The sequence below is a fragment of the Halalkalibacter oceani genome (genome assembly GCF_023715605.1).
GTDB classification, from domain to species: domain Bacteria; phylum Bacillota; class Bacilli; order Bacillales; family Bacillaceae_D; genus Halalkalibacter; species Halalkalibacter oceani.
This window is the reverse complement of record NZ_JAMBOL010000003.1, coordinates 1-114,425: the sequence shown is the minus strand read 5'-3', so window position 1 is coordinate 114,425 and position 114,425 is coordinate 1. Positions and strand designations below refer to the sequence as shown.

Sequence of the window (114,425 nt, the reverse complement as noted above, 5' to 3'; positions counted from 1 at the left end):
ATGCCATCGACTCCTTGATAATATCCGTACTCTTCCAGCACTTGCTGGGCCTTTTTGACGGAGGCCCCTTTTGCCCCTTCTTTCAGCAGCTGAATCGAGCTCCCTTTTAAGGTCGGCGACTGAGCAGCGGCGATTAACGCCTGCTCCGGATTGTTTTCTCCTTGCTGGATCGTCGCTGCTCTGTTTTCTTGATTCGCAAAACGAATTTCGCTCGACAGCCGCAAATGACGGCTCGTTTCCGGACCGGCAACACCATCGATTTTTAAGGCGTGATTGCGCTGATAGATAGAGACCGCCTGTCTCGTCATCAGGCCGAAAAATCCGTCGATTGCCCCGTCATAATAATGGAATGCTTTCAAGTAGCTTTGCAGCTGCATGACCTGGGCGTCAGTCCGGCCAAACTGGAGTAACCATGAATGGTCGAGCGGTGCGCCTTTTTTCGGTGCGGCAAGCGCTTTTTCCTGGTTCAATGGCATATACATCACGGTACCAAGCATAGCGGCAGACAGCAGCAGCGTTCCCTTCGTTTTCGTCTTCATCTGTCCCCTCCTGTTGTCGCAATGATTCACCACATAGTTTATGACGCCCGGCTGGTACTAGAACCGGATTTCCTTTTTGCAATGAAAAATCCATGCTATACTAATACACAATGACATGAGAGAGAAGGAGTGAGCATATGCGATTGCAGCATAAAAAAATTATCGCCCTCGTCGATGAGGAATTTGAAGATTTGGAACTTTGGTATCCGGTAATGCGTTTGCGGGAGGAAGGCGCCACGGTTCATCTGGTCGGACAGGAAAAAGGAAAAAAATATACCGGAAAATACGGCGTGCCGGCTATTTCTGATTTCGCCTTCGATGATATCGCTGCCAGTGATTATGACGGGATTCTCGTGCCTGGCGGCTGGGCGCCGGATAAGCTTAGACGCTATCCGCAAGTGCTTGATTTCATTAAGGAAATGGATCAGCAGCAGAAGCCGATCGGGCAGATTTGTCATGCTGGCTGGGTATTGATTTCAGCCAACATTCTTCGCGGGCGAAACGTGACGAGCACACCGGGGATTCGCGACGATATGGAAAACGCGGGAGCGACGTGGCTTGATGAAGCGGTTGTCGTGGATGGCCATGTGATTTCAAGCCGCAGGCCGCCGGACTTGCCGCCATATGCAAAAGCGTTTGCTGATGCACTTGCCTAGGTGACTGCTATGGAATTTCATTTTTTAGGAACGGGAGCGGGCCTGCCCTCCAAACAGCGGAACGTCAGTGGACTGGCTCTTCGTTTTTTACAGCGGAAAAGCTCGCAATGGCTGTTTGATTGTGGAGAGGCGACACAGCACCAGCTTCTTGAAAGCCCGATTACGCTGACAAAAATTGATAAAATCTTTATTAGTCATTTGCATGGGGATCATATTTTTGGCCTGCCCGGCCTGCTTTGCTCGCGTTCGGCCCAGGGAGCGACGACGCCGCTGACGATTTACGGCCCGTATGGCATCCAGGCTTTTGTCGAAACGGCTTTATCTGTCTCCTCCTCCTATCTGTCTTTCGAGGTGGAGTATGCCATCGTCCAGGAAGGGATTATATTTGCGGATGAAATGATGTCAGTCGAAGCGCTGGAGATTGACCATGTGATTCCAAGCTACGCCTTTCGTCTGACGGAGGCCGACCGGCCGGGGACACTCCAGGTTGAACGGCTGCGGGAAATCGGCATCGAGCCGGGACCGATCTATCAACGGATTCAGCGCGGAGACGTCGTGGAGCTCGCGGATGGAACGGTTGTGAACGGCGACGATTATCTTGGTCCGGCGAAAAAAGGACGAGTTGTGATCATCGCCGGCGATACGAGATTGAGCGAGAAAGTGAAAGCCTTTGCCGGCGCCGCTAATTTGCTCATTCATGAAGGAACGTTCCGCGGGGATAAGCAGGAGCATGCCCAGCGGTTTGGCCATTCAACGATAACAGAAGCTGCCTCTTTGGCAAGAGAAGCCGACGTTGAGCATCTAATCATTACCCATATCAGCTCCCGCTATGCGGAAGAAGAGAAGGAGCTTGAGCTTGAGGCGAAACGTGTCTTTCCTGCTGCGAAAATCGCTTATGACGGGATGATTTTTAAGCTGTAGCGCATATTCGTGCTAAAAGCTGTACAAAGTAAGATCATTGCTTCATCTTAAAGGAGGAATGAGTATGGCAGAGCACAGCTCGCTTGAGCAGTCACTTCAGAAAGCGGAAAAGACACTTGCAGAGGCTGAGCAGGTATTTGAGCACGCCCAGCGCCTTGAGGGAACAGATCCGGATCAATACAGACAGGCGCAGCTGCAATTGGAAGAAATCAGCGAAGAGCTTGATGCCTTAAGCCGTGCCGCAACGCCTGAACAACGTGATCAAGTCAGCCGCACCCAACAGCAGGTAAGGCAGCTGCAAAATCATTTTATTTTACGACGATAATAGAGGAAATAACGAAACAGAGACGGCAGTACGGCTCATGGCTGACGTTAAATCATGCCGCGGGTCCGTTTTGGCTTTAAACCATTGCCCAGACTCTACACGCTTTTTTGAGAGGTGTGCCCAAAGGGGAAATTCATCCTTTAGGCACACCTCTTCCCATTGGTTGGGGGTTTCTGGTACAATGGGGAGGAAGTAAGGGAGGCGATGAAGTGAAGGAGATTTCTGGTGAGCAGCTGAAGCAAAGCATCGCCGGGCGAGAAGAACTGACAATTGTCTTTGTTCATACTCCTCTCTGTGGCACGTGCAAGCTGGCGCGAACGATGCTTGAGCTGGTGGAGGAGTCCTTTCACGGGCTGCAGATTGTTTCGATCAATATTAATGAGGCGCCGTGGTTTGCCCAAGAATGGAAGATTGAAAGTGTCCCGTGCCTGCTCGTTTTTCAAAAGGGCTTGGGCGTGGAGCGGATCTACGCTTTCCGGTCACTGCCTTATCTTCACAATCTCTTGAAAAAATATGTATCCTATACAAACTCATTTCAGTAGGAAAGGGGATCGAATCAATGTCAACAGCTTATGAAGAATATATGCGTCAAGTCGTGCTGCCGATGCGTGCGGAATTAACGGAGGCAGGGTTTCAGGAACTAACAACAGCAGAAGATGTCGAAAACTATATGGAGCAAGCGGAAGGGACGACTCTTGTCATGATTAACTCCGTCTGTGGCTGTGCCGCAGGTTTGGCCCGTCCATCAGTTGTTACGTCGCTTCAGCATGACCATACGCCTGATCATCTTGTGACGGTATTTGCCGGTCAGGACAAAGAAGCAACAGCGAAAATGCGCTCTTATTTTGAACAGTATCCGCCGTCTTCGCCCTCAATGGCTTTACTGAAAGGGAAAGAGGTTGTCCACTTTATTCCGCGCGAGCAGATTGAAGGGGCGACCCCGGAAAGCATTATCCGTAATTTGGCGTTGGCATACAACGAGCATTGCCAAAGCTGAGTATCGCTCATAAAGAAGCCGTCCGCTCCAGGGATGAGTAACCTGGCGGACGGCTTCTTTTGTGAGATTATTATAGCGAAAGGTGAAACGGCTTTCAGTCTGCTTCCGCATAAGAAAGGGGGCAAGTTAAGGCTTCACCCCATAGAAAATGACTCTGCCCATCGTTTCAATGTTCGGATACCCGCTCTGTTTATAAAGCTCTACCACATGTTCGCGATTATACGGTACGCGATTAAGGTGAAGGCGGTGTCTGCCCTCCTCGATTTCGACGAGTAAATAGGAAGCGAGCGGATGCCCGTCAAACGGCATGCCGACACTGCCTGTATTGGCAATGTTTTTCCCGTGCATTGAGCGGATAAACGGCTGGTGAATGTGGCCATACACATAGAGATCAGCTTCATCCCGGCTCATGATGGTCTCTTCAATACGCTCTGTTTCATCCGGCAGTACCGGCTCAAACAGACTTGTCGGTGTCGCATGAAACGCATGAACGATTAAATCGAGGTCATCTACGACAAGATCGGTCGGTAAATCACGTAAATAAGCTAAATCATCCTCATTTAAACGATTTAACGTCCAATCCCGCTCTTTTCCCATAATTTCCAGCGCTTCATCCGGTACCTCGCCCTGCTGAATGCCGCGCACCAACCATTCATCTGCATTTCCTTTAATGACATCGGCATCGAGGCTGCGAATCATATCCAGAACCCGCTTCGGCTCCGGTCCGCGAAAGCAAAGGTCGCCAAGAACGCATATTCGGTCAACCTGATGCTGGTTTATATCTCTGAATACCGCTTCGAGAGCTGTTGCATTTCCATGAATATCGGATAAAAAAGCTATTCTCATTTAAAAACCTCCCTTTTTTCTCCATTATACCAGACAACCTCTTTTTAGCGTTATTTCAATTTGATTAAAAAGTAGGAGAGAAGACGTGGAACGATGTAAAAACATCAAGCGAAAGGCTGAAAAGGCAAGGGAAATGCCTACTCATTGGCACGGAAGAAAATCATATGATAAGATCAAGGAAAGAGGAAGAAAGTGATAGGAGGTCTGTTTTTATGTATATTACATCGATTGAACCAACACCAAGTCCGAATACGATGAAGCTGACGTTAAGTGAAAGCCTTGAAGGCAGCACGCGAAACAGCTACTCTGAAAAAAATAAGGATCAAGCACCTCCTTACATACAAGCGCTGTTTGAAATAGAGGGTGTGAAGAGCGTCTACCATGTAGCTGATTTCATCGCGATTGACCGTCACCCGAAAGTCGATTGGAAGGTGATTTTACCAGAGGTGCGAGCTGTCTTTGGAGAGGACAGCGCAGAGCAGGCGGAAAAAGAGACTGCAATCGATGAGCATTTTGGCGAAGTCAATGTTTTCGTGCAAACGTTTAAAGGAATCCCGATGCAGATTAAGGTGAGCGACGGGGAGCAGGAGAAGCGGGAAGGACTGCCGGAGCGCTTTCGTGAGGCTGTCGCAGAAGCGCAAAATCCTGACGATAACGTCGTGATGGAACGGAAATGGGTCGAAAAAGGGGTTCGCTACGGTGATTTAGAGGACGTCGCCAAAGAAGTGGCCGAGGAAATCGCCGCTGCCTATCCCGCTGAACGGCTGCGTGCGCTGATTGCACTGGCCAATGGCAATGAGTCAGAGGTTCAGGCTGCCCAGGCGCAGCGCTTTATTGAGGTGACCGAGGAGATGCTGGATCATGAGGACTGGCGCGAACGCTATGCTGTGCTGGAGCGCCTCGATCCGAAGGAAAAAGATATCCCGGTGTTAGAAAAGGCGTTACACGACGAAAAGGCTTCCATCCGCCGGCTGGCGACGGTTTATTTCGGAATGATTGAAACAGAAAAAGTACTCCCGTATCTTTATCAAGCCTTGAAGGATTCGTCTGTCACGGTGAGACGGACAGCGGGGGACTGTTTGTCCGATCTGGGCAACCCGGCGGCGATTCCCGCTATGATTGAAGCATTGCAGGATAAAAACAAATTAGTGCGCTGGCGCGCGGCGATGTTTTTATATGAAGTAGGCGATGAGCGGGCGATTGACGCGTTACGACAGGCGGAGAATGATCCGGAATTTGAGGTCGCTCTGCAGGCCAGAATGGCATTGGCCCGGATCGAAGGCGGAGAAGAAGCGAAGGGCTCTGTATGGAAGCAGATGACAGAGTCACGTAAAGCGGAGCAGTAGAAGGGGGAGACGGATGTGACTAAGGAAGAAGTGATTGAAACGTTAAAGAGCAGACAGATGGAGGAAATGCTGGAATTGGTCGAAGATGCTGAAAGCGGTGATTTACAGGAGCTGGAGCTCGTTGAATCAATCGGACTCGTTTATGACCGCCAGTTAAATGAGGCGCTCATTCGCGTATTGGAAGAGCTTGGCGTGACGATGATCTATGTGAAAGATGAAGAGGAAAACGGCTGATATGGGAAGAGGGAAGCCGCTTGCGTCCTGAACCATCGAAGTCCTTATCAAGAAAAGCTCTTCCAGCCTGGCGCCTGCAAGCTTTTGTTGAAAGCTTATTTGTAGCGCTTGTACCAATTGCCTATGGCGTACTGCTCTATTTTTTTCAGTTCCCGCTTTGGATTCTATGGGCGCTGATCGGCTGTTATTTGCTCTATCTTTTTATTTTCGTCTATTTGATTCCTCCATTGCGCTGGAAAAGGTGGCGCTATGATGTGCTCGCAGAAGAGATTGATTTGATGCACGGCGTATTTATCGTTAAGCGAACCTTAATTCCGATGAGTCGTGTCCAGCATGTTGATACGGAGCAAGGGCCGCTCTTACGCCGCTACCAGCTTGCTGCTGTTTCGATCTCTACGGCGGCGACAGTTCATCGGATTCCGTCTTTAACGATTGAGGTTGCCGATGAGCTACGTGACCGGATCGCCCAGCTGGCGGCGGTGGCCGAAGATGAATAGTTTAAGGCGTTTGCACGTAGCGGCGATTTTTGTCTCCTTTTTCCAAGCGTTAAGAAGTTTTCTGATTCCTTTACTTGTTTCACTCTTTATCGGCGGCTCCCAATCTTCCGGCGGCTTTTTCCGGATGGAATATATATGGATCGCGATCATCGTCTTGAGTTTTATTGCTGGAATCGTTCATTGGATTTTCTTTCGCTATCGTTTTGAGGATGGCGAGCTTTATATTCAAAAAGGGATGTTTGTCCGCAAAAAGCGCTACATCCAGCAGCAGCGCGTTCAAAGCATTGATATTACCGCAGGGCTGCTGCAACGGATCTTTGGTCTCGTAAAGCTGAAAATCGAAACAGCCGGGGGCGGACTGGAGCCTGAAATTCAGCTTATTGCGATTAGCAGGGAAGAGGCTGAAGAGATTAGAAGTAAATTATTAAACAAAGTGAGTACCGCCGAGCCGGAAAGCAGCGAACAGGAAGCTAAGCCTGATGTAACGTGGAAGCTGAAGCCGAACCGTCTCGTCATCGCCGCCCTGACGTCAAGCGGCATAGGCTTGACCCTCTCCGCTGTGATCGCTTTATTCAGTCAGGTCGAGCAATTTATTCCAGATGCCTATTATCAACAACTCATGGGTCTCGTCAGCCGGACTCAACTTTCGGCATTTGCGGCATGGATTGTGATCATCTTATTGCTCTCTTGGCTATTATCCTTTTTAGGTACCGTGCTGAAGTATGGACATTTTACGATTGAAACGTATGAAAATGAGATCGTCATTTCCCGCGGGCTGCTTGAAAAACGGCAATTGACGATTCATCCTGATCGCGTGACTGCGGTGCGCATCGTCCGCAATATTTTTCGCCAGCCGTTCGGCTTTGCCTCCGTCTATGTTGAAAGTGCGGGCGGAGGGACAAAGGATGAGCAGCTTTCGACCGTGCTTATCCCGCTTGCGGCGAATAAAGAAATCGAAGCGCTGCTGGGCGACGTGCTGCCGCGCTATGCTCGTTCTGTCGAAATCAAAGGGGCACCGCGGCGGGCGATCCTGCGGTTTTGTTTCCCGCTTGTGGTCATTCCTTTGCTGATCGCGCTTGGAATCGGCTATTTTTGGAGTCCGTATGGCTATTACGGATTGCTGGTTGTCCTGTTCGGAATCGGACTTGGCTGTTTGCAATACAAAGACGCGGGGGCAGGAGTGGACGGCGAGTTTGTAGCGGTGCGCTATCGCCAGCTGAGTCAGGTGCAAGTCATTTCGTTCAAGCCGAAAATCCAGGCGGCAGAAACAAGAGTATCGCCGTTTCAGCGAAGAAAGCAGCTACGCAGCTTTCGTTTCTCTGTGTTATCAAGTGTGGTCGGAAAATCGTTTACCGTGTCGCATTTGGATGAGCAGCACGCTGAGCGGCTATTGCAATGGTTTTCAGTTGAACAGAGAGCCTGAGACAAACCGAGCTTTGGGGTTGGGCAAATAGAGAGGCTGGGAAAAAGGTCAAAAAACAACCTTTTTCCCAGCCTCTATTTTCAGCGTGAAAATTCGTTCGTGTACGTTACAATCGAGCGTTTGCCCTGCTCGGTCGTAAATTCAAAGCGGTCATAAATTTCATCGTTTTTCTGATTGTGCAGCTTGCGGTCAAAATGGTGCTGGACCATAATGATTCCCTGGCTTCCACGATAAGTCAGGAAGTTAACACCCTGGAAGGATGTACGGCCTTCTGACAGCAGAAATTGCGTGAGAAGCGCGTTGTGACAGTCGACTAAATGATCGTGAGAAACCCCAAAAGATTGCAGGCTTTTTTCAAGCGACTGGAGAGCGCCAGGCTCAAGCTCCTTCTGAAAAATCACATATGGATCAAATTGCTTTTTGTCGATCGTGAAGACGGTCCCTTCCTTTGGTGAAAAGCGGACGCCGTCGTTGGACATAAATGTTCCGTTCTCTTCATAATGACCAGTACAGGTTTCGTTGTTTTCGTTTACCCATTGCAACTCAAATGGACATTCCTCAAGCGCAAGTGCCTCTTTTCGTTCGTCGAGCAGGAGGTACATGCCATTTTCATAGTGGAAGGTATAGGCGATTGCTTCGTCCTCTTCGTCTTCCGTTTCATCCATTTGCGCTTCCTCAGGTAAGGAAAGGCCGTGAGCATCAACAAATTGCTCTAAAGCTTTCTGCTTATGGGCGAGGCTTTCCTTTTGCTCCATAAGCTCTTGCAGGCGCCGGATAGCGGCGTTCTCCATGCTTTGCTGAAAGGAGGTGGAGATCTCTTCCGGAGCAAGGCTCAGCTTCGAGCCGATGCATTCCACGACATCACGATCCTTATATTTTAACGGAAGCAGGGTGATCTCGTCCTTCTCAGGCAAGAAGGAAGGGAGTTCGACAACGGCTTGAATCTGAACCGTTCCACGCCATGTTTTCCGGGGCGGGGCAATGACATCCTCCAGCATGCCGAGGTAGCTTCCGCCTTGACCTTCATCAATGATTACTGCTTTCCCTATATGGTTCTGTGCTTGTTTACGATCCATGAAAACCCTCACTTCTACATCTCAGTTTCACAGCTGTATCGCTGTCTTCTTTTACACCGTGCAGCCGTTTGCTATACATATTATAGACAAGAGTAGTGACATTTCGCAAGTAAAGAGGGAATTTGTCTGCTTTCGTCACATTTCCTTCTTATCCTTGCGATGGTCTTTCGTAGCGGAGAGACTGGAGCTTGAGCAAATAATCCATCCGCTCGACCCGCAGGCGCTCCAGGCGATCGGCGTAATCAATCAATGTTAATTCCATCTTCGAGAGCGCGACAAAAACCTTCTCCTTCTGTTCAAGCTGGTGCTTCACCGATAAAGAAAGGAAGGTATGCAGCAGCGAAGGGATATCTTCGCGAAACATACGACGTACCGTATGGCGCTCCTCGAAATCAAGCAATTCGAAGTCATCCTGAATTTTATGAGCTTGATGGATGAGCCGTTCGAGACGATTCTCAATCGTCGGATCAACGGTGAATTGCTTGACGGTGTCAATATAGCGCTTTGCTTCCTCGACAAGCAGGGCAACATCTGTACCGGTCGCGGTTTTCAAAAGCTGCTGCTGATTGGCAAGGATCGCCTGGGAGGTCGTCCCGGTTGTCACCTGCTCGTTGGCAAAGGCTAAATCAAGGTGATGAATCCGGTAAAATAACGTGTGCAGCACCGGCGATTCACGCACCGAGCGGGTCTGAACCCGTCCGTCCTTCATGTAGCGGATCGACGCTTCCTTGCACACGCCGACCCCATCCTTTGCTTTCATATATTTACGAAAACAGGTAATGACGATTCTTTTTTTGATGGGGGCCGGAGAATGCTTTTGGTCGAACATCATCACTGTAATAAATGTGTGATTGACTTTGACTTTAATCGTCCATTCTTTTGTCTTGCGGCGAATCGTTCTCTTTTTATTGGAAGGCGGGGCATTTTGCGTCATCCGCATCAGCAATTCTTCCGTATCTTCAATTAGTTTTCTCGTTGTCCGATCACGCAGAATGTGTTCATCGACAGGTTTCTTATGTGATGGAGTAAAAAAATCCTGGATTTTCGTCATCCATGAAGCCTGCATGTCAAGCCTCCCTCCATGGTTGTTATTGTAGCAGTTTTGTTTGCATTTCCTTGTTGAGTGTATCAAGCTCTTGGATAAAGGCTTTGCCTGATTCAACAATTCGCTCATTCGACTGCTCGGTCATCTCGATTGCTTCAAACACATTTTGATAGGCTTTGCGGAAGGACTCGATCGCAATCGCCGGCTCTTCCAATGTTTTCAATGTGTCGGCTGTATTTTGCTTTAACAGCTCGGCATTGGACAGCAGCATCGATTCTGTTGCTTCATTAACATTTTTTACCGCCTTGATTACTTTTTGCTGGTTGGAGAGGGCAAGCTGAATCGAAGCCGAAACGGTAATGACATTTTTCGTCATCGTAATCGCATTAAAAATCGCTTCCTCCAGCTTGTCGTTATTTTCGACAATCAAATCAACAGAGGCAAGGGACTGCTGCAGTACCATGACCGCCTGAGACATATTTTTCATTCTCGTCACGATTTTCAGCTGGCCTTTTTTGATTTCATTTGGATTGTCCGCCCAGCGCTCAGATGTCATTTCTGCTTCGAGCATGTCGTGAAGCTGCTGGCCGTACTCAATTTGCTTGTTTAAGTTGGCAATGCGTTCTTTCGCCACGTCCTTTAACTGGTGAAGCATCAGCGTATCTTCCTGCAGCTTGTCCTTGCCGCTCAGCAGGCCGTCGATAATATTTTCCACTTGGGCTTCAACCGTTTTATATTTGCGGGCGTATTGTTCGATTGGATTGCGGCGCAGTACTTTATTGAGCCATTTTTTCGCCTGGCTCTCCTGCAGATGAGTAGGCTCAAGCTGACTGACCGTTTCCTTCAGCTGCAGCAGCTGACTAGGCAGCTGGTTCGACTGGTCCTGCATCATCGTTTTAACCGGCCGCTTTAACGCTTCGAGCGACTCACCGGCCTGGCGCTGTTCCTCCTCGCCCAATTTATCTAATCCTTCTAAAATTTTGGAGAGGTCTTTTTCCTCCGGCAATGATTGTTCGTTTTTATCATGTAATTGATTCTTATTTTCCTCCATGAAAATCCTCCTCTGACGTCGCAAAATAAAAGATGTCGTTATTTATATTTACGGAAAAAAGCTGAATCCGTTTCAATTTTTGTAGAAAGCTGTCATTTCTATTATGATGGATTTTAAAAAGGAACACAATCATCCTGGAGGCGGATGTATGGAAAAAATTCAACTTAGGCAGGTCAGGCGAGAAAATCCTGCTAATTTAATAGGTAAGGAAACGATATAAAAAGCGAAAAGGAGAGATGAGAAGATGTGTCTGCTGCTACTTGCGATTAACCAACATCCGGATTATCCGCTGATTTTCTGCGGCAATAGAGATGAATTTTACGACCGTCCTGCCGCCGATGCTCATTATTGGGGGGAGGACGGACAATTGTTTGGCGGGAGAGATTTAGAAAAAGGCGGGACGTGGCTCGGTCTGACTCGTTCTGGGCGGTTCGCCGCCGTGACGAATGTGCGGGAAGCGGCTGCGGGGACAGCCTCCGCCACCGAATCAAGGGGGAAGATCGTCACTGGTTTTTTGTGTTCGACGGTCAGCGGAGCAGATTATTCGCGCCAGCTGCTGAAAAAAAACGCACTCTATCAGGGCTACAATGCGGTCTTCGGTGTGGAAAACGAGCTTTATTACGCCTCTAATCGAGCGAATGAAAGTGGAAAATTACCGGATGGCATCCATGTGCTGAGCAATGCGTCGTTGAATACACCTTGGCCGAAAACAGAACAATTAAAGACGTCGATCACTGCTTTGCTTAAAGATAACAGACAGCCGGTTGACCGCTGGCTTGAAGCGATATTCGACAGCCTTCGGGATGACCGCCCTTATCCGGACGAAATACTGCCTGAAACCGGCGTCGATCTGGAGTGGGAGCGGAGGCTGTCTCCGATCTTCATTAAAGGAGAAAAGTACGGGACAAGGGCTTCAACAATTGTCCTCATGAACAGGTCGCGAAAGTTTCGTTTTCTGGAGCAGACGTATGGACCATTTGGACAAAAAAAGACTCGGACGGATAAGCAGATTTTCCGCCGGAATCCAGAGAGATAATGGCACTAATAGTAACAAATATTCGTTAATAAACAAATGTCCATACCGAATACACTTTTATAAAAAAGTGATTGGTGAGAAAAAAGTATGAATTTTTATACATGTCAATGATGGTTATATACAGATACGCAAATATGACAATTTTAAGGCGATATTTTTTTAAATATCGCTACATCACAGCGAAGTAACCGCTTTCAAATTATAATCGTAAAAAGTTTAATTTGCCGAAATGTCAGAAAAATGATATGATCCTGTATATTAGCTCAGTAGTTTTTGGGGAGAGTTGATGAATTTTTACTTTTTTGAAGGAAGGTTGATGCCAATGCGGAACGCACAATACCCGAAGAAACAAGGCCTTTATGACCCGCAATTTGAGCATGACAATTGCGGTATTGGCTTTTTAGCACATATGAAGGGGCAAAAATCGCATCAAGTTGTTCAGGATGCGCTTCAGATTCTTCGGAATTTAGAACATCGTGGCGGACAAGGTGATGAAGTGAATACTGGTGATGGAGCAGGGATGCTTTTGCAGCTGCCACACCGTTTCTTTGAAAAAGTTTGTTTGGTAGAAGGGATTACTCTTCCTAATATAGGTGAGTATGGAGTTGGGATGCTGTTTTTGCCACAGGATGAAGAAGCACGGGAGAAGTGTGAACAGGGCCTGGAAGCTCTTATAAAAGAAGAGAAGATGGAACTTCTTGGCTGGCGCACAGTACCTGTTGATGATTCTATGCTTGGTAATGCGGCAAAAGCAGCTATGCCATTTATCCGGCAGCTTTTTGTCAAACACAATGAAGCTGGCATGAGTGAGCTTGATTTTGAGCGCAAGCTTTATGTGCTGCGCAAACGGGCGGAGCATGAGCTTTCCTCGCTTGTTCCTGAGCAGGAATCCTTTTATTTTGCCAGCCTTTCAAGCCGGACGATTGTTTATAAGGGAATGCTGACAACGGAGCAGGTTGCTCAGTTCTATCTCGATATGACAGATCCGGATTTTGAAACAGCGATCGCGCTTGTTCATTCGCGTTTCAGTACGAATACGTTTCCAAGCTGGGAACGGGCTCATCCGAACCGCTACATGATTCATAACGGGGAAATCAATACAGTAAAAGGAAATGTCAACTGGATGCACGCCAGAGAGGCCGTTTTTAAATCCGACGTATTTGGAGACAATATTGCGAAAATTCATCCGATCGTCGATCAGGATGGATCTGATTCGGCGATGTTTGATAATACGCTTGAATTTTTGTCGCTTGCCGGCCGATCGATGGCTCACTCTGCGATGATGATGATTCCGGAGCCGTGGCAAAATGACGCGCATATGAGCGCGGAGAAGAAGGCGTTCTATCAATTCCACAGCTGTTTAATGGAGCCGTGGGACGGACCGACGGCGATCGTCTTTACTGACGGCAAGCAAATCGGCGCCTGTCTTGATCGGAACGGACTGAGACCATCGCGCTATTATGTAACAAAAGACGACTACATCGTGATGTCGTCCGAGGTCGGTGTGCTTGATATTGATCCGGCAAACGTCCTTTATAAGGAAAGACTTCATCCTGGTCATATGCTGCTTGTCGATACAGAAGAGGGAAGAATTATCCCAGATGAAGAAATCAAGCACCAAATCGCGACGGAGCAGCCATACGGTGAATGGGTCGCTGAGCATCTGATTCAGCTTGAGGATGTGCTGGAGACGGCTCATGTTGAAAATACAGACTTTAAAGCGCTCAGCTCACGTCAGCTGGCGTTTGGCTACACATATGAAGAGATTTCCAAGGTGATCAAGCCGATGGTTGTGGAAGGTGTTGATCCGATTGGCTCAATGGGATATGACTCGCCATTAGCGGTTCTGTCGAAGAAGCCTCAGCTGTTGTATAACTATTTCAAACAGTTATTCGCGCAAGTCACGAACCCGCCGATTGACGCGATTCGTGAAGAGGTTGTCACAGCGATGGGAACAACGATCGGGGCGGAGCGCAACCTGCTTGCGCCTGAGCCGATCAGCTGCCGTCATATTCACCTGCCATATCCGATTCTTGATAATGAAGAGCTGGCTAAGCTGCGCCATAACAAAATGGATGGCTTTACATCGATGACGCTGCCGATTTTGTTTGACGTTAAAGAAGGGGAGAACCAGCTGGAAAAGGCACTCGATTCCTTGTTTGCTCAAGCGGATCAAGCGATTGAAGACGGTCATACCCTGCTTATTTTAAGCGATCGCGGCCTTAACGAGAAGCAGGCGGCCATGCCTGCGTTGCTCGCTGTTTCCGGCCTGCATCATCATTTGATCCGGCAAGGAACGCGGACAAAGGTTAGTATTCTAGTAGAATCAGGTGAACCGAGAGAGGTGCATCATTTCGCGGTTCTGCTTGGATACGGAGCGGAAGCGATTAATCCGTACCTTGTGTTTGATTCGGTCGATCACTTGATTCATGAAGGGCTGCTTGATGATATTTCCTATGTCGAAGCGGTGAATAAGTATATTAAAGCTGCCGCAAAAGGGATCATGAAGGTTCTTTCGAAGATGGGGATTTCAACGATTCAAAGTTACCGCGGCGCGCAAATTTTTGAAGCTGTCGGCATTCATGAATCGGTTGTTGATCGTTATTTCACATGGACGACAACCCGCATCGGCGGCGTCGACCTGGCGATGATCGAAAAAGAAGTGTTAGCCCGTCATAAGCGCGCTTACTCTGAACAAGAAGGTGTAGATCGCGCCTTAGATCCAGGCGATGATTTGCAATGGCGTCGCAATGGGGATCCACATCAGTACAATCCTCATACGATCCATATGCTGCAGCATGCCTGCCGTCAAAACAATTATGATTTATTTAAAAAATATTCACAGGCGATCAATGAACAGACGAAGGAGCAAACAACGCTTCGCGGTTTGCTGAAGTTCAAGGAAGGTCGCACGCCGATTCCGGTTGATGAGGTTGAGTCGGTCGAAGAGATCGTGAAACGCTTCCGCACAGGGGCGATGTCGTTCGGATCAATTTCTCAGGAAGCGCATGAAACGCTGGCGATCGCCATGAACCGGCTTGGTGCAAAGAGTAACACAGGTGAAGGCGGGGAAGATCCTAAGCGGTTTATCCCGGATGAAAATGGCGATCTGCGCCGCAGTGCAATTAAACAGGTGGCATCCGGTCGTTTCGGTGTAACGAGTCATTATTTAGTCAATGCCGATGAAATTCAAATCAAGGTCGCCCAAGGTGCGAAGCCGGGTGAAGGTGGACAGCTGCCTGGAAACAAAGTGTATCCGTGGGTTGCAGAAGTTCGCGGTTCAACTCCGGGCGTCGGCCTCATTTCACCACCTCCTCATCATGATATTTATTCGATTGAGGATTTGGCGGAGTTGATTCATGACTTGAAAAATGCCAACCCAACGGCGAAAGTCAGCGTGAAGCTCGTTGCCGGTACCGGTGTCGGGACGATTGCTGCCGGCGTCGCCAAAGGCCGAGCCGACGGCGTCATTATTAGCGGGTACGACGGAGGAACAGGAGCGGCGGCGAGAACGAGTATTAAGCATACCGGTCTTCCGTGGGAAATCGGCTTGGCTGAAACGCATCAGACGCTTGTGCTTAATAACTTGCGCGACCGGATTACGGTGGAAACCGACGGTAAGCTGATGACAGGACGAGATGTCGTAGTTGCCGCGCTGCTCGGCGCTGAAGAATTTGCATTCTCAACTGCGCCGCTTGTCGTCTTAGGCTGTATCATCATGCGCGTTTGTCATTTAGATACATGCCCAGTCGGCATTGCGACGCAAAATCCGGAGCTTCGCAAAAAGTACATGGGCGAGGCTGACCATGTCGTCAACTTCATGCGTTTTATCGCGCAAGAAATTCGCGAGCTGATGGCAGAGTTAGGATTCCGCAAAATTGATGAGCTGATCGGACGGACTGACCTTCTTGAAATGAACCGCGACATTGAGAATGAAAAGGCAAAACAGATTGATTTGTCGAGCCTTCTTTATCAGCCGAAGCCGGAAGAACAGGAACGCAACTATTGCACGAAATCTCAGGATCACCAGCTTGAGCTCTCGCTTGATAGCCGTGAGCTGATGGCCGCCAGCCTTCCTGCGCTTGAACGCGGCGAAAAAGTGAATGGCTCATTTAAGATTTTCAATGTTGATCGGGTTGTCGGTACGATGGTCGGCAGTGAGATTAGTAAACGATACGGGGCAGCGGGTCTGCCGGATGATACGATTACGTTTGATTTCAAAGGCTCTGCCGGACAAAGCTTCGGTGCCTTTATTCCGAAGGGAATGACATTGCGTCTTGAAGGAGATGCAAATGACTATACAGGTAAGGGACTTTCCGGCGGAAAAATTGTCGTGTTCCCGCCACAGGAGTCAACCTTCAAGGCTGAAGAGAATATTTTAATTGGAAATACGTCCTTCTATGGAGCTACAAGCGGTGAAGCGTATATTCGCGGGATTGCCGGGGAACGGTTTGCTGTACGGAATTCCGGCGCGAAGGTTGTCGTGGAAGGGGTCGGTGACCATGGTCTTGAATACATGACCGGTGGTGTCGTAGTTAACCTTGGAACAGTCGGCAAAAACTTCGCCGCAGGAATGTCAGGCGGGTTAGCATTCGTCCTTGATGAGGACAATCGTTTCGCCTCTAAGTGCAACAAAGAAATGGTGCTGCTTGAAGATGTAGTCGAGCAGAAGGATATTGAACAGCTTAGACAATTGCTTGAAAACCATGTCGCCTATACGAACAGTGAGCGCGCAGCGGCGATTCTTAAAGACTGGAATTCGTATTTACCGAAGTTCACGAAGGTGATTCCGAAAGATTACAAGCGGATGCTGGCGGCGATTGAGCGCGTCAAGCAGGAAGGCTTGAGCGGCGTCGATGCCGTCATGGTCGCCTTTGATGAAAACAAAAGCGATAAATCACGTGTAGGCGGAAAATAAAAAGGTAGTTGCAGGATGAGTAAAGCCTTAAGTAGAAAGCACGGAAAGCAGACTACAGGCTGGCTCATCTTTGCATGCCCGCTTCCCCTTTTAGGATGGAAGGCTGGAAGTAGACAGACAAGGATTGGAGTGAATGCGATGGGGAAGCCAACTGGATTTATGGAGTATAAGAGAGAAACAACAAAAAAGCGTGATCCGTTCGAGCGGACGAAAAGCTGGCAGGAGTTTCATATTTTAATGCCTGAACCAGTTTTACGTCAGCAAGGTGCTCGTTGTATGGATTGCGGGGTGCCTTTTTGTCAGACAGGCACGACGATGGACGGTTCAGGTGAGATCGGCTGTCCGGTATATAATTTAATTCCGGAATGGAATGATTTGGTTTATCACGGAAAGTGGAAGGAAGCATTGGAGCGTCTGCACAAGACGAATAATTTCCCTGAATTTACAGGACGGGTCTGTCCGGCGCCTTGTGAGGGTTCCTGTACCGTCGCGATTTCCGATGAGGCCGTTTCGATTAAAAGCATTGAGTTTCATATCGTTGAACGCGGATTTCAGGAAGGCTGGATCGTGCCTCAGCCACCGGCGAAGCGCACTGGAAAAACGGTTGCTGTCGTTGGTTCAGGGCCGGCCGGCTTAGCTGCTGCGGCTCAATTAAATAAAGCGGGCCATACGGTGACGGTCTTTGAACGTGAGGACCGGATTGGCGGCTTGCTAACATACGGCATTCCGGATGTGAAGCTTGCCTACCATGTCGTCGAGCGCCGCGTCAAAATTCTTGAAGAGGAAGGCGTTATGTTCAAGGCGAACGTCGAAATTGGCAAGGATATACCGGCTGCCCAGCTGAAAAACGATTTTGATGCTGTTTTGCTCTGCACGGGGGCGACGAAGCCGCGTGATGTGGAAGTAGAAGGCCGCGAGCTAAAAGGGATTCATTTTGCGATGGATTTTCTCACGGCAAATACGAAGAGCCTGCTTAACTCCAACCATCAGGATAACAACTACATTTCCGCGGAAGGGAAAAATGTTATCGTGATTGGCGGCGGAGATACCGGGGTCGATTGTATTACGACATCTGTCCGTCATGGGGCAAAATCCATTACGCAATTTGATATTAATAAGCAGAAGCCTGGTGTCCGTGATGAGGAGAAAAACCCTTGGCCGCTGTTTCCAATTGTGCATCAAGTTGAGGATGGCCAAAAGGAAGCACAGGCGGTTTACGGCAGTGATCCGCGCAGCTATCAGGTTAGTACGACAAAGTTTGTCGGTGACGAACACGGCAACGTAAAAGAATTGCACACGATTGACGTTGAAACGAAATTTGATGAAAACGGACGGAAGACGCGGACGCCGATTCCAGGGACGGAAAAAGTATGGCCGGCTGACCTGGTATTGCTTGCTGTCGGTTTTACCGGTCCGGAAGAGCGTATCATCGAAGAGCTGTCACTTGCTACAACGGCGCGTCAAACGATTGAGGCGGCATACGGCAAGTATGCGACGAGTGTAGACGGTGTTTTTGCTGCCGGCGATAATCGCCGCGGCCAAAGCCTGGTCGTCTGGGCGATTCATGAAGGAAGAGAAGCAGCAAGAGAATGTGATCGTTATTTGATGGGAAGCTCTAATTTACCATAAGATGTTATAAGCTTGTAACGATTTTGTAATAGCCTTTTTCATTGTTTCATGAGAAAATGAAAATAGAGAGAAAATTGTAACAATGAAAGGGCGACTCATGATGTTTCCATGGATGAAGCGTGGTATCGTCATATCATCGGCCTTGTTGACACTTGGAATGTTTGTTCCTTTCGACTTTGTTCGGGAGGTCCATGCAGACGAGCCGCAGAGGGCACTGGATGAAAATAACGACAACCCACTAATTTATAAAGTTGATCAGGATAATTATGATCTATTTCATGAAGTGCTTCCGGCGAAGACGGAGCACTATATTCACCGCGATATTACATCGGCTGAGGTGCTGCAGCAATATTTCGTGAAGCAGGCTTATGAGCAAAGCTTGAATAAGTTCGGAACGGCAATTTCTCAACGGATCAATAAGCCCTTTGCGGAGGAAATATTGCCGCGTCTGACAACTGGGCTGATCGATACCGCCCGGACGTTTACAGAAGAGGACTGGAAGCACGTCAAGCTTTCGGTTCAGCCTGCCTCGGGGTTGGGAGAGAAGATTGTTCACTTGTACAATGATGAAAGCGGAACGGACTATTTTCGCTTTCATGTTCGGCGTGACCAGCCGCCGAAGCAAGGCTACTTCTTTAATTTTCATTATCACACATACCTCGATCAATATGAACGTCACCATGAATTGGGGACGATTTACTGGGGAAAGGACATGCCTCCCCAATGGAACGGAGAAGACCGCGTCTAAATGGATGCGGTTTTTTCTATGGAGGCGGGCTGCTCAGCCCGAGGAAACGCTGACTCTCCTTTCCATCGTGATCATGAACAAGGAAAATGGAGAACGATGACAAAAGCTGGCCGGCCATGATAGAATAAAGGTACTATTTAGCAGGAGCAGAGTAACGTAAACAAAAAGAAGTATGTATGATATGGAGTGGAGCATATGGCTAAACAAAGATGGCTGTTATTGCCGGCAGCGTTGCTTTTTGTGACGATTTGGACACTTGTGATTGTTCAGTTTCTGCAGACAGGCTCAACAGATGATGTCTCGCTGGAGGAAACAGCTGAAGCAGCTGATCCATTCACTGAGCAACAACGAACGGATGATGGTGAGGAAGAAGGAAGTACAGTTGCCGACGCAGGAGAAGGGAAAGGGGAGGACTCGTCAGAAGCGGACACAATCAATTTAACCGAGTTTGACTTTAATGACATCTCTACTCCGGCCGGGGTGCCGATTGATGGAATATTATCAAAGCTTCACCTTGATTGACTTGTTCATCATTTTTTCGCAAATCAAGCTCTAACTTGAGGATGATATTTGGTAGGATAAGAGGGGAGTATCATGTCTGAACTATGAGGGGGATTTGCGTGGATGCACAAGTAGATAGAAAAGCAAGACCGCCGTGGCTGAAGTGGATCTTGCGGATCGTTCTGAGCTACATCGCTTTACTTGCCATTATTTTATCCATAACGATCATTGTCATTTTAGTTACCTTTGGCTTCATTGTCATTGATGCCTTCACTCACTCTACATCATTGGAAGAGTTTTCGACAAAGTATTTAGTACCTGTGTCAGAATTTATGTGGCGGGCCTTTACATGGCTCATTCCGGGCCTATGATGGAACAGGACTTAGTTATCATTTTAGCCGTATTTGGTTTCTTTCTGTTGACTGGCATTTTTGGTATGATCGGGATTTATAGCATCTTTCAACAGAAAAAGAAGCGGGCGATGTGGAGCTTTGGAATTGGATTTGTGATGATTGCGGCCTATTTACTGCTGATGTTCGGCAGTGGATTTGTCACAAGATAAGGGGGAGATCAGCAGTGGAACGCCAGTATGTCCGGGCTGTTTACAAAACAGGGGTTTATATCGCCGAACTGCTTGAAGAGCAGCCTGCCAATCAGCGCGCTCTCGTAAAAGTGGCGGCGGTTTTAAAGCACCCGATGCAGGGTGATCTGCATCATCCGAAGGAAGCGGATGTCCCGCTTTTTCATCAGCGGAAAGCACTGGCTGAATTCGAAAAAACGTGGGTCCCGCTCTCGTCGATGAAGCCGTATGAAGGTGAAATTCCTTCGTATCAAGAATCACTGAAAGAAGCGTTTCAAAAGGAGCTTGCCAATTGTCAGCAGCTTGATAGTGAGTGGGCGAGAAAATGCGAAGAAAAGCTGAAAGAATGTGAAAAAGAGTATGGGTGGTGAAAGCTCCCATACTCTTTTTGCGTATCGTCGGATTATTCACCGTCATAAAGCCATAAGCGGGTGCTTAAGTCGAGCAAAAATAAATCGTCGGCATCATCGAGCGAACAGCCTGTTAAGCTTTCGATTTTCCGGAGGCGATAGAGGAGCGATTGCCGATGAAGATTAAGCTCGCGCGCTGTCTGACTGACGTTTTGCCGGTTGCGGTGATACGTGGTAAACGTGTGAAGCAGATCAATTTGCCTTTCCTCGCTATAACGCAGCAAGGCCGTCAAGATCGAGCCGGTAATCTCCAGCAGCTCGTTGTTTTGATAAATGCTTTCCAGGATGCGGTCGACCTTTGTATCCGAGAACGTCGAAATGGACGGGATACCTTTCCGCTTGCGGCCGATCTCCAGCGCCCGCTTCGCCTCCAAATAGCTCGTATGGAAGCAGGAATAGCCATACTGCTTGGCGATCCCCCACGACAGCGTGAGAGAAGGGTAAAGCAGTTGCAGCCGCTCTGTAAATTTTTTAATATAGATCATCGCCTGGGAGCTGGCCGGTTCATGGGTGATTTCAAGAAAAATAATTAATTCCTGCTGCTGATAGGTGACCATCGATTTGAGCGCCATCGATTTGGCAATGCTTTCAGCCTCCTCTTCCATATAGCGGATGCATTCATGAAGCCAGTGATCGAAGGAAATCGTCACATGACTCGCTGCCTGGAATGCCTGTTCGACCTGCTCTGCTTTGGCAACAAGAGCGAGATAGGGCAGGTTGATTTGATAGCTGAGTGATTTCGCCCGTGAGAGCATCGCTTCCTTTGTCGCAATCGCCCCGCGCGACAGCTCCCACACAAAATCATCACGTAGGCGCCACTCGGTTTCTTTTGCTGCTTGTTGATGAAAGAAGTGAATCGCCACGGCGGTGGCAACATGCTCAAGCAGGCTGACCCACTCCTGATGCTCCTCTTCACTGAATGGCTCCTCTCCAAAGCCGCCAACGACGATGTAGCCCTGAATCGCTGCACCGGAATGAATCGTCAGCTGCAGCGCATAGCCATCCTTATAGGCGAGCCAATCAAAGCCACTGTTCACATGCTGATAAATTCCGTCATCCACTAATTGTTTGTGAAGAAAGACGAGCCATTTCTCCTGAAGGTCCGGATGGACGGCTTTCGATTTACCGAGAATCACGCCTCTTTTATCCGCAATCAGGATGTCACAAGTCAGCGTACTGGCGACATGGTCGGCTACGGTATGGAGCGATTGACCGGAGAGAATATAATGCAGCAACGATTTGCGCAACGCCTCGATCTTCTCCAAATTTTCCCGCTTTCGTTGATGAATTCGGGCAAAGACAGCTTCGAGAATGTCGGAAAAACGAACCTCCCAGTCCACTGTCAGCAGAATGAACTGCTTTGCCTGGGCCAGCTCGATAACAGAAGCGGGAATTTGCTTGACATAAGGTCCTAAAGCGACAGCGAGTCCGGCTGCTTTTGCCGCGATCACTTCGTCTACAAATTGATGGAAGCTGTCTTCATCGCGGCACGAGACGCCGGAAGTAAGCACGAATTCATCCTGCCGGACAAATGACTCGACAGGCGTTTCGATCACGGATACGCCTTTTACAACGGTTGTTTCCATTTTCTCTGTACCGGAGCAGAGAATGGAATGTTCGAATAATGGCAGACTGTACACCTCTTGCATCGTTATCCCCATTCACTTCACTCCTTCCATCACCTGAACAGCTTTTGTTTTTTCCTATTGTATAAGAAGAAAGGAACGCCGGACAATCTTTCTTTTCTCCTCATCTATAGCCTATTGCTAAAAATAGATGAAAATCATCGATAATCTTCATACAATTTGGTCAATGTTTTTTCTGATTATTCTGAGTAAGATGGAACTACATACTGGTAAAGGGGTGGTTTCATGGGAGCATATGAAGGAATGAACAAGGCAACGCAGGTCGTCTGGTCGGGGGAGAAGAACTATTTGGCCCATGGAGCAACGCAGGTTCCGGTTGTTCATAGTGTAGCATACGGATACGACGACATTGATGAATGGTATGAAGTGGCGATTGGAAAACGGGACGGGCATATTTACGGCCGCAATACGAATCCAACCGTCCAGGCCTTTGAGGAAAAAGTGAAAGAGCTGGAAGGAGCAGAAGCGGCAACGAGCTGTTCAACCGGAATGGCGGCGATCTCTAATGCGCTCATGACCGTATTGAGACCGGGCGACCGCCTCGTCTCAATCAAGGACACGTACGGCGGGACGAATAAAATCTTTTCCGAATTTCTGCCTCAGCTGCAAATCGAGGTCGAGCTTGTCGAAACGGGCAATCATGAGCAGATGGAAGCAGAAATCGAAAAAGGCTGCAGGCTCGTCTATTTGGAAACACCAACGAATCCAACGGTGAAAATAACGGACATCCGCCGGATTGTGCAAGCGGCAAAACAGTCGGGAGCACTCGTTTTCGTCGATAATACGTTCGCGACACCGATTAATCAAAATCCACTGGCGCTCGGAGCGGATCTTGTCATTCACAGTGCGACTAAATTTCTCGGCGGGCATGCCGATGCGCTTGGCGGTGTCGTTTGCGGTGATCGTCAGCTCGTTGAAGCGATTTACCATTACCGCGAAATAAATGGCGCCTCACTTGATCCGATGGCAGCCTATCTGTTGCTGCGAGGAATGAAAACATTAAAGCTGCGCGTTGAAAAGCAGCAGGAGAACGCCCTCGCGGTAGCACGTTATTTAAGCGAGCATGAAAAAGTCGCAAGCGTTTATTATCCCGGGCTTCCGACTCATCCGAACCATCAGATTGCCCGGGAGCAGATGAGCGGCTTCGGCGGAATGCTGAGCTTTGCCTTAAAAGGAGGGCTGGAAGCGGTCAGACAATTTTTGCCACAGCTTGAGATCGCACATCGTGCCGCAAATCTCGGCGCGGTGGAAACAACGGTTGGGCCGGCGCGGACGACAAGTCATGTCGAGAACACGCCGGAGGAGCGGGCGGCGCTTGGCATTCCGGAAGGCCTTGTCCGTTATTCAGCCGGAATTGAAGATCAAGGTGATTTGCTGGCGGATTTGAAGCAGGCTCTTGAAGCCGTGAACGAAGGATGACAGCAGCCGAACAGTTAATCATCTGGCGCCGTCATCTCCATCGCTATCCTGAGCTTAGCTTTGCCGAGCATAAAACGACTGCCTATATCGTTGAGCAATTAGCCGGTCTGCCTGGCGTAACGCTTCATACCGGCAAGGAAACAATCGGGCTTGATACCGGCGTCCTGGCCACGGTCGGAAACGGGGAAGCGCCAGTCATTGGCTTGCGAGCCGATATTGACGCCCTGCCGATTGAAGAGAAAACCGGAGCCGATTATCAGTCTGTCCACCGCGGCATCATGCATGCCTGTGGGCATGACGGTCATACAGCGATGCTGCTTGGCGCGGTCCATCGCTTAAGCGAATTGCATGAAAGCGGCAAGCTGAAAGGCACGGTCAAATGTCTGTTTCAGCCGGCGGAAGAAACGAGTGATGAACAAGGCTTGACGGGCGCCCAGCATATACTGGCTTCTGGAATTCTTGATGATGTCATGGCGATGATCGCCCTTCATCTTGACCCGGAGCTTCCATATAAGCAGATTAAGCTTTGTTCGGGAATTGTGATGGCGAATGTCGATACGTTTTCGATCGTCATTAGCGGGACGGGTGGGCATGGAGCCTATCCGGAGCAGGCTGTTGATCCGATCTGGCTGACTTCGCTGATTCTCCCCGGATTGTATGGGATCCCGGCGCGGAAAATCGCGGCGCTGGAGCCGGCGGTGTTAAGTATCGGCAGGCTTGAGGCTGGCAGCTCGGCAAATGTCATTCCGTCACAGGTCAGGCTCAATGGGACGATTCGAACCTATTCAATCGCGGCGAGAGGGCAAATGGAAATAGCGCTGCGTCATGTTCTTGAGAGTGTAAAAGCATATGGAGGGAGCTATGAGCTGACGATGGAACACGGAGAACCAGCTCTAAAAAATGCGCCGGAAATAGTGAAGCTGCTCGAAGAAACAGTACGTTCGGTTGAGCCGGAAATAGCGATTCACGAGCAGCCGTACGGAATGGGCAGCGAGGATTTTAGTCATCTGGCAGCTCAGTGGCCGGGAGCCATGCTTTTTCTCGGGGCGGGCCTTCCGCAGCAGACGGCGCTTCACCAGCCAACATTTGATTTTAATGAGGCGGCACTTGAGCTTGGTACGAACATTCTCGTCGAAGCAGGCCTCCGCCTGTTATCCGGTAAAGCGCTATCCACCATCCAATGAGAATGACAGCGATTGGATCCGATAGGATGGCATAATGGAGAATCAACAAGAAAAAAGGAGGGTGGAGCATTTGTTCCCGTTATCAGAATATAAGCAAAGGCTGGAAAAGGTAAAAAGCAGAATGGTTGATGTCGGCATTGATGTGCTCCTCATTTCCAATCCTTCGAATATGTACTATGTCAGTCATTATGCGGCCTGGAGCTTTTACGTTCATCAGATGATGATCGTGACGCTGGACGATGACCAGCCGCTATGGATCGGCAGACAGATGGATGCAGGGGGCGTCGCCAAAACAACGTGGCTTGATGAACAGCATATTATTGCCTATCCGGATTATTATGTCCAGTCTACAGAAAGACACCCGATTGATTTTATCGCCAATATTTTAACGGAAATCGGTCAAGGAAGCCGCGTCATCGGGGTCGAGATGGACGCCCATTACTTTACCGCTTTAAGCTATGAGCGGCTGAAGCACGGCTTGCCAAACGCGAAGCTAAAGGACACGTCAAGTCTTGTAAACGGCGTTCGTTTGATCAAATCAGAGCAGGAAATTGTCTACATGAAGAAAGCGGCGAAGATTGTGGAGAAAGCGATGAAGGCTGCTTACGAGGCCGTCGCCCCAGGAGTGAGGGAGTGTGATGTCGCCGCTGCGATCTCGCATGCGCAAGTTCAGGGGACGGCTGAGTTCGGTGGTGATTATCCATCCATCGTGCCGATGCTGCCGACGAATGAGAAGACGGCCTGCCCGCATTTGACCTGGACAGAACGGCGCTATGTAGAAGGGGATTTTTTGACAATTGAAATTGCCGGCGTCTATCAGCGCTACCATACGCCGATGGCGAGAACGATGGCGGTCGGCCGCGCCCCGCAGCATGTCAAGGAAATGGCTGCTGTCGTCCAGGAAGGAATCGCGACAACGCTGGCAGCGATTAAGCCGGGGATGCTCGCCGAGGAAGTGGAGCAGGTGTGGCGGCAAACGATCGGAAAGTACGGCTTTCATAAAAGCTCGCGTCTCGGCTATTCAGTCGGGTTAAGCTTCCCGCCAGACTGGGGCGAGCATACAGTCAGTTTTCGGCCGGGAGATCAAACCGTCCTGCAACCGAATATGACGTTTCACTTAATGCCAGGCTTATGGTACGACGACTATGGTGTGGAGATTACGGAAACAATTCGCATTACCAACCGTGGCGTAGAAACGATGACAGCTTTCCCACGGGATTTGTACGAAAAACCGGTCATCTCCATCATTCCGGACGAACACACATCGTAGAACGCACAGGCTTTCGGGTCGACGAAGCTGCTGAAAAAGGACGATTTACACTTTTTCAGCAGCTTTTTTCTTCGAGGTACGAAATAGGACGTTTTTCAATGACCTCCTGATTTCCGGCCTTTTCAAGAAAGCGCTTTCTACAAATTTTGGAAAAAAAGTCGTAGCGAAGGCGATTTGACAGTGGTAAGATGGGAGGTAGACAAAAGGGAGAGAGAAAAACTGGAGTGGAGAAAATGAAAGAGAAATCATTAATTTTTACGTACTGTGTCATTTTTGTCGTGATGATCATCTGGGGGCTGAACATCGTTTTGTTGAAGCTGCTCGTGGATGCCTTCCCGCCGGCAACGATGACGAGCTTCCGTATCATGCTTGCGGGTGTAGTGGCGATTGCCATTGTCCTTTTCAGTAAGCAAATGAGAAAAATGACGAAAAAGGAATGGCAGCTGACGCTTTTAGCAACAGCTTTCGGCGTCGTCGGCCATCATTTCTTTTTATCGCAAGGGTTAACGTTAACGAATGCTTCAAATACGGTGCTGATCCTCGCATTGTTGCCGTTGACGACCTTTTTGTTCGCTGTGATCTTTTTAGGAGACCGTTTAACAAAATGGCGCTTCTTTGGCATTGTGATGGCCTTTATCGGCGTCATGTTCATTCAGGGACTCGGCGGCGGTAACTGGGCGGTACAAACGGGCGAGCTGTATGTGTTTATCGCGATGGTGATGCAGGCGATCAGCTTTATTTATATTAAAAAAGCGACCGCTACGCTTGATTCAAAACAGATGACGTCGTTTATGCTGTTATTTGGCTCAATCGGATTGCTTGGTTTAAGCTTAATGTTGGAACCAACAGGGCCGTCAGCCTTAGTCGGTGCGCCGTTTTATCTATATGTTCTGTTTTTCCTGTCAGCTGTCGTTGCCACGGCTTTAGGGCACTTTTTATTTAACGCGGCGATTCAGCAAATCGGGGCAGGCCAAACCGCGCTTTTCAATAATTTCGTTCCATTCTTTGGTCTGGTCAGCTCGGCGATTTTTTTAGGGGAAAAAATCTACTGGTATCAAACATTTGGCTTTGTCTTTATTGTGCTCGGTGTTCTGTTTGGCACTGGTTATATTGAACGGGCTTGGGCAAAGCATCATCCTGTAGCTAAAAAGGCTGTGTAAAACGTTATACGAAAAAGGGTCTTCCCAAAAGCGTTAGCTTTTTGGGAAGACCCTTTTTACGTAAGCTGTTAACTTACAAAGAAATTCATCGTCGGTGTGATCACGCTTTTCAGCTGCTGTTGCTGCTCTGCGGAGAGCGGCACAAGCGGTAAGCGGACAGGGCCGGCTTTAATCCCCTGCATTTCGAGGGCAGCCTTTACCGGAGTCGGGTTCGGCGCCATAAACAGCGATTTCATTATAGGCAGAAGCTGGCGATGCTGCAGGGCAGCTGCTTGAACCTGTCCTGCCTGAAAATTGCGGACCATTTGCTGCATTTCGTTACCGATAATGTGCGAGGCGACTGAAACGACGCCAATGCCGCCGATGGAAAGAATCGGCAATGTCAGGCTGTCATCTCCACTATATAGAGAGAAGCCGTCTGGCGCACCTTCAATAATCGCCGCCATTGCTTCTAAATCAGCGCTTGCTTCTTTCGTCGCCACGATGTTCGGAATCTGGGCAAGACGCAACGTTGTTTCAACCGACATCGTCACTGCACTGCGGCCAGGGATGTTATATAACATCACCGGAAGCTTTGTAGACCGGGCGATCGTGCTGAAATGGGCAAAGATCCCTTCCTGTGAAGGCTTATTATAATAAGGAACGACAAGCATAATGCCATCTACACCGAGCTTTTCAGCTTTTTGCGTCAGCTCGATGGAAGCCTGTGTATTATTCGAACCTGTACCGGCAATAACCGGAACCTTACCGTCTGCTGCTTTTACAACCGTTTCAAACAATAAGCATTTTTCTTCTGTTGATAAAGTTGGCGATTCACCAGTTGTTCCACCAACGACCAATGCGTCTGAGCCATTTGAGATTAAATGGGCGACAAGCTCCTTTGTTGCTTCAACATCAACTTGTCCATGCTGATTAAACGGTGTCACCATCGCTGTTAGAATACGTCCGAAATTCATCCTTATTCACCCTCAATTCTAAAAAGTTTACATACGTTGTTTGGGCTACTTTGGGAGGCACAAAAAAACAACAACGAGCTCTCGACTCATTGTTGCAGGCTAGCTGTACGTCAGTACATAAACGACGCTAGACCAAATCAATGTGTGAGATAGCCCTCCATATAGCAAACGCTATATGACAGTCCTGTATTTATTCAATACAGTCCCAGCCAACGGACTATGAGCTTCCGTTAACTTCGGCAAATTCCCCTTTCGACTTGCTTCTTCAGAGCTCATACTCCTCGACAAGCTTACTTATGGCATTTGCGCCTCTACCCTCACTTCAGCGTATGAAGTAAGTTCTTACATGAATTTGTGTCTACCTTAACAGATGCTGCTAATAATTGCAATACTTTAGGGCGAATTTCAATTATTTCGTAAAAAGATTGATCAAAGCCGTTGCGCCGCTTCTGGTCAAGATGAAGGTGATTCACAGGAAAACACAGGTTGCTCGAATCACCCATCTGTCCGATTATTTCATTAAGAAAGGCACCATTTTCGCCTGCAATTGGTTGAGCAGCTTGTCAAGCTCCTGGCTGCACTGTACGGTGACGTCGGCGGTCAATCCGTATGTTTTGGCAAGTGTCAACATTTGTTCCCTTTTCTGTTCGATTTTTAAATAATACATTGCTTCACTCCATCTTATATTTTGCAAAATGCACATTGTTTTTATCTATCACAATGCTACATTATACCCGGTTTTTGTAAATAAAAAAGCAATTCCACGAAAGTAGTCAGAAAAAATGAAAATCCCCGAAAGTTCGACACTTTTCTCTGTGGAGTGTTGCACCATTCCTGTTGAATATTGCAAGAGTGAAATAAAAAGAATGTCGTAAACTAAACAAAAAGAAGGGAGGTACCAATGAAAAAAATCATTTCGATCATCCTTATAATGGGCATTCTTTTTTGTGGAGGATGTCAAGTAGAACAAAAGTCTGTAATGGGAGCGAATTCTAATCGTGAGGAAGGATTCAGCGGCTATGGAGTAGCGCGTGTCCGTGGCTTGGAAGGCCCCTTAATGGACTTGGTCGTGCCTGATCGCGCGCCGAAAGGGTTGACGGATCCTGTACATTCCCTTCGGCATGAAGGCCAATATACGACGAATAAACGAATTTTAAGTACGAAACGCGGGGAAAGGGTGCTGAATAACCGACCGAATGTTCTGCGGGATAAATACGCTCATCGTGATAAGCCGTACTTGCAGAGGAAATCTTATCAGGCTCAAACCGAACAAACAGCGCAAGGAGAAAGACTCCGCCGCATTGAACAACGGATAGAAGCCCTTGAACATATTGAAGATGCTCATGTGCTGGCCGAAGACGATCAAATCATTATCGGCATTGAATCATATGAACAGGATCGAAAGAAACTAATCAAATCAGTCGAAAATGAAATCCGTGATGAGATTGGCGGATCAACTGTTTATATTACAACGAACCGACGTTTGATTAACCAAATGAATGCGATTGAGCATCATGTCTCCTGGCCACATCCTTTTGAAGGAGTGGGCGGCACCGTCGGCGAGCTCGCCGATCTGATTGATGATACGATTCAAGGACGCAGGTAACGGCATGCGCCGTCCGCTTATTTTCCTGAAAAAAAGTTGTGCCATCTTATGATTGGAACAACTTTTTTTCAGTTTGGTGCACTTGTTAGTAAAGGCCGTGCTCCTCGGAGACATTTAAATATTCCCGTTCCATCAGCTTATGAGCCATGACGACATTTTCATAATAAATTCTTCCGTTCGCCAGCTGTGACATATCACCGGTTTCGGCCACTGCTGTAATCAGGTCAGCGAGAGCCCGTGCTTCAATCAGCGTACTCATCTGAACCTGGAAAAAGCCATTAAATTCAGGCGGGGGCGACAACGTTTGCAGCTGCTCACTCTGCGCTTCAAAGGCCGTTAAGGCGGCATAAATGTGATCGAGCTCTCCCTCGCCCAAGTTCGGAGTATCAAAATAGGGAGAAATTTGCTGCAACAGCTCGCCGGATTGTGAAAGATAGTAGCCAACTTCACTGGCAAAAGACTGGAGGTCGTTCGTCTGCAAGCCGCGAACTTTATTTTGATCTGTATTGTTGGAATGAAGAGCTAAGCTGTCTGCTCGTTTATGCTGCTCTGCATCGAGATTTTTCATCAGGTCGTCCTGCGGATTCATTGCACAGCCAAAAAGCAGCAAAAATAAAGGAAGCATAAAGGTGAGGAAGGCTCGACTAAACACGTATCTTCAACTCTCTTTCATAACCAATTTTTCTTTAGTATGGAAGCTGACGCTTTTTTTATGCATGACTGCCTCCGGTAAACCGTATACATGGTAGAAAGGCATGAAGGGGGAGCGGAGCGTGATGGTGACCGTGTTTAGTATTTGCTTTTTTGCTTTGTTTTTTGGGGTGATGATGTTCGGAAATCATCTGTCTCATATTATCGAAACGATCGTCAACAAACGAGCCGATGAACAATTACTGCAAATTGAGCAACAGCTGAAAAAGAATTAAAACCGTTGTGGTGAAGGGGAGAGAACCTTGCCACACTTTTTTTTGAAACAAAATACATTATGTAATAATACAATTTCCCGAAAAAGGTTGACTATTATAGAACAGAAGAATATACTAGCGGTAAGAGAAAGAGAAGAGCACAATTGATGAATAACAAAAAACGGGAGGGAGATCATCGTGAGAAAACAGAGCAAGGAAACTGACCGCAAGCCGGTTGAAGTGAAAGAAGAGCCGACGATCCTTGAATCGATTAATGATTACTACAGCCGTACTTGATCTTGAGTAAAGGAAGAAGCTGGACAAAAGGTTGTGTTTTACCTTTTGTCCAGCCTGTAAGCTAGTTGAGTCTCAAGCTTTTCTGCTTTCTGTTATGAAACAGCAGGAGGCGGCAGGAATGGTGAAAAGTAAATTATTGCGCTTGCATTTTTGTCAATAATAAGTTATAGTAAAGTCAATGGTTGTCGACTTCATTCCCAAGATAGCTCTTTTCATTCCACTGGCGCGGTCAAGGAACCGTAAAGATGAATGAGAGGTAGGGCTTTCATCGATTGAAGATTGATACTAGATCCTTGATAACCAATTTATATTTAGTTTTGCTCATCAAATAAGAAACACAGATTCATAAGAGTTTGGTATTCACATGTTATAAGGGATATTCACTCGATTTGTGATTGATGTTCCTTATAATATGTGAATTTTTTATTTACCTTGGTTTGTAAATATGATTAGCATATTAAGTAAATAATATTAAGATTGGGGTTTTTAGCATGGCACAAACTGGAACAGTTAAATGGTTCAATGCAGAAAAAGGATTCGGTTTCATTGAAGTAGAAGGCGGAAACGACGTATTCGTACACTTCAGTGCTATCACTGGCGAAGGTTTCAAAACACTTGACGAAGGTCAATCTGTTGAATTTGAAATCGTTGAAGGCGACCGTGGACCACAAGCAGCTAACGTTGTAAAACTTTAATTTGCTTATATAAAAAGGGTGCCCCCAATGGGGGCACCCTTTTTAGTATGCTTTTTTAAAGTACATCTGCTTTAACCTTGTTCAATCTATGAAGGATAGTGAATTGGTGATGCCGGTCCCAGATCAATTCCGAGCAGCATCCAGATGATTAACATAGCTGTCCAAACGATTGAGAAAACAATCGAGTATGGGACCATGACGGAAATAAGTGTCCCAATCCCCATCTTCTTATCATACTTTTGCGCAAAGGCGATGATAATCGCGAAGTAGGTCATTAATGGTGAAATAATGTTGGTCGTCGAATCAGCGATCCGGTACGCCATTTGTGTCAGTTCCGGAGAATAGCCGAGCTGCATCATAATCGGAATGAATACCGGAGCCATAATCGCCCATTTCGCCGAGGCGCTGCCGATAAATAAATTAATCAATCCAGTCACAGCGATGAAGGCAAGAACTAACGGAATTCCCGTGAAATTCACACTCTGCAAAAACTCAGCCCCATATACACCAAGAACAATCCCCATATTCGTTTCATTGAAATAGGCAACAAATTGACCGGCCGTAAAGGCGAGAACAACAAACATCCCCATCGAAGCCATCGTATCGGACATTTGGTTCGCGACATCTTTGTCATTACGAATCGTCTTCATTAAGACGCCGTACACAATCCCCGGGACGAGGAACAGCACTAAAATAACAGGGCCCAACGAGCGCATAAACGGAGAATTGGCGATCGGGTTCGGCCCTTCCCCGCGCAGAGGTCCCCATTCAGGTAACACAAGCAGAGACATAATGACAGCGACAATAACCATTGAAATACCTGCCCATGTGAGGGCGCGCTTTTCGTCTTTTTGTAAGTAGTCAATTCCCGTAGGGCTTGCCTCCAGCTTGTTTTTGTACGTGCCAAGTCTCGGTTCGACGATTTTTTCAGTGACGAACGTTCCGGCAATGGTCAAGACGAATACAGAGACCGCGATAAAGTAGTAGTTCATCGCAATATTGATTGTCTCAGCATAGGCCGGATCAAACGTCGCCGCCGCCTGTCTTGTCAGTTCGCCAAGCATCGGATCTGTGGCAGAGAGAAATAAATTCGCGCTGAAACCGGCGGAGACGCCCGCAAAAGCAGCAGCAAGCCCGGCGAGAGGATGGCGGCCTAACGCAACAAAGAGCAGCGCTCCTAATGGAGGAAGAACAACATAGCCGGCGTCGGAAGCGACGCTTGACATAATCCCGGCGAAAACCAGGGCAGCGGTAATTAAGCGGCTCGGGACAGAAGTGACAAGGCCGCGCAGCGCAGCGCTAATAAGCTGACTTCTTTCGGCGACGCCAATCCCGATCATCGTCGCGAGGACGACACCGAGCGGAGCAAAGTTGATAAAATTGCTGACCATGCTTGTGACAATATAAGCGATTCCCTCTCCGCTTAACAGATTGGTGATGGCCAACGTTTCACCGGGCTCGGTCGGATTCTCGACGCTGATGTCAAAGGAAGATAGTAGAGCGGACAGAAACACAACAACGACGGCTAATATAGCAAAAAGCGTAATCGGATGAGGCAATTTATTACCAACGCGCTCAATGAAGCTTAGAAATTTTCCGAAAATACCTTGCTTCTTTATTGAATCATCCATCAAGATAAACTCCTTTCATCATAAAATATAGAGAGTGTGCGATCTGTTTAAAAGGAAACACGATTTTGATTCTACCGTATTATTAACGGAGCGTGTACGAAAAAACAAAAAATAGTAAAAATGACCTAAAAGATATTTCAGAAAAATAAATGTATTGCTTCTATTTGCGAATTTAGTAGGGAATCATCGGAAGGATAGTCCAATAAAATTATGGTAAGCAAATTAGAAATGGAAAGAGGGGAAGTTGCTTCGATTTTTTTAAAGATAAGAAAGTAGAAAAGTTTTCGGGTTGATTCGAGGAAGGGCGTCGGCTTCTAAGAAAGGACGCTACGTGTTTTCTTATTTCCTGTAATTTTATTATGTAAACAATAAAACTGACATAATGACGAAAATCAATGAATAGGATAAAATAAAGAGGTGAAAACGCTTTCTGGTAGGCGATCACTTGTGAAAGTTGGTGAACTGTATGAAAAAACTTGTTCATGAAGACTTATCACTCGCTATAACGCGTAAGGAGTTAAAAGGAATTGTCCAGGCTTGTTTGAACCAGCAATTTCAAATATTTTGGGGGTTTCATAAAGGGACGATGATTTTGCACATTTATAATTCAGAGGAGCGGAATTTATTAACATTCCGTCGTCATAAACATTACCTTGAGCTTCTGCGGGCCCAAATCATTAGTTTCCCTGTGCTGCAAGTACTTGATTTCTCGATTCAATTTACGTTGAAAACGAGGAAGAGGCTGGAGCAAAAAAGAAAACGGACAGCCCGGGAGATTTATCAGGAGATCGACTATTATTTAATGGTCCTTCATGAAGAGCTGACGACTAACAATCAAATGAGTGTGCAGGAAATAAAACATAAACTGGAGGAGTTACGGAGGGAGCAGAAGCGTCTGGCAAAGGGCTGAGCCGCCGCCTCAAGTATTGGAGAGAATCCATGGTACGGCGGCACGCAGGCTTGGGAAATGAGCATCGGCGCCGGTCACGTTTTGTCCAATGCCAATCGTCGTACATCCCGCTTTTTTGCCCGCTTCAATATCAGCCTGCCGGTCGCCGACCATCACGCTTGCTGCAAGATCAACATCATATCTCACGGCTAAATCTTCAAGCATTTTCGAGCCTGGTTTGCGGCAGGCGCAGCCTGCATGGGGAGCGTGGGCACAATAGGCAATCGCCGTGATTCTGGCCTCGTAAGCAGCCAGCTGCCTGATCATCTCCTGATGAACCTCCTGGAGGGAAGCTTCACTCATGTAGCCAAGGCCGACGCCGCCCTGGTTTGTTACGACAAATACCGGCCAGTTCGCCCGGTTGAGAAGATGTATCGCTTCACCGACACCATCTAACAAGAAAAAATGCGATGGACGATTGACGAATCTCACTCGTTTCGATAACACTTCATTTATTACCCCATCCCGGTCTAAAAAAACAGCTTGTCTCATAATGCCTCCTTTCAAGATTAATCATAAGCAAAATTGCTGATTTTCATACGGAAAAGAGATTTTAAATAATAAAAATATTCAGAATTATATTGACTGATCGATTCTGAGCCGCTAGAATAAACGTGAATAAGCGAGGATTTAATTGTAAACGTTTTCTTATATTATGCGTAATTTAGCTGATTTCTCCAATTTAACCGCTTTTAATTCAAAGAATTTGTCGAAAAAAATGTAAACGTTTTCTTAAGATCGCCCTTTATCACTGAAAGGAGGTGGGGAAAACGACTGACTTCGCAAGACGATAACAGGTAAGGAGGAGATAATATGGGAAAAAAAAGAGGTCTTACGGTGATTTTATTTGTAAGCGTTATCATGATGCTTGCTGCCTGCGGTGGCGGAACGTCAAGCGATCCTGCACAAACTCCGGATGCACCGGCGCCTGATGCCGGCGGGGAGGCCGCAAATAATGGAGAAGTGCGAACATTTTCATTCGGCTACGACCAGCCGCAGTCCACCGGTTACGGAATCGCCGGAGAAATTTTTCGTGAGAAGCTTGAAGAATTAAGCGGCGGCAAGATGACGATTGCCCATTATCCGGGAGCTCAGCTTGGCTCAGAGCCTGAAATGCTGCAAAAGGTTCGTTCCGGAGATATTGACTTTATTATCAGTTCTACTGCGAATGCGACAACTGTAGCGGAGCAGTCAGCCGTTTTTTCCTTGCATTATATTTTTGAGGATGAAGACCACCTCGCCCGCGCCTTGGCTGATCCGGAAGTCACGCAGGCATTGAAGGATATGTTCAGTGAGTCGGTAACCGGAGCACAAGTATTGTCGCCGATGACGCTAGGTTTGCGCAATATGTATTCCAAGGATGAAATTCAGAGCGTCGACGATCTCAATGGCAAAAAAATTCGCGTACAAGCCACAAGAACCGAGGACGTGCATATGCCGGCCTATGGAGCGCAAACCGTTCATATGGCATTTGGCGAAGTCTACACGTCACTCCAGACCGGAGTAATGGATATCGCTGAAAACGGCATTAATGTTTATTTGGAAAACAAGCATTATGAGGTTGCCCCGATCCTCTCGATTACTCAGCATGCCGCCAACAATTCCGTCGTCTGGGCGAGCGACAAAGTGATGGAAAGCTTAACGGAAGAAGAAAGGGAATGGGTTCAGGCTGCCGCTGATGAAGTCGGCAAAAACCAGCCGAAGAAGGCATTGGAGCTGGAAGCGGAGTCGTTGGCCGAACTGGAAGAGCTTGGAGTGAAAGTGGTGAAGGAGGTAGACAAGTCGGGCTTTATGGAAGCGGCCGAACCGATTCAGGATCAATTAGCGGCGGAAATGGGACCGCATGCCGAGAAAATTTTACAGCTCGTTCGTGCGTTGCGCTAAGCAAACTCGTTTTCGGTAACGGATCGCCAGCAATTTGAGCAAGGTCTGCTTCAACAGCCATTCCGTCTTTGGAGCAGACCCGTTCTACAAAAGTGAGGTGTCTGGAATGAGTCAAAAGGAAACGATTGTTTCTCAACAAGACCGCAACTTGAAATGGAAAGCATTTGATGTGCTGGAGCGGATTTTGATGATTCTTTGCGGAGTGGCGATAGCGGGCTTTACATTAGGTGTCTTTCTAGACGTCGTTACCCGCTCGATAGGTCATCCGTGGCTCTGGCTCCAAGAGGTAACATTGGGCTTCTTCGTCTACGGGATCTTTCTAGGCGCTTCGGTTGCCGTACGCCGTAATGAGCATGTCATACTTGCCAATACAACTGAAAATTTGCGAGGAGCAAGCCGCGTACTGCTGGAAACATTTAACCGTCTTGTCGTACTCGGTGTTGCTCTGTCGTTATTGTATTTCGGCTACATCAATTTCCTGCACGGCTTTCAAAGCTATTTGATGCCTTCAATGACCCCGATCGCTGTCTTGACCGTTATTCTTCCCATTTCCGGGGTGCTGATCTCCCTCTTTACGATTGAGCAGCTCATTAATGGGTGGAAAAAAGGATTTCATACGCACTCGATGTTTGAGGAAAACAAGTCGGATGAAGAGGAGATGACCGGATAATGTCAGCTGGAATGATAATCGGATTAATGAGCTTTCTGTTTCTCTTTTTTGGTGTAATTGGCGTGCCTGTTGCCTTTGCGATTATTGCCAGCGTGCTCGTTGCCACCTTGTTCACAGAGATCAGCCTTCCTTCAATGGTCGGTCAGCTGTTTAACGGGATTAACTCCGTCCCGCTGATGGCGGTTCCATTTTTCCTGCTTGCCGGCGAGCTGATGGCCTCAACGAATATTACCGAGCGGATTATCCGCCTGGCCAACAGCCTGGTCGGTCATATTCGCAGCGGGCTGGCCCAAGTAAACACCGTTTTCAGTCTGTTTTTCGCGGGGATGTCTGGTTCCTCAACCGCTGATGTGGCTGCGGCGACGAGAATCCTCGCTCCGCAGATGAAAAATGAAGGCTATCATCCGGCCTTTACCGCGGCGTTGATCGCCGCAACGGCGACATTGGCCAATATCGTGCCGCCGAGCATTATGGCGATCATTTACGGGGCGAGCGGCGGAGTTTCGATTATCGGCATTTTTCTTGGAGGAATTATTCCCGGCATCTTAATCGCCGGCGGCTTTATGGTGTATTGTTTCTTCTTTCAGGCGCCGCCGATTCGCAAACAGCGCTCGACCTTTGTGGAAATCAGCCAGGCAGCAAAGAGGGCGGCGCTTCCGCTGATGATTCCGTTTATTATTATGGGCGGAATTTTGAGCGGCTGGTTTACGCCGACAGAAGCCGGGATGATTGCCGTCGTCTACACGATCTGCGTCGCGATTCCCGTCCTAAAAAAGAGCCATTTGCGCCATCTTCATAAAGATTTTATGAATGCCGGCGTCCTCTATTCGGTGCCGTTAATCTGCGTCGCGGCAGCCTCGGCGTTCGGCTGGATGATTGCTTACTTAAAAGCGCCCGAAGTCGTTTCCGGCTATATCGAGCGCTTTGCCGGCACCAATCCGATTTTGATTATGTTTCTTGTCATCCTGATGTTTATTGTTGTCGGCCAATTTGTCGATGCGGTTCCGGCGATCATTATTTTTATGCCGATTGTCATTTCCCTTGTCGAACTTGGCAATATCAACCCGGTTCATATGGGGGTTATCGTCATTATCACGCTTGCCTTCGGTTTAATTACACCACCGTACGGCCTCGCTTTGCTTTTGGCGTCCGGGTTGTCAAAGGTCCGCTTTAAAGACGCTTTGCTGCAATGCTTGCCGATGTATGGAGTGTTTATTATCACCTTGACGATCGTCGTCTTTTTCCCTGATACGGTGCTGTATTTGCCGAAGGTCTTTATGCCGGAATCAGTCGGCTGCTTTGTCGGACCGGAAGGCGGCTATATTTGTCCATAACGGAAAACAAAAAAATATGAGCGAAAAGAGCTGATCGAGATGAATCAACGAGTTGCTTTAGTCACCGGGGCAGCAAGCGGGATAGGCCGTGCTGTTTCGGAAGCTTTTTTCAAGGAAGGAGTGACCGTCTGCCTTGCTGATCGCGATTTGCAACAGGCGGAAGCTGTCGCTGCGGTGTTCAGGGAATACGGCGGGCGGGCAAGCGCCTATCAGGTTGATGTCAGGAATGAGGAGAGCGTTGGAGCGCTATTTGACGCTATCGGCCAGCAGTTCGGCAGGCTTGATCATTGCGTGACGTGTGCCGGCGTGATTAATAAAACGAAGCTGCTTGAGCTGACGTTGGCTGAATGGGAGGAGGTTATACGGATCAATTTAAGCGGCACATTTCTTTGCGTGCAGAAATCATATGAGCTGATGCTGCCGCAAAAGACCGGCAGCATCGTCGCGATTGCTTCGGACACGGCGAAGCGCGGCGGTGGAAGAATCGGCACCGCCGCCTACGGTGCGTCAAAAGGCGGCGTGCTGGCGATGGTGAAATCAATCGCAAGAGAGATGGCCGGGTCGGGAATCCGGATAAACAGCATTTGTCCGGGCCCGGCTGATACGTCGATGCATCATCAGCTGAACGAGGAATTACGGGAAAGTGTCGCAGCCGCTATTCCGCTTGGGCGGTTTGCGAAGCCGGAAGAGATTGCGAATGCCGTTCTGTTTCTCTGTTCGGATAAAGCGAGCTATGTGTACGGCGAAAGCCTGAATGTCGATGGCGGGATTTTAATGGAATAATGCCAAATTGAGGCGAAGGAGATGATTCGATTGACGAAGAAAGTAAAGCTTGCCGTAGTCGGAATCGGCAGAATATCAACGGCTCATATTCGCAGCATCTTGCAGGCGAAGGAAAAGGCTGAGCTTGTCGCTGTCATGAGCAGAAACCGCAGCCGGGCTGAAAAAGCAGCGAAAGAGTACGGCATTCCGTCCATCTATACCGAATATGAGGAGCTATTAAATAATCCTGAAATTGACGGTGTTATTCTTTGCACACCAAATGAAGTGCATGCGGAGCAGGCGATCGCCGCGGCGCAGGCCGGCAAGCACATCCTTGTCGAGAAGCCGATGGCGATGAGCGTTGAAGAGGCTGAAAAAATGGTTGAAGCGGCCGACAAGCACCATGTTACGCTGATGATCGCGCAATGCCGGCGCTTTTTTAAGGCGGCACGCGCCGCCAAAGCTTCGCTGAAACAGAAACAAATCGGTGAAGTGATCGACACAACTCATTATTTAGGTGTGTCGTTTGACCGGGTACTGACGGAATGGTGGAACGAAATGAAGCATCTCATTGTTGAGTTAAACGCCCCTCATCCGCTCGATACGACATTGTATCTTCTTGAGGAAGCACCGGAAACGGTCTATGCGGTTGGCGGAAGCTTCAGCGACCAGCTGGCCGGCACAAGTCAGGCGACGATTGTGTTGACATTTCCTTCAGGAAAAACAGCAACGGTTCATCTCTCCTTTCATTGCGCGCCACCTTATAATGAGCGAATTATCGTCGGCACAAATGGGACGATGCGGATTAAGGATGAAAAAGATTTATGGATCGCTGATGAGCTAATGGTGACAGAGCCGTACGGCTCCTATCTTGATGGCGGCGTCAATTTCGAGCGGCAAATGGCGGAGTTTTGCGAAGCGATCATTGATGGGCGTGAGCCGATTGCTTCCGGAAGAGAAATCGTTACGCTGATGAGAGTGCTTGATGCTGTCAAGCAGTCGCTAGATCAAAAGCGGGTGATTTCACTTGCAGAAAAAGGAGAGGGGGTGAAGCAATGAAGCAGCTGCCAATTAAAGTGGGCGATTCGGTTCAATTCAGCAAAACGATCGGCGAGACCGATGTGTATTTGTTCGCCGGGATTACCGGGGATTTAAGTCCGAATCACGTCAATGAGCAGTACATGAGTAAAACAGCTTATAAGAAAAGAATCGCTCATGGCGTGCTTTCGGTCGGCTTTGCCTCGACGACTTCAACATTAATGGTTGAAAAAACCGGCTTGCCTGCCGTCTCATACGGCTATGACCGGATCCGCTTTATTCAGCCGATTTTTATCGGCGATACGATAACCGTGTCATATACGATTACCGAAGTGGACGAAGGCGGGCAAAAGACAAAGGCGTCGATTGAAGTCCGCAATCAGGATGACGAGCTTTGTACCGTCGCAACACATATTTTAAAATTCATCGACAGGGAGGACTAAAGTATGAAGATTGAATTGAACGGGCAGGTCGCGATCGTAACCGGAGCGAGCACAGGAATTGGGGCGGCGGTTGCGAAAGGGCTTGCCGAAGCTGGCGCCCAAGTTGTCGTCAATTATAACAACAGCAAAGAGAAGGCGGAAGAGGTTGTTTCCGAGATTGAAAGAAAAGGAGGACGCGCCATCGCGGTCCAGGCCGATGTATCACGCAAGGAAGAAGTGGAAGCCTTATTTGCGCAAACGGTTGACACCTATGGCAAGCTGAATCTTTTAATCAATAATGCCGGCGGTCTGTTAAAGCGAACCGCGATTGAGGAAATGGAGGAAGAGCTGTGGGACCGCGTCTTTGAAGTTAATGCGAAATCGGTCTTTTTATGCTCGAAGCAGGCGATTCCACTTTTGAAACAGCAGGGAGGGGGCAAGATTATTAATCTCTCCTCACAGGCTGCGAGAAATGGCGGCGGTGGCGGTTCGATCGCTTACGCCTCTTCAAAAGGGGCGGTAAGCACGTTTACAAAGGGGCTGGCGAAGGAACTCGCTTCCGCAAATATTCTCGTAAACGGGATTGCTCCGGGAATTATCGCGACGCCGTTCCATGATCGCTACACGCCAGAGGAGATGCGGGCGAAGATGCAGATGCAAATCCCGCTCGGCCGTGAGGGGACACCGGAGGAATGTGTCGGTGCGGTGCTGTTTCTCGCTTCTGAGGCAGCCGATTACATGACTGGCGAAATGATCGAAGTCAATGGCGGCACCTTAATGGACTAAGGGCGGATGAGGGATGACGAATAATCTAGCAGATGTCTTAATGAAAAGCCTGGAGAAAGTGACGGAGATCGAAAAGAAAGTGAGCGATTTTCCTCATATTACGAAGGACGGAAAATGGCTGACATTCCGCTACGGTCATTGGACCGGCGGTTTTTGGACGGGATTGCAATGGATCAAATCACTCTATGAGACCGATCAGCAGAAGGCGCTTCAGCAGGCGGCAGCTTGGGCGCGAAGGTTGAAAGCCCGGACGGATGACAACAAGACGCATGATATGGGCTTTCTTTTCGGCCCGAGCTGCGTAATGGGCGAGCGTCTGACAAGTGACGGCCAGCTGAAAGAGCTGGCGATTGCCGGCGCCTATAATATGAGCGATCTTTACGAGGAGCGAGCAGGATTGATTTTGGCTTGGGATGAGCCGGGCTATGAAGGTGTCGCCATCGTTGATACGATCATGAATTTACCGCTCATGGTCTGGGCAAGTCAAGAAACAGGGAACGAAAAACTGGCGCAAACCGCCATACAGGTTGCCGACAACATCATCCGCTATCATGTGCGTGCGGATGCTTCCACCTATCATACAGTGCGCTGGGACACCGAGTCCTTTGCTGTTGTTGAACGGGGGACGCATCAAGGCTTTTCCGCCGAAACTTGCTGGTCCCGCGGGCAGGCCTGGGCACTGTATGGATTTGCCAATATGTATCGCTATACGGGGGAGAAGCGCTATCTTGACTGCTCCGCCAGGCTCGCTGACTACTTCTGGGACCATCTTGACGACGGAACGACTTTGCCGCGCTGGGATTTTTATTTTAGAAATGAGCCGGATGCGCCGATTGATTCTTCGGCGGCGAGCATTGCCGCAGCCGGGATGCTCCTGCTTGCCGACCAATCACCGGCGGAGCAGGAGGCGCGCTGGCATAAGCGCGGCGAGCTTCTTGTTCAGGCGCTGGTTGACCATTGCTTTTCGCCCCGGTCTGATTGCTATGGCTTGATTGAAAGAGCGACCGTTGATCAGCCGCGCCGCTCCGGGATCGGCGAGTCGACGATGTACGGTGATTATTATTTCGTTGAGGCGTTATACCGCTTAATTCATAAAAACGATCACGAGCGATTGGCGCTTTTCTATTAACTGGCAAAAAAAGGGGATGAGAGAATGGAAGTCCTGTCTGCCAAAGAAGCAGCGGCTTTGATTCAGTCCGGACAGACGATAAGCGTCTCCGGAAATGGAGAAATGCTGCTGCCGGATGAGGTTTTGCAACAGCTTGAGCAACGTTATTTGGAAACAGAGCAGCCTGATCAGTTGACGCTCGTGTACAATGTCATTCCCGGAGCACAGCGCAGCGGCACGGGAATTGACCGCTTTGCCCACAAAGGAATGGTGAAACGAATTTATGCCGGAAGCTATTATACGCTGAAGGTAGATCGATTAAACACATTAATTGCTGAAAACGAGGTAGAAGCTTATTTAGTGCCATACGGGGCGCTTTACAATATGGTCCGGTCCGCCGCCGCCCATCAGCCCGGCATTCTGACAGCGGTTGGCCTGCATACGATGGTGGATCCGCGCATGGCGCAAAACAAATTAACGCCACGAACGACGGAGGAGCTGGCGACCGTTCAGGTGATCGACGGCCAGGAATTTTTATTTTACAAAGCGCTGCCTTCCGATGTCGCGATCATCCGGGCGACAACGGCCGATGAAGATGGCAATCTGTCGCTGGAGCATGAGCCTAATTCCATCGGAATCCTCCACCAGGCAATGGCGGCAAAAAACAATGGCGGCATCGTGATTGCCCAGGTCTCTCAGCTCGCCGAACGCGGCAGCATTCATCCGAAGACAGTGACGGTCCCGGCAATCTTTGTCGATTATGTTGTTCTCGTTCCTGAGCAAATGAAGAATATGCCATACAATCCGGCCTGGACCGGCGATATTCGCCTCCCTGTCAAACAGCTTGCTCCGGCACCGCTCGATTACAAAAAAGTGATTGCGCGCCGGGCAGCAATGGAGCTTGAGCCTGGGGCGCTTGTCAACTTCGGTTTCGGTGTTAGTGCCGGCGTGCCGCAAATCGCTGCTGAAGAAGGCATTGCCGAGCAGGTGATTTTCAACGTCGAGCACGGCCCGGTCGGCGGAATTCCGAACAATAAAGAAGCGTTTGGCGCCGGCGTTAATATGATGGCGGTTATGGATGCTCATGCAATTTTTGATTTTTATGATGCCGGACGGCTCGATATGACCTGCCTCGGAATGGCCCAGATAGCCTCGGATGGCAGCATTAATGTCAGCAAGGTTAATGGCAAATATAATCTCGGCGGCTTTATTGATATCGTCCATGCGACGAAAAAAATTGTCTTCTGCGGCTCGTTTACAGCAGGGCAATTACATGTCGCGATTGAGAATCAGGCGATCCGCATCATCCACGAGGGCCGGCATAAAAAATTTGTCAGGGAACTCGCGCATCTCACCTTTAATGGCCGTGAAGCGCTGAAAAAAGGGCAGGAAGTTTATTATGTGACAGAGCGCGCCGTCTTCACTTTGACAGATAAAGGGGTAACGTTAATCGAGATTGCGCCGGGAGTTGAGCTGGAGCGCGATATTTTGCAGCAAATGGAGTACCGGCCGCATATTGCAGAGGAACTTACTTATATGGATAAACGCATTTTTTCCCCGGAAAAAATCGGACTAGATGAAGCGGAGCGATTTGCAGGGAAACAATCAAGGAGGTATGTAAGATGAAAAAAGATCTAAAGCTGTCAGGAGTCATCCCCGCTAATTTATTGCCGTTTACAAGCGATTTGGACATTGATGAAAGAAATTACCGCCGCCATCTCCGTGCATTGATTGAGACGCCCGGAGTTAGCGCGATCACAACAAATGGTCATGCCGCTGAAATCGCGACATTAACCCGGGAGGAGCAGCAACGCAGCCTGGCGATCACCGTCGAAGAAGCAGACAAGGAAATTCCGGTCATTTGCGGAATTTATGCCGATGGGACGAAGCAGGCCGCCGAGCTGGCGAAAATGGCTGAACGGGAAGGGGCAGATTGCTTATTAATCTTTCCGTCCGCTGTGCTTGATCTGGGCGCGCAGCTCAGACCTGAAATGGCTTATCGTCATTATGAAGCAATCGCCGAAGCGACATCGTTGCCAATGATCGCCTTTGTGTATCCGGTCACGTCGGGACTGCATTTGCCGACCGAAACCGTTGTCCGGATTTGCCGTGACATTGATCAAGTGGTGGCGATCAAAGAATGGTCCAATGACATTAGCGTCTATGAGCGCAACTATCGCGAGCTGAAGGCCCTGCCGAAGCATATATCTGTTTTGACGAGCTTCAGCAAGGCGTTGCTTCCTTCACTTTGCATCGGGGCGGACGGCATTTTATCCGGACACGGCAGTATGATTGCCGAAATTCAGGCCGCTTTGTTCGACGCCGTGCAAAAGGGTGACCTGGCATTGGCAAGAGAGCATGCCGCCCGCCTCTATCCGCTCGTACAGGTTTTCTATGCCGAGCCGTTTATCGATATGCATAACCGGATGAAGGAAGCGATCGCGATGCTCGGCCGGATTGACGAAGCACATGTCCGTCCGCCGCTTCAACGCATCTCCGCTGAAGAAAGGGAACAGATCAGAAAGGCGCTGATTGAAGCGCGTTTGCCAGGCTCGGAAAATCTCCGCTAAAGCAGGTGAAGACGATGAACAGATTGGCAAAGCAAGTCGTGGCGATTACAGGAGCAGGAAAAGGCATCGGGCGCGCGGCGGCGCTCAAATTTGCCTCGGAGGGCGCGGCCGTGCTCGTTACCGATCAATATGCCGCTGATGCCGAAAAGACGGTGAGGCTGATTGAAGAGCAGCAGGGGAAGGCATTTCCGTTAGCTGTGGATGTGCGCGACAAGGAGGCTGTCAGCGAAATTCCGGCAATTGCCCAGGAGCAGTTTGCCGCCCCGTTAACTGTTATGGTTAATAATGCCGGCATCCAGCAAGTGAAGGATATTTTAACTATTACGGCAGATGATTGGGACCGGATGCTTGACATCAATGCGCGAGGGAGCTTCTTCGGGATGCAGGTGGCAGCGGCGGCGATGAAACAGAACCGCACTGGCGGAGTTATTATCAACGTCGCGTCGGTGATGGGCAGGAACGGTCATCCGCTCTACGCCCATTATGCGGCCTCGAAAGCGGCGATCATCAGTTTAACGAAATCGTTCGCTCTTGCCCTTGCTGATACGGGCATTCGGGTTAATGCGGTTGCACCCGGGATTGTTGATACGGCATTATGGGAGAGATGCGACCGGGAGTGGGCGGAGCTGAAAGGAATGAAGGTCGGGGAACCAAAGCGGCAGCGGATTGGCGAAGTGCCGCTGGCACGCGCCGGTACGCCCGACGATGTCGCCGGGGCGATTGCCTTCCTCGCTTCCCGTGAAGCGGACTATGTAACAGGAGAGTGCCTCCATATTAGCGGCGGGGCCTTTATGCTATAAATTACGTTCAGGAAAGGGGAAAAGAAATGACCGTAGCAAGTGAACTGATTCAATTTGAAAAACGAACAAATAAAGTGGCGGTGCTGACGCTTAACAATCCGCCCTTGAATGTGACGACGCTCGAAGCGACGAAGCAGTTGCGTTCCATTTTGCAAGAAATTGAAGCGGATGATGAAGTGCGGGTCGTCATTTTAACCGGTGCCGGTGAAAAAGCATTTTGCGCCGGCTCGGATATTAACGAATTTCCAAGCGTGCGGGATGATGTTATCGGAAAAAAGCTAAGAAAGGAAAACGAAGCTTTCAACGCGATCGAGGCGCTGCCAAAACCGGTTATCGCCGCGATCAATGGTGTCGCCTGCGGCGGCGGCGGAGAAATAGCGTTAGCGTGTGACATCCGGATTATCGCTGAAACGAGCCGCATTGGCTTTCCAGAGGTTAATTTAGGTGTCTTTCCGGGAAGCGGCGGGTTATTCCGTCTTCCGCAAGTCGTCGGCGAAGCGAAGGCTCTCGAGCTGATGTATTTCGGCGATTTAATCGACGCTAAGGAGGCTTACCGCATCGGACTAGTCAATGAAGTGGTTCCTGACGACGACGTTTTTGATTACGCGCTTCGTCTTGCAGAAAGACTTGCACAAAAGCCAAAGGCATCATTAAAAGCGATTAAACAAGGAGTTAAGCGATCAGCGAGATTGACCGTTGCCGAGAATACGGAGCTGACGCTGGAACTGAGTGATCGGGTTTTTCAAACGCGCGATTGTGAGGAAGGCGTTAAAGCGTTCTTTGAAAAAAGAGAGCCGAGGTTTGAGTAAAGAAGACGCGGCTCACATCCTATTAAAATCAAGAGGTAGACAAAAGGCGAAGCGCGCCCTTTGTCTACCTCTTTTCAACGCCAGCTTTCTCTGGAAATTCTCACTCCGGCTCGATTTTTGCATCGAGGATCATCGATAAAAGCTGCAATCGCTGACTGGAGCTGACGTAGCGGACAGTCCGGTTAAAGAAGCGGTCCGAATTGACCCGGTGAACGAAAACAAGGTTTTTTTCCGGCACAATATCGATCGATTGCCCGTAGCGGCCGACAGCAGAATAAAGGCCGACATCGGCAAACTCTTTTTCTGCGACCCACCACATATAGCCGTAGCCATATTCATTGGAGGAAGGCGCATGTGCATGAGCCTGCGTGCTCACCTCGACCCATTCCTCGGGGATAATTTGTTTTCCTTCCCATTGTCCGTTTTGCAAATAAAGTTGTCCGAAACGCGCCATGTCACGGGCTGACATCCGGAAAAGGTAGGATGGATGCAACGAGCGGCGCAGTTCATACTTATAGCTTCCATCCTCAGGCTCAAAATCTTCCATTCCAAGCGGCAGGGCAATTTTGTGATAAAACTCATCAAATAAATCTTTGCCGGTCAGATTGTTGAAGATCGTTCCTAACACATTGAAGTCCCAATTATTATAGTAGAAATACGAACCAGGGAGGTGAAGCTCCCGTTCAGGCCGCCGCCATCTCATCATTAAAGATTCCTCTCCGGCTCTTAAAAAGATACCGGAACGTGACGTTAATAAGTCTTCAATTTGCGCCTCTTTTTCCATCTCCGTCAACGCGACGCGATCTTCAATCCCAAGCTCACGCAGCGTTTTCGATAAAGCGATCGTCCCTTCCTGAACATGAATTCCGTACAGCGCGCTTAAATAGCTTTTGCGAATGGAATGGACGTTGCTTTTCTGACTTGTGTTCCCCCAGGAGAATAACACTTTTCCGTCATAAATCGCCATCGCCGCCGTTGAGCCAAGCGATCGGTAAAATTTGCGGGCTTCTTCAAGCTTTTCTTCCGACCAGCCGATCTCTTCGAGGTTTTCATGCTTCGGCCAGGTCGACTCCGTTTTAAGAAGCGGTGTGTCTTGATGCCCGATTATGAGAAGAGCAATCATATTTATCATCCCTGCTAGTATAATGATCGTTCTTTTTTCGCGTTTACTCATAAATGACCCATTCCTAACTCGTTCGATTACATGAAGGAATACTTGCCGCTTGACTCGTCTTGATCTCCCGCCGTTTCGTCTTTGCCGTTGAAACATTAATTCTGCCGACAATGTAATGACCGTATTTCCACTTATTTAACACGAAAATCGTCAACATGGAAAAGGTGGTACTGACAAGAAACAAGACAAGAATCGTAAAAATGCCAAAATTCAGCGGAGTGTAATCAAAAAGAATAATTAACAAGGCCATGTACATCGTATGAAGCAAATAGATGCCGTACGAATATTGGCTGATTTTAATAAATAACTGCGGAACGGTTTTCATCTTCATCGCAAAATAAAGGACAAAAACGATTACGCTGCATGTATGAAACAGTATATCAACCCGCTTTGAGCTGTCAATGGTAAAGCCATTATGGTAGGAAAGAAGCAAAACAGCGCCGCTGACAAACGGGGCGATCAAGACCCAAACTTTATACTTTTTAATCATCGCTGAAAAAGTCTCATAGTGAGAACCGATGTAATAGGCTAAAGTAAAGTAAAAGATCCAGCCTGGAAATGGAATCCAATAATAGCGCTCCCAAATGTAATCGGCAAACGGCAGCGCGACCGGGTCGGTAAAATTGAACACTGACAAATAAATGACATTGAGAATGAGAGATAAGCCGATCACCTTTAAAGGCGGATGGCGGTCAAGCCAGCTGCGGCCCCAGACGAACAATAAATAAAATTGAAAAATAATCAGGACGAAGTAGGCATGGAAATCGCCGATAAAAATGTTTAAAAACGCTTTTTTGGCGAACTCTCCTGAAGAAACGAGCAAATAAGGGAAAGCATAAAGAAATCCCATACAGACGTAAGGAATCAAAATAAATTTGACCCGTTTTGCTAAAAAATTTTCCGGGATCTCCTTTTGTCCTTTGTAGCTGAATCCGAGAATGAGCGCCGTGATAAAGATGAACGTCGGCGTACCATAATATAGGAACATATTGACTGAATCAAGCACCAGCTTACTGTAGTTCGGCAAGGCCGCAAGGAAGCTAATATAGTCCATGCCCCAGTCAATCGAGTGGAGAAGGACTATGCTTAAACAGGCGATGCTTCGTAAAAAAGAAATTTCATGCAAATATTGTTTGCCCATAAGAGATCATCATCTTTCTTTATGTGATAAAATCCGTCATCGCATCTCTCGTCTTGCTTCTCTAATCCCCTTTCACGTAGAAAGAAAACACTGTACTATGTAATTTGAAGTATAGTAGATAACCAGAAAAAAGTAAAAAGCCGATCAAACAGGAGCTAAGCGCCAAAAAAGGGAGTAAAACCCTTTTAATTCCAAAAGGTGGACGGGATAAGCATAGTAGAAAGGTTAAAATCAACGGGTCTTTCGTTCTGTTTATTTGGATAAAATTTGTAACAGAAGTAATTTTGTTAAGGCTGTCTTTCGTATCTTGAAAAACTGTGTAATGTCACAAAAAAGAATGAAAGAAAGATTATTTTGATAATTTCACATACCATATTTCTTTATAAATGAAAAAAATTAAAACCGCGATTAAAGAAGTTAGCAAGCCATTTAGCGGACGGTTTTCAGGTTGATGGAAGCAAAGACAGGCAGGGAGAACAGAAATCATGATGGCTCAGCAAACGGGGCGAGTACATGCCGAGAAATAGAAAAAACTACTAAAGTAAAAAAACACGTTGTATACTTACTAGTAAGGGGTTTATAGAGGAGGAATGAAAAGATGAAAATATTAATCGTTGGAGCAGGAGCAGTTGGAGGCTATTTTGGCGCAAGATTAATTGAAAAGGGAGAAGACGTGACCTTTTTAGTACGTGAAAAGCGAAAGCAGCAGCTGCTTGAAGATGGCCTCGTCGTAGAAAGTAAGCACGGGGATGTAAGCGTTATCCCGCAAGTGATCACCGCTGCGGATCAAGGGTCGTTCGATGTTGTTTTAATTGGGACAAAAGCGTATCATCTCGATCAGGCGATTGACTCTGTAAAACCGTTTGTACATAGCAAAACGATCATTATTCCAATGCTGAACGGAATTGCGCACATTGAACAGCTTCAGCAAGCTTTTTCAAAGGAGCAGGTGATGGGCGGTCTCTGTTTCATTGAATCGACCGTGACAGCAGACGGAATCATCCAGCAAACGAGCGGCATTCATCATTTCCTGTTCGGGGAGCTTGATGGACAAGCAACAGAGCGGCTTAAGCAGCTTGAGGACGTTTTTTCCGGAACGAAAGGAAAGTTTAAAGCAAGCAACTCGATCATGAGCGAATTGTGGAATAAATATTTGTTTATTACAGCCATGTCCGGGGTGACGACATTATTCCAGCAGCCGATCGGGCCGATCCTTGAATTGGAGGAAGGCCAGGAAGTTATTAAAACCGTCATCAATGAAATCACTCAGGTAATGCGGGCGGAGGGCGCTCCAATTGCCGAAGAGGTGGAAGCAGAACAATACGGCCGTTTCATCGCTTTGGACTATAAAATGAAATCATCCATGCAGCGCGATATGGAAAAAGGCGCCCCGGTAGAGGTCGACCATCTCCAAGGGTACCTGCTTAAAAAAGCACAGCACCATAAGATTGAAACCCCTGTGTTAAAAAGCATTTATGTCAACGTCAAGCTCTATGAAAAAAGCCGATCATAGCATATGACGCTTCAGCCCGTCGACCTTCCCGTGAATGAGGTCGACGGGCTTTTTCAGCTAAAATGAGTGGAAGGAACTGTTTATTTCAGGATATACCCGCTGTCATTCGTCCGGATTTGCAGAACACTTTGTGTCCCAGTCTCTGTTCTGCTGAAAGCGGTCATTTTTATCCAGCCGTTCCTCTAGAAAAACAAACAAACATTCGGTACAATGGAGGAAGAGATTGGTGAGGTGAGCGGATGTTTAAAGAAACGTTAGAACAGCTATTAGCTGAGTTACGAGATGGTGAGGATTTTAAGGAGCGAATAGTCCATTGGCGCGAAATGAAGGAAGTGCCGGCACGGACCAGGCCGTTTCCTGAATTTATCGATGACCGTTTAAAGCAGGCTTTACAACGGAGGGGAGTTTCCGAGCTTTACCTCCATCAGCACGAGGCGGTCAGCTATGCCGCCAGGGGGGAGAATTTTGTGGCGGTTACTCCGACCGCTTCCGGGAAAACACTGTGCTACAATCTGCCTGTTCTTGAGGAGATTTTAAAGGATGAGGAAAGCCGGGCGCTTTATTTATTTCCAACGAAGGCTTTAGCGCAGGACCAGAATAGTGAGATTAATGAAGTAATAGAGGAAATGGGAGGTAAGGTAAGATGTTTTACGTATGATGGCGATACGGCACCGACGATTCGCCAAACGGTCCGGAAAGCAGGTCATATTGTAATTACCAATCCCGATATGCTCCATTCGGCGATTTTGCCGCATCATACGAAATGGGTCGCGTTTTTTGAGAACTTGAAATACATCGTTATTGATGAATTGCATACGTATCGCGGCGTATTCGGCAGCCATGTCGCCAATGTCCTTCGCCGCTTGAAGCGGATTGCCCGTTTTTATGGCAGTGACCCGCAATTTATTTGTACGTCGGCAACGATTGCCAACCCGCAAGAGCTGGCTGAGCAACTGACAGGTGAGCCGATGCGGTTAATTGATCAAAACGGGGCGCCCCAGGGGAAAAAGCATTTTCTCTTTTATAATCCGCCGATTATTAATGAGCCGCTGCATATCCGGCGGAGCGCGACCGTTGATGTTAATATGCTCGCCAAACGTTTTCTCGAGAATCATATTCAGACGATCGTGTTTGCCCGGAGCCGGGTGCGGGTGGAGATCATTTTAAGCCATTTGCAGGCTCTTGTTGAAAAAGAACTCGGCCCGAAATCGATCCGCGGCTACCGCGGCGGTTATTTACCGAAGCAGCGGCGGGAAATTGAGCAGGGCTTGCGTCAAGGTGAGATTATCGGCGTCGTCAGCACGAATGCGCTTGAGCTTGGCGTCGATATCGGCCAGCTCCAGGTATGTATTATGACCGGCTATCCGGGATCTGTCGCCAGCGCCTGGCAACAGGCCGGACGGGCCGGCAGACGGCAAAATGAAGCGGTGATTATTATGGTGGCGGGTTCCACCCCACTTGATCAGTATATTGTCCAGCATCCGGAATATTTCTTTGAGCGTAGCCCGGAATCGGCCCGGATCAATCCGGACAATCTCATTATTTTGATTGACCATATTAAATGCGCTGCCTATGAGCTGCCATTTAAGCAGGGAGAAACCTTTGACGGGGTGGAGCTTGACGATATTCTTGAGTTTCTTGCGGAAGAGCAGGTGCTGCATCAGCGTGGGAAGAAATGGTACTGGATGAATGACGCGTTTCCGGCTCATGGTATCAGCCTCCGTTCGGCGTCGCAGGAAAATGTCGTGATCATTGACCAAAGCGACCGCGCTCATCACCGGGTGATCGGGGAAATGGACCGCTTCAGCGCGATGACCTTGCTGCATGATGAGGCGATTTATCTTCATCAAGGGGTGCAGTACCAGGTGGAATATCTTGACTGGGAGGAGAAAAAAGCGTTCGTCCGGGAAGTTTCGGTTGAATATTTTACCGACGCGAATCTGGCTGTGCAGCTTCGGGTGTTGGAAGAGGATGAGCAGCGCGCTGAGCCGGAGGCGACCATTCATTACGGGGATGTAATGGTTAACGCCAAGGCAACGATTTTCAAGAAAATAAAGCTCTCAACCTTTGAAAATATCGGCTCCGGCCCGATTCATCTGCCGGAAGAAGAGCTCCATACAAGTGCGATGTGGATCAGCTTTTCCAGTGAAATAGTCGAGCAATTTGGCGAAGCGCCGTTTGACCAGGCATTGACTGGGCTTGCTCAGCTTCTGCAGCAGGTTGCGCCGGTATTTGTCATGTGTGACCGTCATGACCTTCATGTTGTTCCGCAAATGAAGGCCGAGCATTCTGAGCTTCCGACGATTTTTCTCTATGATCGTTATCCCGGGGGAATTGGGCTGGCGAAAGAGGTTTATCGACACCTGCCGACAATTCTTGCCCAAGTTTATGATTTGCTGAATTCGTGCCGGTGCGAACATGGCTGTCCGTCCTGTGTCGGTGCCGCTTCCGACAGCGGAATTAACACAAAAGCGCTCGTGAAAAGATTCATTTCCTTATTACGCAAAGCAGAGGAGAGACATGTATGATGAAGCAAAAGCTTCAACGGATGAAACAGCATCTGCAGCTTCAGGAAAAACAGCCTTCGTCCGTCGGCAGTGAGGGCGCCGTTTCTCCTCAGCAGAAAGTGCCGTTTGAAAAAGAATGGAAGGAGCGGCAAGTAAGCGCTCATTGGTTCGAGGACGAATATACGCTGGTAAGGAATCAGCAGTATTCGCTGAACCATCAGCATGGTCGATTTCGCTTCAGCGCCGTGGAAGAGGCAGTCGCTAGATGGCAGGACCATCTATGGCATCATCCACTGTCGGCGAAAGGTCGTCAAGTGGATGACCTGTTGTTCTTTGATACGGAAACGACCGGCCTGAGCAGCGGAGCCGGCAATACGATTTTTTTATTAGGTTATGCGAAAATCGAAGCTGGAGAAGTGCGCGTCAAACAATATTTTTTGCCTGGACCGGAGCATGAGGTGGCGCTATACCATCATTTTTTAACGGATGTGACAGACTTGCGCAGTCTTGTGACCTTTAACGGAAAATCGTTCGATTGGCCGCAGGTGAAAACGCGTCACACGTTTGTGCGTGATCAGGTGCCGAAGCTGCCTCAATTTGGTCATTTTGATTTATTACATGCGGCGAGAAGACTATGGAAGGAAGCATTGCCAAGCTGCAAGCTTTCTGTCGTTGAAGAACAGGTTCTGCAATTTGAGCGGGTGGAAGATACCCCGGGCTATATGGCGCCAATGCTTTATTTTGATTTTTTGCAGGAGCAGCATCCGGATTATATGAAAGGGATTTTCCAGCACCATGAGTGGGATGTGCTTTCGTTAATGACGTTATATGCCTGTCAATCGATGCTCGTGCTTGATTGGCTCCAGCAGGAGAGCCGGCCATCGCGGCGGGAAGCCTATGAAATCGCGCGCTGGTATGAAGCGGTAGGGGAGAGGGAGCTGGCTTCGTCTCTGTATGCTCAGTTACTTGACGGAGATGATGACATCGCTGAACACGCCCGTTTTGCTTATGCGACCGGGTTAAAGCGGCAGGAAAAGTGGGAAGACGCATTTTTCCATTTTCAACGTCTCACCTCGTTATCCGCCCATTCCTTTGAAGCTGCGATTGAGTGTGCAAAGCTGGCTGAGCATAAAAGGAAAGACCCGGAACAGGCGATTTATTATAGTGAACTTGCGGCGCGCCATTTACCTGCCAACGAAAAGCAAAAGCAGCTTCATCGCCAGCTTCGGCAAAGGATGGAGCGCTTATTGAAAAAGGCGGGAAAGAAATAAAAAGCTATTTCCTGGGGAAGCGCAAAAAGACTGATTTTCCTACAAAAATCAACAATTTTGTGAACGCGCAATAAAGACTAGTTTTCTTCCTTAAAAAGTCAATTGTCAATGAGCTGAAAATCATTTACAATATGAGCGAAATCAATTAAAAGGATGAGTGAACGAAGATGTATCGCACCATATTAGTATTGTTTTTTGTGATCATTGGCCTAACGTTGTTTGTGATGAGTGAAATTCGCGACGGGGCGTTTGCCTTTCTATAAGACGAAGCGGCATGATTTGCTTATAAATAGGTGAAACAACTAGTACAACTACATAGTGACTAACATAGGTTAATATTGACTCACAATAAAAGGAGGAAATAAAACTTATGCATTGTCCACCGAAAGTAAATCACTGTCCGCCAAGACCGAATCATTGTCAATTGCCAACGACAACACAAGTTCTGCCAGCTCAGGTACACCCAACACAGCACAATATCGTAGAGAAAACATGCGAATATATTGTCCCAGAAGTGTATCCGACGCATACAACAAACGTGACAAACCATGTGTATAAGCATGTGAAAAGCTTCCCGCAAACTCAATCCTTTGATCAAACAATCAGCAACCAGCAGTTTGTTGCTCCTTCTCAAGGGTTTGGAGCACCGGTAGCCGGCGCGATGACACCACCACGCCCGAATATGATGGGACAAATGGGAATGAATGGTCCTGTGATGGGTGCGATGAGTCAAGCGAATGCCCCTGTCATGGGAGCAATGAGCCAGGCAAACGCACCTGTGATGGGCGCGATGAGCCAAGCGAATGCGCCTGTCATGGGTGCGATGAATAACATGAAGGGCAATAAATCATGTGGATGCTAAGTAAATAGCAAAACGTGAGAGAGCAGGCTGAAGACCAGTTTGCTCTTTTTTTGAAAGGATGTGACTATGAAAACACTGGCTGTTTCCGGTTATAAAGCGCATGAATTAGGTATTTTTGATCAAAAGCATCAAGGGATTTATTATATTAAGAAAGCAATTGAACAGCGGCTGCGCGCATTTGCCGATGAAGGGCTCGAGTGGGTGATTATTAGCGGACAGCTGGGCGTAGAGTTATGGACAGCCGAGGTTGTTTATCAGCTTAAGGATGATTTCCCCTCCCTGCAATTGGCTGTATTGACGCCTTTTTTGCAGCAGGAGGATAATTGGCAGGAGGCAACGAAACAGTATTATCAGGAACTGCTATCCAAAGCAGACTTCGTCGACAGCATTACAAAGCGCCCTTATGAAAGTCCGGCTCAGCTGCGGTTGAAAAATGAATTTATTATTAGCAAAGCAGAAGGATTATTATTGCTGTATGATGAAGAGAAGATCGGCTCTCCCCATTACTATTTGGAGGTTGCCAAAAAACGCCAGCAAACCGAGGACTTTCCGGTCTACTTTATTACCCCTGAAGATCTGGATTTGCTCATTTCGGACGAGCAAAGCTGGGAATAAAGGCGTGGAACAAGGAACTCCCGCTTACGAAGACAAATTGACAAGTTCAAGAACTTTTGAAAAAATAGAGTAAGCTGTACATATATGCTGCATAGTAGAGGTGATAAAATTGAATCAACAGGATATTCGTTTTACAGCAAAGGACATTTTGGAAAAAGACTTCAAAACAAGTATGAGAGGCTATAGCCCTGACGAGGTAGACAAATTTTTAGATGCTATTATCCAAGACTACGAAGCTTTTCAAAATAAGGTAGCGAGTCTGGAACAAGAAAATGCCCAATTAAAGCGCGAGGTAAAGAAGCTGTCTGAACGCAGTCAGCGACAAACGCCGGCCCCGGCGGCCGGGAATACAAACTATGACATTCTTCAGCGACTTTCAAATCTGGAGAAGAAGGTTTTCGGGAGCAAGCTTTACGAGTGAGCGAAAAGAGAATGGTTGATGTCTATATCGATGGGGCCAGCGCTGGCAATCCCGGCTTCTCGGGCGCTGGTATTTTTATTAATTATAAAAATGGACAGGTGGAGCATCATTCGATTCCCCTCGGTTTGTTATCGAACCATGAGGCCGAGTATGAAGCGCTGCTCCTAGCGCTTGATTTATGTCTGGAGCGCGGTTTGACGATGGTTTCATTTCGAACCGATTCCAAGCTGATTGATGAGGCGGTTGAAAAGCGCTATGTGAAAAATAAACGTTACCAGCCTTATTTGCACAAAGCGCTCGAAAAAATCGATACATTTGATCTGTTTTTTATGAAATGGGTGCCAAGTAACCAAAATAAAGACGCCGACCAGCTGGCGAGAAGGGCGATTCGGGAGAACGCTAAATAATACCATTGATTTGACTGACGTTTTAGCATATAATTAAATTTGTCGCTTAAGACTGCTTCAAGCATTCAGGTAACCGCTGCATGCGTTAGTATGTAGAGGAAAGTCCATGCTCGCACGAGCTGAGATGCTCGTAGTGTTCGTGCCTAGCCAATTCATAAGCTAGGGTAGTCCGGTTTCGACTGGGCTAACGGCAAGGGAAGCACCTACGTCTTCGTGATATGGTGTGAGCCCTTTGAAAGTGCCACAGTGACGTAGTCCGCCTGGAAACGGGTGGAGTGGAACGCGGTAAACCCCTCGAGCGAGAAACCCAAAATATGGTAGGGGCATTTTCCCGGCTGGAAATGAACAGCCTGGAAGAACAAAGAGATTTCTTTGTAGATAGATGGTTACCACCGGAGTACGAGGCTCATCACCGTTTGAAGTACAATGGTACAGAACATGGCTTATCGAATGCTTAAGAGATGCAACAAAAGCGACTTACAACATCAACGTAAGCAAATGTGCAAGCATCGTCGAAATGCTTCGCGCCGCCTGCCTGTATGGAGACATTCAGGGCAGGCCTTTTGACGTTAAAAAACATCCCCAAAAGACCAAGTTTTGGGGATGTTTTTTTGCGAAAATAAGCTTAAAAATCTTTCCTGAAAAATCATTTCTCGGTGACGCATCACTCCCGAAGCGCTTTAAAGCAATGAATTTTTTTGTTTACATACGATAAATATTAGATTAATATTGTTTTAAGATAATACCAAACTATTTGAAAATTACTAAAGGGGTTTGATTATGAAAAAGACATGGAAACATTGGTTGAGTATTGCAGTATTAGGTCTTGGTTTAACCGCCTGTGGCTCTGGTGGAACAGAGCAGGCACCAACGGATGCACCTGAGGAGACAGAGGGCGGTGGAGAGACTGCCGAAACAGATGAAGCGCTTCAATTTACAATCGGTGCGACACAAATTGTGGAACATCCGTCGCTGGATGCCGCTTTTGAAGGCTTTCAGGCAGCGCTTGCTGATGCCGGTCTCGATGTAACGTATGATTTCCAAAGCGCGCAAGGCGATCAAAATAATACGAGCGCGATTGCGAATAACTTTGTTGCCGATCAAGTTGATCTCATTTTTGCCAACTCGACGCCAAGTGCATTAGGCGCCCTTCAAGCGACAAATGATATTCCGATCCTCTTTACTTCTGTAACAGATGCAGTTGGAGCAGGACTTGTCGAAGCGATGGATCAGCCTGGAGAGAATATTACAGGAGTGCTAGATCTTCATCCTGACGCCATCCAAAATACCGTTGACTTTATTGATCAATATTTCGCCGATGCAACGGTCGGCTTGATTTATAACGCCGGTGAGCCAAACTCTGTTGCCCAAATCGAAGCTGTCCAGGCTGCTGCTGATGGAACGAGCCTTTCGCTTGTAACGAGAACAGTAGCGACTTCAGCCGAGGTCCAACAAGCAGCCGCGTCGCTTGTCAGCGAAGTGGATCTCTTTTATATCGTAACGGACAATACCGTTGTTTCAGCGCTTGCAACCGTTGTCGGTGTTGCAAATGAACAGGATATCCCACTTGTCGTTGGTGAGCCGGATTCCCTAGCTGGAGGCGGATTTGCGACATTTGGAATTGACTACCACTCAATCGGTTACCGCACAGGTGAAATGGCGGTGGACATTCTTACAGGTGAAAAAGCAACGTCTGAAATTCCTGTAGAATATCCTGCTAATATGCAGCTGCTCATCAACAAAGAAGCTGCGGAAGAGCAGGGTGTTGAATGGAATCCAGAATGGGATGAGATCGCCGAATTTTATGAGGCAGAATAAGGAGCACGTTGGAGACCGACCTGTCAGTACGGCAAGTCGGTTTCCGTTTTTTTCAAGGAGCAGAAGTGAGTGAAGAAGAGCGAGGTTCCGCATGTTATGTGTGGTGACCCACTTTTTACTTCTGTCTGAGGAAATCCTTGTCAAGAAGCGCTTACATCTGGATAGAATGATTGACATTAAAGATGAATAGCGTAAACTATATTTGTATTGATTATATGAAACTCTTATTTCTCACGGGTTGAACTCGAAAGAATCAGTCCGCAGAAATAAGAGATTTGCATGCACATTGGGAGGTTCCTATGTTTTTATCTATTTTTAGCGCAGTTGAATCTGGAATTATTTATGCCATTATGGCGCTAGGGGTATACTTAACGTTTCGCGTATTGGACTTCCCTGATTTAACCGTTGATGGCAGCTTTGTTACCGGAGCAGCCGTAGCCGCGATTTCCATTGTAAATGGAGTCAATCCATTTGTGGCGACGGCGCTGGCAGCCATTGCCGGCTTTATCGCAGGCTGTTTCACAGGCTTGTTACACACAAAAGGGAAAATCAACCCGCTTCTTGCCGGGATTTTAATGATGATTGCGCTCTATTCGATTAACCTGCGCATTATGGGTCAGCCGAATGTGTCCTTGATCAACGAGCCAACGGTCTTTCGGCAGATCGCCGGCATTTGGGAAGCGCTCGGGATTGACAATGCGCTGAACAGCTTTACGCAGATGCTCGGACTTGCGCAAGCACCACGGACATGGTCGATTTTGCTGCTCATGATCATCGTGACGCTGATCATTAAGTTTGCTGCCGACTATTTCCTGAAAACAGAAGCCGGGCTCGCACTTCGGGCAACTGGTGACAACCAGAAAATGATCCGTAGCTTCTCAGCGAATACGGATTCCTATATTATCATCGGCCTTGGACTTTCGAACGGCCTAGTTGCCTTAGCCGGTGCGTTTATCGCCCAGCTCGGCGGGTTTGCCGATGCCGGGATGGGAATCGGTCTGATCATTATCGGTCTCGCTTCGGTTATTATCGGGGAAGCATTATTCGGCACGAAAACGATTTTCCGCACGACGCTTGCCGTGATCGGCGGAGCGATTATTTACCGGATTGTCGTCACCCTTGCATTACGAGTTGATTTCCTTGAAGCGGGAGATATGAGATTGATCACCGCGATTCTCGTCATTGCCGCACTCGTGTCACCGAAGTTGATTGAGGCGCGTAAAGAAAAGAAAAGACGCCGGCAAAAACAGCTGGCACGCAAAGGAGGCGGCGAGCATGCTTCATCTGCATGATATTTCACTAACCTTTAATGAAGGGACGCCCGATGAGAAAAAAGCATTACAGAATACGAATCTCTCGCTTGAAAAAGGCGATTTCGTAACGATTATCGGCAGTAACGGAGCGGGGAAATCGACGTTGATGAACGTCATCTCAGGCTCCTTGACTCCGGATGTGGGGGAAGTGAAGATCGCTGACAAAGAGGTCACATACTTACCTGAATACAAACGTTCCCAGTTGATCGGACGGGTCTTCCAGGATCCAATGGCTGGTACGGCACCGACGATGACGATTGAAGAAAACTTGGCGATCGCCTATTCGCGAAACAAAAAGCGCACGTTGAAAATAGGCGTGAACAAAAAACGAAAAGATCTCTTCCGTGAGTATTTGGAAACATTGAATCTTGGCTTGGAGAATCGGCTTTCCGCCAAGGTCGGTCTGCTTTCAGGGGGAGAGCGTCAGGCATTATCGTTGTTAATGGCGACGTTCACCGAACCAAAGATTCTTCTTCTCGATGAGCATACGGCTGCCCTTGACCCGTCAAGAGCCGAGCTGATTACAAACCTGACCCGTGACATCGTGAAAAAGTATCAGCTGACGACGTTGATGGTCACGCATAATATGCAGCAGGCGCTCGATCTCGGGAATCGTCTGATTATGATGGATAAAGGGCAAATTATTCTGAATGTCGACAGTGAAACGAAGGAAACATTAACGATTGAAAAGCTGCTTAAGGAATTCCAGCGAATCCGCGGCAAGCAAATGGACAGCGACCGCGCTGTTTTGGCATAAGCAACGGAAAAAACGAATGTAAGTCGAAAACGATGGCCCGGATAAAAAGGGGAATCCCCTTTTTATCCGGGCACTTTTGTGCGGCAAAGCGGCACATGAGCAACAGGTTTCCGTGCTGGTTGTATCCCGTCCTATTTCCTGTATAATAAGAGGATGATGCCAGTACGTAAGGAGTTTATACATAATGGAAAAAGTAACGTTAATCGCCACGGCGACAATGGGGCTGGAAGCTCTCGTTGCACGCGAAGTAAAAGCATTGGGCTATGAAGATGTCCAGGTCGACAATGGAAAGGTGACCTTCACAGCGGATGTTTCCGCGATCCCGCGCGCCAATCTGTGGCTGCGGACAGCAGACCGCGTCAAAGTGAGGATCGGAGAATTTAAAGCTCTCACCTTCGATGAATTATTTGAAAAGACGAAAGCACTGCCGTGGGCCGATTTTATCCCTGTCCACGCTGAATTTCCGGTTATCGGCCGCTCGGTAAAGTCCAAGCTGTTCAGCGTTTCCGATTGCCAGGCAATCGTCAAAAAAGCGGTTGTCGAAAGCTTGAAAAAACGCTACAAACGAGGCTGGTTTGATGAGGATGGCCCTTTTTACCGGATTGAAGTCGCACTCCATAAGGATATCGCGACGCTAACAATTGACACGAGCGGAGAAGGGCTGCACAAGCGCGGCTACCGATACTTTCACAATCAGGCTCCGTTAAAGGAGACGCTCGCGGCGGCGATGATTATGCTGACACCATGGAAGCCGGATCGTCCATTTGCCGATCCTTTCTGCGGTTCAGGTACGCTGCCGATCGAAGCGGCGATGATCGGGCAAAACATCGCTCCCGGCTTTAATCGGGAATTTGTTTCGGAGAGCTGGCATTGGATCGGGGAAAATCGCTGGAATGAAGCAAGACAGGAAGTCGAGGACCTGGCGAATTACGATCAGCCGCTCGATATTCTTGGCAGCGATATTGACCACCGCAGCGTTGAGCTCGCGCAAAATAACGCCCAGGAAGCCGGCTTTGCTGATTTACTCACCTTTAAGCAAATGCAGGTCAAAGATTTCAGACACCGGGGCGAGTTCGGCATTTTGGTAGGCAATCCCCCGTACGGCGAACGTCTTGGGGAAAGAGCGGAAGTTGAGCAGCTTTACCGTGATATGGGAGACGTATTTCAGCAGCACTTGCCAACATGGTCGATTTATATGCTGACCTCCCATGAAGGCTTCGAGGAGCTGTACGGCAAAAAAGCATCCAAAAAGCGAAAGCTCTACAACGGAAATTTAAAAACCGACTACTATCAATTCTTCGGACCAAAACCAGCGCGAGTGAGTGAAAATTGAAATCGATGAAGATGAGGGTGCCTAAAGAGCGTTGACTTTTGGGCACCTTCGATTTCTTATGTGATCGTTGGCTGTAGTTGAAATGTTATTTTTAATGATTATAAGATCTCCACTTTTCAGTTCTAAGATATCTGCTAAAAATACTTCGATTAATTCTTCCTGGTCTTTTGCTAGAGGAACCCCCCCTAAATAACGTTTTTTGTCTGTTGTCACCATGGCAAGTATTTCTTTGATTTGTCCACCGTTATCAATCCTTCTCGTTGCTTCAAATAGTATCGATTGATGTTATCCGCCATTAAAGTCGGAATGAAGAAAACGCCTATTGCAGTAGCAAGTCCACCAGTACCTACATGAATTAAGTAACTGTTTGGGTAGTTAGGGTATTGCCTAGGGGGTCGCCATCTGGCGTGATCAGCAAGCGAATGCAGTTGAACAATTAATCGTCGTTCGGAAAAAACACCTTCAAAAACCTGGAAGGTGTTTTTTTATAGAAGAGCTGGAAGGCAAACTTAAAAAATGTCTAGCGTTGCCAGTGTTCCGGTCTATTTAAATAGTGGGGTAAGACAGTGGCAAGATTCCCTTTAGCTGAATTGACTTGTGCTTGAGTAAGGTAAAGAGCCTCTGCTAAATTAGCATTGCTGAAATCAGTATCTCTCATATCGGCGCCGATAAAATCAACTCTTCGCAAATCACTGTGACTGAAGTTTGCGGCCATAAGCCATTTCCCTCTGAAACTTTCTCCTCTGAAGTCCAGCCCTTTTAGGTTGACCCCGATATAGTCCGGGCGCTTATATTTTTCTGGTAAGCGGGTAAGTTTTTGATAGTTTGAACGGTATAATTCGCTCACCTTCAAGAAAAGAGGATTAACTTTGCTTCTATGTAAGGACAGGTCAAGACTTATGATTTCATCAGGTGCTTTTAATGTTAACTCCTCAGTCATATCGTAGAAATGTCTAATCTCCTCTTTCAAATCCTGCGCTTCTTCCACCTCAAGTGATTGTTGTAAATATACAAGCATCTCATGGAACTGCTGAACAATTGGAAAGACAGCAAACATTTCTTTTTTGATGCTCGTATGTTCGCGCCAGTCTCGGCGCTTATATAGAAGTTGTGATACTTTCTGTCCGGCTCCAAAACATTCGTAGCTGACGCAGCCATTAAATCCATTATCCCGTAAGGAGTCATGAATGGAACAGAGGTGATTTGTCTCAAGGTGCTGACAAGGTTGTCCACCGTCCTTATTATAGGGGAAGTCATTTGATTTCATATAAGGTAATGCTACACAACACAGACCGAAGCAGTCTGAGCAGTTCGATTGTAGTTCATTTTGCATATCTACAGCTCCCTGAATTTAACGATATATCTAATATATAGGAAACGTAAGCGAATGTGCTGCCTACATTTCACAATGTTGAATTTTTGCCAAAAGAACAAAATATAACAATAATATTATTATAAAAATCAATATTTATTTATTGCAAAACGATAAATCGAATGGTATAGTTTTATTGAAATTATGAAGAGAGGTGCTTTTTGATGAAACAAGGAACAACGCTCTTTTTAAGAATCGCTGTTATTCTGATTGGCGTTCCTGTGCTTGCTTTATGCATTTTTCTCGTCCCTGAGATTGCGCAGTTTGCCGCGCAGCTGCTTCCGACAATAGCGTATGTGAATTATTTTGTTTTTATTTTTTTCTATATGACGGCCATTCCGTTTTATGGAGCGCTTTATCAAGCGATTAAATTGCTAAGCTATATTGACAGGAACAAAGCATTTTCGGAATTATCGGTGACTGCCTTAAAGAAAATTAAGTATTGTGCAATGATACTCAGCATTTTTTATCTGGCGGGCATGCCGCTTTTTTTCCTTGTGGCTGAAGTAGATGATGCCCCGGGGATTATCGTAATTGGGCTGGTCATCATTTTTGCCTCAGCGGTGATTGCCGTGTTTGCTGCTGTCCTGCAGAGGCTTTTACAGGAAGCTGTGCAGATAAAATCAGAAAATGATTTAACGGTCTGAGGTGAAGAAGATGGCGATTATTATTAATATTGATGTCATGCTGGCAAAGAGGAAAATGAGCGTGACCGAGCTTTCGGAAAAGGTCGGGATCACGATGGCGAATCTTTCTATTTTGAAAAATGGCAAGGCGAAGGCAATTCGCTTATCAACATTAGAGGCAATTTGTAAGGCTTTGGACTGTCAGCCGGGAGACATTCTGGAATACCGGAGTGATGAAGGCGAAGAGAAGTAAGAGAAAAGGGGAGCTATTCATGCAAGTAATCCGTGAAAAAGAATACGTCGAGCCGCAACTCGTTAGAATGGGAAAACAGCTCGTTCGTTTTGGCTGGGAGCAGGCGTTATCATGTTTGTTTCCTGTTGTAATTTTTGCTTCTCTCGCGATAACGCAATGGATTTCACTGCCTTGGCTGCCGCGCTATGACTGGCTGCTACTCATTTGCCTTCTGATGCAATGGTGGATGGTACGTTCAGGGCTTGAAACGCGGGACGAACTTAAGGTGATCACCTTGTTTCACCTTATCGGTCTCACTTTGGAAATCTTCAAGGTACATATGGGTTCCTGGTCTTATCCGGAGGAGGGCTATGTCAAAATTTTCGACGTTCCGTTGTACAGCGGATTCATGTACGCCAGTGTTGCGAGCTATCTCTGTCAGGCGTGGAGAAGATTACATGTCGACCTCATAAACTGGCCTCCGTTTATCCTTGTTGTCCCGCTCGCCGCTGCGATCTATTTGAATTTCTTCACCCATCATTATTGGGTTGACGTTCGCTGGTGGCTATCTGCCCTTGTGATTATCGTTTTTTGGCGGTCATGGGTGAGATACAATGTTAACGGGACCAGTTATCGGATGCCGATCGCCCTTTCTTTCGTGCTGATTGGATTTTTTATCTGGATCGCCGAGAATATTGCGACCTTTTTCGGGGCGTGGGAATATCCGAACCAAACCGAAGCCTGGAGTCTTGTTCATCTTGGAAAGGTCAGTTCGTGGCTTTTATTAGTGATAGTCAGCTTTTTGATAGTAGCGACATTAAAGCAGGTCAAGCAAAAAATTCAATAAGACGGCTGGATAGGGAGCAGAAGTCATCCAACTGCAATAGTTCCACTCGCCCCAAGCCCGTTGTGAGAAGCTCTCACAATGGGCTTTAAGGTCGTGGCTTATTGCCTCGAGCTTGATAAAAGAAAAAAAGCACCTCTTTTGTCTCGTTTCTTTTGCTTTTTCTAGTGACATTTACCTGCATTTATGCATAATGGTACTTAAGTGGGGGAAATGATTAGGTCATAAGACTACGGTGAAGATACCCGGGTTTGTTTATAAATGAACGATAATTATATTATGTTAACAATGCATGTTTTCGTTCAGGTTGGAAACACTTAGCAAGGAAGGAAATGAGAAAAGGAGGGAGATCCAATGAAGCAGCGGGACTTAGGTCAGAATGAATACGACGAGCTAAAGCAGATTGAGCTTGCGATTCAATCGGCTGAGCATATGGTTGGTCAGGCGACAAGAAGCATGGATGAGGAGCAGCTGGAAGCAGCGACGAACGCGCTCCAGGATGCACGGAATCAGCTGAAAAAAGCGACTGCGTTTGAGACGGGAGTCGATCAGCACTTTTTTGAGATGTCAGAGGAATTATTGGCCAAAGCCGATCATCAATTGAAGGAAGCAAAAGATAAAGAGTAGCCATCGATTGGCTTCCTCATTGCAAGAGGCTCGGCAAAAGGTTGTTTTTTTATCTTTTGCCGAGCCTCTTTCGCAGGAAAAAGCTTATCCGTTGTTTGAAGATTTTTGTCTCATTCCGTTTTGCTTTCATTCCGGATGATGAATTTCTTTATACGTTGGATGACTGAAATCAAGGTAGCCGGAATCCTCCTCATAATCAATCACCATTCCGTCTAAATACCAGAAATCATCTTCGTTCACAAAAAAGGTCACATCCTCTTTCTCCACTAAATAGGATGTTGGCTGCGGTCTTTCCTTCATCACGCCGACAGAAAACCCGCCGGAGCCGACGCCGCCAACCCGGACGTACAGGCGGAGCGTATCTCCCGGGTGGAGCGGAATTTCTCTAATATATAAGGCAGCTGCCGAATCGGTAATCGTAAGCTTCATCACATTCTCCTCCTTATGTTCTTCTTAGCATAGCATATTGCGCCAAGGACGAGAAAGAGATTGATTATTTCCGGTGATCTCGTTATGATGGCAGAAGAAACAATTGGAAAAGGTGGGACATAAGATGCCGGAACATAACGCTCAGCTTGAGACGGATTTTCGTCAGTTCGTGAAAAAAATAGAAGATTACAAGCAAGCATTGGCTTTGCTCGCCTGGGATTCACGAACCGGCGCGCCAAAGAAAGGAATGGCGCAGCGCTCGGAAGTCATCGCGACGTTATCCGCGGAGGTGTTTGCCCTTTCAACTTCCGAGGAAATGGCGGAGTACCTCGGTCAATTACGGGAAGAAGCGCTGTATGCCACTCTTTCAGAGGTGACTCGGAAAACGGTTGATGAGTGTCACAAGGAATTCGAACGAAATGTAAAAATACCGAAAGAGGAGTTCAAGGAATATGTCCTGCTCCAGTCGCAAACAGAAACGCTTTGGGAAGAAGCGAAGGAAAAAGCGGACTTTGCGATGTTCCAGCCGAATCTGGAGAAACTGGTCGCCTTTAAAAAGAAATTCATCGGCTATTGGGGATACGAGGAGCATCCGTATAATACGCTGCTTGATGATTATGAGCCTGGTGTGTTTGTCGCGACGCTCGATCAAGTGTTTGCTGAGCTGCGTGACGCCTTAATTCCGCTCGTTAAGCGGGTGACGGAATCAGCGCATCAGCCGCAGACGGATTTTCTGTTTCACTCATTTCCAAAGGAAAAGCAAAAGGAACTAAGCTTGGCGATATTGGAGAAGATCGGCTATGATTTCTCGGCCGGCCGCCTTGATGAGACGGTGCATCCGTTTGCGATTGGCATTAATCCGAATGATGTGCGGATTACGACAAAATACAAGGAGAACGATTTCCGCGTCGCCTTGTTTGGCACGATTCATGAATGCGGTCATGCGCTGTATGAGCAAAACATTTCACAGGAGCTGATCGGCACGCCGCTATGTGACGGCACGTCAATGGGCATCCATGAATCGCAGTCGCTTTTCTGGGAAAAATTCGTCGGTCAGCACGTTGGCTTTTGGGAACGGCATTATGATTTGCTAAAGCAATACAGCAGTGAGCAATTTTCTTCTGTTTCGCTTGAGGATTTTTACTTCGCCGTCAATGAAGCGAAGCCGTCGCTCATCCGGATTGAAAGCGATGAATTAACGTACTGCCTCCACATCATCATCCGCTACGAGCTTGAAAAAGCGTTGATGGAAGGTTCGCTTGACGTAAAGGATTTGCCGGCGGCGTGGAATGAGAAGATGGAACAATATATAGGGATTCGACCGGAAAACGACGGAGAAGGAGTGCTGCAGGATGTTCATTGGTCGTTTGGGGCATTCGGTTATTTTCCATCCTACGCGCTCGGCTATATTTATGCCGCGCAAGTAAAAGAAGCGCTTGCAGGAGAGCTGCCGCAGTTTGATCAGCTCGTCCGCTCAGGCGATTTTGCACCGATTCGCGACTGGCTGAAGACGAATGTTCACCAGTACGGAAAGCTCAAGCAGCCAGCCGAGCTGATCCGCTCAATTACAGGCGGAGGAATTGATGCGAAGCCGCTGATCAATTATTTAACCGAAAAATACAGCCGGCTCTACCAGCTGTCATAACAGAGAAAGAAATGCGAAGCCGTCCTACGGCTTTCGGGGCTGACTTTATTTAAGTCAGCCTCTTTTTTTAAGAAATGGCAGATAAAGCAGGCCGAACATCAGCAGGGCAATGAGCTCAAGCTGAAGAATGTACCACGGGTAAGGCGCAAGAAAATCAAGGATGCTGCCATTGACCGGTTTTCTGGCGAGAAACATATAATTGGCACCTGTCCAGAGGTTGACGAGAAAGGCGACCAGCGCAAAGCCGTTTAAAACGAGAAAGGACTTGATGATCGCCACCGCTCTGATGGTGAACCGTTCCACCCACACCATATGCAAAATCGCCGTAATGATCGCAAAATGAGCGATAAAAAAGTGCAGAAAGCGATAATGAGGGAACGTATAAAATAAATCAGGCGTAAGGATTGCTTGAAGAGCGCCGGCAAGACCGAAAAAATAAACGATTTCAAACAGGCCTCGGCTTTTCTGAAAAAGCATCAGCATACACACGTACAGGCTGATCGTACAAAGCTGAAAGGGAAGATGATAGCGGACATCCCATGTCGTCGCGAGTAATGTCCAAAGTAGCAGGCTCAGCTCAGATACGAGCAATATCGCCAGGATGATCCAGCGCCCGTAGCACTGCACGACGGGTGTGGCGTGCCAGCGGTAATAAAGGATCAGAAACAAGACAAAACATAATAAAATCCAAAGATGGGCCGGCGACAGAAAAAGCGCCGGTTCATAATAGCTGCTGTCATAGGCAAAAATATCATTCATGCAAACTCCTCCTCAATGTCAAAACGAAAGCTGCTCAATCGCTTTTTCGCGGGCCTTGTTTTGAACATGGGCATATACTTGCGTTGTCGCGACCGTCTCATGACCGAGCAGGCTTTGCACCGTCAGCACATCGACCCCCTGCTCAATCAGCGCTGTGGCGAATGTATGACGCAGCTTATGAGCGGAAATCGGTTTTGTCTGTAAAGAAGGAATCGAGCGGGCCGCTTTTTTCAGCTGGCGCTGAAGCATCTTTTGCAGTGCGCTGACCGTAACGCCAGGCAGATACGCGCCTGTTTTGAAATCATAGCCGACTAGCAGGGGGTCCTCGCCGTGAGCGGGCCGGCTTTTTTTCGGCAGGGATTCCAGGTAGCGCCTTATAAGGTTAATCGTTTCCACAGATAGAGGGACGGTGCGCTCTTTGTTTCCTTTGCCGTGAACGAGAATCGTCCTTCGTTCAAATTGTACCTGTTTCAGCCTTAGGGAAGCAAGCTCGGAAATCCGCAAGCCGGTAAAGACAAGCAGATGAATCACGAGGAAATCACGCTCCTTCAAGTATTGATGGTAGCGTTTTTGGCGTTCGCTCGTACCTGTCGGCAACTCGGCATCGAGCTGCTTGAAAAACTGGCGCATCTCCTCCTTCGTCAAATAAACCGGCTCCTTTTTGCCGATTTTTGGCCGTTTCACTGCCAGTACTGGGTTGGTTTCCGTCTTTCCTTTTTTTATCAAATAATCAAACAGCGATTGCAGGACTGACAGCTTGCGGTTAATTGTCCGCGCTTCATTTTCAACTTCCAGGGCGAGGTACGATAAATAATGCTCAATCCCGTCCTTTTGCAGCTGGAGGAAATCATCAAGAGTGAGGGAGGACATATCAGCCTCACTCGAACCGGTTGCCTGTTTCACATAGGAAAAGAAAAAGCAGAAATCATAAATATAGCGCTGAATCGTCGCCGGGGAATAGCCGAGCGCCAGCCGGCTCAGCAAGTAATCCTGGACAAAGCCGGGCAGCTCGCCTGCTTTTTTAAATGTGGAGAGAAGCTGTAGCTTCGAGGAAAAATGCTCGTGTTCCTCTGTTTGTGGCATGCGATTTAGTTTTGCAAATAGCGACATCTTATTCACCTCTTTACCAGTTTAACGCAAAAATAACATTCTGTGAAATTGATATTTCATGGAACGTTATTTCGTAAAAAAATCAGGCTTGGGCAAAAGGGTAAAAAAACAACCTTTTGCCCAAGCCCCCACACACAAGCCCTATTTCAACGCCCATTTTCCGGTACTGATCGTGATTCCTTTTTCAGGATCAGCGGTAATCGCGTATGTATTCATCAGCCGCTTCACATGATGCAGCTCTTCGTCGAGGATCGAGCGGAGTGCTGATGGTTTTTCCGGGATATGGGCGGGACTGTCATTGATTGTCACGGTAATCCTCATTCCGGTTTTTTCAAGCTCGTCGAGCAGCTGCACCATCATCGTCGCGCCAGCCGCATGACGAATCACTGTTCGTGTGAGCTCGGAGATGGCTGTCACGACCTTCGTTCGGTCAATGGGAGAGAAGCCGATTTCTTCAGCAGCCTGTCTTATTTTGTTTCGTGCGTTGACAATATCAGCTTTTGTCGTAAGTGTAAGAGTGAATGTAGTCATCGTATAACCTCCATAAGTGCCAGTTGGGAAAATAAAAAAAGCCAAAAAGAAGGTCGCCTAGTACCTTCTTTTTGGCTTATGACTAGCTTTGTTTCTAGCTCATTGCCGCCATTATAGCTTGTTAGGAGTTAAAATGAAGACGATAATGCTTTTATCGGCGTGAAAATCCCAGTTGACAAAAATGTCTTCCACCTGGGCCTCCAGATAAATCTCAAACTGCTCCTTGCTTTTTGTCAGCAACGCTTTTTCCAGCCTGCGCTTCGCCAAGGTGAGCTGCTCCTCAAACCCGAGCTCAATCAGCTCCTTCTCGATCTCGACGAGAATGCCGTGGCGGATGATGACAAGCGTGCGCGGATTGAGTAAATAGGAAGCCACTTGATCGGGGAGCTTTTCCGCCTTTTTCGTAATATGTCCTACTTCCTCATTGACGAGTTCGCTATTCGGATATGTATAAACGCTCCTATCAGCATCTTGATGCGAAATCCCGCAGAGCAGACCCGAGTATTGCTCCAGCGTCCAATCATAGTAAAGCTCATCAACGACGACTCCCGTGCTTTCTTCAATAATTGCAGCGATCTCGGGAAGGAGACGATCCATCATTTTGTCTCTCGTCTGTTGGATCGTCAGAAGATCGTTTTGCTCAAGCAACACTTGTTCCATCGGGGCAATGAAGCGCCGGAGAAAAATCGTCACAAACGGCTCGGATATACTGACGAATACGCCTTCTGGTCCTTTCCCGAAGTGATCGCGCAGCACCTTCCCGATTCTGCTTGCGATTTCAACCTGCTTTTTCTTTGTCTCCAAGTGATCATTCCTTTTTAGAATGCGGCTTTTTTTATCCTCATTCCTTTTCTTGTATTCTATTATAGCGTAAATAATGGTACAATCCCATATTATTCCGTTTGTTTTTTGTTTTTTCGTCAATCATAACGGAAAGTCGGCAAACAAATGGGAATGATTCACAGGCTTACGATTCAGGAAAAAGGGTATAAAACGTAGGATGTTAGGTAAAGGGAGTGTACGTCATTTTATGATCACATTTAAAAATGTAACAAAGGCCTATCCGGATGGAACCGTCGCGGTGAAGCAGCTCAATATGACGATTGAGGCGGGGGAATGCTTTGTCTTGATCGGCCCTTCAGGCTGTGGAAAAACGACGACAATGAAAATGGTGAACCGCTTAATCGAGCCAAGTGAAGGGAGTGTCTCGATTCAGCAGAAAAACATCGCCGATGTGAACATCGATCATCTGCGCTGGAACATCGGGTATGTGCTGCAGCAAATTGCGTTATTTCCAACGATGACCGTTGCCGAAAACATTGCTGTTGTACCTGAGCTGAAAAAATGGTCGAAGCGGGCGATTGACGAACGAATCGATCAGTTGCTGACGCTGATCGGACTTGCTCCGGCTCAATTTCGTCACCGCTATCCGCGGGAATTGTCCGGCGGCCAGCAGCAGCGCGTCGGCGTCGCCAGAGCGCTGGCGGCTGATCCGGATATATTGCTGATGGACGAGCCGTTTAGCGCGTTGGATCCAATCAGCCGCGAGCAGCTGCAGGATGACATTAAGCGGCTCCAACAGTCAATTCGAAAAACGATATTGTTCGTGACACACGACATGGAGGAAGCGCTGAAGCTCGGGGATCGCCTCTGTATTATGAAGGATGGCAACGTGGTGCAGGTCGGCACGCCGGCCCAGCTGCAGAAGGAGCCGGCAAATGACTTCGTCGCAGAATTTATCGGCAACCGCCAAGCACCGGTGACGCTGCGTCAGCTGATGACTCCTCTGGAGGAGAGGATCGCAAAAGACTTAAGCACAATTTCAATTGATGCGCCGCTGCATGAAGTGTATGAACGTCTGGCCGGTGAACCGGAGCTGTATGTCATAGAAGGGGCGGACGTGGTCGGTCGAATTACATATAAAGACTTTGCCTACCATCTCGCCAAAGGAGGTGCCTGATGGAAGCGATCCAGCGGTTACAGGACTTGTTTGTTATGCGGCAGGAGTTGCTATGGTCGTCCTTATGGCAGCATATGCAATTATCACTTCTGTCCCTTTTATGCGCTGTTTTCATCGCCGTCCCCTTAGGGATTGTCCTCTCCCGTTATCCGCGTTATGCAGAATGGGTCATCGGCGTGACAGCCGTCCTGCAGACGATTCCAAGCCTGGCGCTCCTCGGCTTTATGATTCTGCTCGTCGGGATCGGGCCAACGCCGGCGATTATCGCCCTGACGATTTATGCTTTGTTGCCGATTCTCCGCAACACGTATACCGGCATAAATGAAGTCGATCCGGCGATCCGTGAAGCGGCGACAGGGATGGGAATGAATTGGCGTCACCGCTTGCTGAAGGTCGAGCTGCCACTGGCGATGCCGACGGTGATGGCCGGTATCCGCACTTCAATGGTGCTGATTGTCGGTACGGCGACGCTGGCGGCGTTAATCGGGGCCGGCGGTCTAGGTGATTTGATTATGATCGGCATCCAGCGGGCGAACAATGAGTACATCCTGCTCGGCGCAATTCCGGCAGCGCTGCTCGCCTTAGGGTTCGACCTTGTATTGCGTATCACGGAAAAGCGGACGAAAGGAGCCTCGTATAAGCCGATCATTGGTCTGCTTACATGTGCAGTGGCGTTGATCGTCGTTCCGCTGTTGTTTACGGAGGAGAGTGGAACGGATATCGTCATCGGTGGAAAACTTCAGGCAGAGCCGGCGATCGTCGCCAATCTATACAAGCTGTTAATTGAGGAAGAAACGGACTTGAATGTCGCTGTTCAGTCGGGGCTTGGTGGCACCGATATCGTCTTTAACGCGTTGAAAGTTGGTGACATTGATCTTTATCTTGAATTCTCCGGCACCATTTTAAGCGGCATTCTTCAAAAGACGGAATTCAGCTATGATCCACGCACCGCCTACGAGGAAGCACGCGATGAGATTTATGAGGCGGACGGGCTCGTCTTTCTTGAACCGATGGCGTATCAGAATACATATGCGATCGCTGTAACGAAGGAATTTGCTGAAGAAACTGGTGTGCAGACGATTTCAGAGCTTGAGCCGTATCGCGATCAGCTCGTCGCCGGCTTTACTTTTGAATTCATTGATCGACAGGACGGCTACGCTGGTTTTTCCGAGGTGTACGGCTTTGAATTTGCCGATGTTCAGACGATGGATGCCGCCTTGCGCGCCAGAGCACTCGTTTCCGGGGAGGTGCAGCTGATTGATGCCTATTCGACCGATCCGGAGCTCGTTGAATATGAATTGCATGTGCTGGAGGATGACCGCCAGCTGTTTCCTCCTTACCAGGGAGGGGCGCTTGTGCGCGAGGATACGCTGTTGCGCTATCCGGAAATAGAAGCTCCGCTTGAACGTCTGGCTGGAGCGGTGACGGAGGAGGAGATCCGGCAGTTGAATTATGCAGTCGACTATGAGGATGCTGACCCGGAAGCTGTCGCACGTGATTTTTTACAGGAAAAGGGATATATTAAATAAAAGCATGATTTTCCACCGTCGTAGCAGGAATGTCAGAGGCTGATGGAGAACAGTGTAGGATAGAAGAAGATGACGAAGGAGCTGGAAAGATGAGCATTCAAAATCCAAGTGATCAGGAAATCAAGGAAATTTTAGCGACAAACAAACGAATTGCGGTTGTCGGCTTATCGGATAAGCCGGAGCGGACTTCCTATATGGTATCAGAAGCGATGCAAAAAGCCGGCTATGACATTATTCCGGTTAACCCAACAGCAGATGAAATATTAGGGGTCAAGGCTGTGTCTTCCTTGAAAGACATCGACGGGGAGATTGACATCGTTAATGTGTTTCGCCGCAGTGAATACTTGCCTGAAGTGGCCAAAGAAACGGCCGAGGTCGGTGCGAAGGTGTTTTGGGCTCAGCTTGGGCTTGAGAGCCAGGAAGCCTTTGACATTCTTCAGGAGCATGGTATTATCAGTGTCATGAATCGCTGTATTAAGGTTGAGCATGCGAAGTGGAAATAACCGAAAATGCTCTCGAAAGATCTGTCTCTGATCTTTTCGAGAGTTTTTTTAAGCTGAGAAAGGATTACATTTTCGGACTGGTTCGAGGAAGAGCATCGGCTTGGCATGTGACCCAAATGGCTGAAAGACCCCTGTTTGCAGCCAACCTCTACCGATGTAACGGCTCTGCATGCCGCTTCCAAGAAAAGCCGCTATGCGGTTTTTTTAAGTGGAACGTGCGATTGGCGGTTGCGAATATTGAAATAATCGCTACAATAGTAAAAGCAAGGTAGAACGAATGACAAATAGAAACGTTTGTTCTGTTGTGCTACAATGAACAGTAGCACGATGAAAGGAGTAGCAGCATTGGCTAAAAAACAATACAACGACTATAACGATGATGCAATACAGGTACTCGAGGGATTGGAAGCGGTCAGAAAGCGTCCGGGTATGTATATTGGCAGTACGGATGCCCGCGGCCTCCACCACCTTGTTTATGAAATCGTGGACAATTCCGTTGATGAGGCACTAGCCGGCTACGGATCATACATAAATGTGACGATACATCCAGATAATAGTGTTTCTGTTAGTGACGAAGGACGCGGGATGCCAACCGGGATGCACAAGTCAGGAAAGCCGACTCCCGAAGTGATTTTAACCGTGCTCCATGCCGGCGGAAAATTCGGCCAAGGCGGCTATGCGACGAGCGGCGGGCTTCATGGTGTCGGCGCTTCGGTCGTCAATGCGTTATCAGAGTGGCTCGTCGTCGAGATTAAGCGCGACGGCTTTGTCTATACACAACGCTTTGAGAACGGGGGCAAGGCGGTTACCTCTCTTGAGAAAAAAGGAAAAACACGAAAATCAGGGACGACGATTCATTTCAAGCCTGATCCGACGATTTTCACGACGACGACTTACAATAAGGAGACGTTGACCGAGCGCTTACGGGAAGCAGCCTTCCTGTTAAAGGGATTAAAAATCGAATTAATTGATCTGCGCGGGGAACGGTCAGAGGAAACCTTTTATTTCGAAAACGGCATTGAAGCCTTCGTTGACTATTTAAATGAAGAAAAAGAAACATTGAGTCCGGTCGTCTTTTTTTCCGGAGAGCAAAACGAGATTGAGATCGAAATTGCCTTTCAGTTCAATGACGGCTATACGGAGAATGTTCTCTCCTTTGTCAACAATGTGCGGACGAAGGACGGCGGGACGCATGAGCTCGGCGCCAAGGCTGGGATGACGCGCGCCTTCAATGAATACGCGCGAAAGGTAAAGCTGTTAAAGGAAAAGGATAAAAATCTCGACGGCTCCGATATCCGCGAAGGCTTTACCGCGATAATCTCTGTCAGGGTCCCGGAAGCGAAGCTGCAGTTTGAAGGCCAGACAAAAGGCAAGCTCGGCACGCCAGAAGCACGTTCGGCGGTTGACAGCCTTGTCTCTGAGAAGCTTTCTTATTTCTTTGAAGAAAATCCGGAAATTAGCACGATGCTGATCAAGAAAGCGATTAAAGCGGCGCAGGCCCGCGAAGCAGCACGCAGGGCGCGTGAGGATGCACGCAACGGCAAAAAAAGTAAGCGCAAGGACGTGCTCTTAAGCGGAAAGCTGACACCGGCCCAATCGAAAAATCCGCAGCGTAATGAGCTGTATCTTGTCGAAGGGGATTCCGCCGGCGGATCAGCCAAGCAGGGACGCGACCGTAAATTCCAGGCCGTTCTGCCATTGCGCGGAAAAGTCATCAACACGGAAAAAGCGAAGCTTGATGATATTATGAAAAACGAGGAAATCCGGACGATCATTCATACGATCGGTGCTGGAGTCGGCGCTGATTTTTCACTGGAAGATGTCAACTATGATAAAATCGTCATCATGACCGATGCCGACACGGACGGCGCGCATATTCAGGTGCTGCTGCTGACGTTTTTTTACCGCTATATGCGACCGCTGTTTGAGGCCGGGAAGATTTACATCGCCCTGCCGCCGCTCTATAAGGTCAGCAAAGGCGCCGGCAAAAAGGAAGTTGTGGAGTACGCCTGGGATGAACGAGAGCTGGCCAAGGTGATAAACCAGGTCGGACGCGGCTATACGCTTCAGCGCTACAAGGGGCTTGGTGAAATGAATGCCGTTCAGCTGTGGGAAACGACGATGGACCCGGAAACGCGTACATTGATCCGCGTCAAGCTTGAGGACGCAGCGCGCGCAGAAAAGCGTGTCACGACTTTGATGGGTGATAAAGTTGAACCACGGCGGAAATGGATAGAATCTCATGTCGCCTTCGGTCTTGATGAGGAATCGAATATATTAGAGAATGAAAATCTTGCGATAGTTGAGGAGGAGTAAGCTTGGCACAAACAGAGCGTTACTTAGATCTTCCTTTTGAAGAAGTCATTGGCGACCGTTTTGGCCGCTACAGTAAATATATTATCCAGGAACGAGCCCTGCCGGATGCACGCGACGGACTTAAGCCGGTGCAGCGCCGAATTTTATATGCGATGCATAAGGACGGAAACACGGCGGATAAGCCTTTCCGTAAATCGGCCAAAACCGTCGGGAACGTGATCGGGAATTATCATCCGCACGGCGATTCCTCGGTTTATGAAGCGATGATCCGGATGAGTCAGGATTGGAAGGTGCGCAACCTGCTTGTTGACATGCACGGAAATAACGGCTCCGTCGACGGTGATCCGCCGGCGGCGATGCGTTACACGGAAGCGCGTTTATCTGCGATCGCCTCTGAACTGCTGCGTGATATTGACCGTGATACAGTCGAATTCATTCCGAACTTTGATGACTCAGAAGAGGAGCCGGTCGTTCTTCCGGCCATGTTTCCGAACCTGCTCGTCAACGGCTCGACAGGGATCTCTGCCGGTTATGCGACCGATATTCCGCCCCACCATTTAGGTGAGGTCATCGATGGCGTCATTATGCAGATGGAGCGGCCGTCAACGACGCTTGACGATTTGCTGACGGTGATAAAAGGGCCTGATTTTCCGACCGGCGGTATTGTCCAGGGCATTGACGGCATCCGCCAGGCGTACCAGACAGGAAAAGGCAAGGTGATCGTCCGCGCGAAAACGGAAGTTGAGGAAGTACGGGGCGGGCGCTCACAGATTGTCATTACAGAAATTCCATTTGAAGTCGTAAAAGCGAACCTTGTGAAGAAAATGGACGAGCTTCGTTTCGATAAAAAAGTCGACGGGATTGCCGAGGTTCGGGATGAGACCGATCGTACCGGCTTGCGTATCGTTGTCGAATTAAAGAAAGAAGCCGATGCCGAAGCGATTTTACATTATTTATATAAAAATACCGATCTGCAAGTGACCTATAACTTTAATATGGTCGCGATTCACAATAAAGCGCCGAAGCTGATGGGGCTGCAAGCACTAATTCAAGCCTATATTGATCATCAAAAGCTCGTGTTTACGAGACGGGCTCATTATGACTTGAAAAAAGCTCAGGACCGCCAGCATATCGTGCACGGGCTGATTAAGGCGATTTCGATTCTTGATGAAGTGATCGCCACGATCCGGGCCTCAGCCGACAAGAAGGATGCTAAACATAATTTAATTGAACAGTTTGCTTTTACGGAAGAGCAGGCCGAGGCGATCGTCACCTTGCAGCTTTACCGGTTGACGAATACAGACATTACGACTCTCGAGGAAGAAGCGGCGGAGCTTGAACGTCGCATTCATGAGCTTGAAGCGATTTTGGCGAGCGAGAAGAAGCTGATTTCCGTTATCAAAAAAAGCCTGCTGGCGATTAAGAAAAAATACGCCGATTCACGGCGCACTGTCATTAAGGAAGAGGTCGAGGAGCTTAAAATCAATATGGAAGTGCTCATTGCCTCTGAGGACGTCGTCGTGACCGTGACGAAGGAGGGCTATGTAAAGCGGACGAGCATCCGTTCGTATACGGCATCTAGTGGAGAAGCTCCGGGTATGAAGGAAGGCGACTATCTGCTTGGCCGCTATGACATGAACACGACGGATACGCTGCTGCTCTTTACGAAGCTTGGAAACTATCTCTATGTTCCGGTTCATCAGCTGCCGGATATTCGATGGAAGGATAACGCCCAGCATGTCGCCAATCTTGTTTCCGGCATCGAGCGCGACGATGAAATCATTGAGGCGATCCCGATCCAGCAGTTTACAGAAGAACAATCGCTCCTCTTTATTACGAAAGACGGCATGGCGAAGCGCTCGCAGCTCTCGCTCTATCAGGCGCAGCGATTCTCTAAGCCGCTGATGGCTCTGAAGCTGAAGGCTAACGATGAAGTCGTCGCCGTTCACAAAACAGATGGTCACCAGGAACTCTTTTTAGCAACAAAGTTTGGCTACGGACTATGGTTCCGCGAAGAAGAAGTGAACCTTGTCGGTCAGCGTGCCGCCGGGGTAAAGGCGATTAATTTAAAAGACGGTGACCAGCTTGTCGACGCCTCTACCTTTACTCTCGATGATAAAGTGGAATTGCTCGTCGTCACCCACCGTGGCGCCGTGAAGAAAATGGCGATTACGGAATTCGACAAGTCCTCACGCGCGAAACGTGGTCTCGTGATGCTGCGTGAGTTAAAATCCAATCCGCACCGCGTTATTGCGTGCCGTCGGGTTGTCCAGTCAGATGAGCGTTACACTGTCCTCACGAGCAAAGGAACAACGGTGGACATTCAGCCGAAAGACTACCGTAACAGTGACCGCTACAACAACGGTTCCTTCGTGATTGATCAGGCAACGGACGGAGAAGTCGTGGACGTATGGCGCCATGTGCAGGCTGGAACGGAGTAAACCGATATTTTTCATTCTCAGGCAGGCGCTTCCATCTAAAGTGGAGCGCCTGCCTTTATGCAGGTAACACATAATATAATTATGTAAACTATATAGTGAGAAATAACGTTATAACTACGGGAAAGAAGGAGGGCTTAGATGAACTTACGGTTTAATCTACTAATTAAAGTCATGACAGTCATCATTTCATCACTCGCCTATAGTGTTTATCTGTCATGGATCAGCTATACACCGCCGGATGAAAGGGCTGCCGAGGTATTGTACCATTCATTTATGACTTTATTTGCGTTTCTCTTTCCCCCTGCCTTTTTTCTGTTTTTTATTTTCGGAGCCATTCTCTCATCCTGGGTCGATCATAGATTGTCCTATTATACGAAATGGGCAGGAATGAAGAAGGCTATGATCGTCATCACAGCATATGCAGGGATAGGGCTGGTCGGCGGTCTCGCGCTTTCTTTGCTATCACAAGCTGTCTTTCTTTCATTGACGATTCCAGGTGCGCTGCTTTTTCTAGTAGTACAAACCCTTCTCCAGTACAGCTTTTCCGCATTATCATTATCGCAGTCAGCCAGGCGAAACTAAAAAGGATCTGCCCCTTTGGCTGCCTGCTTTATTTTTCATTCAATACAAGTAAAATATTGGTTTATTAATTCAGAAAATTCTGTAATAATGAGAAGTGATCGTAAAGACTAATAGAAATGGGGAATGAGAGTGAGGTTTTCAATTGCAGTGTTACCAGGTGATGGCATCGGGAAAGAAATAATGGAGGCGGGCGTCAGCGTCTTAAAGGCCGCTGAAGAAATCGTTTCTGGCTTTGAGCTTGATTTTGCTCACTTTGACGCAGGAGCCGAGCACCATAAACGGACCGGCACCGCTTTACCGGAAGCAACCTTTGAGGCGTGCCGGTCAAGTGATGCGATCTATTTAGGAGCAATCGGACTACCTGATGTCCGGGAATTCCCCGGAGGGCCGGAAGTCAGCGGACAGGTGATGTTTAAGCTTCGCTTTGATTTAGATTTATTCGCGGGAGTTCGTCCGATCAAATTATATAAAGGAATTGACAGCCCGCTGCGTGATATGGAGAACATTGACTTTGTTGTGCTGCGGGAAAACATCGAAGGTTTGTTCGCTTCCTACGGAGGTGGCACGCTCGTTTCAGATGAAGTCGCCACAGATACGATGGTGATCACAAGAAAAGGGACCGAAAAAATTGTTGATATGGGCTTTCAGCTTGCTTTAAAACGCGGCGGTCGCCTTTTAGACCAGAAGCGGGTCGTCACATGTACGGATAAAAGCAACGTCTTTCGTTCGATGGCCTTTTTCAATAAAGTCTTTCATGATGTCGCCGATCGTTACGAGGGGCAGGTGGAGAGGGACCACGTTTTAATTGATGCGATGACGTTGTTAATGGTGCAGCAGCCGCAAAATTATGATATTATCGTAACCGAAAATCAGTTCGGTGATATTATTTCTGATTTAGCAGCAGCATTAGTAGGCGGGATGGGGATGGCGCCATCAGGAGATATCGGTCATAACCACGCGATGTTTCAACCAGCTCACGGCTCTGCGCCAACGATTGCCGGCAAAGGAATCGCCAATCCGCTGGCAACAATTTTATCAGGAAGCATGATGCTCGATTGGCTGAGTGATCAGCATAGCTGCCCGGAAGCGAAAAAAGCCGGCGAATTGATTGAGCAAGCGGTTGCCAGAACAGTCAAACGCGGTGTAAAAACGGTCGATATTGGTGGAACAAGCACAACGGCAGAAGTGGCCGAGAACATTATTGCCCAAATGAAAGCACATGCCCAGCTACTATAAAGGGAAACAAAGCCTTCACCCGACGAGCAAAAAGGGTGGAGGCTTTGTTTGAGGCTTTTTTAAACTTGATCAAAAAGGCACTTTATTAACAAAGAAAAAATAAGGTATAATGTTGTTTTCTGTTGGCATTTAGTAACAGATAAATATATTATGTAAACTAAAGAAACATCGAGGTGGAAAGATGAAGGGAACAACGCATATAATCGGCGGCCTGGCAGCCGCTGTCATCACAACACAAGGATTTGACATTTCAGTACAACAGCCGATGATCTTTTACAGCTCAGCACTAATCGGCGCCATCATACCGGATATTTGCCATCCGAAATCGATGCTCGGAAGACGGATACCGATCATTTCAAAAAGCATTCACCGCGTTTTTGGCCATCGTGCGATCACACACAGCTTGCTTTTTGTCATCGGTTTGGCCTGGCTGTTAAATCAATTGTCATTTGGCTTTGCAGCAGATCTTCAAGCCGGCATTCTGGCAGGAGTGATCAGTCATATCATTCTTGATGCGATGACGCCGCGCGGAGTGAAATTGCTGTATCCATTGCAAACGAGCTTTCAATTGCCATTACATAACCACACAGGATCTAAGCTAGGCGAAACGATAATTGGCGTAAGTTTACTTTTTCTTACAGTCGCATTGCTCGCTGTTTAACATTTTCTGTCTCAAAAACATAAGTTAACTTCGTGATTGAGACAGAAAATAAGAAATCGTAATTGATTCCGATAATATATATTATGTAAACTAAAAAATGATTTTATTTTTCGTCTTCCTTCTTCTCTACATAAGCAACTGTTACTTTAACCAGTATCACCTAACATACGTTGTAAATGAAGAGATTTTTTATTAAATAGCACTTCCATATCGATAAGCAATAAACCATCATCAATAATAAGTTTTTTCATTATCGCCTAACGCCTACCTATTTTTTCTTAAGGTTAAGCCGCCGTTAGTGAAACAAAAGCTGAAAGACAATTAATAAAAATATGGGTCCAAATACGATAAACATTCTTACTTTTCCACTAACCTGCGCGTAAGTTTCATATCTAAAGAAGCGAACAGGAGACATTCCCATCATAAGAAGCACTCTTGGGTGTGCCCGATATAGTTACGCGTACACCCAAGAAGCCACCAATCATTTTTTATCGATTTTACGATTCATTAAAACGCGTAACGTTTCCTCAATCCCTTGCCTATAAGGGGTGGCCGGTATCGGGCCGATACGATTTTCGTATTTTTCTCCGCTTAATACAAATCCTTCTTTTGTAAGGTACATAATTTCAACGACTTCTCTCATAAATGAACTAAACAACCCCATAAAACGAACGGTAGTTTTAGTCAATGGAATGACCATTTTACGGTTACTCGTTACCTCACGAGCGATCTCGATGATTTCTTTGCCCGAAATCAGCCCAGCTCCGGGTATATTCCAGTTCTCTCCGTATGCATCATCTTTCTCCGCTATATTCACAATCATTTTGCCTGCATCCGGTAAATAGACATATTCCCTCGGAGTTTTCAGGTTGCCAAAAAAGATCGATACTTTTTTATTTGCCATCCCTTCTAATGTTGGCTGCATGTATGAGCCTTGGGAGGTTGCTCCGTAATAATCCGGAAGTCTCACAATTAAAGCTTTAGCGTTTTGCCATTTGTTACTGAATATTAACTTCTCGTAATCTACCCTTAGCTTTCCCTTTTTCGTATGGGGGTGTTTAGGATGACTTTCATTCCCTTTCGCAATTTGGTATCCATACACGTAAATTCCATCAACAACGACGATTTTAGCTCCTAAACTATCGGCAGCTTTCATCGCACTTTCTCCAAACAAAAGAAGTTTCTCTTCCATTTCCTGATACGCCACACCAGAACAGAGAAATAGTATTTCTGCCCCTTCTGCTGCGGCTACAATTTGTTGATAATCAAATATATCTCCAACTTTGTAGGACAATCTCTGATCATACTGATGCTTTTTCATTAATTCCTTTAATTTTGTCTCAGTGCGTGCAAAAGCAACAACTTGGATGTCTTTTGCTAATAGTTCAGTTATGATGACTTGCCCCGTCGCTCCAGTTGCCCCTAAAACAATCGCTTTTTTCATTTTACTAACTCCTTTATTAGTGATTGATCAATAATTAACCGGCGTATGAATGTTCCTGGATTTAATGATTCTAAGAATTGAGCTAAAGCAAGAAATACAAGAGCAAGCCATCGTTTCGGGCTGCGCTCATTTGATTTGGTATGAGGGTGAACACCAGTATTCATTCTTTCACACTCCTTTTTTATTGATTGATTGGATTACGTTTACCTGAATGGTTCAACAAGCAAAGGGTAAAGCCATTAAGAACTGTTCATTGATTGTCCTCCTTCTTATTCATCTTCTCTGCATTATCATCAGTTAAAATTTTATTGATTAATCAATAACAAATATGCAGAAAATAAACTACAGCAGTCTTTTTAAATTTTTCAACGATTATCTATCGGTTAGTTCTTTGGCATATCGCCAAAGAACTCAGGAAGATCTAAGAAATAAGAAATATTACAGAGCATGCCCATTGCAATTGAGAATGTAGCGTTTCTTTCTGCTTCGTCTATTCCTGCTTGCTTGAATTTTTCCAAAAAGATATTCCTCATACGAACCAATCCTGATTTTACTACTTTTTGAATGGCTTCTTCTGTGATTGAAATCGCGATTACTTGCAACGCCACTTCATTAGGATTAGATACCATTAATTCTTCATAGGCTTTAACCATCTCTTTACCCACTTCTTCGTGAGCGGCTTCAACATTGTGAAATGTGTTAAGAATTCTCTCAAAAGCTCTTTCCAAAGCTGCAATAAATAAATCTTCCTTTGTTTTAAAAAAACGAAATACGTAGGGCTGGGAAATGCCTGCTTTTTCTGCGATATGTGCAGTCGTTGTATTGTAATACCCTCGATTCGCAAACACTTCTAAACCAGCTTCAAGGATTTCTTCTTTACGGCTTTCCCACTTCGGTTTAACCATGATATAAACTCTCCTGTACTTTAATTTAACGGAAAAAATGTTATTGATCAATTACTAATGTAACTGACCTTTCCAATAATTTCAACCCCTTTTTCTACAGAATATATTTTTGGGCTAATGGTAGGCCGGATAAATAAGCCGCTCGATCCCATTTCCTCAAATTCCTCAGTTCCGCAATTTGAATGGAATTGCCATTCTCTTTGTCTGATTTCCCTGTTTACGAAACCGAGGCTAATCTCTTGCGCCTTCGATTCGTCTTAGTTTCTCGGTATCCCGAGCTGGCGATGTACCGAAGAAGCGGGAGTACTCTCGGTTAAACTGTGAAGGACTCTGGTAACCAACTTCATATGCGGCACTGGCTACTGCATAGCCTTCAAATGCAATGAGGTTTCTAGCCTCCAGTAGCCGTAATTGCTTTTGAAATTGAATCGGACTTAAACCCGTTGCCTGTTTAAAATGACGGTGAAACGTATTGATAGCCATACCGGATTTTGATGCCATCTCGCCGATGGATATTGGCTTCTTATAATTATCGCGAAGCCATTGAACAGTCTGAGAAATCTTGGAGAAATTGCTTTCCCGCAAGCCAAGCTGCCTCAAATACCATCCTTGGGGGCCCATCAGAACACGATAAAGGATTTCTCGTTCATAGGCTGGCGCAAGAGCCGGAATATCTCTTGGTGTTTTCGATAATCGCAATAACCGAAGCCAAGCCTCCATCAATTCAATGTCTATTTCACAAGCGGCGAACCGTTCAGAAGCAATTGGCACTAAATCTTCAGGAAGATCTCTTAATAAGCTCTGAAGAACATGCTGATTCAACTCAAGACCGAGAGCCATATATGGACGGCCATCACGGTCTTGATGTACACTTCCCGTTGCAGGAACATGTAGCGGAAGCACATGATAGGAAGGGCCTTCCAAGGCAGTGCTGCGATTCCCAATTGAAAGAATCTTTGTTCCTTGAACCGTAAAACCAATCATCGGCTTGTAAAGCGCTGCGAGTTGATGTGCGGGAATGTCTCCCTTAATCATGCTCAGCCCCGGCACTCCAGTTTCGAGTGGTCGAGTGCCTGCTCTTTTCATTAGATCGATAATTTCATTTTTAACGTTATTCATACGCAAATTCTATCACACGCCTTTCTATTCCTCAATAAAGCGCTGAAACAATTCGGCATTTTTAAACTCTCCTAATAGGGTAGACCGGATGATCTGGACGTATCATCGGTGTTTTTAGGCAATAAAAAGGCAGGATTGAATCTATCTGGCATCAGTAGAAACGACTAAAATGGAAGCTAGGTCGACAACAAAAAAGGAGGATAATTATGAAAATCGCAATCGTAACCGGAGGAAGTAACGGCATTGGAAAAGCAACCGCGCTTGAGCTTGGTAAACGTGGAGTCGGCGTCATTCTCACATACCACTCCTATCAGGACAGAGCGGAAGCTGTCGTTAAGGAAATTGAGAAGAACAAAGAAGTTCGGGCAGTAGCACTAAAACTGGATCTGTCCCACCTATCGTCATTCGAAGGGTTCGTTCTGGAAGTTCAAAAGAGCCTCCAGGAAATTTGGAACAGAACGACTTTTGATTATTTAGTCAATAACGGTGGTGTTGGTGGTCCAATGTTGTTCGCTGATATGAGCGAAGAGTATTTCGACAAGATTCTTAATACAAACTTCAAAGGACCTGTTTTCTTAACTCAGCATCTAGTCCGGTTCATGGATGATGCCGGGGCCATCGTAAATACGACAAGCACAGCCAAGAACCAATCCTTTCCCGGCTACTCCGCATATGGCTCATTAAAAGCAGCATTCTCTTCGTGGACCCGGTACATCGCCAAAGAGCTTGCGCCACGCAAAATTCGGGTTAACGCCGTTTCTCCTGGCCCTACGCACAGCAATTTCGGCGATGGAGCATTCGATAAACATCCGGAATTCATCCAGCCTCTGGCAGAACAGTCTGCATTCGGCAGAATCGGCAAACCCGAAGATCTGGCCAAGGTCATTGTAAACCTATTGTCCGATGATTTCGGCTGGGTTACAGCCCAGGACATTGAAGCATCAGGCGGACATTTGCTCTAAAAATATATTGTACGCCATGCTAAGGATGGCCAAAACGGACGGCAATGCCATATCTTCTCAGACCTGCTAACAAGCAGGTCTCTTCTTCTCAAATAATTCAGTTTGATTAGGTAATACCACCCACTATTACAAAGCAAATAGCATGCGGACAATGGTTTGAAAGCCGACTGTCTCCAGACAGAATTTTGTATTATTCTCAGGAGCAAAAATTCGCACAGCATATCCGCCATTTTCTTGCTTCCCCGATAAAATAAAATATACTAACTTTCAAAAAGTTATCCTTTATTAAATGCTATGATATAAAGCAAAGCGTAAATAAGGAGGATGACAGTGAAAAAAGTCTTCTCGTTTTATTTGACAGTGATCGTGTTTCTTTCAGCATGCAGCACGCAACAGCAAGAAGCGAATGTCATCATTTTAGAAAACCATCTCTCACCTGTGGATGTGCAGCTTATAGGACATGACAGCTTGTACGCTCAAAAAATTTTAGATCGGGAGGCTTTGGCTATTTTTCTTCCTCAAAGCCTTACTGATGTTGACAAAAACAATTGGGAAGATCAAGGGTTTATATATGTGGAAACACTAGAATCTTCTACTTGTCCTAAAAACATTAAAGAAGTGTCTTTTGCGGAAGAAGCCGCACTCATTGATTTGCAACTTGAGGCGCAAAGGGATCATTGCACGGATGACGCCGTCACCAAACTCTTTCTTATCCAAATGAATAGCGACCTTATAAAAAAAGCTGAACAGATTAAATTAGGCGATACTTTAGCCTCCTTTCAAGAAGGAAAAACAGAATGAAATAGAAATTGACTGGAATAATTCTCTTTTTTACGTTGATCTAATTGGATGCTGTGACTACTTGTCCTCTTGTTTCAAATTTTTAAGCTGGAGTGATCGTATGTATCGAAATTTTCTTTATCCAATTTCCCTTACATTATTTGTCTTTTTATTAGGCTGGTTATTAGAATGGAGAAATCGAATGCCCTTAAGCTTTGATGACCCTGAACAAAACTTAATGGTTATTACCTCCTGTTTCGTTCATATATTTTTTGGGATTTCTTTGGGATCCTTCCTTCTGATCCGGGAAAAAGAAAAAAATGGTACGTGGCGCTTTCATTTCTTGCAGTTCGTACTAGGTGGAGTCATTCCGTTTACCATCACCATTACGGTAACTCTACTGATTAGCTTTGGAACCATTAGATATACTAATATTAATAGCGGATTAATAGAACAATTTATGCTCATTTTTCTTGGTTTTTATTTAATGGTATGCATGAAGAAAGATTAATTTTTCTTATTAAGATAAGGGCGAATGGAGGATAATGGCTGAAATACGTTTCCTATCGTTTCCTATTCATGCCTAATCAACCGCAGAAACCAAAATTGACTGGCAGGAATCCGGTTCAACACCGGCTTTCCACCAGCCAAGTAACTGTTCGCTTTTATGAGGAGTGAATGTCCATTTCTTCAAGCTGACTTGCTTCAAAGCGATCGAGCATGTCGCGGACTTCCTCTGTTGACTCTGTGTTCATGAGCTGATTTCGTAAGCCGCTTGCGCCGCGAAATCCTTTGACATAGATCTTAAAAAAGCGATGAAGAGCTTTAAACGGCCGCAGGCCCAAATCTGCGTATTGATCATGGAGGTCGAGATGCAAGCGCAAAAGATCAAGCAATTCCTTGCTGCTATGCTCTTTCGGCTCCGTTTCAAAGGCAAATGGATTGGCGAAAATGCCGCGGCCAATCATAACCCCGTCAATATCATATTGGCGGGCGAGCTTCAACCCGGTTTGACGATCCGGAATATCGCCATTGATCGTCAAGAGCGTATTGGGTGCTATCTGATCGCGGAGCTTCTTAATCTCGGGAATCAGCTCCCAATGAGCATCCGCTTTGCTCATTTCCGCTCTTGTCCGCAGATGAATGGAAAGATTGACAATATCCTGTTTCAAAATATGCGTCAGCCAATCGCGCCACTCGTCTACATCGGTGTACCCAAGTCGGGTTTTGACACTTACGGGCAATCCCCCTGCTTTGGCAGCCTGGATTAATTCTGCTGCCACTTCCGGCCGGCGAATAAGGCCGCTTCCCTTTCCATGCTGGGTGACATTAGGCACGGGACATCCCATGTTAATATCAAGCCCCTTGAACCCAAGCTCTGCCATCCCAATGCTCATTTCGCGAAAGCTTTCAGGCTTATCTCCCCATATATGAGCGACAATCGGCTGTTCATCCTCAGTATACGTCAAACGCCCGCGCACGCTTTGTTTTCCCTCTGGATGACAATAGCTATCACTGTTTGTGAACTCCGTAAAAAACACATCAGGTCTGGCCGCTGCGCTCACAACATGACGAAACACAACATCCGTCACTTCTTCCATTGGTGCCAGTATAAAAAAAGGTCGTGGTAAATCACGCCAAAAATTATCGTTCATCCTAAACTTCCATTCCTCTCATGATGGGATGAACAGTAAACCCCTTATCCCAAAATTAAAGGCAAACCACCCTTGCCTCTTTACACTTATACCATGCTTACACACGTTTGATCAAACGGATCGCAATGGATTATGGCTGCATAAATTTCTTTTTGTAGAATTCACGCAGTTCCAGGGCATTATCTGGCCATTCTATTGCGCGACCATCGATTAATTGGCCGAGGACATCGAGGCATCTGTGCCATCCGGCGGCCGTATATAACGCCATTTCGCGATCATCAAACGTATGCCTGAACGTCAAGGTCGATCCTTGCTCCGTGGCATCGATCTGGATCTCCAGCAAATCATCGATTTCTTGAAAAGAAATGGCATGGGGAGGATGGAATTCGGTAATCACAGCCTCATAAAGTGACCCTTCCCCATCATCGAATGTTATCTTTCCACCAATGGTAAGATCCATCTCTCCAGTTGCGAAGGGGTACCATTGGGTAAAATAATCAGGCTCTGTGATAAAACGAAATACCTTTTCAGGGCTAAATGAATAGTTGCGCTGAAAAACCAAAACAGGTCTTCCCTCTTTCTCCTCAAGATTGCCGTACGTACTCATGAATGCTGCCTCCTCGTCTAGTAGCTTCCTCTTTCGTGGATATCCATATTCTTGCACATTCTTATCTGTCATTCAACTTCTCTCCACCTGTCATTGAGCCTCTTAAGCTGAAGCCCGAATAGTAGACATGTTTAGCACAAGCGAACCTATTCGGGCCTTTATTTTCATAAACGACAATTCGGAATTATCAGACATTTGGAATAGGTAGAAGGATTGGAGCGGCCTTCCTTTTCCTTCTTTTCACCATACGTAATGGTTTTCTCGGTAGGAAAGCCCCGTCGTTTAAACGACTATCTACCCTTGTGAGTATGTGAGCATTTGATTATGATTTGAGTATAAAAAGCAGGTATATTACGGGAAAGGAGGTTGATCCTGTGAGAAAGAAAATGATCGTAACTGTTCTGATCCTCGTGCTCTCGCTTGCTCTTTTCGCTTCCAGTGCTTCAGCTAACTACACGTATTGGTTCAATGACGGCAGCAGTTCCTGGAACCAATTGTACTATACAGATGGAAGTGGTGCTTATGGCTTGCCTTACTATATGGGTGGCACTGGCACGATCTATGACTTCAGCTCCACGCATGAAATTTTCTACCTTCCGTACTAACCAATCAGAATGAATCGGGCCAAAAATTTCAATGAGGTGAAAATGATGAGAAAAAAACTGATGTTGCTTGTTGGAGCGGCGATTCTTAGTTTGACCTTGTTTGCCTCCAGCGCTTCCGCAAGTGGTTTCAGCTATTGGTGGAATGACGGCTCCTCCTGCTGCTCGCAGCTGTATTACTCACCAGGAAATGGCCAGTCGGATATCCCAACGGGTCTGTATATGGATTCCAACGGGGGCATTTATTACTACGCTTTATAATAAGCATCTTGAGGCATGAGAAGCCTGCCGTTAACGTTCGGTTACTGACCGTGAGTTGACGGCAGGCTTTTTATCTACAGAAAGTGTATAAGAAAATAGCATGGAAATGATCGATATACAGGATAAAACCAACAAGACGGTTTGGATGCCGTAGCTGTCAGCGATTCTGCCTAATACTGGCGCGAAAATTCCCCCTGCACTTACTGCAACCCCAAGCGTAATTCCTGAAGCCAGACCAAGCCTGTTTGGCAAATATTTTTGCCCTAAGACGACCATTGAACTGTAGGGCATAAAAATAAAGATCCCCGCTAATAGGATGAATCCTCCTGCTAGAAGTGGTGAATCGGTTGCCGACAGGAGAAACAGGATGGGCACTAATAGGGCAAAGCTTATTCGAATAAGTTTAACAAGTCCGTATGTATCAGCTATTCTTCCGCCCATTATCGTTCCCAGCGCGCCGAACAATAAAAACAGACTCAATAAGACATTGCCTGAACTGCCCGATTGAAGGAAAACAGAAACCCAAAGAAGTGGAATAAACGTGTTTAAGCCATAAAACACGATCGAACGAACACAAAGAACAATGCTTAAAAGGGAAAATGGCTTCCACTGATCGATTTTGATTTCATCAGGACGCGTACGTTCCTTCTTTTCCATACCATCGTTTTTCGTAACAGGTTTGTTTAGCGGTCTCATCGTAATCAAGCCCATGCTAATAGCAGGGATGATTAATGTAAGAAGCCCTTGGAGCCCCCATAGAAGAACAGAGACAGTGACAACAATGGGGCCAAGCGCAAAGCCCATTGTGCCTCCCAATGAAAAAACACTCATGCTTGTGGCTTTCTGTTCACCTGATGTCATGTGGACGGTCTTTGCTGCTTCGGGATGGAAGATGGCGATGCCAAGCCCGCTCATCATAACCGAAATAAAAATAAGCCAATAATTCGATAAAAAACCGATAGCCGCTAAGCCCCCGCCGCTGAGCAGCAATCCCAGTGGAACCATCCAGCCTTTAGATGCCTTGTCGGAGTATAGCCCTATTAAAGGTTGAAAGATAGAAGATATGATATTTGCCGCCAAGATTAAGCCGGCGGCCGCCGTGTAACTAAACCCGTAATTCAAAATTAAAAAAGGTAATATGGCCGGAAGAGCTCCTTGATTCATGTCGCAAAACAAATGACCCGCTGCCATCGTATACGTTTTTGAATTTACATGCCTGTACATGCTACCCTCCCTTTTTGAATGGGATGAAGCTGCTTTGATTCGTTTCATATAAATAGATACAAAACATATCGAGAAATGCCCTCACCTCCACTATATCCTTTATTATCAATAAAAGGAAAGGCTTTCAGAAGCTTAAAGAGGAAATTTGCAGGTACATAAAATTCAGAGCCACTCAAAATGATCGGGGAAGCGTTTAACTACTTGATCATCACTTGCTCCTGCAACAAAAAATCCTTTTTGACTGGAAACACACTATCGGAAAGAGTCAAAGCGAACTTCATACGGTCGGTTCATCTGAAGCTTCTCCCGGTTCTTTTATCTATTTTCTTCGGGACGGGGTCCACCCCACCTGGATGAAAGGGATGGCATTTCAGTAAGCGCTTTGTAAGCAGCCAACCGCCTTTTAGAAAGCCAAATCTTTGAAAAGCTTCTATTCCGTAGTGTGAGCATGTCGGATAAAATCTGCAAGTTGGTGGGAACAGCGGCGATATCGCCTTTTGATACGGACGGATCAATAGAATAGCCAGCTTTTTCATTACTCTTTCTCCTCCATAAGAAATCTTGCGATATCCTTTGCAAAGTATGTCACAATAAGGTCAGCACCGGCCCGCTTCATTGAAATCATGCTTTCTAATACAGTGCTTCTTTCGTCTATCCAACCATTTTGCGCGGCAGCCTTTATTTGGGCATACTCCCCGCTTACTTGATAAGAGATGAGCGGAATATGGAACGAATTGCGCATATCTCTGATAATATCCAAATATGGAAATCCCGGCTTAATAATTAAAAAATCTGCCCCCTCTTCAACATCTGACTGTGCTTCGCGAAAAGCCTCTAAACGATTGGCCGGATCCATCTGATACGTGCGCCGATCACCAAAAGCTGGTGAATTATCCGCTGCATCATGAAAAGGTCCATAATAACTTGAAGCATACTTCACTCCATACGACATGATAGGAACATTCTCGTAACCATGCTCATCCAACGCATGACGGATATACGCGACAAACCCATCCATCATACTTGACGGTGCTAAAATATCAGCCCCGGCCTCAGCTTGTGACAAGGCCACTTTTGCATGAATGTTTAATGACTTATCGTTATCGATTCTGCCGTTAACCGGTATACCACAATGTCCATCTGTTTGGTAGTGGCAAATGCATGTATCCGTAATAACCACCAATTCAGGATATAAAGCTTTTATTTGTCGAATAGCTCGTTGGACAATTCCATCTTTTGTATACGCTGAAGTTGCGAGGTCATCTTTCCAGCTTGGAATGCCAAAAAGAAGGAGTGCTTTCAATCCCAGTTGTTTTAACTCCCTCACTTCCTGTTCTAATAAATCGATTGTCAGCTGGTACACACCAGGCATCGAAGGTACTTCTGTTCTCAAGCTGACCCCCTCTTGTACAAAAAGAGGAAAAATTAAATCCGCCGTACTAAGCCTGGTCTCCTGCACTAAATTTCTCAGAAATGTCGATGAACGTAATCTGCGATGACGTTTAAATGAAAGAATTTGATTCAATAATGTTGCACCACTTTCCTTTATGAGTTATTGTTAAATCGTAATGATTACTATTTTCAAATTAAATTATAGCTAAATATGTTGAGGAGCGCAATGTTCGTACTCGAAAAAGGAAGGGAGAAATAAATCAAATCTCGTGATCCTCGATCAAAATAAAGGAGAGAACGTAGTTGTCCAAGTCTACTATGAAGCATTACGACGAAATTGCAACTAACTATCTAAACAAAGTGTCTTCTCGCTCAGGCAGCCTTTTGCTGTTAGGCCCTGTTCCTCTTCCTCTTGATGTAAACGGTAAAACCGTTTCGTTCAACTGGTACACATGGATTCATCAGACAGAGGAATGTAAGGAATTATCAGTTCAGGAATCAATAAAAGTAGTACAAGGAAATTCAATGGCGGATAAGCAGGTATCATCCGTGTTGGTTTATGGAGATTTTGAAAACGCGGAGCAGGCTTTTGTTCGTTTTCATAGTATTTGCCACACAGGAGATGTCTTCGGAAGTCAAAAATGTGATTGCGGGGAACAATTTAGAGAAGCGAAGCAGATGATTGTGGAGCATGGCTGTGGGGCGATTTTTTATATCGCCAATCAAGAAGGCAGAGGAATCGGATTATTTCATAAGGCAATGGCCTATTTATTGCAACAGCAGGGTATGGATACCGTTGAAGCAAATCTAGCACTCGGATTTGATGACGATTTACGAACATATGAGGAACCGGCGGCTATTTTAAAGTTTTTACGGAAGCGTCCGATCGATTTAATGACGAACAATCCGCATAAATTAGAAAAGCTTCAGCAGGCCGGAATTCGGATAAACAAGCGGATCCCAGCTTGGTGTTCGCTTACGCCAGACAACGAACGATATATTCAAACGAAAATTAAGCGCTCGGGCCACCTTCAAAGTGAAACGAATCCAGACTTTACTTATAGCAACATGAGTAAATAAGGATATAAGAAAATGGAAAAACAGACGGAATTAGCTTTGGCAAAGCTGAAAGCAAATGGAATACGAATAACTCCACAAAGGCTGGCGATCTATCGTAACTTACTAAAAAAAGAGCATCCGACTGCGAACGAATTGTATCAATCAGTGAAAGTTGATTTTCCGAGTGTCAGCTATGCAACAGTTTATAACACGCTTCGATCTTTAAAAAAGAAAGGAATAATAAAAGAGCTGAATTTCGGTGAAACGATACATTATGATGCCGTGACAGATCACCATTATCATGTTATTTGCACGACATGCGGGAAGGTCGTTGACTTACATTATCCCTACTTAGAAGAAATTGACCAGTATGCAGCGAAAAGAACAAAGTATAAAATCACCCATCACCATTTGGTGTTTTATGGAATTTGTAAAACGTGTCAACTAGCATCCCCTGTATATGGAACTAGCCAGCGTATGTAGCAATATGAAAAGGAGGAAAAAATAATGAGCAACCAATGGGATGAGCGTTTTTCTAAGCAAGAGTATGTGTATGGAACTGAGCCTAACGCCTTCGTTCAAGCTGTTTTACCTGACCTCCCTTCTTCTTGTGAAGTGTTGTCTCTTGCTGAGGGAGAAGGTCGGAACGCTGTTTATGCAGCACAATTAGGTCATCGTGTCACAGCATGGGATTATTCGACTGTGGGGTTTGACAAGATGCACCAGTTAGCTGATTCCAGAAATGTAAAAGTAAAAACTGAGTTGGTTGATTTAACTCAAGAAATCGACTATAAGAAACAGTAATGGGACGTCGTACTCAATGTGTTTGGTCATATCAGTGATGCCGATTCCCGTAAAAAGCTAATGAATGGAATAAAAGAAATGCTGCGCCCCGGTGGTACATATATTATGGAAGTTTACTCAGATCAACAGCTCCCTTATCAAAGTGGAGGTGGAAACGATATCCGTTTACTTTACACGCCTGAGGAAGTTTTAACCGTCTTTGCCGATTGGCATTTCAAACATTTTTATTATGGCGAGGCTGTACGTCATGAGGGTAATTTACACACGGGCTTGGGGCATGTTATTCAAACCGTCGTTCATAAGCCTATATTGTAATGATTAAAATTTCTAGCTCACAACCTTCTAACCTTATGTCTGTAAAACCGGCACCTTTAAAGAGCGTGCCGGTTTTTTTAATCATGATTACTTTAAATGGACTGAATGAATTAATTTATTTGTATAGCTGCTTCGTTCTGGCCGGTGCCAATCGGCGGCTTTAAAGAAGTCCATTTTTTTACCGTCCTTCAGCACTAAAACCGTATCACACAATTCAAATACTAAGGAAATATCATGGGAGACAAATACAATGGACAGCTGCTTTTCCGTAACGATCTTTTTTAATAAATTTAGGATCTTTATTTGCGTCATCATATCGAGGCTTGTTACAGGTTCATCGCAAATTAAAATGTCCGGTCTGGCAAGCAAAGCGCGGGCTATGCAAATTCGCTGTGCCTGGCCGCCGCTTACCGTCCTGCTTTTTTGTTTTAACAGATCCTTTTCTAAATTGACTTCCTCTACTATTTCCAACAATTGTTGGTTTCTCTCTTCTTTCGTCAAGGTGAAGAAATTAAGCAGTGGTTCCTCTAATACTTGTTGGACCGTTTGCTGTGGATCCAAGGAGGAAAAAGGATCTTGAAATACTACTTGAACAAGCTTGCACAACCATCTTCGATCTTTAACTGTCGCTTGAACGGGTCTTTCTCGGATGGACAGCTCTCCTTTTATTGTAGGGTGAAACCCTGATAAGACACGTGTCAGTGTACTTTTTCCACTTCCTGATTCTCCAACGATTCCGAGCTTCTCGCCTTTTTTCAAGGTGAAAGAGAGATCGTGCAGCACTTTCTTTTTTTGATAGGCTGCCGTCAAATTTTTCGCTTCAATGATCACTGGCTTCCCTTCTTTCATAAAGTCTGGGAATTTGTTTCCATAATTCTTTTGTATAGGGATGGTCCGGTTCGTTTTTTATCTTGGTCAGTGCGCCGGCCTCTACAATTTTTCCCTTTCTCATGACAGCTACTTTATTTGCAAGCTTATTAACCAACCGCAAGTCATGTGTGATAAACAAGATCGACATACCGTTCCTTTTCTTCAACTGTAATAAGTTGTTGATAATAAGCTGCTGGTTAATGGTATCAAGACCAGTGGTCGGTTCATCGGCGATTAACAGGCGCGGCTTCCTTAAGAGCGCGAGCGCAATCATTACCCGCTGATTCATCCCTCCGCTTAGTTGGCAGGGGTAGGCGTTGGCAATTTGATCGGGCTCAGGAAAGTTCATATCATCTAATTGCTGCAGGATGCGGTTGTTCATTTCTTTCTTGCTTTTCATTCCTGTGCTTTTAAGCTGTTGGATCATTTGTGACTTGATCTTTAAGAAGGGATGAAGAGCCTGGGTCGGATTCTGATAGATCATCGCGATTTGTTTACCGCGGATGTCCTGCCAATGCTTTTCCGATAATGTTGTTAAATTTGAAGGGCATGCTTCCAGTTGAACGTTTCCTGAAATGTTCCACTTTCTTTTAGCGAGCAGCCCCATAATCGCCCGTGAAGTAAGGGACTTCCCGCTTCCCGATTCTCCAACCAGACAGAAAACCTCATTTTTATTAATGTTAAAGGTCACGTCATCGATTAACCGGTTTTCCCCTAAATCAACGGAAAGACGGCTGACTTCCAGTAATGCGTTGCTGCTATTCACGTGACTGTAACCCCCTTCCGATCAAATAAAAGAGCATGACGAAAATGGTAATGGCGGCTGCAGGAATCAGGGTAATCCAAGGAGCGATCTGTAAATAACTTTTTCCATCGAACATCATACTCCCCCATTCCGCCAACGGAGGCTGTGCGCCAAGACCAAGAAAGGACAGACTTGACATAAGCAGGATAACAGCCCCCATATCTAAAAAGAAAAGCTCCCGCACAAGCGGCTTCGTATTCGGAAGCAAATGACGATAGATCAGCTTGCCTCCAAACGAGCCACTTAATTGTGCAGCAAGCATATAAGGCTCTCGGCGAATCGTAATGCCGACACTCCGGACAATTCGGGCATATTGAACCCACCAGGAAATCGAAGTGGCCAGAAGTGTATTAAGTAGGCCGGGACCAAGTAAGCCGGTTATCGCAATCGCAAGAAGCAGGTTCGGAATCGAGCTGAACGCATCCATCACAGCAGTCATCGCGCTATCCACCTTCCCTCCTACATAGCTGCTAACAAGTCCAAACAGACTACCGATGATAGCAGAAATGACTAAGACAAGAAAAGGAAAAAGTAAAGTAAACGGCGCCCCGTATACTAATCTGGTCAGTACATCACGGCCGAGATGATCTGTTCCGAACCAGTGAAGGGAGCTTGGCTTTTGAAGCTTGTTTGAAACATCGACATGATAAGGATCATAGGGGGTGACGATCATAGCGATCACAATAGCCATCAGCAATAGTGCACAACAAAGGGCCGGCCGCCTCCATCGTGATTTCTCTATCTTAATCATTTTCTTCCCGTATCCCCTTTCTCGGGTCGACCATATATAGCAGCAAGTCGATTATCAAGTAAAGGATCATCGTAAAAAACGCCATGCTCATCGTAAATCCAATGATAACTGAGTAGTCTCTTGCCGAAATCGAGCTAATAATATAACTGCCAAGCCCGGGTAAGGCAAAGATATTCTCCGTGACGATAATCGCGCCCCAAAGTGAACCGGTACTCGAAGCGATTATTGTTAACATCCCGTGGATACTCGGCTTGAGTAATGATGTGCCATATAAACTGAGCCGCTTTGCCCCTCTCGCCCTCATCGCTTCAAAATACAAACTTCCCATCACTTCTCCAAAGATTTGCCTGAATAACGGAACAAACATCGCGACGAGAGACAGACTAATCGTAGCAACAGGCAAAATAAAATGAACCGAGGAATCATTCCCAAAAACAGGTAACAGCCTCAAATGAATCGAGAAAAAAAGCACAAGCAATAAACTGATGAAATAAGTAGGAAGTGAAGAGAGGAAAATGGCTATGTTCCGCACCCATACATCCCATTTGCTATCTTTATACAGAGCGGCAAAGAACGCCAGAAGCATTCCGACAGTAATGGAACCAATTAAGGAAATCAAAATAAGGCTTAAAGAATGCCCCGATCGGGAGCCAATTTCCTCCATAACCGGTAGGCCGGATTGATAGGAGAGACCAAAGTCGAGCCGCGCCAAATTTCCTATCCACTCCCAATATTGCTGAAACAAGGATGCATCCAGTCCCAATTCTCTCCTTATTTCGTTAAGCTCTTCCTCATTTACTGATCCCCCACGCTGTAAAAGAATCACCATTTCTGGTGATCCCGGAATGAAGCGTACAAGAAAAAACAAAAACATACTTAACAGAAACAGGGAGAGAATGATAATAGGGACTCTTCTAGCAATAATGCGGCCCATTTGTTAATTTTCCTTTTTCAGCTTATTCCATCGTACAGGGTGATCACTAATGGCACCCCAGCCGAACCCTTCCAGTCCCGCGTCACGGACCACAATTTCATTTGGATAGAACAAAGGTACCGTTACGGCATTGTCATGCATATAAGATAGCACTGTATTATAGGCAGCTTGGCGATCCTCGTCGCTTAGCGCTTTTGCGGCCTCGTGAATATGCTCTGAAAGTGTCGGATCAGTAAAGCCCACTCCCGTCCCCTGTTCATTGATTGTAAAAAGTGCATCAAGGAAGCCTTGAGGGTTCAGCCCGTCTGCGTATGTACGATAGATAAAAAGATCGTAGTCCTGCTTTTCCCATAGGTTATCGTAATAAGCTGCCGATTCCATACTATCCAGTGTCACTTCAATTCCAGCCTGATTAAAATCACTTTGAATCATTTCAGCAATTTGTTTCCACTCTGGAAATTCTTCTGTTTGCAAAACAAGTTTTAGCTTTAGCTGATTGTCATCCTCCCCATATCCAGCCTCTCTCAACAACTCTTTTGCCTTATCTAAATCATAAGCGTATCCAGGACTGTTCTGTTCGTTTACAAAAGGGACTGTTTCGGCAAATAAGCCTTTTGCCGCGTTTCCATTTTTATCAAGCAACTCATTCGCAAGGCTTTCTTTATCAATCGCAAAATTTAAGGCTTGTCGTACTTTTACATCCTGTAGCGGCTCTCTTCCGTTGTTCATTACGAGAAAGTAGTTCATCGTTCCGGGCTTAGACTCGACCTTGAACTGATCATCATCTTTAAAAGTACGTAAAGCCTGGTACGGGATTTTGCTCATTTCTCCCCCGGCCAATTGGATACTGCCTTCCTGCAGGGCTAAGGACCGAGTTTCCGGATCCGGGATGACCCTCCAGACCATTTTCTCGATTTGCGCTTTTTCTCCCCAATAGTTTGGATTTGGGATGAACGTTGTTTCTTTATCTTTTAGGTAATCGTCGATTTGAAACGGTCCCGTTCCAATTGCGTTGACAAACTCTCCATCTGGATCACCGGCAGGCTCTACTGCATTTGGGCTCATGATCCGTAAAGGACGGGCAGCAGTTAATTCATTTAAAATGTCAGCACTTGGTTCTGAAAACGTAAGCTTGATCGTATAATCATCTATTTTTTCGACAGTTTGCAACGTAGACGCTGTTTTTAACCAATCATGCTCCTGTTTTCCTTTCCAGCGGTTAATCGAAAAGAGCACAGCGTCACTATCCATTTTCGATCCATCTGAAAAATAAACATCCTCGCGTAAATAAAAAGTATACTGCTTGCCATCTTCAGATAGTTCCCAAGCTTGAGCAAGAGCCGGTTGTATGTCCCCCTTTGGTCCATATTCAACCAACGGTTCATAAATAGCTGTATAGGCCGACATCGCTCCATCATACGAAGCGGCATCAAGCTTATCCGCTCCCGTGTCAGTCGCAATCGCAACCTGTATCGTCTGTGAATCTTCATGTAATGCCGTCTCTTCTGCTGCATTCTCTTTTTCGGAACAGGCTCCTGTAAAAAATAAAATAAATGCCATCAAAACAAAATAGTAACCTTTACTCTTCATGATGCATCCTCCTGAATCTTTTATTGAAAATAGGAATCATTACGTTTAAAATAATAGAGTAATTATTTTAAAAGTCAACAGTTATTTACAAAGGAGCGTGCCCTATGGATGAAATAAAACATCAGGATTATTGGAATAAAAGTGCAGTCATTTATGATGACATTATTCAAGAAGAGCTGCATAGCTTTAAAAAAGAGGCTTGGCAAAGCCTGCTAAAGGAGCACCTCGCCGATGATCGGCGATCACTTCAAATATTGGATGTTGGAACCGGACCAGGCTTTTTCTCGATCATATTGTCGCAGATGGGCCATCAGGTAACCGGGATTGACTTTTCTAAAGAGATGATCGAAACAGCAAAAAAGAACAGTGCATTAGCACACGTACAGCCGCAATTTATTCATGTAACCGGAGATTCCTCCTTTAACCCTGTGAATACGTTTGATATCATCCTCTCACGCAATGTAACCTGGACATTACATCGGCCGGAAAAAGTGTACTCTGACTGGCACAAATGGTTGAAGAAAGACGGAAAGCTGATCATTTTCGATGCGAATTGGAATCTACCCATTGCCAATGAACAGTACGGTGAAATGTATCAAAAGGATGTTCAAGAGGCAATAAAGCACGGGTTTCCACAATATAAGGAGGAAGAGCTTTTCAAAGAAGGAGACGAAATTTCAACTTATTTGCCAATGACGTATGCAATGCGGCCTGAATGGGACCGCGCTATTTTATTTCAATTAGGCTTCCGCCATATTAAAATCAGACAAGACTTTGACAAGCGGGTTTATACGGAAGCAGAACAAATCGCCTACAAATCGATCCCTTCTTTTTCGATAACCGGAATAAAGTGATGGTATTAATAATTTGAATTTAGCTAGTGAAGGTATATATCAAAAAAGCTGCTGAAAAAGTGAAAATCGTTCTTTTTCAGCAGCTTTTTTACCGATTACTTATGAATGGCAGTCGCTACAGTGGCCATAGATCTCAAATTTATGGCCCGTAACGAGGAAGCCTTCGGGCAAGTCAAACAAGTGATCCATTGGGCAAATATCTATTTTTTTCACTGTGCCGCAATGAATGCAAATCAGCGGATGATGGTGATCCGTGCATGTAAAACGATAATGCTTTTCTCTGTTTAATTCGGTTGCCTCCAAAATGCCGAGCTCTTCAAATAACCTAATATTTCGATACACCGTATCAAGACTTAAACTGGGAGAATCCACTTTCATGACATTGTGAACGGCTCTGGCTGATAAAAAGCGATTATTCTTCCAGAAAATTTGCGCTATCTTTTCTCTTTTATCTGTGATTTTATAGCCTTTCTTCGCTAGAATATCCAGTGCGGTCGTACTATTCATGAGATCCTCCCTTCTCTTCAGTCGATTTCCACACACTCTGCAAACTGTGTTTGAAAGTGGCGTTGATCTAAATTTTTTCCAATCACAACAATTTCACTGAGCTTTGTGTCCGTATCTGTCCACTCGCGGTCGACTGTTGAAGCAAACAGCATATGGATACCTTGAAATACGACTCTTTCAGTCATTCCTTTTATATTCAAAATGCCTTTGTAGCGATACATCTCCGTTCCGTAATCATTAATCCAATGAGTGACCATTTTTTCGAGCTTATCTAAGTTTAAAGGGCGCTCCTCCCTTAATACGAAAGACGTTACTTGATCATCATGCTCATGGTCATGGTGGTCATCAGTTAAAAAGTCCGGATCCACCTCTAATTTTTTATCCAGATCAAATGTATGGATATCTAAAATCTTATCAAGCTCGATCTTTGAATTTTCTGTTTTGAACATCTTGACCGATGGATTCATGTGACGTAATCGTTTTTCGAGTCCATTTACTTCTTCCGCGCTGACAAGGTCGACTTTGTTCAGTAGGATGATGTCAGCGAATGCAACTTGCTCCTGTGCTTCATGGGCCTGGTCAAGCTGCTGATTGGCATGTTTGGCATCCACTACGGTTACGACTGAATCGATTTGATAGAATCGCGTCATCGCCTCATCGACAAAAAAGGTTTGAATAACGGGAGCGGGTTCAGCTAATCCCGTTGTTTCTATTACAATCCGGTCAAAGTCGACTTTCGGCTCGAGCGGATTTAGTTTTGCTTTCATGAGATCAGTAAGAATTCTGATTAAATCACCTCGAACTGTACAACAAATGCACCCATTATTCATTTCAAAAATTTCTTCTTCTGCGCCAACTACTAATTGATTATCAATCCCAACTTCTCCAAATTCGTTTACAATAACGGCTATTTTTTTGCCATGATCTGCCGTCAGAAGATGATTAAGCAGCGTTGTCTTGCCCGCTCCGAGAAACCCGGTTATCACCGTCACAGGCACTTGTTTGATCATATCCAATTGTCATCTCTCCTTGTTATAAAAGTCAGGTTCAGCTTGTAATTTGAGTAAATCAGCTTCCATCTTTTGATGATCGAGATCGTCCCCGATAAAAACGAGAACGGGTTCAAAGCTCTGCGCGGGAACGCGTTCGAAGATTGGTTCTCCATAAGAATAGTTGAATAAAAACAGACCCGGCGTCTCTGTAAATGCTACAAATCCTTTTGCCCGATACAGTTGACCGGGAATTGTTTTTATCCAATTTGTGAAGCTGACCCGATCAAGGGCAGCTGTTAATCGGTAATGAAACGTATGCAAATGCAGATCGTAATGAACATGTGCTCCATGAGAAGAATCGTGAGAGCGATTCTGGTCTGTTCCTCTGCTTATATTGCTCCGCTCATATAAAAGGTCAGGGGCGACTTGTGAGAAGGTTGTAGGAATCAGCTTTGCCTGCGAGTTAATCGTTTTAATGTCTTTCATCAAAGATGATAATTCATTGGCTTCCAATTCATCCGTTTTGTTCAGCACGAGAATGTCAGCAAATTTCACCTGCTCTTTAAGCAGCTTTTTCACTTTGAGACTCATTTTTCCATATTTCCACGCCATCACGTCGACATGCGTAATAACAGCCTTGATTTTCACCTTATTCGCCAGCATCGGATGGGTACATGCATCAATCACCTCAATCGGATGGGCTGCTCCTGTTGCTTCGATATAAATAGCATCCAGTTCATGTTCTTCCAGCAACAACTTTAATTGGTAGCTTAATTCAGCATTTATTGTGCAACAAATACAGCCATTCAACAGTTCGAGCAATGGGGTACCAGGTGGGACAATACTGGAATCAATACTCATTTCGCCCAATTCGTTCATCAATACTGCGGCGCGTCTCCCCCTTTCTTTTTCTGTTTGTAACAGCCTGGTTAACAGAGTGCTTTTTCCACTGCCTAAAAACCCGGTCAGTATATAGATATCAGCTTTTCGGATGTCCAACATGGATGCTCCTTCCTCCAATCCCCTATCCCACCGTTACAATAGGTTCAATATCTTTTTTTCATAGCAAGCGCAAATCCACTTAAACTCGCTTCTTCCCAAAGTCGGATATTCTATTGCTTCAGAGTATCCGCACCAGGTTTAGAGTAGCGATCATAGTAAACTTGTCCTTTTTTAATTGCGGTTTCAAAATACGTGTTTAGCAAAATATTACTCCACACTCACTTTCAGGCCTCCTTTTTGATAATCGTAATCATTACTGTTTTTCCTGCTAATTAGCCATTGATCTTCTGTTATCACATCCGCTTGCACGACTAAAGAAAACTCAAATAAGCTTCTTGAAAAAAAACGACACCTCTACTTGCTATACTCCTCATAATCATCTAAAGTACGATCAAGAGCCTGCCAAGTCATTAACGCACAATTGTGGCGAGCTTTTAATTTATGCACACCTTCCAACGCTAAGGCATCTCCTAAATCGACATCTTCCGGAATATCACCTTCCCGAATCATTTTTTCCATCGCATGCCGCAATTGTGAAGCCTCCTTTAGGGAAGCTCCTTTTAACAGGCCCGTCATCATCGATGCTGATGCCATGCTTATACTGCACCCTTCCCCAACAAACGAAATATCTTCTATTGTGCGTTTATCAGACAGCTGTATAAAAAGAGTCATTACATCACCGCAGGTCGGGTTTTTATAATGTTTTTGCAGCACCTTGTCTCCTTCTATTTTCCGATGATTTCGTCTATTTTTCGAATGATCCATTACAAGTTGCCGATATAGCTGGTCCAGGATAGGAATCCCTCCTTCAAAAGAACAAATCATAACCATTACGATTTATACTTCTAATATACACATTTTTTTTGAATAAGTCTAATTGAACAAAAATCGTTACTATTTTTTATCCGTTCACTTTACTTCATTTCAACTTTCCTTTATGATATTTTTTAAATCGTAATAATTACTATTTTCAAATGTGACTTCTGCTGCTAAAATCGAACGTAGTCGTAAAGGTCAACTCTGAAGGATGTGTAATGCGTGGAAAAACAACTACCTTTCACTTTATTAACAGGCTTTTCTTTAAAGGATAAAGGCTTATTAATAAAAGAAATGGAAAGAAATCAATCAAAAAAAATGGGTTACGTACTTTACCGGCCAACCAATAGTAAATTAACCGAAAAGGTTGATGATCTCTTTCCACTAACAACTATAATGGGAGAAGCTGTCCATGATATAGAAATAAACAATATGGATGATTTGCATACATTGCTTCTGAACGAAGAGATAAGAAATCATATCGATGAAATTGTAGTGGATGTCTTCCCCCTTTCAGCAGCAACTCTTTCAGAAGTATGGTCCTCTAAATTAAAATATACAAAGCTGAAATCTCATATCCATCTTGTAGATGCGAGAGAATTCTGGTTTTCTTATTTTTCGGAACATGAAATATCCGTCCAACCCGATTCAAACTATACATTGGGAGAAGCACTTATTTATCAATTAGAAGCGGCCGATACCATTGTTATATGTCATGCGGAAAGCGTATCCTATGAACAAGCGGGTGCGATCTTTTCTTTTATCAGGAACTTGCAGCCACAATCAGCTGTCATCACTTTCGAAGAGTTCCTTCGGTTTAATGAAAACAGGAATGCAGCATATCGTATTGATTCAGTGTCTTCCCTCTTTGATGACCAAATCAATTTATTTGAGTCCAGAAGCAAATTAGTGATGTTAGGACACTATGGAATCGATACATATGTTTATAAAAGCAAGTATCCAATTGACCTCTCTCATTTAGAACGTTTATTTGAACAATTTCCAAATGAAGTGTTCCGAATGAAAGGAAGATGCTATAACCCAGGCAGCGAGGAACTCTATGAGATCTCCCAGATAGGTGCGTCGATCCGGCTTCATACCTTTCACATGCCGTCGTGGTCATCTGATGTATTTTCTGAGTTCCTTTTTATTGGAGAAGAGCTTGATAGGAATGACATTCAAAAGAAAATAGAGGCTTGTCTGAGAACGACGGTCACATCCTAAAGATTATGGGGGAATATTCGATAGAAGATGAGTAACTTTCCCCCAGCTTTTAATTGTAAGTAGAATTTTTGCCAATATGATCCAACTTCGATTTATCAAGAAGAACGAGATCGCCCCCTCTGTTAGTGCCATAATTTCTTACCCTGGTGTCTCTTATCCCCCCTTCCCGCGATTATCGATACAATCCAATTTTCAGCGTTTTTAATGCTTTTCCAACGGCAGTATGATCGTAAAAACAGTCCCTTTTCCGAGCTCGCTTTGCACGTCAATCGTACCGCCGCAAAGATCGACAATCCTTTTAACGATTGTTAATCCGAGTCCGTTTCCTGTCATTGAATGGGAAGTATCTCCCTGATAAAACTTATCATATATGCGGCTCAACGTTTGATCATTCATGCCGCATCCATTATCCTCGAGCCGAAAGGTAACTTTTCGTCCATTCGTCCATAAACCGATTTTCACTATTCCGTCGCTGTCCGTATGCTTAATTGCATTGTCGAGAAGATTGAGCCAAATCTGTTGAATTAAGTTTTTGGCACCAAGAATGTCAATGTCATCCTCCAGTTCAACATCCATGTGAAGATTTTTGGCGCTCCATTTCGGTTCCAACATCAAGATCGCCAGCCGTACTTGCTCATCGAGACGGTAGATTGTCTTTTCGCTGATAATTTCAATATTTTCTACCTTTGACAAATTAAGAATGCTGGTGGAAAGGTCAACCAAACGTTCGGATTCTTGAATGATACTATTCAGGTATTCCTGTTTCTCTTTCTCACTGAGGCTGCCCTCTTTCAATAATTTAGCAAAACCGCTGATGGAGACGATCGGAGTTTTGAATTCATGGGAAAAGTTTCGCACGAAATCAGCGCGCAAAGTTTCAATTCCTTGCAGTTCCTTTACCATTTTGTTAAAGCTCGCGGCCAGTGTATCCAGTTCAAAAACATAACTACCCTTTACCTCAACTGAGAAATCACCTTTGGCCACCTTGTTGGTCGCTTTCATCATATCCCGAATCGGTTTGACGGATCGCCGGCTCAGCAGTGCTGCGATCACAACACCAAGAAAAATACTAATGTACAGCAATACATAAATACCACGTTTTGGATCCGACTGATTCAGGTCAATTACTTCAAGCCAATTCAGTAAGAAAGCAAACAAGCCTGCAGATAAGATAGACAAAACCATCACAAAAAAAACGAGAGCCACTAAGGAAAACGCAAGACTGATTTTTTTCGGGAAGATCTCTTTGAGTGATTTCATACACGTTTTACCATTTTATAACCGAGCCCGCGCACAGTGACGATTTCAAAGCCTGGGTTGTCTTTGAATTTGTCACGTAATCGGTTGATATGGACATTCAACGTATGGTCATCGGATTCTGATTCCAGGCCCCAAATATCTTCAATTAGCTGAAGCCGGGTAAAAATCTTGTTGGGATAGCTCAACAGCTTAAACAGCAGATAAAACTCCTTCGGGGGCAGAACCGTTTGTACGGCTCCTCTTGTGACCATAAGGGTGTTGTAATCCAAAGTCGTTTCCCCCAGTACAAGTTTGTGCTCAGTGGCAATTTGCGCCCTGCGCAGCAGTGCCTTGATGCGGAATAACATTTCCTGCTCATCAAACGGCTTCGTCATGTAATCATCTGTACCCGCAAGAAATCCTTTATGTTTATCTGTGATTTCATGAGTGGCAGTCACCATCAGAATCGGGATGTCGTCTCCCGTACCGCGCAATTCATTGCACAGCTGATAACCATCCATTCCGGGCATCATCAAATCCAGCACAATCAAATCAAAGCGGCGTGTCTCCATCCTGCTCAACGCCTCAAGTCCATTTTTTGCAGTATAAGCGTTATAGCCCCCATGTCTTAGCACGGCACACATCAGCTTTTGAGTATTGATATCATCTTCGACCACTAAAATGTCAAACACTGTCTGTCTCCCCCTTTTCTACTAGTATACTCCTGAAAGATAAACTGAATATCAACAATGCTGCGACGTAAAAATTGAGGTTCAGTTGATGTTTGAAAATTAGAGTGCAGGTAGGCTTCACACAAAGTCACAGAGTGGAAAATTAAAAGTTAGGAGTGGTTATCTGATGAGTAAAAATAAAACAGGCATCTCCTCTGCAATACAGTTGGAAGATGTTAGCAAAAGCTTTGGCTCATACCGCGCCGTCAGCGACCTTTCGCTTGAAGTAAACAGCGGGGAGATCTTCGGCTTTCTCGGTTTGAACGGGGCCGGCAAAACAACGACCATCAAGATGCTTCTGTCGTTGCTTAAACCGTCCTCCGGCAGCATCTACATGTTGGGCAGCAAGGTTGATTTCGGCAACTATCAACTATGGGACAAAGTAGGATATTTGGAGGAAGCAACTTTCTATCCGGAGCTGACGGTAATGGAAAACCTGGATATTGCACGCAGAATGCAATTGATTACTGATCACAAGTCCATTGACCGTGTGCTTCAGAAGCTTGGTCTCGATATTCATAAAAACAAAAAAGCCAAAAATCTTTCTTTAGGGAACAAGCAGCGGATTGGATTGGCGAAGGCTTTGATTCATAACCCGGAAATTTTGATTCTCGATGAACCGACTAACGGTCTTGATCCGGCCAGTGTCGTTGAGATCAGAGAGCTGCTGTTTGATTTATCAAGAAACTTTGGCGTTACGATATTCATATCGAGCCATCTGTTGGAGGAACTGGCCAAATTGGTCGACCGCATCGGGATTATGCACCAAGGACAGCTGATCCAGGATATGAAAATGAATCAGCTGCAGCAGTCGCTTGAAAAACGTTTGGTTCTAAATGGACGCGATCAAAGCACGATGCAGCGTATTCTCACGGAGCATGGATATGATGTCAAGAATACAGCTGACGGACGTCTAGAACTTACGGAAGCCCGAGCGATAGCACAGCCTGAAAAGCTTGCGGAGCTGTTAGTGCGCTTCAATCAGCCTCCTACACATTTGAGTATTGTAACTGAAGATCTGGAAGGTTATTTTCTGCGAGCTATTCGTACGGCAGGGAGGATTCAATCATGAATATACTTTCCTTTATTCATAATGAAGTACGTAAAGTCTGGCGTTCCACGGTGTTTTGGGTTATCCTTGCGGCATTTGCAATCTTGCCTGCAATGGTCGGTTTCTTCAATAGTTCTGGGGACAATTGGGAGACCTATTTTTCAGGTTTGCTTGGTTCCATCGCTTCCTTGCTGGTGGTTGGATTTTCCTTTACATCCGCATGGGTCTTTGGACGGGAGTACACGGACAACACGATCAAGGATCTTCTCGTCAAGCCGATTTCGAAATGGTATAGTGTGTTGTCTAAATTCATCGTTATTACAATGTGGAATGTGCTTTTGGCGATTTTTTCCTTTTTGGTACTCGTAGGAGCGGGAATCCTCCTTGGAGTCAGTGATGGTTCGTTACCTTTTATTTTAGGTATCTTTTCAACTTTCATGACGATATCGCTATTGATTACAGTGGTCAGTACAACGAGCGCTTTATTAGCAAATGTTACCAAAGGTTACCTCGCCCCGATCGGGCTGACGTTTGTCATCGTTATTGTTTCCAATGTAGTCATGCAGCTGGGGATCGGCCCTTATTTCCCCTGGACTATACCGGTGCTGCTTCTAACCGGAACTGATATCGGATTCATCAGCATCTCAATTCTTGTCACTACGGGAATAGCAGGGTTTGTCGGTACTGTTGCATGGTGGAGATTTGCTGAGCAAAAGTAATAATTCCATGGGAGATTTGCCACAACCATCTTAGCCAGTTACATGAAGTTGATAACTCGAGTTATACAAGCCCTCACCTCATTGTTGAGATGAGGGCTTGTTAAGGTTACGAAAAGCGATCCAACCTCCTCATCCTTATTTAACCGCTTGAGCCTCGTAATCTCCCGGAAGCAGTTGCGCTGCAAGGGCTAATCGATTCCAGCCGTTAATCGTAATCATAATAGCGACAAGGTCGATATATTGCGTTTCATCAAAATGCTTGCGGACCCTTTCATACACTTCATCCGGCACTCCGCCCGCTGAAATAGTAGTGACTGCTTCAGTCAATTCAAGAACAGCCCTCTCTCTTTCTGAATAAAAGGGTGTTTCGCGCCATGCGCTCAAGCAATAGATTCTTTGCTCGGTTTCACCGATTGCCCGGGCATCTTTCGTATGCATATCGAGGCAAAAGCCGCAGCCGTTGATTTGAGAGGCGCGGATTTTAATCAATTCGATTAGTTTGCTGTCAAATCCGGTCGTTTTCTTATACTCCTCCAATTGAAGCATTAACTGTAAAACCTTCGGGTTAGTCTTGAAATAATTGACACGCTGTTTCATCTTACATTCCTCCAGTGCTTTATTTTGGTCTTTCACTAATCAAGACAAAATAGAGGATGATTGTGTGACACAAAAAAGAGGATCAGACAAAACTAATTAGCATGGAACAGCAATGGCTTAAATCGCCGCAATCCCGTTGTGAGAAACCCACTCACATCGGGCTTTTAAAGATCGTGGCGGCTCCACTCATAGCTTAGGGGCTGGGAAAAAGGTAAAAAAGCAACCTTTTGTCCCAGCCCCTTTATGACAACCCGGAAATAGCAATATGACTTAATTTATCAGGGTTGAGTACAATATAAATTCTTTCAATATATTTCTCGTTTTTATCCAAAGTAAAACTGATTACATGACTGGGCTCACCATCGATGATTTGAAGTATACCTGGACGGTCATTGACTTTCACAGGCATAAGCTTTCCTTTGAAAGCACCTTTTTTGCTAATGCCCAATAAAAAGGCAGCGACATTTGTTTTGCTGTATATCGGGTTCAATGCAGAAGTAACTTTGCCGCCCCCATCAGTTACGACTATTACATCTTCTGACAGAGCCTCGATCAGCTCAGACATCTCTCCGGTCGTTGAAGCCTTGATAAATGTTTTGACAAGATGATTATGCTTTTCGGCTTTGCCGGTGGAAAGGGGCCATTGACCTGCTAATTTCTTTTTTGCCCGGCTGTGGATTTTTCGGCAGTTTGCTTCAGATTTTCCGATAACTTCAGCAATTTCCTTATAGCTGTAACATAGTGCTTCTCTAAAAATAAAGATTGCTCGTTCTGCCGGTGAGAGCTGCTCCATTATAACGAGAAACGCATAAGAGACAGCTTCATCGTTGATTATTTTATCCAAAGGGTGCTCTGTTGAATGTACCTGGGGTTCGGGAAGCCAGGGTCCTGTATATATTTCTCTTTTGTACCTGGCGGAATTCAGGAAATTTAAACAACGGTTTGTGATCATTTTGGCAAGGTATGCTTTCATGTCATTAATTTGAGTAAGATCTGGTGTGAAGTTCAAAAATAAGTCCTGTACGACATCCTCAGCATCGGTAATCGTTCCAAGCATCCGATAGGCAATAGAAAAGAGAAATGGTTGATATGTTTGATAAAGAGCATCTATTTCTGACATTTGTTCGTTCATGATTACATGCCTCTCCCCTTTTTTGTCCTTCAATAATCATCCTATACACAAGTTTAAACAAAAGAAAGAATAATCACAGCTGGCAATTCAATAGTTAAATTAATAGCAGAACTTCCCGAAGGAGCGGATTTAGATGAAAAATGAAACGATAGAAACCTGTGTGCCATCACGTGTGGAGATAAAGAAAACCGGGTTTGGTTATACATTGTCTTTAATAGGCGGCAAATATAAAATGGTGATTTTGTACTGGCTGGCGGAAAATAAAGTTATGAGATTCAATGAGTTACAGCGCAAGATCGAAACGATTTCGTTCAAAACACTGAGCGTCATGCTAAAAGAATTGGAAGCAGATGGCCTGATTAGGCGGGAAGAATTCCCACATATTCCGCCAAAGGTTGAATATTCATTATCTGAGCGCGGCCGCTCGCTTCTCCCGATTCTCGATATGATGTGTGAATGGGGAGAAAAAAACATGGAACCCTTAAAATAGAAAGGTTCCATGTTTGGATGAAGTGTGGCTGTCGTTTAAGCTTTAGCTGCCCATATTTCGATTTCTATCTTAATTTCAGGCAGCCCTAACGCCGTAATATAGGCTACCGTCATCGCCGGATATTCGCTGCTAAACAGCTGTTCCCACTCTGAATAGAGGAAATCCCAATCAATCGGCTCTACCGCCCAAATATTCACTTTAATAATATCTTTCGAGCTCAATCCTTCCGCTGCCAAGACTTTTCGAATGTTGGCAAAGGTATGCTGGATTTGTTCATTCATTTTGTCAGGGAATTGTCCGTTTTGATCGACACCGACTTGCCCGGATGTCACGAATAATTCCGCGCCTCTTGGAATTTTTGTAATATGTGTGTAATTGCCGACCGGTTCCGGCATATTGGCCGGGTTTTTTCGCGTGATTTTATTGTTATCCATTGATATTCTCCCGTCTTTAGAAAAATTCTGCTGCTTCTCCAGCGACCTCTTTTTAGACACACTTCACCCTTGAAGAGATTTCTAAAAGAAAACAGCAGTGGAGTATCCATAACCGGAGGATAATTCTTTAAGCGATCTTTTCTTCATAACTGGATACTCCTTTCTTCTGCACAGACGGATTAACTAAACTGGTAAACTTAGTGTATCACAATCACTTAAGAAAAATCATCCATGTTTTTTATTTCACCATTCCTTCAATGAAAGCAAGATATTCGTTTGCGCTTCGGCTAAGGGTGTCACGTTTAGGCTTCAATTCTTCTTCCTCAGTTGCTCCCGGTGCGTGCTCAGTTCCGTAAAATGCATAGACGGACCGGTAATCAGCCTGGCAATAAAAGAATGTCGTTTCAAATGGAATCAACAGCTGCTCGAGCGTATAACGATATCTCCCCTCCTCGCTATAATCAGCTTTCCTGATCCCGGCCGAAACAGCTAAAGCGACTTTGCGGTTCTTTAAATGATGGCCTTTTCTCATCGTTTTAGGAGAGGTAGGAACTGTTATTGTTATCGTGATGACATTTGCCTTATTATTGTTTGCGTCCATTCCTGGCTGACAAAAAAGCTGAGTCCCTTTGTTCCTTTTGGGACCCAACTTTTGGGATAAACAACATCAGAGCCTGATCGTCTACTTATACCAGGCTGTTTGCGGGCGGTTGGTCGGATAGCCTGTTATGTCCCGCTCCTTCTTTCGTTGCTCAGTGAAATCAAACCATTGCTTCTGACTATTCGGATGGTTCGCGTAGTGAATTACGCAACGTAATTGATCCTCGACACAAGCGTCCGTCCATACTCCTAAGTGCTGTTCTAACTCATCGAAAAGTTCAGCTCCGTTTTTATCTTTAATTTCATATAAGGAAAAGATGTTTAATTGATACAATAGCTTTTCAGCTAATTTGGGACCAATCGACGGTACCGTTTGAAATTCAGCCAGGCCTTTTAACGTTTTTGCTCGTTCAACAGGAATATGTAGCAGATTAGCCAGTTGATCAGGGCGAAAACTATGGATATCGCATCTTTTCACTTTTTCTTTTTTCAATGTTGCTTTTTCTGCTGCAGTAAGCGGCAATTTTGGATAAGAACTCAAAGAATCCCTTCCCTTCCTTTTTGAAATCATTCAGTAAAATGTTCAAACCTAAGCTGGTCCAGATTGTCAGGATCAATGATTGCCATCATGATTGGATTTTCGTTTTCATCTGTCATCGTATATGTTCCATCATGTGCGTCGAGCTCTTCCACCGTTGTGATAAATTTCTTGCCCTGATAATGAATGGTGACGATTCCGTTACTATCAATCCCGACTGATCCGGCTTCTACGGCAGCGGTCGCTTCATCAATCTCCCTACTTTGGGAGATGGTTCAAACAAAACTCCAGCCCCGATTACGAGAACCACACATAGGGCAGTTATTAATATGACGTTTTTGAATTTCATAGCGGACCACCATATTTTTCACTTTGTATACTTCTTTTCTTTACGTTTATTTCCTTCTGCAAATAAAATGGGCAATCGTTAAAGTCTGGTAAGGCTCATAAAAGAAGTCTCCGCATAATTGCAGAGACTTTTTTAGCAGGCTGGATTTAACTTAAGGAAATCCCGCCTGTATAATAAAAGAGATAAGAAGCTGCGAGTGGAGACCCGGTCGTTTCAAAACCGCAAACGATCGCAACTCTTGTGCCAGCAGGGATGGTTTCACCAATTCCAGTTAGCTCACCAGCTAAAATTGTATTTGCCGGATAAGCTGTCCCCCCCATGTATGGCGTAGTGACAAAAGTTTGTGTCTCAGGAAGTATGGTGAATGTGTTGCTGCCTGAAGGTGCAGTGGCTAAAGCAACATATGGGAAAATCTGTTGACCCGAAGGTGGAGTAAAGGCCAGATTCGTTACAGACATATATATACTATCAACAGTAGCATCAAATGGCATGACAAAGGAAAAAGCCTCGCCTGATGGAAAACTGAAAGTAGTTCCTCCTGTAACGGTCATAGAAGGGCTAAAGTTGCCAAACCCTGAAGCCAAAACAGTGGCGGATTCCCCTGTACTGTTAGTAGTAAGTGATACGGTATCACCTGAAGCGAAGGTAATTAATCCTCCACCCGCTCCTGCCGGTCCGGTAGCCCCTGTCGCGCCCGTAACACCAGTTGGACCAGTAGCTCCTGTTGGTCCGGTAATTCCTGTGACTCCAGTAACTCCAGTGGCTCCTGTTGGTCCGGTGACTCCCGTAGGCCCCGTAACTCCGGTAGCTCCTGTTATCCCCGTCACTCCAGCTGGTCCGGTGGCCCCCGTCGGTCCCGTCATTCCTGTCGCTCCTGTAACGCCTGTCGCGCCCGTGACTCCCGTAGGTCCGATAATTCCCGTCACTCCAGTTACTCCGGTAGCCCCAGTTATTCCAGTAACTCCCGTCATTCCAGCTGGTCCTGGCGCACCCGTGGCCCCTGTAACTCCAGTGACCCCGGTAATACCAGGCGGTCCGGTAACACCTGTGGTGCCGGCAGGCCCAGTGACCCCTGCTATCCCAGGCGGTCCAGTAGCGCCCATAGGTCCGGTGATACCCGCTGGTCCGGCAGGTCCTGTAACTCCGGGAACACCAGTTGGCCCGGCAGGTCCTTGAATTCCCTGCGGACCAATCGGCCCTTGAATTCCTTGGGGACCTTGAGGTCCGGTTGGTCCCGTAACTCCAATGCCGTTCCCAGTACCTGTCAGTAACGAAATGTCATCTACGATTACATCTGCTGAGCCTTCCGCGGGTAATGTGTTAATGAGAATTAAGGCTTGTGCCGCTCCTGCTGGCGCCGGCAAACTGGTTTGATAGACTTCAATCCAAGTATCGTTTTCGACATTCGGTATTCTGTCGACATCTACATGAGTGATGATGCCATAATCCATAAAATTGAAAGCATTGTCGTAGTAATTAATCGCCAATGTCATGGGCGGTGCCGGCATGTCTCCTACTTTGGCAAGTGAGACAATAAGCTCAAAGCTTTCACCAGGAGAAACAGGAACAGTTTGGTAAACAAATGAGTTTGTCATTCCTCCGCTTAATTGGACTGCGCGAAACCCTGAATGACTTTCATTATTTATGATTGTCCCATTTAGTGAAACCCAGGGTGATAACGTGTCCGCTTCAAAACTTGTATTTGTTATGCGGTTTGTAACCATTGATTCCCTCCCTCAATAAAGTTTAATTTTCTCGCTAATACTCGTGTATTCTCCAAATTTCACTAACACCAAATAGTAATCTCACCAGTACTACTGGATAGAAGTAGAACGAATTAAAATTTCTTACAGGGGA

121 protein-coding genes, 1 other RNA gene, 1 pseudogene and 1 riboswitch (1 of these 124 running past the window's edge) are annotated in these 114,425 nt (G+C 46.4%); of the genes and pseudogenes, 76 read left to right on the top strand and 47 right to left on the bottom strand.

The window, feature by feature from the left end:
- Positions 1-539 carry the 5' portion of a C40 family peptidase gene (locus M3202_RS05530; protein ID WP_251222348.1) on the bottom strand. 529 nt of this gene lie to the left of the window's left edge, so only the first 539 of its 1,068 coding nucleotides appear in the window; it begins with the start codon at positions 537-539; its stop codon lies off the left edge, out of view.
- Positions 540-676: 137 nt separating this feature from the next.
- Between M3202_RS05530 and M3202_RS05525 the strand changes: the two genes are divergently transcribed.
- From M3202_RS05525 to M3202_RS05505, 5 genes are all read left to right on the top strand, one after another.
- A complete protein-coding gene (locus M3202_RS05525) occupies positions 677-1,195 on the top strand; it encodes a type 1 glutamine amidotransferase domain-containing protein (RefSeq protein WP_251222347.1) in 519 nt (172 codons plus the stop codon).
- A gap of 9 nt (positions 1,196-1,204) precedes the next feature.
- Positions 1,205-2,116 carry a ribonuclease Z gene (rnz, locus tag M3202_RS05520; protein WP_251222346.1) on the top strand — a complete coding sequence of 304 codons (912 nt, stop codon included), beginning with the start codon at positions 1,205-1,207 and terminating at the stop codon, positions 2,114-2,116.
- A 64-nt stretch (positions 2,117-2,180) separates the two neighbouring features.
- Entirely contained in the window at positions 2,181-2,441 is a 261-nt protein-coding gene (locus tag M3202_RS05515) for a DUF2524 family protein (protein WP_251193991.1), read from the top strand.
- A gap of 209 nt (positions 2,442-2,650) precedes the next feature.
- Entirely contained in the window at positions 2,651-2,983 is a 333-nt protein-coding gene (locus tag M3202_RS05510) for a thioredoxin family protein (protein WP_251222345.1), read from the top strand.
- Positions 2,984-3,000: 17 nt separating this feature from the next.
- Positions 3,001-3,438: a BrxA/BrxB family bacilliredoxin gene (locus M3202_RS05505; protein ID WP_251222344.1), complete on the top strand. Its 438-nt coding sequence runs from the start codon at positions 3,001-3,003 to the stop codon at positions 3,436-3,438.
- Positions 3,439-3,564: 126 nt separating this feature from the next.
- Here the strand turns inward: M3202_RS05505 and M3202_RS05500 are convergent, their stop codons facing one another.
- Positions 3,565-4,284, bottom strand: coding sequence for a metallophosphoesterase family protein (locus M3202_RS05500; RefSeq protein ID WP_251222343.1), 720 nt, complete (start codon positions 4,282-4,284; stop codon positions 3,565-3,567).
- Positions 4,285-4,496: 212 nt separating this feature from the next.
- On the opposite strand from M3202_RS05500, the gene M3202_RS05495 reads away from it, so the two are divergent.
- From M3202_RS05495 to M3202_RS05480, 4 genes are read left to right on the top strand one after another with little or no spacing between them, the layout of a single operon-like run.
- Complete coding sequence (locus tag M3202_RS05495) at positions 4,497-5,630, top strand: conserved virulence factor C family protein (protein WP_251222342.1); 1,134 nt, start codon at positions 4,497-4,499, stop codon at positions 5,628-5,630.
- Between the two features lie 15 nt (positions 5,631-5,645).
- Positions 5,646-5,864 (top strand): hypothetical protein, encoded by a 219-nt coding sequence (locus M3202_RS05490; RefSeq protein ID WP_251222341.1) that lies wholly within the window; start codon positions 5,646-5,648, stop codon positions 5,862-5,864.
- Between the two features lie 20 nt (positions 5,865-5,884).
- Positions 5,885-6,361: a PH domain-containing protein gene (locus M3202_RS05485; protein WP_251222340.1), complete on the top strand. Its 477-nt coding sequence runs from the start codon at positions 5,885-5,887 to the stop codon at positions 6,359-6,361.
- Positions 6,354-7,784: a PH domain-containing protein gene (locus tag M3202_RS05480; protein WP_251222339.1), complete on the top strand. Its 1,431-nt coding sequence runs from the start codon at positions 6,354-6,356 to the stop codon at positions 7,782-7,784. Before M3202_RS05485 ends, M3202_RS05480 begins: the two co-directional genes overlap by 8 nt.
- Before the next feature lie 80 nt (positions 7,785-7,864).
- Here the strand turns inward: M3202_RS05480 and M3202_RS05475 are convergent, their stop codons facing one another.
- The 3 genes from M3202_RS05475 to M3202_RS05465 all read right to left on the bottom strand — a co-directional run bounded on the left by M3202_RS05475 (position 7,865) and on the right by M3202_RS05465 (position 10,956).
- Entirely contained in the window at positions 7,865-8,860 is a 996-nt protein-coding gene (locus M3202_RS05475; protein ID WP_251222338.1) for a DUF2777 family protein, read from the bottom strand.
- A gap of 148 nt (positions 8,861-9,008) precedes the next feature.
- A complete protein-coding gene (locus M3202_RS05470; protein WP_251222337.1) occupies positions 9,009-9,926 on the bottom strand; it encodes a hypothetical protein in 918 nt (305 codons plus the stop codon).
- Between the two features lie 22 nt (positions 9,927-9,948).
- On the bottom strand, positions 9,949-10,956 hold the full coding sequence (locus M3202_RS05465) for a toxic anion resistance protein (RefSeq protein WP_251222336.1): 1,008 nt from the start codon (positions 10,954-10,956) through the stop codon (positions 9,949-9,951).
- 244 nt (positions 10,957-11,200) lie between these two features.
- Here M3202_RS05465 and M3202_RS05460 point away from each other — a divergent pair, with 244 nt between their 5' ends.
- From M3202_RS05460 to kapB, 8 genes are all read left to right on the top strand, one after another.
- Positions 11,201-11,992, top strand: a complete 792-nt coding sequence (locus M3202_RS05460; RefSeq protein WP_251222335.1) for an NRDE family protein — start codon at positions 11,201-11,203, stop codon at positions 11,990-11,992.
- Positions 11,993-12,314: 322 nt separating this feature from the next.
- The gene (gene gltB, locus M3202_RS05455) at positions 12,315-16,910 is read left to right on the top strand and encodes a glutamate synthase large subunit (RefSeq protein WP_251222334.1); all 4,596 of its coding nucleotides are present in this window, start codon (positions 12,315-12,317) and stop codon (positions 16,908-16,910) included.
- Between the two features lie 138 nt (positions 16,911-17,048).
- Positions 17,049-18,539, top strand: a complete 1,491-nt coding sequence (locus M3202_RS05450) for a glutamate synthase subunit beta (RefSeq protein ID WP_251222629.1) — start codon at positions 17,049-17,051, stop codon at positions 18,537-18,539.
- A gap of 100 nt (positions 18,540-18,639) precedes the next feature.
- Positions 18,640-19,287, top strand: coding sequence for a YpjP family protein (locus M3202_RS05445; RefSeq protein ID WP_251222333.1), 648 nt, complete (start codon positions 18,640-18,642; stop codon positions 19,285-19,287).
- A gap of 195 nt (positions 19,288-19,482) precedes the next feature.
- Positions 19,483-19,809 carry a hypothetical protein gene (locus M3202_RS05440; protein ID WP_251222332.1) on the top strand — a complete coding sequence of 109 codons (327 nt, stop codon included), beginning with the start codon at positions 19,483-19,485 and terminating at the stop codon, positions 19,807-19,809.
- Between the two features lie 98 nt (positions 19,810-19,907).
- Positions 19,908-20,159: a hypothetical protein gene (locus M3202_RS05435; protein WP_251222331.1), complete on the top strand. Its 252-nt coding sequence runs from the start codon at positions 19,908-19,910 to the stop codon at positions 20,157-20,159.
- A complete protein-coding gene (locus M3202_RS05430; RefSeq protein ID WP_251222330.1) occupies positions 20,138-20,350 on the top strand; it encodes a hypothetical protein in 213 nt (70 codons plus the stop codon). Before M3202_RS05435 ends, M3202_RS05430 begins: the two co-directional genes overlap by 22 nt.
- A 14-nt stretch (positions 20,351-20,364) precedes the next feature.
- A complete protein-coding gene (gene kapB / locus M3202_RS05425) occupies positions 20,365-20,739 on the top strand; it encodes a kinase-associated lipoprotein KapB (protein ID WP_251222329.1) in 375 nt (124 codons plus the stop codon).
- 32 nt (positions 20,740-20,771) lie between these two features.
- Here kapB and M3202_RS05420 read toward each other — a convergent pair whose 3' ends face one another.
- Positions 20,772-22,439 carry a PucR family transcriptional regulator gene (locus M3202_RS05420; protein WP_251222328.1) on the bottom strand — a complete coding sequence of 556 codons (1,668 nt, stop codon included), beginning with the start codon at positions 22,437-22,439 and terminating at the stop codon, positions 20,772-20,774.
- 210 nt (positions 22,440-22,649) lie between these two features.
- On the opposite strand from M3202_RS05420, the gene M3202_RS05415 reads away from it, so the two are divergent.
- The 4 genes from M3202_RS05415 (at position 22,650) to M3202_RS05400 (ending at position 27,457) form a co-directional block, all read left to right on the top strand.
- Positions 22,650-23,843, top strand: a complete 1,194-nt coding sequence (locus tag M3202_RS05415) for a cystathionine gamma-synthase family protein (protein ID WP_251222327.1) — start codon at positions 22,650-22,652, stop codon at positions 23,841-23,843.
- Positions 23,840-25,027: a M20 metallopeptidase family protein gene (locus tag M3202_RS05410; protein ID WP_251222326.1), complete on the top strand. Its 1,188-nt coding sequence runs from the start codon at positions 23,840-23,842 to the stop codon at positions 25,025-25,027. The genes M3202_RS05415 and M3202_RS05410 overlap by 4 nt, the downstream gene beginning before the upstream one ends.
- Positions 25,028-25,061: 34 nt before the next feature.
- A complete protein-coding gene (locus tag M3202_RS05405) occupies positions 25,062-26,297 on the top strand; it encodes a M24 family metallopeptidase (protein WP_251222325.1) in 1,236 nt (411 codons plus the stop codon).
- A gap of 233 nt (positions 26,298-26,530) precedes the next feature.
- A complete protein-coding gene (locus M3202_RS05400; protein ID WP_251222324.1) occupies positions 26,531-27,457 on the top strand; it encodes a DMT family transporter in 927 nt (308 codons plus the stop codon).
- Between the two features lie 68 nt (positions 27,458-27,525).
- Here the strand turns inward: M3202_RS05400 and dapA are convergent, their stop codons facing one another.
- Together dapA and M3202_RS05390 are read right to left on the bottom strand one after the other, a co-directional pair.
- The gene (gene dapA, locus M3202_RS05395; RefSeq protein ID WP_251222323.1) at positions 27,526-28,413 is read right to left on the bottom strand and encodes a 4-hydroxy-tetrahydrodipicolinate synthase; all 888 of its coding nucleotides are present in this window, start codon (positions 28,411-28,413) and stop codon (positions 27,526-27,528) included.
- Positions 28,414-28,555: 142 nt separating this feature from the next.
- Positions 28,556-28,735: riboswitch (Lysine riboswitch) on the bottom strand.
- Between the two features lie 189 nt (positions 28,736-28,924).
- Positions 28,925-29,080 (bottom strand): aspartyl-phosphate phosphatase Spo0E family protein, encoded by a 156-nt coding sequence (locus M3202_RS05390; protein ID WP_251222322.1) that lies wholly within the window; start codon positions 29,078-29,080, stop codon positions 28,925-28,927.
- Between the two features lie 234 nt (positions 29,081-29,314).
- Here M3202_RS05390 and M3202_RS05385 point away from each other — a divergent pair, with 234 nt between their 5' ends.
- Positions 29,315-30,019 (top strand): YhcN/YlaJ family sporulation lipoprotein, encoded by a 705-nt coding sequence (locus M3202_RS05385; RefSeq protein WP_251222321.1) that lies wholly within the window; start codon positions 29,315-29,317, stop codon positions 30,017-30,019.
- A gap of 85 nt (positions 30,020-30,104) precedes the next feature.
- On the opposite strand, the gene M3202_RS05380 is transcribed toward M3202_RS05385, so the two are convergent.
- Complete coding sequence (locus tag M3202_RS05380) at positions 30,105-30,671, bottom strand: hypothetical protein (RefSeq protein ID WP_251222320.1); 567 nt, start codon at positions 30,669-30,671, stop codon at positions 30,105-30,107.
- Positions 30,672-30,792: 121 nt separating this feature from the next.
- Here M3202_RS05380 and M3202_RS05375 point away from each other — a divergent pair, with 121 nt between their 5' ends.
- The gene (locus M3202_RS05375; RefSeq protein WP_251222319.1) at positions 30,793-30,945 is read left to right on the top strand and encodes a hypothetical protein; all 153 of its coding nucleotides are present in this window, start codon (positions 30,793-30,795) and stop codon (positions 30,943-30,945) included.
- A gap of 767 nt (positions 30,946-31,712) precedes the next feature.
- A complete protein-coding gene (locus M3202_RS05370; protein WP_251194025.1) occupies positions 31,713-31,916 on the top strand; it encodes a cold-shock protein in 204 nt (67 codons plus the stop codon).
- An 86-nt stretch (positions 31,917-32,002) separates the two neighbouring features.
- Here M3202_RS05370 and M3202_RS05365 read toward each other — a convergent pair whose 3' ends face one another.
- Positions 32,003-33,547, bottom strand: a complete 1,545-nt coding sequence (locus M3202_RS05365) for an AbgT family transporter (protein WP_251222318.1) — start codon at positions 33,545-33,547, stop codon at positions 32,003-32,005.
- Positions 33,548-34,013: 466 nt separating this feature from the next.
- Between M3202_RS05365 and M3202_RS05360 the strand changes: the two genes are divergently transcribed.
- On the top strand, positions 34,014-34,457 hold the full coding sequence (locus tag M3202_RS05360) for a YkzI domain-containing protein (protein ID WP_251194027.1): 444 nt from the start codon (positions 34,014-34,016) through the stop codon (positions 34,455-34,457).
- A 9-nt stretch (positions 34,458-34,466) separates the two neighbouring features.
- Here the strand turns inward: M3202_RS05360 and M3202_RS05355 are convergent, their stop codons facing one another.
- Complete coding sequence (locus M3202_RS05355; protein ID WP_251194028.1) at positions 34,467-34,988, bottom strand: D-glycero-alpha-D-manno-heptose-1,7-bisphosphate 7-phosphatase; 522 nt, start codon at positions 34,986-34,988, stop codon at positions 34,467-34,469.
- Positions 34,989-35,309: 321 nt separating this feature from the next.
- On the opposite strand from M3202_RS05355, the gene M3202_RS05350 reads away from it, so the two are divergent.
- From M3202_RS05350 to M3202_RS05295, 12 genes are all read left to right on the top strand, one after another.
- Positions 35,310-36,380, top strand: coding sequence for a TRAP transporter substrate-binding protein (locus M3202_RS05350; protein WP_251222317.1), 1,071 nt, complete (start codon positions 35,310-35,312; stop codon positions 36,378-36,380).
- A 106-nt stretch (positions 36,381-36,486) separates the two neighbouring features.
- Positions 36,487-37,050 carry a TRAP transporter small permease gene (locus M3202_RS05345; RefSeq protein ID WP_251194031.1) on the top strand — a complete coding sequence of 188 codons (564 nt, stop codon included), beginning with the start codon at positions 36,487-36,489 and terminating at the stop codon, positions 37,048-37,050.
- Positions 37,050-38,384: a TRAP transporter large permease gene (locus M3202_RS05340; RefSeq protein WP_251222316.1), complete on the top strand. Its 1,335-nt coding sequence runs from the start codon at positions 37,050-37,052 to the stop codon at positions 38,382-38,384. Before M3202_RS05345 ends, M3202_RS05340 begins: the two co-directional genes overlap by 1 nt.
- A gap of 39 nt (positions 38,385-38,423) precedes the next feature.
- Positions 38,424-39,167, top strand: coding sequence for an SDR family NAD(P)-dependent oxidoreductase (locus M3202_RS05335; protein WP_251222315.1), 744 nt, complete (start codon positions 38,424-38,426; stop codon positions 39,165-39,167).
- A 30-nt stretch (positions 39,168-39,197) separates the two neighbouring features.
- Positions 39,198-40,205: a Gfo/Idh/MocA family protein gene (locus tag M3202_RS05330; protein ID WP_251222314.1), complete on the top strand. Its 1,008-nt coding sequence runs from the start codon at positions 39,198-39,200 to the stop codon at positions 40,203-40,205.
- Positions 40,202-40,627: a MaoC/PaaZ C-terminal domain-containing protein gene (locus tag M3202_RS05325; protein WP_251194035.1), complete on the top strand. Its 426-nt coding sequence runs from the start codon at positions 40,202-40,204 to the stop codon at positions 40,625-40,627. The genes M3202_RS05330 and M3202_RS05325 overlap by 4 nt, the downstream gene beginning before the upstream one ends.
- Before the next feature lie 3 nt (positions 40,628-40,630).
- Positions 40,631-41,392: an SDR family NAD(P)-dependent oxidoreductase gene (locus M3202_RS05320; protein WP_251222313.1), complete on the top strand. Its 762-nt coding sequence runs from the start codon at positions 40,631-40,633 to the stop codon at positions 41,390-41,392.
- A gap of 13 nt (positions 41,393-41,405) precedes the next feature.
- Entirely contained in the window at positions 41,406-42,521 is a 1,116-nt protein-coding gene (locus M3202_RS05315) for a glycoside hydrolase family 88 protein (protein ID WP_251222312.1), read from the top strand.
- Between the two features lie 24 nt (positions 42,522-42,545).
- Positions 42,546-44,126 carry an acyl CoA:acetate/3-ketoacid CoA transferase gene (locus M3202_RS05310; RefSeq protein ID WP_251222311.1) on the top strand — a complete coding sequence of 527 codons (1,581 nt, stop codon included), beginning with the start codon at positions 42,546-42,548 and terminating at the stop codon, positions 44,124-44,126.
- Complete coding sequence (locus M3202_RS05305) at positions 44,123-45,070, top strand: dihydrodipicolinate synthase family protein (protein WP_251222310.1); 948 nt, start codon at positions 44,123-44,125, stop codon at positions 45,068-45,070. Before M3202_RS05310 ends, M3202_RS05305 begins: the two co-directional genes overlap by 4 nt.
- Positions 45,071-45,084: 14 nt before the next feature.
- Positions 45,085-45,870 (top strand): SDR family NAD(P)-dependent oxidoreductase, encoded by a 786-nt coding sequence (locus M3202_RS05300; protein ID WP_251222309.1) that lies wholly within the window; start codon positions 45,085-45,087, stop codon positions 45,868-45,870.
- A 26-nt stretch (positions 45,871-45,896) separates the two neighbouring features.
- A complete protein-coding gene (locus M3202_RS05295; RefSeq protein ID WP_251222308.1) occupies positions 45,897-46,679 on the top strand; it encodes an enoyl-CoA hydratase/isomerase family protein in 783 nt (260 codons plus the stop codon).
- A gap of 100 nt (positions 46,680-46,779) precedes the next feature.
- On the opposite strand, the gene M3202_RS05290 is transcribed toward M3202_RS05295, so the two are convergent.
- On the bottom strand, positions 46,780-47,853 hold the full coding sequence (locus tag M3202_RS05290; protein WP_251222307.1) for a serine hydrolase domain-containing protein: 1,074 nt from the start codon (positions 47,851-47,853) through the stop codon (positions 46,780-46,782).
- Positions 47,854-47,866: 13 nt separating this feature from the next.
- Entirely contained in the window at positions 47,867-48,994 is a 1,128-nt protein-coding gene (locus M3202_RS05285) for an acyltransferase family protein (protein ID WP_251222306.1), read from the bottom strand.
- 598 nt (positions 48,995-49,592) lie between these two features.
- Here M3202_RS05285 and M3202_RS05280 point away from each other — a divergent pair.
- The 12 genes from M3202_RS05280 (at position 49,593) to M3202_RS05225 (ending at position 61,811) form a co-directional block, all read left to right on the top strand.
- On the top strand, positions 49,593-50,507 hold the full coding sequence (locus M3202_RS05280; RefSeq protein ID WP_251222305.1) for a ketopantoate reductase family protein: 915 nt from the start codon (positions 49,593-49,595) through the stop codon (positions 50,505-50,507).
- Positions 50,508-50,746: 239 nt separating this feature from the next.
- Positions 50,747-53,035 (top strand): DEAD/DEAH box helicase, encoded by a 2,289-nt coding sequence (locus tag M3202_RS05275; RefSeq protein WP_251222304.1) that lies wholly within the window; start codon positions 50,747-50,749, stop codon positions 53,033-53,035.
- Positions 53,032-54,285 (top strand): ribonuclease H-like domain-containing protein, encoded by a 1,254-nt coding sequence (locus M3202_RS05270; RefSeq protein ID WP_251222303.1) that lies wholly within the window; start codon positions 53,032-53,034, stop codon positions 54,283-54,285. The genes M3202_RS05275 and M3202_RS05270 overlap by 4 nt, the downstream gene beginning before the upstream one ends.
- A 370-nt stretch (positions 54,286-54,655) precedes the next feature.
- On the top strand, positions 54,656-55,147 hold the full coding sequence (locus M3202_RS05265; RefSeq protein WP_251222302.1) for a spore coat protein: 492 nt from the start codon (positions 54,656-54,658) through the stop codon (positions 55,145-55,147).
- Positions 55,148-55,213: 66 nt separating this feature from the next.
- Positions 55,214-55,762 (top strand): SLOG family protein, encoded by a 549-nt coding sequence (locus M3202_RS05260; protein WP_251222301.1) that lies wholly within the window; start codon positions 55,214-55,216, stop codon positions 55,760-55,762.
- A gap of 109 nt (positions 55,763-55,871) precedes the next feature.
- Entirely contained in the window at positions 55,872-56,183 is a 312-nt protein-coding gene (gene gpsB / locus M3202_RS05255; protein ID WP_251222300.1) for a cell division regulator GpsB, read from the top strand.
- 11 nt (positions 56,184-56,194) lie between these two features.
- The gene (locus tag M3202_RS05250) at positions 56,195-56,590 is read left to right on the top strand and encodes a reverse transcriptase-like protein (RefSeq protein ID WP_251222628.1); all 396 of its coding nucleotides are present in this window, start codon (positions 56,195-56,197) and stop codon (positions 56,588-56,590) included.
- Between the two features lie 61 nt (positions 56,591-56,651).
- Positions 56,652-57,041: RNase P RNA component class B (gene rnpB, locus M3202_RS05245), an RNA gene on the top strand.
- 329 nt (positions 57,042-57,370) lie between these two features.
- Positions 57,371-58,408 carry an ABC transporter substrate-binding protein gene (locus M3202_RS05240; RefSeq protein ID WP_251222299.1) on the top strand — a complete coding sequence of 346 codons (1,038 nt, stop codon included), beginning with the start codon at positions 57,371-57,373 and terminating at the stop codon, positions 58,406-58,408.
- Positions 58,409-58,707: 299 nt separating this feature from the next.
- Positions 58,708-59,700 (top strand): ABC transporter permease, encoded by a 993-nt coding sequence (locus tag M3202_RS05235; protein WP_251222298.1) that lies wholly within the window; start codon positions 58,708-58,710, stop codon positions 59,698-59,700.
- Positions 59,684-60,478: an ABC transporter ATP-binding protein gene (locus M3202_RS05230; protein ID WP_251222297.1), complete on the top strand. Its 795-nt coding sequence runs from the start codon at positions 59,684-59,686 to the stop codon at positions 60,476-60,478. Before M3202_RS05235 ends, M3202_RS05230 begins: the two co-directional genes overlap by 17 nt.
- A gap of 184 nt (positions 60,479-60,662) precedes the next feature.
- Positions 60,663-61,811 (top strand): THUMP domain-containing class I SAM-dependent RNA methyltransferase, encoded by a 1,149-nt coding sequence (locus tag M3202_RS05225; protein WP_251222296.1) that lies wholly within the window; start codon positions 60,663-60,665, stop codon positions 61,809-61,811.
- A gap of 21 nt (positions 61,812-61,832) precedes the next feature.
- Here M3202_RS05225 and M3202_RS22695 read toward each other — a convergent pair whose 3' ends face one another.
- The 3 genes from M3202_RS22695 to M3202_RS05215 form a co-directional block, all read right to left on the bottom strand.
- The gene (locus M3202_RS22695) at positions 61,833-62,036 is read right to left on the bottom strand and encodes a capping complex subunit for YIEGIA (RefSeq protein ID WP_432805965.1); all 204 of its coding nucleotides are present in this window, start codon (positions 62,034-62,036) and stop codon (positions 61,833-61,835) included.
- Entirely contained in the window at positions 62,021-62,239 is a 219-nt protein-coding gene (locus M3202_RS05220; RefSeq protein ID WP_285890260.1) for a YIEGIA domain-containing protein, read from the bottom strand. Before M3202_RS05220 ends, M3202_RS22695 begins: the two co-directional genes overlap by 16 nt.
- Positions 62,240-62,331: 92 nt before the next feature.
- Entirely contained in the window at positions 62,332-63,144 is an 813-nt protein-coding gene (locus M3202_RS05215; RefSeq protein WP_251222295.1) for a pentapeptide repeat-containing protein, read from the bottom strand.
- A gap of 203 nt (positions 63,145-63,347) precedes the next feature.
- Between M3202_RS05215 and M3202_RS05210 the strand changes: the two genes are divergently transcribed.
- The 4 genes from M3202_RS05210 to M3202_RS05195 all read left to right on the top strand — a co-directional run bounded on the left by M3202_RS05210 (position 63,348) and on the right by M3202_RS05195 (position 65,512).
- Positions 63,348-63,830 (top strand): DUF2975 domain-containing protein, encoded by a 483-nt coding sequence (locus tag M3202_RS05210; RefSeq protein ID WP_251222294.1) that lies wholly within the window; start codon positions 63,348-63,350, stop codon positions 63,828-63,830.
- A 10-nt stretch (positions 63,831-63,840) separates the two neighbouring features.
- Complete coding sequence (locus M3202_RS05205; protein WP_251222293.1) at positions 63,841-64,062, top strand: helix-turn-helix domain-containing protein; 222 nt, start codon at positions 63,841-63,843, stop codon at positions 64,060-64,062.
- Between the two features lie 19 nt (positions 64,063-64,081).
- A complete protein-coding gene (locus M3202_RS05200; protein WP_251222292.1) occupies positions 64,082-64,888 on the top strand; it encodes a DUF817 domain-containing protein in 807 nt (268 codons plus the stop codon).
- A gap of 351 nt (positions 64,889-65,239) precedes the next feature.
- The gene (locus M3202_RS05195; RefSeq protein WP_251222291.1) at positions 65,240-65,512 is read left to right on the top strand and encodes a DUF2564 family protein; all 273 of its coding nucleotides are present in this window, start codon (positions 65,240-65,242) and stop codon (positions 65,510-65,512) included.
- A gap of 126 nt (positions 65,513-65,638) precedes the next feature.
- On the opposite strand, the gene M3202_RS05190 is transcribed toward M3202_RS05195, so the two are convergent.
- The gene (locus M3202_RS05190; RefSeq protein WP_251194822.1) at positions 65,639-65,941 is read right to left on the bottom strand and encodes an iron-sulfur cluster biosynthesis family protein; all 303 of its coding nucleotides are present in this window, start codon (positions 65,939-65,941) and stop codon (positions 65,639-65,641) included.
- A gap of 124 nt (positions 65,942-66,065) precedes the next feature.
- On the opposite strand from M3202_RS05190, the gene M3202_RS05185 reads away from it, so the two are divergent.
- Complete coding sequence (locus M3202_RS05185) at positions 66,066-67,586, top strand: carboxypeptidase M32 (RefSeq protein WP_251222290.1); 1,521 nt, start codon at positions 66,066-66,068, stop codon at positions 67,584-67,586.
- Between the two features lie 54 nt (positions 67,587-67,640).
- Here M3202_RS05185 and M3202_RS05180 read toward each other — a convergent pair whose 3' ends face one another.
- The 4 genes from M3202_RS05180 to M3202_RS05165 form a co-directional block, all read right to left on the bottom strand.
- Positions 67,641-68,345, bottom strand: coding sequence for a YwaF family protein (locus tag M3202_RS05180; protein WP_251222289.1), 705 nt, complete (start codon positions 68,343-68,345; stop codon positions 67,641-67,643).
- A gap of 18 nt (positions 68,346-68,363) precedes the next feature.
- Complete coding sequence (locus M3202_RS05175; protein WP_251222288.1) at positions 68,364-69,455, bottom strand: tyrosine-type recombinase/integrase; 1,092 nt, start codon at positions 69,453-69,455, stop codon at positions 68,364-68,366.
- 141 nt (positions 69,456-69,596) lie between these two features.
- Entirely contained in the window at positions 69,597-69,986 is a 390-nt protein-coding gene (locus M3202_RS05170) for an ATP-binding protein (RefSeq protein ID WP_251222287.1), read from the bottom strand.
- A gap of 111 nt (positions 69,987-70,097) precedes the next feature.
- A complete protein-coding gene (locus M3202_RS05165; protein WP_251222286.1) occupies positions 70,098-70,790 on the bottom strand; it encodes a Na-translocating system protein MpsC family protein in 693 nt (230 codons plus the stop codon).
- Between the two features lie 226 nt (positions 70,791-71,016).
- Here M3202_RS05165 and M3202_RS05160 point away from each other — a divergent pair, with 226 nt between their 5' ends.
- The 8 genes from M3202_RS05160 (at position 71,017) to M3202_RS05125 (ending at position 81,214) form a co-directional block, all read left to right on the top strand.
- The gene (locus M3202_RS05160; RefSeq protein ID WP_251222285.1) at positions 71,017-71,946 is read left to right on the top strand and encodes an ABC transporter ATP-binding protein; all 930 of its coding nucleotides are present in this window, start codon (positions 71,017-71,019) and stop codon (positions 71,944-71,946) included.
- A complete protein-coding gene (locus M3202_RS05155; protein ID WP_251222284.1) occupies positions 71,946-73,475 on the top strand; it encodes an ABC transporter permease/substrate-binding protein in 1,530 nt (509 codons plus the stop codon). The genes M3202_RS05160 and M3202_RS05155 overlap by 1 nt, the downstream gene beginning before the upstream one ends.
- An 89-nt stretch (positions 73,476-73,564) precedes the next feature.
- The gene (locus M3202_RS05150; protein WP_251222283.1) at positions 73,565-73,978 is read left to right on the top strand and encodes a CoA-binding protein; all 414 of its coding nucleotides are present in this window, start codon (positions 73,565-73,567) and stop codon (positions 73,976-73,978) included.
- Positions 73,979-74,305: 327 nt separating this feature from the next.
- The gene (gene parE / locus M3202_RS05145) at positions 74,306-76,294 is read left to right on the top strand and encodes a DNA topoisomerase IV subunit B (RefSeq protein ID WP_251222282.1); all 1,989 of its coding nucleotides are present in this window, start codon (positions 74,306-74,308) and stop codon (positions 76,292-76,294) included.
- A 2-nt stretch (positions 76,295-76,296) separates the two neighbouring features.
- Positions 76,297-78,735, top strand: a complete 2,439-nt coding sequence (gene parC / locus M3202_RS05140; RefSeq protein ID WP_251222281.1) for a DNA topoisomerase IV subunit A — start codon at positions 76,297-76,299, stop codon at positions 78,733-78,735.
- A 138-nt stretch (positions 78,736-78,873) separates the two neighbouring features.
- Positions 78,874-79,317, top strand: coding sequence for a hypothetical protein (locus M3202_RS05135; protein WP_251222280.1), 444 nt, complete (start codon positions 78,874-78,876; stop codon positions 79,315-79,317).
- Between the two features lie 129 nt (positions 79,318-79,446).
- Positions 79,447-80,553 (top strand): isocitrate/isopropylmalate dehydrogenase family protein, encoded by a 1,107-nt coding sequence (locus M3202_RS05130; protein WP_251222279.1) that lies wholly within the window; start codon positions 79,447-79,449, stop codon positions 80,551-80,553.
- Between the two features lie 181 nt (positions 80,554-80,734).
- On the top strand, positions 80,735-81,214 hold the full coding sequence (locus M3202_RS05125; protein ID WP_251222278.1) for a metal-dependent hydrolase: 480 nt from the start codon (positions 80,735-80,737) through the stop codon (positions 81,212-81,214).
- A 481-nt stretch (positions 81,215-81,695) separates the two neighbouring features.
- Here M3202_RS05125 and M3202_RS05120 read toward each other — a convergent pair whose 3' ends face one another.
- The 4 genes from M3202_RS05120 to M3202_RS05105 form a co-directional block, all read right to left on the bottom strand.
- A complete protein-coding gene (locus tag M3202_RS05120; RefSeq protein ID WP_251222277.1) occupies positions 81,696-82,658 on the bottom strand; it encodes an NAD(P)H-binding protein in 963 nt (320 codons plus the stop codon).
- Complete coding sequence (locus M3202_RS05115) at positions 82,655-82,822, bottom strand: hypothetical protein (RefSeq protein WP_251222276.1); 168 nt, start codon at positions 82,820-82,822, stop codon at positions 82,655-82,657. Before M3202_RS05115 ends, M3202_RS05120 begins: the two co-directional genes overlap by 4 nt.
- A gap of 219 nt (positions 82,823-83,041) precedes the next feature.
- Positions 83,042-83,563: a TetR/AcrR family transcriptional regulator gene (locus tag M3202_RS05110; protein ID WP_251222275.1), complete on the bottom strand. Its 522-nt coding sequence runs from the start codon at positions 83,561-83,563 to the stop codon at positions 83,042-83,044.
- Between the two features lie 231 nt (positions 83,564-83,794).
- Complete coding sequence (locus M3202_RS05105) at positions 83,795-84,682, bottom strand: AraC family transcriptional regulator (RefSeq protein ID WP_251222274.1); 888 nt, start codon at positions 84,680-84,682, stop codon at positions 83,795-83,797.
- 206 nt (positions 84,683-84,888) lie between these two features.
- On the opposite strand from M3202_RS05105, the gene M3202_RS05100 reads away from it, so the two are divergent.
- The 3 genes from M3202_RS05100 to M3202_RS05090 all read left to right on the top strand — a co-directional run bounded on the left by M3202_RS05100 (position 84,889) and on the right by M3202_RS05090 (position 86,935).
- Positions 84,889-85,644, top strand: a complete 756-nt coding sequence (locus tag M3202_RS05100; RefSeq protein WP_251222273.1) for an SDR family NAD(P)-dependent oxidoreductase — start codon at positions 84,889-84,891, stop codon at positions 85,642-85,644.
- Between the two features lie 330 nt (positions 85,645-85,974).
- A complete protein-coding gene (locus tag M3202_RS05095) occupies positions 85,975-86,445 on the top strand; it encodes a hypothetical protein (protein ID WP_251222272.1) in 471 nt (156 codons plus the stop codon).
- Between the two features lie 100 nt (positions 86,446-86,545).
- Positions 86,546-86,935, top strand: a complete 390-nt coding sequence (locus tag M3202_RS05090; protein ID WP_251222271.1) for a hypothetical protein — start codon at positions 86,546-86,548, stop codon at positions 86,933-86,935.
- A 154-nt stretch (positions 86,936-87,089) separates the two neighbouring features.
- On the opposite strand, the gene M3202_RS05085 is transcribed toward M3202_RS05090, so the two are convergent.
- Both M3202_RS05085 and M3202_RS05080 read right to left on the bottom strand, forming a co-directional pair.
- Positions 87,090-88,079 carry a tRNA dihydrouridine synthase gene (locus M3202_RS05085; RefSeq protein ID WP_251222270.1) on the bottom strand — a complete coding sequence of 330 codons (990 nt, stop codon included), beginning with the start codon at positions 88,077-88,079 and terminating at the stop codon, positions 87,090-87,092.
- A gap of 130 nt (positions 88,080-88,209) precedes the next feature.
- On the bottom strand, positions 88,210-88,686 hold the full coding sequence (locus tag M3202_RS05080) for an SRPBCC family protein (protein ID WP_251222269.1): 477 nt from the start codon (positions 88,684-88,686) through the stop codon (positions 88,210-88,212).
- Between the two features lie 374 nt (positions 88,687-89,060).
- Here M3202_RS05080 and M3202_RS05075 point away from each other — a divergent pair, with 374 nt between their 5' ends.
- Both M3202_RS05075 and M3202_RS05070 read left to right on the top strand, forming a co-directional pair.
- Positions 89,061-89,291, top strand: a complete 231-nt coding sequence (locus M3202_RS05075) for a hypothetical protein (protein WP_251222268.1) — start codon at positions 89,061-89,063, stop codon at positions 89,289-89,291.
- 45 nt (positions 89,292-89,336) lie between these two features.
- Positions 89,337-89,549: a hypothetical protein gene (locus M3202_RS05070; RefSeq protein WP_251222267.1), complete on the top strand. Its 213-nt coding sequence runs from the start codon at positions 89,337-89,339 to the stop codon at positions 89,547-89,549.
- Positions 89,550-89,579: 30 nt separating this feature from the next.
- On the opposite strand, the gene M3202_RS05065 is transcribed toward M3202_RS05070, so the two are convergent.
- From M3202_RS05065 to hemB, 3 genes are all read right to left on the bottom strand, one after another.
- Positions 89,580-90,773: an MFS transporter gene (locus M3202_RS05065; RefSeq protein WP_251222266.1), complete on the bottom strand. Its 1,194-nt coding sequence runs from the start codon at positions 90,771-90,773 to the stop codon at positions 89,580-89,582.
- A 290-nt stretch (positions 90,774-91,063) separates the two neighbouring features.
- Positions 91,064-91,309 (bottom strand): membrane protein insertion efficiency factor YidD, encoded by a 246-nt coding sequence (gene yidD / locus M3202_RS05060; RefSeq protein ID WP_251222265.1) that lies wholly within the window; start codon positions 91,307-91,309, stop codon positions 91,064-91,066.
- The gene (hemB, locus tag M3202_RS05055) at positions 91,309-92,298 is read right to left on the bottom strand and encodes a porphobilinogen synthase (protein WP_251222264.1); all 990 of its coding nucleotides are present in this window, start codon (positions 92,296-92,298) and stop codon (positions 91,309-91,311) included. Before hemB ends, yidD begins: the two co-directional genes overlap by 1 nt.
- 170 nt (positions 92,299-92,468) lie before the next feature.
- Here hemB and M3202_RS05050 point away from each other — a divergent pair, with 170 nt between their 5' ends.
- Genes M3202_RS05050 through M3202_RS22535 form a run of 4 tightly spaced genes read left to right on the top strand, consistent with a single transcriptional unit; the run spans position 92,469 to position 94,343 of the window.
- Positions 92,469-93,245, top strand: a complete 777-nt coding sequence (locus M3202_RS05050) for a GTP cyclohydrolase II (RefSeq protein ID WP_251222263.1) — start codon at positions 92,469-92,471, stop codon at positions 93,243-93,245.
- 12 nt (positions 93,246-93,257) lie between these two features.
- A complete protein-coding gene (locus M3202_RS05045) occupies positions 93,258-93,707 on the top strand; it encodes a Fur family transcriptional regulator (RefSeq protein WP_251222262.1) in 450 nt (149 codons plus the stop codon).
- A 24-nt stretch (positions 93,708-93,731) separates the two neighbouring features.
- Positions 93,732-94,028 (top strand): hypothetical protein, encoded by a 297-nt coding sequence (locus tag M3202_RS22540; RefSeq protein ID WP_349775602.1) that lies wholly within the window; start codon positions 93,732-93,734, stop codon positions 94,026-94,028.
- An 18-nt stretch (positions 94,029-94,046) separates the two neighbouring features.
- Complete coding sequence (locus tag M3202_RS22535; protein ID WP_349775601.1) at positions 94,047-94,343, top strand: hypothetical protein; 297 nt, start codon at positions 94,047-94,049, stop codon at positions 94,341-94,343.
- Between the two features lie 87 nt (positions 94,344-94,430).
- On the opposite strand, the gene M3202_RS05035 is transcribed toward M3202_RS22535, so the two are convergent.
- Genes M3202_RS05035 through M3202_RS05015 form a run of 5 tightly spaced genes read right to left on the bottom strand, consistent with a single transcriptional unit; the run spans position 94,431 to position 99,293 of the window.
- The gene (locus M3202_RS05035; RefSeq protein ID WP_251222261.1) at positions 94,431-95,174 is read right to left on the bottom strand and encodes an ABC transporter ATP-binding protein; all 744 of its coding nucleotides are present in this window, start codon (positions 95,172-95,174) and stop codon (positions 94,431-94,433) included.
- Positions 95,164-95,979, bottom strand: coding sequence for an ABC transporter ATP-binding protein (locus M3202_RS05030; protein WP_251222260.1), 816 nt, complete (start codon positions 95,977-95,979; stop codon positions 95,164-95,166). Before M3202_RS05030 ends, M3202_RS05035 begins: the two co-directional genes overlap by 11 nt.
- Positions 95,972-96,769: an ABC transporter permease gene (locus M3202_RS05025; RefSeq protein ID WP_251222259.1), complete on the bottom strand. Its 798-nt coding sequence runs from the start codon at positions 96,767-96,769 to the stop codon at positions 95,972-95,974. Before M3202_RS05025 ends, M3202_RS05030 begins: the two co-directional genes overlap by 8 nt.
- Positions 96,762-97,703, bottom strand: a complete 942-nt coding sequence (locus M3202_RS05020) for an ABC transporter permease (protein ID WP_251222258.1) — start codon at positions 97,701-97,703, stop codon at positions 96,762-96,764. The genes M3202_RS05025 and M3202_RS05020 overlap by 8 nt, the downstream gene beginning before the upstream one ends.
- Positions 97,704-97,706: 3 nt before the next feature.
- Positions 97,707-99,293: an ABC transporter substrate-binding protein gene (locus M3202_RS05015; RefSeq protein WP_251222257.1), complete on the bottom strand. Its 1,587-nt coding sequence runs from the start codon at positions 99,291-99,293 to the stop codon at positions 97,707-97,709.
- Positions 99,294-99,397: 104 nt separating this feature from the next.
- On the opposite strand from M3202_RS05015, the gene M3202_RS05010 reads away from it, so the two are divergent.
- Positions 99,398-100,147: a class I SAM-dependent methyltransferase gene (locus M3202_RS05010; RefSeq protein WP_251222256.1), complete on the top strand. Its 750-nt coding sequence runs from the start codon at positions 99,398-99,400 to the stop codon at positions 100,145-100,147.
- A gap of 99 nt (positions 100,148-100,246) precedes the next feature.
- Here M3202_RS05010 and M3202_RS05005 read toward each other — a convergent pair whose 3' ends face one another.
- The 4 genes from M3202_RS05005 to sufU form a co-directional block, all read right to left on the bottom strand.
- The gene (locus M3202_RS05005; protein ID WP_251222255.1) at positions 100,247-100,654 is read right to left on the bottom strand and encodes a Fur family transcriptional regulator; all 408 of its coding nucleotides are present in this window, start codon (positions 100,652-100,654) and stop codon (positions 100,247-100,249) included.
- Between the two features lie 17 nt (positions 100,655-100,671).
- Positions 100,672-101,664, bottom strand: coding sequence for a CobW family GTP-binding protein (locus M3202_RS05000; RefSeq protein WP_251222626.1), 993 nt, complete (start codon positions 101,662-101,664; stop codon positions 100,672-100,674).
- 9 nt (positions 101,665-101,673) lie between these two features.
- Complete coding sequence (locus M3202_RS04995) at positions 101,674-102,645, bottom strand: CobW family GTP-binding protein (RefSeq protein ID WP_251222254.1); 972 nt, start codon at positions 102,643-102,645, stop codon at positions 101,674-101,676.
- A 357-nt stretch (positions 102,646-103,002) separates the two neighbouring features.
- A complete protein-coding gene (gene sufU / locus M3202_RS04990) occupies positions 103,003-103,449 on the bottom strand; it encodes a Fe-S cluster assembly sulfur transfer protein SufU (protein WP_251222625.1) in 447 nt (148 codons plus the stop codon).
- Between the two features lie 237 nt (positions 103,450-103,686).
- On the opposite strand from sufU, the gene M3202_RS22530 reads away from it, so the two are divergent.
- Positions 103,687-104,688, top strand: a complete 1,002-nt coding sequence (locus tag M3202_RS22530) for a GTP-binding protein (RefSeq protein WP_251222253.1) — start codon at positions 103,687-103,689, stop codon at positions 104,686-104,688.
- 201 nt (positions 104,689-104,889) lie between these two features.
- Here M3202_RS22530 and M3202_RS04980 read toward each other — a convergent pair whose 3' ends face one another.
- Positions 104,890-105,948 (bottom strand): sensor histidine kinase, encoded by a 1,059-nt coding sequence (locus M3202_RS04980; RefSeq protein ID WP_251222252.1) that lies wholly within the window; start codon positions 105,946-105,948, stop codon positions 104,890-104,892.
- Positions 105,945-106,619, bottom strand: coding sequence for a response regulator transcription factor (locus M3202_RS04975; RefSeq protein ID WP_251222251.1), 675 nt, complete (start codon positions 106,617-106,619; stop codon positions 105,945-105,947). The genes M3202_RS04980 and M3202_RS04975 overlap by 4 nt, the downstream gene beginning before the upstream one ends.
- A 166-nt stretch (positions 106,620-106,785) precedes the next feature.
- Between M3202_RS04975 and M3202_RS04970 the strand changes: the two genes are divergently transcribed.
- Together M3202_RS04970 and M3202_RS04965 are read left to right on the top strand one after the other, a co-directional pair.
- The gene (locus M3202_RS04970) at positions 106,786-107,730 is read left to right on the top strand and encodes an ABC transporter ATP-binding protein (protein WP_251222250.1); all 945 of its coding nucleotides are present in this window, start codon (positions 106,786-106,788) and stop codon (positions 107,728-107,730) included.
- On the top strand, positions 107,727-108,428 hold the full coding sequence (locus tag M3202_RS04965; RefSeq protein ID WP_251222249.1) for an ABC transporter permease: 702 nt from the start codon (positions 107,727-107,729) through the stop codon (positions 108,426-108,428). Before M3202_RS04970 ends, M3202_RS04965 begins: the two co-directional genes overlap by 4 nt.
- Positions 108,429-108,563: 135 nt before the next feature.
- On the opposite strand, the gene M3202_RS04960 is transcribed toward M3202_RS04965, so the two are convergent.
- Together M3202_RS04960 and M3202_RS04955 are read right to left on the bottom strand one after the other, a co-directional pair.
- Positions 108,564-109,025 (bottom strand): carboxymuconolactone decarboxylase family protein, encoded by a 462-nt coding sequence (locus tag M3202_RS04960; RefSeq protein WP_251222248.1) that lies wholly within the window; start codon positions 109,023-109,025, stop codon positions 108,564-108,566.
- A 241-nt stretch (positions 109,026-109,266) separates the two neighbouring features.
- Complete coding sequence (locus M3202_RS04955) at positions 109,267-110,157, bottom strand: RNA polymerase sigma-70 factor (protein WP_251222247.1); 891 nt, start codon at positions 110,155-110,157, stop codon at positions 109,267-109,269.
- A gap of 133 nt (positions 110,158-110,290) precedes the next feature.
- Between M3202_RS04955 and M3202_RS04950 the strand changes: the two genes are divergently transcribed.
- Complete coding sequence (locus tag M3202_RS04950; RefSeq protein WP_251222246.1) at positions 110,291-110,647, top strand: winged helix-turn-helix transcriptional regulator; 357 nt, start codon at positions 110,291-110,293, stop codon at positions 110,645-110,647.
- 35 nt (positions 110,648-110,682) lie between these two features.
- Here M3202_RS04950 and M3202_RS04945 read toward each other — a convergent pair whose 3' ends face one another.
- The 4 genes and pseudogenes from M3202_RS04945 to M3202_RS22285 form a co-directional block, all read right to left on the bottom strand.
- Positions 110,683-111,081, bottom strand: a complete 399-nt coding sequence (locus M3202_RS04945) for a RidA family protein (protein ID WP_251222245.1) — start codon at positions 111,079-111,081, stop codon at positions 110,683-110,685.
- Between the two features lie 238 nt (positions 111,082-111,319).
- Positions 111,320-111,604: pseudogene (locus M3202_RS04940) on the bottom strand (NAD(P)H-dependent oxidoreductase); the annotation flags it as partial.
- 159 nt (positions 111,605-111,763) lie between these two features.
- Positions 111,764-112,222 carry a helix-hairpin-helix domain-containing protein gene (locus M3202_RS04935; protein WP_251222244.1) on the bottom strand — a complete coding sequence of 153 codons (459 nt, stop codon included), beginning with the start codon at positions 112,220-112,222 and terminating at the stop codon, positions 111,764-111,766.
- 492 nt (positions 112,223-112,714) lie between these two features.
- Positions 112,715-114,292 carry an NTTRR-F1 domain gene (locus M3202_RS22285; protein ID WP_285890194.1) on the bottom strand — a complete coding sequence of 526 codons (1,578 nt, stop codon included), beginning with the start codon at positions 114,290-114,292 and terminating at the stop codon, positions 112,715-112,717.
- Between the last annotated feature and the right edge of the window lie 133 nt (positions 114,293-114,425).

Excerpts from the sequence above, each read along its gene's own strand:
- M3202_RS05310 (WP_251222311.1), top strand. The coding sequence starts at position 42,546 with ATGGAAGTCCTGTCTGCCAAAGAAGCAGCGGCTTTGATTCAGTCCGGA.
- M3202_RS05350 (WP_251222317.1), top strand. The coding sequence starts at position 35,310 with ATGGGAAAAAAAAGAGGTCTTACGGTGATTTTATTTGTAAGCGTTATC.
- yidD (WP_251222265.1), bottom strand. The coding sequence starts at position 91,309 with ATGAAAAAGCTGGCTATTCTATTGATCCGTCCGTATCAAAAGGCGATA.
- M3202_RS05470 (WP_251222337.1), bottom strand. The coding sequence starts at position 9,926 with ATGCAGGCTTCATGGATGACGAAAATCCAGGATTTTTTTACTCCATCA.
- M3202_RS04980 (WP_251222252.1), bottom strand. The coding sequence starts at position 105,948 with ATGAAATCACTCAAAGAGATCTTCCCGAAAAAAATCAGTCTTGCGTTT.
- M3202_RS05325 (WP_251194035.1), top strand. The coding sequence starts at position 40,202 with ATGAAGCAGCTGCCAATTAAAGTGGGCGATTCGGTTCAATTCAGCAAA.
- M3202_RS04945 (WP_251222245.1), bottom strand. The coding sequence starts at position 111,081 with ATGGATAACAATAAAATCACGCGAAAAAACCCGGCCAATATGCCGGAA.
- M3202_RS05135 (WP_251222280.1), top strand. The coding sequence starts at position 78,874 with ATGAACTTACGGTTTAATCTACTAATTAAAGTCATGACAGTCATCATT.
- M3202_RS05120 (WP_251222277.1), bottom strand. The coding sequence starts at position 82,658 with ATGAAAAAAGCGATTGTTTTAGGGGCAACTGGAGCGACGGGGCAAGTC.
- M3202_RS04965 (WP_251222249.1), top strand. The coding sequence starts at position 107,727 with ATGAATATACTTTCCTTTATTCATAATGAAGTACGTAAAGTCTGGCGT.
- M3202_RS05480 (WP_251222339.1), top strand. The coding sequence starts at position 6,354 with ATGAATAGTTTAAGGCGTTTGCACGTAGCGGCGATTTTTGTCTCCTTT.
- M3202_RS05265 (WP_251222302.1), top strand. The coding sequence starts at position 54,656 with ATGCATTGTCCACCGAAAGTAAATCACTGTCCGCCAAGACCGAATCAT.
- M3202_RS05175 (WP_251222288.1), bottom strand. The coding sequence starts at position 69,455 with ATGTCGCTATTTGCAAAACTAAATCGCATGCCACAAACAGAGGAACAC.
- M3202_RS05155 (WP_251222284.1), top strand. The coding sequence starts at position 71,946 with ATGGAAGCGATCCAGCGGTTACAGGACTTGTTTGTTATGCGGCAGGAG.
- M3202_RS05475 (WP_251222338.1), bottom strand. The coding sequence starts at position 8,860 with ATGGATCGTAAACAAGCACAGAACCATATAGGGAAAGCAGTAATCATT.
- M3202_RS05370 (WP_251194025.1), top strand. The coding sequence starts at position 31,713 with ATGGCACAAACTGGAACAGTTAAATGGTTCAATGCAGAAAAAGGATTC.
- M3202_RS05105 (WP_251222274.1), bottom strand. The coding sequence starts at position 84,682 with ATGAATAACGTTAAAAATGAAATTATCGATCTAATGAAAAGAGCAGGC.
- M3202_RS05170 (WP_251222287.1), bottom strand. The coding sequence starts at position 69,986 with ATGACTACATTCACTCTTACACTTACGACAAAAGCTGATATTGTCAAC.
- M3202_RS05390 (WP_251222322.1), bottom strand. The coding sequence starts at position 29,080 with ATGTATTATTTAAAAATCGAACAGAAAAGGGAACAAATGTTGACACTT.
- M3202_RS05315 (WP_251222312.1), top strand. The coding sequence starts at position 41,406 with ATGACGAATAATCTAGCAGATGTCTTAATGAAAAGCCTGGAGAAAGTG.
- M3202_RS05215 (WP_251222295.1), bottom strand. The coding sequence starts at position 63,144 with ATGCAAAATGAACTACAATCGAACTGCTCAGACTGCTTCGGTCTGTGT.
- M3202_RS05115 (WP_251222276.1), bottom strand. The coding sequence starts at position 82,822 with ATGAATACTGGTGTTCACCCTCATACCAAATCAAATGAGCGCAGCCCG.
- M3202_RS05150 (WP_251222283.1), top strand. The coding sequence starts at position 73,565 with ATGAGCATTCAAAATCCAAGTGATCAGGAAATCAAGGAAATTTTAGCG.
- M3202_RS05090 (WP_251222271.1), top strand. The coding sequence starts at position 86,546 with ATGTATCGAAATTTTCTTTATCCAATTTCCCTTACATTATTTGTCTTT.
- M3202_RS22540 (WP_349775602.1), top strand. The coding sequence starts at position 93,732 with ATGAGCAACCAATGGGATGAGCGTTTTTCTAAGCAAGAGTATGTGTAT.
- M3202_RS05250 (WP_251222628.1), top strand. The coding sequence starts at position 56,195 with ATGGTTGATGTCTATATCGATGGGGCCAGCGCTGGCAATCCCGGCTTC.
- M3202_RS05365 (WP_251222318.1), bottom strand. The coding sequence starts at position 33,547 with ATGGATGATTCAATAAAGAAGCAAGGTATTTTCGGAAAATTTCTAAGC.
- M3202_RS05270 (WP_251222303.1), top strand. The coding sequence starts at position 53,032 with ATGATGAAGCAAAAGCTTCAACGGATGAAACAGCATCTGCAGCTTCAG.
- M3202_RS05340 (WP_251222316.1), top strand. The coding sequence starts at position 37,050 with ATGTCAGCTGGAATGATAATCGGATTAATGAGCTTTCTGTTTCTCTTT.
- M3202_RS22285 (WP_285890194.1), bottom strand. The coding sequence starts at position 114,292 with ATGGTTACAAACCGCATAACAAATACAAGTTTTGAAGCGGACACGTTA.
- M3202_RS05210 (WP_251222294.1), top strand. The coding sequence starts at position 63,348 with ATGAAACAAGGAACAACGCTCTTTTTAAGAATCGCTGTTATTCTGATT.
- parE (WP_251222282.1), top strand. The coding sequence starts at position 74,306 with ATGAAAGGAGTAGCAGCATTGGCTAAAAAACAATACAACGACTATAAC.
- M3202_RS05280 (WP_251222305.1), top strand. The coding sequence starts at position 49,593 with ATGAAAATATTAATCGTTGGAGCAGGAGCAGTTGGAGGCTATTTTGGC.
- M3202_RS05525 (WP_251222347.1), top strand. The coding sequence starts at position 677 with ATGCGATTGCAGCATAAAAAAATTATCGCCCTCGTCGATGAGGAATTT.
- M3202_RS05345 (WP_251194031.1), top strand. The coding sequence starts at position 36,487 with ATGAGTCAAAAGGAAACGATTGTTTCTCAACAAGACCGCAACTTGAAA.
- M3202_RS05160 (WP_251222285.1), top strand. The coding sequence starts at position 71,017 with ATGATCACATTTAAAAATGTAACAAAGGCCTATCCGGATGGAACCGTC.
- M3202_RS05125 (WP_251222278.1), top strand. The coding sequence starts at position 80,735 with ATGAAGGGAACAACGCATATAATCGGCGGCCTGGCAGCCGCTGTCATC.
- M3202_RS05410 (WP_251222326.1), top strand. The coding sequence starts at position 23,840 with ATGACAGCAGCCGAACAGTTAATCATCTGGCGCCGTCATCTCCATCGC.
- M3202_RS05000 (WP_251222626.1), bottom strand. The coding sequence starts at position 101,664 with ATGATCAAACAAGTGCCTGTGACGGTGATAACCGGGTTTCTCGGAGCG.
- M3202_RS05460 (WP_251222335.1), top strand. The coding sequence starts at position 11,201 with ATGTGTCTGCTGCTACTTGCGATTAACCAACATCCGGATTATCCGCTG.
- M3202_RS05515 (WP_251193991.1), top strand. The coding sequence starts at position 2,181 with ATGGCAGAGCACAGCTCGCTTGAGCAGTCACTTCAGAAAGCGGAAAAG.
- M3202_RS05360 (WP_251194027.1), top strand. The coding sequence starts at position 34,014 with ATGAAAAAACTTGTTCATGAAGACTTATCACTCGCTATAACGCGTAAG.
- M3202_RS05300 (WP_251222309.1), top strand. The coding sequence starts at position 45,085 with ATGAACAGATTGGCAAAGCAAGTCGTGGCGATTACAGGAGCAGGAAAA.
- M3202_RS05015 (WP_251222257.1), bottom strand. The coding sequence starts at position 99,293 with ATGAAGAGTAAAGGTTACTATTTTGTTTTGATGGCATTTATTTTATTT.
- M3202_RS05335 (WP_251222315.1), top strand. The coding sequence starts at position 38,424 with ATGAATCAACGAGTTGCTTTAGTCACCGGGGCAGCAAGCGGGATAGGC.
- M3202_RS05445 (WP_251222333.1), top strand. The coding sequence starts at position 18,640 with ATGTTTCCATGGATGAAGCGTGGTATCGTCATATCATCGGCCTTGTTG.
- M3202_RS05355 (WP_251194028.1), bottom strand. The coding sequence starts at position 34,988 with ATGAGACAAGCTGTTTTTTTAGACCGGGATGGGGTAATAAATGAAGTG.
- M3202_RS04960 (WP_251222248.1), bottom strand. The coding sequence starts at position 109,025 with ATGAAACAGCGTGTCAATTATTTCAAGACTAACCCGAAGGTTTTACAG.
- M3202_RS05235 (WP_251222298.1), top strand. The coding sequence starts at position 58,708 with ATGTTTTTATCTATTTTTAGCGCAGTTGAATCTGGAATTATTTATGCC.
- M3202_RS05295 (WP_251222308.1), top strand. The coding sequence starts at position 45,897 with ATGACCGTAGCAAGTGAACTGATTCAATTTGAAAAACGAACAAATAAA.
- M3202_RS05500 (WP_251222343.1), bottom strand. The coding sequence starts at position 4,284 with ATGAGAATAGCTTTTTTATCCGATATTCATGGAAATGCAACAGCTCTC.
- M3202_RS05440 (WP_251222332.1), top strand. The coding sequence starts at position 19,483 with ATGGCTAAACAAAGATGGCTGTTATTGCCGGCAGCGTTGCTTTTTGTG.
- M3202_RS05320 (WP_251222313.1), top strand. The coding sequence starts at position 40,631 with ATGAAGATTGAATTGAACGGGCAGGTCGCGATCGTAACCGGAGCGAGC.
- M3202_RS05180 (WP_251222289.1), bottom strand. The coding sequence starts at position 68,345 with ATGAATGATATTTTTGCCTATGACAGCAGCTATTATGAACCGGCGCTT.
- M3202_RS05495 (WP_251222342.1), top strand. The coding sequence starts at position 4,497 with ATGTATATTACATCGATTGAACCAACACCAAGTCCGAATACGATGAAG.
- M3202_RS05240 (WP_251222299.1), top strand. The coding sequence starts at position 57,371 with ATGAAAAAGACATGGAAACATTGGTTGAGTATTGCAGTATTAGGTCTT.
- M3202_RS05420 (WP_251222328.1), bottom strand. The coding sequence starts at position 22,439 with ATGGGGATAACGATGCAAGAGGTGTACAGTCTGCCATTATTCGAACAT.
- M3202_RS05065 (WP_251222266.1), bottom strand. The coding sequence starts at position 90,773 with ATGTACAGGCATGTAAATTCAAAAACGTATACGATGGCAGCGGGTCAT.
- M3202_RS05190 (WP_251194822.1), bottom strand. The coding sequence starts at position 65,941 with ATGAAGCTTACGATTACCGATTCGGCAGCTGCCTTATATATTAGAGAA.
- M3202_RS05385 (WP_251222321.1), top strand. The coding sequence starts at position 29,315 with ATGAAAAAAATCATTTCGATCATCCTTATAATGGGCATTCTTTTTTGT.
- M3202_RS05450 (WP_251222629.1), top strand. The coding sequence starts at position 17,049 with ATGGGGAAGCCAACTGGATTTATGGAGTATAAGAGAGAAACAACAAAA.
- M3202_RS05200 (WP_251222292.1), top strand. The coding sequence starts at position 64,082 with ATGCAAGTAATCCGTGAAAAAGAATACGTCGAGCCGCAACTCGTTAGA.
- M3202_RS05010 (WP_251222256.1), top strand. The coding sequence starts at position 99,398 with ATGGATGAAATAAAACATCAGGATTATTGGAATAAAAGTGCAGTCATT.
- M3202_RS05285 (WP_251222306.1), bottom strand. The coding sequence starts at position 48,994 with ATGGGCAAACAATATTTGCATGAAATTTCTTTTTTACGAAGCATCGCC.
- M3202_RS05110 (WP_251222275.1), bottom strand. The coding sequence starts at position 83,563 with ATGGTTAAACCGAAGTGGGAAAGCCGTAAAGAAGAAATCCTTGAAGCT.
- M3202_RS05405 (WP_251222325.1), top strand. The coding sequence starts at position 25,062 with ATGGAGAATCAACAAGAAAAAAGGAGGGTGGAGCATTTGTTCCCGTTA.
- rnz (WP_251222346.1), top strand. The coding sequence starts at position 1,205 with ATGGAATTTCATTTTTTAGGAACGGGAGCGGGCCTGCCCTCCAAACAG.
- M3202_RS05415 (WP_251222327.1), top strand. The coding sequence starts at position 22,650 with ATGGGAGCATATGAAGGAATGAACAAGGCAACGCAGGTCGTCTGGTCG.
- M3202_RS05185 (WP_251222290.1), top strand. The coding sequence starts at position 66,066 with ATGCCGGAACATAACGCTCAGCTTGAGACGGATTTTCGTCAGTTCGTG.
- M3202_RS05260 (WP_251222301.1), top strand. The coding sequence starts at position 55,214 with ATGAAAACACTGGCTGTTTCCGGTTATAAAGCGCATGAATTAGGTATT.
- M3202_RS05275 (WP_251222304.1), top strand. The coding sequence starts at position 50,747 with ATGTTTAAAGAAACGTTAGAACAGCTATTAGCTGAGTTACGAGATGGT.
- dapA (WP_251222323.1), bottom strand. The coding sequence starts at position 28,413 with ATGAATTTCGGACGTATTCTAACAGCGATGGTGACACCGTTTAATCAG.
- M3202_RS05465 (WP_251222336.1), bottom strand. The coding sequence starts at position 10,956 with ATGGAGGAAAATAAGAATCAATTACATGATAAAAACGAACAATCATTG.
- M3202_RS05080 (WP_251222269.1), bottom strand. The coding sequence starts at position 88,686 with ATGAGTACGTACGGCAATCTTGAGGAGAAAGAGGGAAGACCTGTTTTG.
- M3202_RS05400 (WP_251222324.1), top strand. The coding sequence starts at position 26,531 with ATGAAAGAGAAATCATTAATTTTTACGTACTGTGTCATTTTTGTCGTG.
- M3202_RS05070 (WP_251222267.1), top strand. The coding sequence starts at position 89,337 with ATGAGAAAAAAACTGATGTTGCTTGTTGGAGCGGCGATTCTTAGTTTG.
- M3202_RS05025 (WP_251222259.1), bottom strand. The coding sequence starts at position 96,769 with ATGATTAAGATAGAGAAATCACGATGGAGGCGGCCGGCCCTTTGTTGT.
- M3202_RS05225 (WP_251222296.1), top strand. The coding sequence starts at position 60,663 with ATGGAAAAAGTAACGTTAATCGCCACGGCGACAATGGGGCTGGAAGCT.
- M3202_RS05100 (WP_251222273.1), top strand. The coding sequence starts at position 84,889 with ATGAAAATCGCAATCGTAACCGGAGGAAGTAACGGCATTGGAAAAGCA.
- M3202_RS05020 (WP_251222258.1), bottom strand. The coding sequence starts at position 97,703 with ATGGGCCGCATTATTGCTAGAAGAGTCCCTATTATCATTCTCTCCCTG.
- M3202_RS05230 (WP_251222297.1), top strand. The coding sequence starts at position 59,684 with ATGCTTCATCTGCATGATATTTCACTAACCTTTAATGAAGGGACGCCC.
- M3202_RS05045 (WP_251222262.1), top strand. The coding sequence starts at position 93,258 with ATGGAAAAACAGACGGAATTAGCTTTGGCAAAGCTGAAAGCAAATGGA.
- M3202_RS04955 (WP_251222247.1), bottom strand. The coding sequence starts at position 110,157 with ATGAACGAACAAATGTCAGAAATAGATGCTCTTTATCAAACATATCAA.
- M3202_RS05085 (WP_251222270.1), bottom strand. The coding sequence starts at position 88,079 with ATGAACGATAATTTTTGGCGTGATTTACCACGACCTTTTTTTATACTG.
- M3202_RS04970 (WP_251222250.1), top strand. The coding sequence starts at position 106,786 with ATGAGTAAAAATAAAACAGGCATCTCCTCTGCAATACAGTTGGAAGAT.
- M3202_RS05505 (WP_251222344.1), top strand. The coding sequence starts at position 3,001 with ATGTCAACAGCTTATGAAGAATATATGCGTCAAGTCGTGCTGCCGATG.
- M3202_RS05305 (WP_251222310.1), top strand. The coding sequence starts at position 44,123 with ATGAAAAAAGATCTAAAGCTGTCAGGAGTCATCCCCGCTAATTTATTG.
- M3202_RS05005 (WP_251222255.1), bottom strand. The coding sequence starts at position 100,654 with ATGAATAGTACGACCGCACTGGATATTCTAGCGAAGAAAGGCTATAAA.
- M3202_RS04950 (WP_251222246.1), top strand. The coding sequence starts at position 110,291 with ATGAAAAATGAAACGATAGAAACCTGTGTGCCATCACGTGTGGAGATA.
- M3202_RS05205 (WP_251222293.1), top strand. The coding sequence starts at position 63,841 with ATGGCGATTATTATTAATATTGATGTCATGCTGGCAAAGAGGAAAATG.
- gltB (WP_251222334.1), top strand. The coding sequence starts at position 12,315 with ATGCGGAACGCACAATACCCGAAGAAACAAGGCCTTTATGACCCGCAA.
- M3202_RS05290 (WP_251222307.1), bottom strand. The coding sequence starts at position 47,853 with ATGAGTAAACGCGAAAAAAGAACGATCATTATACTAGCAGGGATGATA.
- M3202_RS05195 (WP_251222291.1), top strand. The coding sequence starts at position 65,240 with ATGAAGCAGCGGGACTTAGGTCAGAATGAATACGACGAGCTAAAGCAG.
- M3202_RS05430 (WP_251222330.1), top strand. The coding sequence starts at position 20,138 with ATGGCTCATTCCGGGCCTATGATGGAACAGGACTTAGTTATCATTTTA.